This window comes from Bradyrhizobium hereditatis (genome assembly GCF_020329435.1).
In the GTDB taxonomy this organism is placed as follows: domain Bacteria; phylum Pseudomonadota; class Alphaproteobacteria; order Rhizobiales; family Xanthobacteraceae; genus Bradyrhizobium; species Bradyrhizobium hereditatis.
The window spans coordinates 1-113,972 of record NZ_JAGKJK010000013.1 but is presented as its reverse complement, the minus strand read 5'-3'; the positions used below and the strand labels follow the sequence as shown (position 1 = coordinate 113,972).

The 113,972-nt window shown below is 62.5% G+C and carries 106 protein-coding genes and 2 pseudogenes (1 of these 108 running past the window's edge); 55 read left to right on the top strand and 53 right to left on the bottom strand.

Going from position 1 to position 113,972, the window contains the following annotated elements; translation table 11 throughout:
• The 5 genes from J6524_RS27470 to J6524_RS27450 form a co-directional block, all read right to left on the bottom strand.
• Positions 1–36, bottom strand: the start of a protein-coding gene (locus tag J6524_RS27470; protein WP_225676410.1) for a VOC family protein. It extends 378 nt beyond the left edge of the window; 36 of the gene's 414 nt are visible here — the first part of the coding sequence; its start codon is at positions 34–36; its stop codon lies beyond the left edge, outside the window.
• A 518-nt stretch (positions 37–554) separates the two neighbouring features.
• Positions 555–1,130, bottom strand: a complete 576-nt coding sequence (locus J6524_RS27465) for a DinB family protein (protein WP_376712085.1) — start codon at positions 1,128–1,130, stop codon at positions 555–557.
• Between the two features lie 238 nt (positions 1,131–1,368).
• The gene (locus J6524_RS27460) at positions 1,369–3,642 is read right to left on the bottom strand and encodes a xanthine dehydrogenase family protein molybdopterin-binding subunit (RefSeq protein ID WP_225676406.1); all 2,274 of its coding nucleotides are present in this window, start codon (positions 3,640–3,642) and stop codon (positions 1,369–1,371) included.
• 18 nt (positions 3,643–3,660) lie between these two features.
• Positions 3,661–4,137 (bottom strand): (2Fe-2S)-binding protein, encoded by a 477-nt coding sequence (locus J6524_RS27455; RefSeq protein WP_225676404.1) that lies wholly within the window; start codon positions 4,135–4,137, stop codon positions 3,661–3,663.
• Positions 4,138–4,152: 15 nt separating this feature from the next.
• Positions 4,153–5,025 carry an FAD binding domain-containing protein gene (locus J6524_RS27450; protein WP_225676402.1) on the bottom strand — a complete coding sequence of 291 codons (873 nt, stop codon included), beginning with the start codon at positions 5,023–5,025 and terminating at the stop codon, positions 4,153–4,155.
• Positions 5,026–5,355: 330 nt separating this feature from the next.
• Between J6524_RS27450 and J6524_RS27445 the strand changes: the two genes are divergently transcribed.
• A complete protein-coding gene (locus tag J6524_RS27445) occupies positions 5,356–6,705 on the top strand; it encodes a lytic murein transglycosylase (protein ID WP_225676400.1) in 1,350 nt (449 codons plus the stop codon).
• Positions 6,706–6,836: 131 nt separating this feature from the next.
• On the opposite strand, the gene J6524_RS27440 is transcribed toward J6524_RS27445, so the two are convergent.
• Together J6524_RS27440 and J6524_RS27435 are read right to left on the bottom strand one after the other, a co-directional pair.
• Positions 6,837–7,382, bottom strand: coding sequence for an HD domain-containing protein (locus tag J6524_RS27440; RefSeq protein WP_225676398.1), 546 nt, complete (start codon positions 7,380–7,382; stop codon positions 6,837–6,839).
• A gap of 118 nt (positions 7,383–7,500) precedes the next feature.
• Positions 7,501–7,941, bottom strand: a complete 441-nt coding sequence (locus J6524_RS27435) for a hypothetical protein (protein WP_225676396.1) — start codon at positions 7,939–7,941, stop codon at positions 7,501–7,503.
• A 389-nt stretch (positions 7,942–8,330) separates the two neighbouring features.
• Between J6524_RS27435 and J6524_RS27430 the strand changes: the two genes are divergently transcribed.
• Entirely contained in the window at positions 8,331–8,720 is a 390-nt protein-coding gene (locus tag J6524_RS27430) for a RidA family protein (RefSeq protein ID WP_225676394.1), read from the top strand.
• Between the two features lie 71 nt (positions 8,721–8,791).
• Here the strand turns inward: J6524_RS27430 and J6524_RS27425 are convergent, their stop codons facing one another.
• Positions 8,792–9,340 (bottom strand): DUF2380 domain-containing protein, encoded by a 549-nt coding sequence (locus J6524_RS27425; RefSeq protein WP_225676392.1) that lies wholly within the window; start codon positions 9,338–9,340, stop codon positions 8,792–8,794.
• A gap of 170 nt (positions 9,341–9,510) precedes the next feature.
• Here J6524_RS27425 and J6524_RS27420 point away from each other — a divergent pair, with 170 nt between their 5' ends.
• From J6524_RS27420 to J6524_RS27405, 4 genes are all read left to right on the top strand, one after another.
• On the top strand, positions 9,511–9,765 hold the full coding sequence (locus tag J6524_RS27420; RefSeq protein WP_225676391.1) for a hypothetical protein: 255 nt from the start codon (positions 9,511–9,513) through the stop codon (positions 9,763–9,765).
• A 265-nt stretch (positions 9,766–10,030) separates the two neighbouring features.
• On the top strand, positions 10,031–10,282 hold the full coding sequence (locus J6524_RS27415; RefSeq protein ID WP_225676389.1) for a hypothetical protein: 252 nt from the start codon (positions 10,031–10,033) through the stop codon (positions 10,280–10,282).
• A gap of 160 nt (positions 10,283–10,442) precedes the next feature.
• Positions 10,443–11,210: an SDR family NAD(P)-dependent oxidoreductase gene (locus tag J6524_RS27410; RefSeq protein WP_225676387.1), complete on the top strand. Its 768-nt coding sequence runs from the start codon at positions 10,443–10,445 to the stop codon at positions 11,208–11,210.
• Between the two features lie 216 nt (positions 11,211–11,426).
• Positions 11,427–12,599: a cytochrome P450 gene (locus J6524_RS27405; protein WP_225676385.1), complete on the top strand. Its 1,173-nt coding sequence runs from the start codon at positions 11,427–11,429 to the stop codon at positions 12,597–12,599.
• Positions 12,600–13,217: 618 nt separating this feature from the next.
• Here the strand turns inward: J6524_RS27405 and J6524_RS27400 are convergent.
• Positions 13,218–13,394 (bottom strand): DUF3606 domain-containing protein, encoded by a 177-nt coding sequence (locus J6524_RS27400; RefSeq protein WP_225676625.1) that lies wholly within the window; start codon positions 13,392–13,394, stop codon positions 13,218–13,220.
• Between the two features lie 123 nt (positions 13,395–13,517).
• A complete protein-coding gene (locus tag J6524_RS27395; RefSeq protein WP_225676383.1) occupies positions 13,518–13,751 on the bottom strand; it encodes a hypothetical protein in 234 nt (77 codons plus the stop codon).
• Positions 13,752–13,903: 152 nt separating this feature from the next.
• Here J6524_RS27395 and J6524_RS27390 point away from each other — a divergent pair, with 152 nt between their 5' ends.
• Complete coding sequence (locus tag J6524_RS27390) at positions 13,904–14,275, top strand: hypothetical protein (protein ID WP_225676381.1); 372 nt, start codon at positions 13,904–13,906, stop codon at positions 14,273–14,275.
• Positions 14,276–14,344: 69 nt separating this feature from the next.
• Here the strand turns inward: J6524_RS27390 and J6524_RS27385 are convergent, their stop codons facing one another.
• Positions 14,345–14,491 (bottom strand): hypothetical protein, encoded by a 147-nt coding sequence (locus J6524_RS27385; RefSeq protein ID WP_225676379.1) that lies wholly within the window; start codon positions 14,489–14,491, stop codon positions 14,345–14,347.
• 155 nt (positions 14,492–14,646) lie between these two features.
• Positions 14,647–14,913, bottom strand: a complete 267-nt coding sequence (locus J6524_RS27380; RefSeq protein ID WP_225676377.1) for a DUF2277 domain-containing protein — start codon at positions 14,911–14,913, stop codon at positions 14,647–14,649.
• 129 nt (positions 14,914–15,042) lie between these two features.
• Here J6524_RS27380 and J6524_RS27375 point away from each other — a divergent pair, with 129 nt between their 5' ends.
• From J6524_RS27375 to J6524_RS27365, 3 genes are all read left to right on the top strand, one after another.
• On the top strand, positions 15,043–15,282 hold the full coding sequence (locus J6524_RS27375) for a DUF2188 domain-containing protein (RefSeq protein ID WP_057839295.1): 240 nt from the start codon (positions 15,043–15,045) through the stop codon (positions 15,280–15,282).
• Positions 15,283–15,355: 73 nt separating this feature from the next.
• Positions 15,356–16,417: an alpha/beta fold hydrolase gene (locus tag J6524_RS27370; RefSeq protein WP_225676375.1), complete on the top strand. Its 1,062-nt coding sequence runs from the start codon at positions 15,356–15,358 to the stop codon at positions 16,415–16,417.
• Positions 16,418–16,617: 200 nt separating this feature from the next.
• Positions 16,618–17,220, top strand: coding sequence for an MSMEG_1061 family FMN-dependent PPOX-type flavoprotein (locus tag J6524_RS27365; RefSeq protein ID WP_225676373.1), 603 nt, complete (start codon positions 16,618–16,620; stop codon positions 17,218–17,220).
• Positions 17,221–17,416: 196 nt separating this feature from the next.
• Here the strand turns inward: J6524_RS27365 and bfr are convergent, their stop codons facing one another.
• Entirely contained in the window at positions 17,417–17,902 is a 486-nt protein-coding gene (bfr, locus tag J6524_RS27360) for a bacterioferritin (protein WP_225676370.1), read from the bottom strand.
• A gap of 138 nt (positions 17,903–18,040) precedes the next feature.
• Positions 18,041–18,319 (bottom strand): (2Fe-2S)-binding protein, encoded by a 279-nt coding sequence (locus tag J6524_RS27355; RefSeq protein ID WP_225676368.1) that lies wholly within the window; start codon positions 18,317–18,319, stop codon positions 18,041–18,043.
• Between J6524_RS27355 and J6524_RS27350 the strand changes: the two genes are divergently transcribed.
• A complete protein-coding gene (locus tag J6524_RS27350) occupies positions 18,318–18,479 on the top strand; it encodes a hypothetical protein (RefSeq protein ID WP_225676366.1) in 162 nt (53 codons plus the stop codon). The two genes, J6524_RS27355 and J6524_RS27350, sit on opposite strands and share 2 nt — an antisense overlap.
• 19 nt (positions 18,480–18,498) lie before the next feature.
• Here the strand turns inward: J6524_RS27350 and J6524_RS27345 are convergent, their stop codons facing one another.
• Entirely contained in the window at positions 18,499–18,768 is a 270-nt protein-coding gene (locus J6524_RS27345; protein WP_225676364.1) for a hypothetical protein, read from the bottom strand.
• 181 nt (positions 18,769–18,949) lie between these two features.
• On the opposite strand from J6524_RS27345, the gene J6524_RS27340 reads away from it, so the two are divergent.
• Together J6524_RS27340 and J6524_RS27335 are read left to right on the top strand one after the other, a co-directional pair.
• Positions 18,950–19,270 (top strand): hypothetical protein, encoded by a 321-nt coding sequence (locus tag J6524_RS27340; protein WP_225676362.1) that lies wholly within the window; start codon positions 18,950–18,952, stop codon positions 19,268–19,270.
• A gap of 229 nt (positions 19,271–19,499) precedes the next feature.
• A complete protein-coding gene (locus J6524_RS27335; protein WP_171713089.1) occupies positions 19,500–19,772 on the top strand; it encodes a hypothetical protein in 273 nt (90 codons plus the stop codon).
• A gap of 161 nt (positions 19,773–19,933) precedes the next feature.
• Here J6524_RS27335 and J6524_RS27330 read toward each other — a convergent pair whose 3' ends face one another.
• The 3 genes from J6524_RS27330 to ettA form a co-directional block, all read right to left on the bottom strand.
• Positions 19,934–21,145: a lytic murein transglycosylase gene (locus tag J6524_RS27330; protein WP_225676623.1), complete on the bottom strand. Its 1,212-nt coding sequence runs from the start codon at positions 21,143–21,145 to the stop codon at positions 19,934–19,936.
• 52 nt (positions 21,146–21,197) lie between these two features.
• Positions 21,198–21,788 (bottom strand): TIGR00645 family protein, encoded by a 591-nt coding sequence (locus J6524_RS27325; protein ID WP_225676360.1) that lies wholly within the window; start codon positions 21,786–21,788, stop codon positions 21,198–21,200.
• A gap of 127 nt (positions 21,789–21,915) precedes the next feature.
• Positions 21,916–23,565, bottom strand: coding sequence for an energy-dependent translational throttle protein EttA (gene ettA / locus J6524_RS27320; protein ID WP_225676358.1), 1,650 nt, complete (start codon positions 23,563–23,565; stop codon positions 21,916–21,918).
• A gap of 255 nt (positions 23,566–23,820) precedes the next feature.
• Here ettA and J6524_RS27315 point away from each other — a divergent pair, with 255 nt between their 5' ends.
• Both J6524_RS27315 and J6524_RS27310 read left to right on the top strand, forming a co-directional pair.
• A complete protein-coding gene (locus tag J6524_RS27315; RefSeq protein WP_225676356.1) occupies positions 23,821–24,015 on the top strand; it encodes a hypothetical protein in 195 nt (64 codons plus the stop codon).
• Positions 24,016–24,139: 124 nt separating this feature from the next.
• Positions 24,140–25,098 (top strand): annotated as a pseudogene (locus J6524_RS27310) (D-2-hydroxyacid dehydrogenase family protein).
• A 259-nt stretch (positions 25,099–25,357) separates the two neighbouring features.
• Here J6524_RS27310 and J6524_RS27305 read toward each other — a convergent pair.
• Both J6524_RS27305 and J6524_RS27300 read right to left on the bottom strand, forming a co-directional pair.
• Entirely contained in the window at positions 25,358–26,323 is a 966-nt protein-coding gene (locus tag J6524_RS27305) for an NAD-dependent epimerase/dehydratase family protein (protein WP_225676354.1), read from the bottom strand.
• Positions 26,324–26,517: 194 nt separating this feature from the next.
• Positions 26,518–27,861 carry a L,D-transpeptidase gene (locus J6524_RS27300; protein WP_225676352.1) on the bottom strand — a complete coding sequence of 448 codons (1,344 nt, stop codon included), beginning with the start codon at positions 27,859–27,861 and terminating at the stop codon, positions 26,518–26,520.
• Positions 27,862–28,241: 380 nt separating this feature from the next.
• Here J6524_RS27300 and J6524_RS27295 point away from each other — a divergent pair, with 380 nt between their 5' ends.
• A complete protein-coding gene (locus J6524_RS27295; protein WP_225676350.1) occupies positions 28,242–29,027 on the top strand; it encodes a dihydrolipoyllysine-residue succinyltransferase component of 2-oxoglutarate dehydrogenase complex in 786 nt (261 codons plus the stop codon).
• Between the two features lie 12 nt (positions 29,028–29,039).
• Here the strand turns inward: J6524_RS27295 and sseA are convergent, their stop codons facing one another.
• The 3 genes from sseA to J6524_RS27280 form a co-directional block, all read right to left on the bottom strand.
• Positions 29,040–29,894 carry a 3-mercaptopyruvate sulfurtransferase gene (sseA, locus tag J6524_RS27290; protein WP_225676621.1) on the bottom strand — a complete coding sequence of 285 codons (855 nt, stop codon included), beginning with the start codon at positions 29,892–29,894 and terminating at the stop codon, positions 29,040–29,042.
• Positions 29,895–30,109: 215 nt separating this feature from the next.
• Entirely contained in the window at positions 30,110–30,523 is a 414-nt protein-coding gene (locus J6524_RS27285) for a rhodanese-like domain-containing protein (RefSeq protein WP_225676348.1), read from the bottom strand.
• Between the two features lie 154 nt (positions 30,524–30,677).
• Positions 30,678–31,853 carry a vWA domain-containing protein gene (locus J6524_RS27280; protein WP_225676346.1) on the bottom strand — a complete coding sequence of 392 codons (1,176 nt, stop codon included), beginning with the start codon at positions 31,851–31,853 and terminating at the stop codon, positions 30,678–30,680.
• A 141-nt stretch (positions 31,854–31,994) separates the two neighbouring features.
• On the opposite strand from J6524_RS27280, the gene J6524_RS27275 reads away from it, so the two are divergent.
• The 3 genes from J6524_RS27275 to J6524_RS27265 all read left to right on the top strand — a co-directional run bounded on the left by J6524_RS27275 (position 31,995) and on the right by J6524_RS27265 (position 34,791).
• A complete protein-coding gene (locus J6524_RS27275) occupies positions 31,995–32,237 on the top strand; it encodes a GlsB/YeaQ/YmgE family stress response membrane protein (protein ID WP_225676343.1) in 243 nt (80 codons plus the stop codon).
• 124 nt (positions 32,238–32,361) lie between these two features.
• Complete coding sequence (locus J6524_RS27270; RefSeq protein ID WP_225676341.1) at positions 32,362–33,204, top strand: AAA family ATPase; 843 nt, start codon at positions 32,362–32,364, stop codon at positions 33,202–33,204.
• Positions 33,205–33,288: 84 nt separating this feature from the next.
• On the top strand, positions 33,289–34,791 hold the full coding sequence (locus J6524_RS27265; protein WP_225676339.1) for a flavin-containing monooxygenase: 1,503 nt from the start codon (positions 33,289–33,291) through the stop codon (positions 34,789–34,791).
• A gap of 37 nt (positions 34,792–34,828) precedes the next feature.
• Here the strand turns inward: J6524_RS27265 and J6524_RS27260 are convergent, their stop codons facing one another.
• The gene (locus J6524_RS27260) at positions 34,829–35,845 is read right to left on the bottom strand and encodes a methyltransferase (RefSeq protein WP_225676337.1); all 1,017 of its coding nucleotides are present in this window, start codon (positions 35,843–35,845) and stop codon (positions 34,829–34,831) included.
• A 324-nt stretch (positions 35,846–36,169) separates the two neighbouring features.
• Between J6524_RS27260 and J6524_RS27255 the strand changes: the two genes are divergently transcribed.
• From J6524_RS27255 to J6524_RS27245, 3 genes are read left to right on the top strand one after another with little or no spacing between them, the layout of a single operon-like run.
• On the top strand, positions 36,170–37,219 hold the full coding sequence (locus tag J6524_RS27255) for an aromatic ring-hydroxylating dioxygenase subunit alpha (RefSeq protein ID WP_225676335.1): 1,050 nt from the start codon (positions 36,170–36,172) through the stop codon (positions 37,217–37,219).
• Positions 37,220–37,223: 4 nt separating this feature from the next.
• Complete coding sequence (locus tag J6524_RS27250; RefSeq protein ID WP_225676333.1) at positions 37,224–37,976, top strand: GntR family transcriptional regulator; 753 nt, start codon at positions 37,224–37,226, stop codon at positions 37,974–37,976.
• A gap of 8 nt (positions 37,977–37,984) precedes the next feature.
• Positions 37,985–38,965 carry a PDR/VanB family oxidoreductase gene (locus J6524_RS27245; protein WP_225676331.1) on the top strand — a complete coding sequence of 327 codons (981 nt, stop codon included), beginning with the start codon at positions 37,985–37,987 and terminating at the stop codon, positions 38,963–38,965.
• Positions 38,966–39,358: 393 nt separating this feature from the next.
• Here the strand turns inward: J6524_RS27245 and J6524_RS27240 are convergent, their stop codons facing one another.
• The 4 genes from J6524_RS27240 to J6524_RS27225 all read right to left on the bottom strand — a co-directional run bounded on the left by J6524_RS27240 (position 39,359) and on the right by J6524_RS27225 (position 43,838).
• Positions 39,359–41,008, bottom strand: coding sequence for a GMC family oxidoreductase (locus J6524_RS27240; protein WP_225676329.1), 1,650 nt, complete (start codon positions 41,006–41,008; stop codon positions 39,359–39,361).
• Positions 41,009–41,033: 25 nt separating this feature from the next.
• Positions 41,034–41,627 (bottom strand): GNAT family N-acetyltransferase, encoded by a 594-nt coding sequence (locus J6524_RS27235; RefSeq protein WP_225676327.1) that lies wholly within the window; start codon positions 41,625–41,627, stop codon positions 41,034–41,036.
• A gap of 157 nt (positions 41,628–41,784) precedes the next feature.
• Positions 41,785–42,711, bottom strand: coding sequence for an SMP-30/gluconolactonase/LRE family protein (locus J6524_RS27230; protein ID WP_225676325.1), 927 nt, complete (start codon positions 42,709–42,711; stop codon positions 41,785–41,787).
• Between the two features lie 290 nt (positions 42,712–43,001).
• On the bottom strand, positions 43,002–43,838 hold the full coding sequence (locus J6524_RS27225) for an AraC family transcriptional regulator (RefSeq protein WP_225676323.1): 837 nt from the start codon (positions 43,836–43,838) through the stop codon (positions 43,002–43,004).
• 175 nt (positions 43,839–44,013) lie between these two features.
• On the opposite strand from J6524_RS27225, the gene J6524_RS27220 reads away from it, so the two are divergent.
• The gene (locus J6524_RS27220) at positions 44,014–45,120 is read left to right on the top strand and encodes a mandelate racemase/muconate lactonizing enzyme family protein (protein ID WP_225676321.1); all 1,107 of its coding nucleotides are present in this window, start codon (positions 44,014–44,016) and stop codon (positions 45,118–45,120) included.
• A gap of 6 nt (positions 45,121–45,126) precedes the next feature.
• Here the strand turns inward: J6524_RS27220 and J6524_RS27215 are convergent, their stop codons facing one another.
• The gene (locus J6524_RS27215) at positions 45,127–45,516 is read right to left on the bottom strand and encodes a hypothetical protein (RefSeq protein WP_225676319.1); all 390 of its coding nucleotides are present in this window, start codon (positions 45,514–45,516) and stop codon (positions 45,127–45,129) included.
• Positions 45,517–45,710: 194 nt separating this feature from the next.
• Here J6524_RS27215 and J6524_RS27210 point away from each other — a divergent pair, with 194 nt between their 5' ends.
• Positions 45,711–45,926: a hypothetical protein gene (locus J6524_RS27210; RefSeq protein WP_225676317.1), complete on the top strand. Its 216-nt coding sequence runs from the start codon at positions 45,711–45,713 to the stop codon at positions 45,924–45,926.
• Between the two features lie 248 nt (positions 45,927–46,174).
• Here the strand turns inward: J6524_RS27210 and J6524_RS27205 are convergent, their stop codons facing one another.
• Complete coding sequence (locus J6524_RS27205; RefSeq protein WP_225676314.1) at positions 46,175–46,609, bottom strand: cupin domain-containing protein; 435 nt, start codon at positions 46,607–46,609, stop codon at positions 46,175–46,177.
• Between the two features lie 307 nt (positions 46,610–46,916).
• The gene (locus tag J6524_RS27200) at positions 46,917–47,570 is read right to left on the bottom strand and encodes a glutathione S-transferase family protein (protein WP_225676312.1); all 654 of its coding nucleotides are present in this window, start codon (positions 47,568–47,570) and stop codon (positions 46,917–46,919) included.
• 187 nt (positions 47,571–47,757) lie between these two features.
• Here J6524_RS27200 and J6524_RS27195 point away from each other — a divergent pair, with 187 nt between their 5' ends.
• Positions 47,758–48,981 (top strand): polyhydroxyalkanoate depolymerase, encoded by a 1,224-nt coding sequence (locus J6524_RS27195; RefSeq protein WP_225676310.1) that lies wholly within the window; start codon positions 47,758–47,760, stop codon positions 48,979–48,981.
• A gap of 235 nt (positions 48,982–49,216) precedes the next feature.
• Positions 49,217–50,005, top strand: coding sequence for a substrate-binding domain-containing protein (locus J6524_RS27190; protein WP_225676308.1), 789 nt, complete (start codon positions 49,217–49,219; stop codon positions 50,003–50,005).
• 116 nt (positions 50,006–50,121) lie between these two features.
• Here J6524_RS27190 and J6524_RS27185 read toward each other — a convergent pair whose 3' ends face one another.
• From J6524_RS27185 to J6524_RS27160, 6 genes are all read right to left on the bottom strand, one after another.
• The gene (locus J6524_RS27185) at positions 50,122–51,855 is read right to left on the bottom strand and encodes a bifunctional protein-serine/threonine kinase/phosphatase (RefSeq protein WP_225676306.1); all 1,734 of its coding nucleotides are present in this window, start codon (positions 51,853–51,855) and stop codon (positions 50,122–50,124) included.
• Between the two features lie 62 nt (positions 51,856–51,917).
• Entirely contained in the window at positions 51,918–52,769 is an 852-nt protein-coding gene (locus J6524_RS27180) for a formate/nitrite transporter family protein (RefSeq protein WP_225676304.1), read from the bottom strand.
• A gap of 451 nt (positions 52,770–53,220) precedes the next feature.
• The gene (locus tag J6524_RS27175; RefSeq protein WP_225676619.1) at positions 53,221–53,967 is read right to left on the bottom strand and encodes an ABC transporter substrate-binding protein; all 747 of its coding nucleotides are present in this window, start codon (positions 53,965–53,967) and stop codon (positions 53,221–53,223) included.
• 115 nt (positions 53,968–54,082) lie between these two features.
• Positions 54,083–54,742, bottom strand: a complete 660-nt coding sequence (locus J6524_RS27170; protein WP_225676302.1) for an OmpA family protein — start codon at positions 54,740–54,742, stop codon at positions 54,083–54,085.
• On the bottom strand, positions 54,742–55,161 hold the full coding sequence (locus J6524_RS27165) for a hypothetical protein (RefSeq protein WP_225676300.1): 420 nt from the start codon (positions 55,159–55,161) through the stop codon (positions 54,742–54,744). Before J6524_RS27165 ends, J6524_RS27170 begins: the two co-directional genes overlap by 1 nt.
• Positions 55,162–55,341: 180 nt before the next feature.
• Positions 55,342–56,523, bottom strand: a complete 1,182-nt coding sequence (locus J6524_RS27160) for an MFS transporter (protein ID WP_225676298.1) — start codon at positions 56,521–56,523, stop codon at positions 55,342–55,344.
• 68 nt (positions 56,524–56,591) lie between these two features.
• Here J6524_RS27160 and J6524_RS27155 point away from each other — a divergent pair, with 68 nt between their 5' ends.
• From J6524_RS27155 to J6524_RS27145, 3 genes are all read left to right on the top strand, one after another.
• Positions 56,592–57,392, top strand: coding sequence for an AraC family transcriptional regulator (locus J6524_RS27155; RefSeq protein ID WP_225676297.1), 801 nt, complete (start codon positions 56,592–56,594; stop codon positions 57,390–57,392).
• A 204-nt stretch (positions 57,393–57,596) separates the two neighbouring features.
• A complete protein-coding gene (locus J6524_RS27150; RefSeq protein WP_225676295.1) occupies positions 57,597–58,952 on the top strand; it encodes a malonyl-CoA decarboxylase in 1,356 nt (451 codons plus the stop codon).
• Between the two features lie 41 nt (positions 58,953–58,993).
• A complete protein-coding gene (locus J6524_RS27145) occupies positions 58,994–59,422 on the top strand; it encodes a GNAT family N-acetyltransferase (RefSeq protein ID WP_225676293.1) in 429 nt (142 codons plus the stop codon).
• A gap of 211 nt (positions 59,423–59,633) precedes the next feature.
• Here the strand turns inward: J6524_RS27145 and serA are convergent, their stop codons facing one another.
• The 8 genes and pseudogenes from serA to J6524_RS27105 all read right to left on the bottom strand — a co-directional run bounded on the left by serA (position 59,634) and on the right by J6524_RS27105 (position 67,076).
• Positions 59,634–60,893 (bottom strand): phosphoglycerate dehydrogenase, encoded by a 1,260-nt coding sequence (gene serA, locus J6524_RS27140; protein ID WP_225676291.1) that lies wholly within the window; start codon positions 60,891–60,893, stop codon positions 59,634–59,636.
• Between the two features lie 121 nt (positions 60,894–61,014).
• Positions 61,015–62,184: pseudogene (locus tag J6524_RS27135) on the bottom strand (mandelate racemase/muconate lactonizing enzyme family protein).
• 147 nt (positions 62,185–62,331) lie between these two features.
• On the bottom strand, positions 62,332–62,580 hold the full coding sequence (locus J6524_RS27130; RefSeq protein ID WP_225676289.1) for a DUF3297 family protein: 249 nt from the start codon (positions 62,578–62,580) through the stop codon (positions 62,332–62,334).
• 17 nt (positions 62,581–62,597) lie between these two features.
• Positions 62,598–63,074 carry a glutathione peroxidase gene (locus J6524_RS27125; protein WP_225676286.1) on the bottom strand — a complete coding sequence of 159 codons (477 nt, stop codon included), beginning with the start codon at positions 63,072–63,074 and terminating at the stop codon, positions 62,598–62,600.
• 12 nt (positions 63,075–63,086) lie between these two features.
• Entirely contained in the window at positions 63,087–64,478 is a 1,392-nt protein-coding gene (locus J6524_RS27120; protein WP_225676284.1) for an amidase family protein, read from the bottom strand.
• A 132-nt stretch (positions 64,479–64,610) separates the two neighbouring features.
• Complete coding sequence (locus tag J6524_RS27115; RefSeq protein ID WP_225676282.1) at positions 64,611–65,177, bottom strand: c-type cytochrome; 567 nt, start codon at positions 65,175–65,177, stop codon at positions 64,611–64,613.
• Positions 65,178–65,322: 145 nt separating this feature from the next.
• Positions 65,323–66,645, bottom strand: coding sequence for a PQQ-dependent sugar dehydrogenase (locus J6524_RS27110; RefSeq protein WP_225676280.1), 1,323 nt, complete (start codon positions 66,643–66,645; stop codon positions 65,323–65,325).
• 173 nt (positions 66,646–66,818) lie between these two features.
• On the bottom strand, positions 66,819–67,076 hold the full coding sequence (locus J6524_RS27105) for a DUF6894 family protein (RefSeq protein ID WP_225676278.1): 258 nt from the start codon (positions 67,074–67,076) through the stop codon (positions 66,819–66,821).
• Between the two features lie 307 nt (positions 67,077–67,383).
• Between J6524_RS27105 and pqqA the strand changes: the two genes are divergently transcribed.
• The 11 genes from pqqA (at position 67,384) to J6524_RS27050 (ending at position 79,121) form a co-directional block, all read left to right on the top strand.
• Positions 67,384–67,464 carry a pyrroloquinoline quinone precursor peptide PqqA gene (pqqA, locus tag J6524_RS27100; protein WP_225676617.1) on the top strand — a complete coding sequence of 27 codons (81 nt, stop codon included), beginning with the start codon at positions 67,384–67,386 and terminating at the stop codon, positions 67,462–67,464.
• Between the two features lie 163 nt (positions 67,465–67,627).
• A complete protein-coding gene (gene pqqB, locus J6524_RS27095) occupies positions 67,628–68,557 on the top strand; it encodes a pyrroloquinoline quinone biosynthesis protein PqqB (protein WP_225676276.1) in 930 nt (309 codons plus the stop codon).
• A 20-nt stretch (positions 68,558–68,577) separates the two neighbouring features.
• Positions 68,578–69,333 carry a pyrroloquinoline-quinone synthase PqqC gene (gene pqqC, locus J6524_RS27090; protein ID WP_225676615.1) on the top strand — a complete coding sequence of 252 codons (756 nt, stop codon included), beginning with the start codon at positions 68,578–68,580 and terminating at the stop codon, positions 69,331–69,333.
• Positions 69,334–69,335: 2 nt separating this feature from the next.
• Positions 69,336–69,647: a pyrroloquinoline quinone biosynthesis peptide chaperone PqqD gene (pqqD, locus tag J6524_RS27085; RefSeq protein WP_225676274.1), complete on the top strand. Its 312-nt coding sequence runs from the start codon at positions 69,336–69,338 to the stop codon at positions 69,645–69,647.
• Positions 69,644–70,855, top strand: a complete 1,212-nt coding sequence (gene pqqE / locus J6524_RS27080) for a pyrroloquinoline quinone biosynthesis protein PqqE (protein ID WP_225676272.1) — start codon at positions 69,644–69,646, stop codon at positions 70,853–70,855. The genes pqqD and pqqE overlap by 4 nt, the downstream gene beginning before the upstream one ends.
• Entirely contained in the window at positions 70,845–71,831 is a 987-nt protein-coding gene (gene pip, locus J6524_RS27075) for a prolyl aminopeptidase (RefSeq protein ID WP_225676271.1), read from the top strand. Before pqqE ends, pip begins: the two co-directional genes overlap by 11 nt.
• A gap of 11 nt (positions 71,832–71,842) precedes the next feature.
• Positions 71,843–72,508 (top strand): DUF4286 family protein, encoded by a 666-nt coding sequence (locus J6524_RS27070; protein ID WP_225676268.1) that lies wholly within the window; start codon positions 71,843–71,845, stop codon positions 72,506–72,508.
• A gap of 441 nt (positions 72,509–72,949) precedes the next feature.
• Entirely contained in the window at positions 72,950–74,149 is a 1,200-nt protein-coding gene (chrA, locus tag J6524_RS27065; RefSeq protein WP_225676266.1) for a chromate efflux transporter, read from the top strand.
• A 300-nt stretch (positions 74,150–74,449) separates the two neighbouring features.
• Positions 74,450–76,249 carry an FAD-dependent oxidoreductase gene (locus J6524_RS27060; protein ID WP_225676265.1) on the top strand — a complete coding sequence of 600 codons (1,800 nt, stop codon included), beginning with the start codon at positions 74,450–74,452 and terminating at the stop codon, positions 76,247–76,249.
• Entirely contained in the window at positions 76,219–78,069 is a 1,851-nt protein-coding gene (locus J6524_RS27055) for a 2-oxoacid:acceptor oxidoreductase subunit alpha (RefSeq protein WP_225676263.1), read from the top strand. Before J6524_RS27060 ends, J6524_RS27055 begins: the two co-directional genes overlap by 31 nt.
• Entirely contained in the window at positions 78,066–79,121 is a 1,056-nt protein-coding gene (locus tag J6524_RS27050) for a 2-oxoacid:ferredoxin oxidoreductase subunit beta (RefSeq protein ID WP_225676260.1), read from the top strand. Before J6524_RS27055 ends, J6524_RS27050 begins: the two co-directional genes overlap by 4 nt.
• A 58-nt stretch (positions 79,122–79,179) precedes the next feature.
• On the opposite strand, the gene J6524_RS27045 is transcribed toward J6524_RS27050, so the two are convergent.
• The 3 genes from J6524_RS27045 to J6524_RS27035 are packed head-to-tail and all read right to left on the bottom strand — an operon-like array spanning position 79,180 to position 83,958.
• Positions 79,180–80,724, bottom strand: a complete 1,545-nt coding sequence (locus tag J6524_RS27045; protein WP_225676258.1) for a SpoVR family protein — start codon at positions 80,722–80,724, stop codon at positions 79,180–79,182.
• Entirely contained in the window at positions 80,721–81,995 is a 1,275-nt protein-coding gene (locus J6524_RS27040) for a YeaH/YhbH family protein (protein WP_376712087.1), read from the bottom strand. The genes J6524_RS27045 and J6524_RS27040 overlap by 4 nt, the downstream gene beginning before the upstream one ends.
• A 19-nt stretch (positions 81,996–82,014) precedes the next feature.
• Positions 82,015–83,958 (bottom strand): PrkA family serine protein kinase, encoded by a 1,944-nt coding sequence (locus tag J6524_RS27035; protein ID WP_225676254.1) that lies wholly within the window; start codon positions 83,956–83,958, stop codon positions 82,015–82,017.
• Positions 83,959–84,504: 546 nt separating this feature from the next.
• Here J6524_RS27035 and J6524_RS27030 point away from each other — a divergent pair.
• Positions 84,505–84,852, top strand: a complete 348-nt coding sequence (locus J6524_RS27030) for a hypothetical protein (protein WP_225676252.1) — start codon at positions 84,505–84,507, stop codon at positions 84,850–84,852.
• Between the two features lie 2 nt (positions 84,853–84,854).
• A complete protein-coding gene (locus J6524_RS27025) occupies positions 84,855–85,181 on the top strand; it encodes a hypothetical protein (protein WP_225676250.1) in 327 nt (108 codons plus the stop codon).
• Positions 85,182–85,456: 275 nt separating this feature from the next.
• Here J6524_RS27025 and J6524_RS27020 read toward each other — a convergent pair whose 3' ends face one another.
• Positions 85,457–85,708, bottom strand: a complete 252-nt coding sequence (locus J6524_RS27020; RefSeq protein ID WP_225676248.1) for a hypothetical protein — start codon at positions 85,706–85,708, stop codon at positions 85,457–85,459.
• On the opposite strand from J6524_RS27020, the gene J6524_RS27015 reads away from it, so the two are divergent.
• From J6524_RS27015 to J6524_RS26990, 6 genes are read left to right on the top strand one after another with little or no spacing between them, the layout of a single operon-like run.
• On the top strand, positions 85,707–88,553 hold the full coding sequence (locus J6524_RS27015; RefSeq protein WP_225676246.1) for a bifunctional transaldolase/phosoglucose isomerase: 2,847 nt from the start codon (positions 85,707–85,709) through the stop codon (positions 88,551–88,553). The two genes, J6524_RS27020 and J6524_RS27015, sit on opposite strands and share 2 nt — an antisense overlap.
• 11 nt (positions 88,554–88,564) lie before the next feature.
• Positions 88,565–89,560: a phosphogluconate dehydrogenase (NAD(+)-dependent, decarboxylating) gene (gnd, locus tag J6524_RS27010; RefSeq protein WP_225676244.1), complete on the top strand. Its 996-nt coding sequence runs from the start codon at positions 88,565–88,567 to the stop codon at positions 89,558–89,560.
• Positions 89,561–89,566: 6 nt separating this feature from the next.
• Complete coding sequence (zwf, locus tag J6524_RS27005; RefSeq protein WP_225676242.1) at positions 89,567–91,078, top strand: glucose-6-phosphate dehydrogenase; 1,512 nt, start codon at positions 89,567–89,569, stop codon at positions 91,076–91,078.
• 2 nt (positions 91,079–91,080) lie between these two features.
• The gene (gene pgl, locus J6524_RS27000; RefSeq protein ID WP_225676239.1) at positions 91,081–91,836 is read left to right on the top strand and encodes a 6-phosphogluconolactonase; all 756 of its coding nucleotides are present in this window, start codon (positions 91,081–91,083) and stop codon (positions 91,834–91,836) included.
• Between the two features lie 22 nt (positions 91,837–91,858).
• Positions 91,859–92,347 carry a gluconokinase gene (locus J6524_RS26995; protein WP_225676613.1) on the top strand — a complete coding sequence of 163 codons (489 nt, stop codon included), beginning with the start codon at positions 91,859–91,861 and terminating at the stop codon, positions 92,345–92,347.
• Positions 92,344–93,147 (top strand): HAD family hydrolase, encoded by an 804-nt coding sequence (locus J6524_RS26990; RefSeq protein WP_225676237.1) that lies wholly within the window; start codon positions 92,344–92,346, stop codon positions 93,145–93,147. The genes J6524_RS26995 and J6524_RS26990 overlap by 4 nt, the downstream gene beginning before the upstream one ends.
• 242 nt (positions 93,148–93,389) lie before the next feature.
• On the opposite strand, the gene J6524_RS26985 is transcribed toward J6524_RS26990, so the two are convergent.
• Together J6524_RS26985 and malQ are read right to left on the bottom strand one after the other, a co-directional pair.
• On the bottom strand, positions 93,390–95,189 hold the full coding sequence (locus J6524_RS26985; RefSeq protein ID WP_225676235.1) for a glycoside hydrolase family 15 protein: 1,800 nt from the start codon (positions 95,187–95,189) through the stop codon (positions 93,390–93,392).
• A gap of 80 nt (positions 95,190–95,269) precedes the next feature.
• Entirely contained in the window at positions 95,270–97,219 is a 1,950-nt protein-coding gene (gene malQ, locus J6524_RS26980) for a 4-alpha-glucanotransferase (protein WP_225676233.1), read from the bottom strand.
• Positions 97,220–97,518: 299 nt separating this feature from the next.
• On the opposite strand from malQ, the gene treS reads away from it, so the two are divergent.
• Genes treS through treY form a run of 5 tightly spaced genes read left to right on the top strand, consistent with a single transcriptional unit; the run spans position 97,519 to position 109,592 of the window.
• Positions 97,519–100,812, top strand: a complete 3,294-nt coding sequence (treS, locus tag J6524_RS26975) for a maltose alpha-D-glucosyltransferase (protein ID WP_225676611.1) — start codon at positions 97,519–97,521, stop codon at positions 100,810–100,812.
• The gene (gene glgB, locus J6524_RS26970; RefSeq protein ID WP_225676231.1) at positions 100,809–102,956 is read left to right on the top strand and encodes a 1,4-alpha-glucan branching protein GlgB; all 2,148 of its coding nucleotides are present in this window, start codon (positions 100,809–100,811) and stop codon (positions 102,954–102,956) included. The genes treS and glgB overlap by 4 nt, the downstream gene beginning before the upstream one ends.
• Before the next feature lie 3 nt (positions 102,957–102,959).
• Positions 102,960–105,035: a glycogen debranching protein GlgX gene (gene glgX, locus J6524_RS26965; protein WP_225676229.1), complete on the top strand. Its 2,076-nt coding sequence runs from the start codon at positions 102,960–102,962 to the stop codon at positions 105,033–105,035.
• Positions 105,032–106,783, top strand: coding sequence for a malto-oligosyltrehalose trehalohydrolase (gene treZ, locus J6524_RS26960; protein ID WP_225676227.1), 1,752 nt, complete (start codon positions 105,032–105,034; stop codon positions 106,781–106,783). The genes glgX and treZ overlap by 4 nt, the downstream gene beginning before the upstream one ends.
• 4 nt (positions 106,784–106,787) lie before the next feature.
• On the top strand, positions 106,788–109,592 hold the full coding sequence (treY, locus tag J6524_RS26955) for a malto-oligosyltrehalose synthase (RefSeq protein WP_225676225.1): 2,805 nt from the start codon (positions 106,788–106,790) through the stop codon (positions 109,590–109,592).
• Here treY and J6524_RS26950 read toward each other — a convergent pair.
• On the bottom strand, positions 109,579–109,887 hold the full coding sequence (locus J6524_RS26950) for a polyhydroxyalkanoic acid system family protein (protein WP_225676223.1): 309 nt from the start codon (positions 109,885–109,887) through the stop codon (positions 109,579–109,581). The genes treY and J6524_RS26950 overlap by 14 nt on opposite strands.
• Positions 109,888–110,053: 166 nt before the next feature.
• Between J6524_RS26950 and J6524_RS26945 the strand changes: the two genes are divergently transcribed.
• The gene (locus J6524_RS26945; RefSeq protein ID WP_065727178.1) at positions 110,054–110,218 is read left to right on the top strand and encodes a DUF3309 family protein; all 165 of its coding nucleotides are present in this window, start codon (positions 110,054–110,056) and stop codon (positions 110,216–110,218) included.
• A 196-nt stretch (positions 110,219–110,414) separates the two neighbouring features.
• On the opposite strand, the gene ligD is transcribed toward J6524_RS26945, so the two are convergent.
• A complete protein-coding gene (gene ligD / locus J6524_RS26940) occupies positions 110,415–113,075 on the bottom strand; it encodes a DNA ligase D (protein ID WP_225676221.1) in 2,661 nt (886 codons plus the stop codon).
• A gap of 102 nt (positions 113,076–113,177) precedes the next feature.
• On the opposite strand from ligD, the gene ku reads away from it, so the two are divergent.
• A partial coding sequence (ku, locus tag J6524_RS26935; protein ID WP_225676219.1) for a non-homologous end joining protein Ku occupies positions 113,178–113,972 on the top strand: 795 nt, incomplete at its 3' end.

The following is a 113,972-nucleotide window of genomic DNA, read 5'->3' as shown; positions in this document are numbered from 1 at the left end:
GAAGGGTGAGGTGGCGGGTGTGTTCTGATCGGTCATGACGGCTTTCACATTCGACGCGTCGCCCGCATGAGCGCAGCGACATTCGGGAAGTGACCATGAAGGCCCCGAATGTCGCTTCCGCCTCCGCTTTTCGAGCTACGGCGCACAAGCCGCCCATCCGGGGCAACGGCTTATCAATCGTTAATTGTATACAGAATAGGCTACCTCCTCGTGGGAGAACAGAGTGTTCGGTCAATGGATTCGCTTGAAGGCGTTTTACGTCTCATCGGCTGGCTGGTCGGTTGGCCGCTTGCGCTCTTCCGCCGCTGACTGGATCGTCAGCCGGATCGCGATCCTTCGCAGATTTCGTCGGTGGAGAGGTTTGGGCGACTGATGCTCGGGATCACGTTGACGCTATGTGTGCTGATCCCGCTGGGCTGGCTGATCTTCCGGTGACATGCTGTAGGGCGGATTAGCGTCAGCGTAATCCGCCGCCAAGTGTGCGGATGTAGATACGGCGGATACGCTTTCGCCAATCCGCCCTACAGCCCTTCGCTCACCCGGGGCTACACTTGCTACTTCGGTTCAAACTCGCCCCAGATCCGCTCCTCCGTCCAACCGAGTTCCTCGAACTCCTTTGCCCGCAGCGGCGCTTCACCTGCTGAGAAGAACTCGTCGAGCTGCGGCGGGCTTACCGACGTGCCGCTCAGCATGCAGTGAGCCTGGCCGCGGTGATGCACCTGATGCTGGAACAGATGCAGGAGCAAGCGGTCCATTCGTTCGCGCTGGATGGAGGTTTCTCGATGCACGGAGACGATGCGCTGCAATCCGGCGGCGTCGAGCGCTTCAACGACATTGAGCAAGCGTCGATCAACTGCGGCCTGCGCTTCCTTTAACGCGGCAACCGTTGCACAGGGTTCGTCGTTCGCAAAGGCGGCGGGTCCGAGCGTGCCGCCTTCCATCGCGTCGACGTAGAAGTGGTCGATGATCAGGATGTGATTGAGCGTGGCGCGCAGGCTCGGAAAGAAGCCGGTTCGCTTCGCGGTGAATTCATCCGGCGACAACGCGAGACAGGCGGTGAGCAGCCGGTGATTTGCCCAGGCGTTGTTGTACGCCATGGCGCGGAAGGGAAGCACGTCGCTCATTTGCATTGCCGGTTCTGCAATGTTGTAGGGCGGATTAGCGAAAGCGTAATCCGCCGTAGTCCGTGGCAAGAACGGTGGGTTACGCCTTCGGCTAACCCACCCTACAAGTCCCTACTCCGCCGCCTGCCGCGTCGGCTCGGACAGTGCGTAGGATGGGTGGAGCGAAGCGATACCCATCACTTCATCCGATTGGCGACAGTTGATGGGTTTCGCTGCGCTCTACCCATCCTACGAATCCTGCGTCCTACTCCGCCGCCTGCCGTATCGGCTCGTCCAGCTTCTCCAGCACCTTCGGCGGTGACATCGGCAGGGCGTAGAACCGTTTGCCCAGCGCATTGTAGATCGCGTTCGCCACCGCGGCCATCACCGGCACCAGCGGCACTTCGCCGACGCCCTTGACGCCCTGCGGGTGTTTTGGATTCGGGATCTCGACCATGATGCAGTCGATCATCGGAAGGTCCGAGCAAACAGGCATGCGATAGTCGAGGAAGCCGGGGTTATCGACCTTGCCTTCCTTCGTGTAGATATATTCCTCGTTCAGCGCCCAGCCGATGCCTTGTGCAACGCCGCCCTGGAGCTGGCCCTCGACATAGCCGGGGTGGATGGCGCGGCCGACATCCTGCACGGCGGTGTAGCGGATCACGCGCGCGATGCCGAGATCGACATCGACCTCGACGTCGCAGACATGGGTGCCGAAGCCGCCGTCGGCGCCTTGCGTGTTGAGCTGCACGCCGGCCCCAATGGGTCCGCCCATCGCGGGCGCCTTGTCGGCGAGCTCTTCCAGCGTCAGCGGCTCGAACTGGCCGGCGTTCGGGCTCACCGGATGCGCCGCGCCGTTCTCCCATTTCACCGCTTCGGGATCGATGTTCCAGATCTTTGCCGCGCGCTCGCGCAAGGTCTGGATGATCTTTTCGGTCGACTGCGTCACCACCATCGAGGACGCGAACAGCACGCGGCTGCCGCCGGTCAGGTTGGAGAAGCCGACCGTCTGCGTATCGCCGATGATGACGGAGACGCGGCGGTAATCAATTCCAAGAAGTTCGGCACAGATGTTGGCGATGCCGGCGCGCGAGCCGCCGATATCAGGATGGCCCGTGGTGACGACGACGTTGCCGTCCTCGGTGATGTTGACCTGCGCGGAGGATTCACCGCCGGCGTTGAACCAGAAGCCGGAAGCGACGCCCCTTCCCCTGAGCTTGCCGTTGCCATCGCCGAGCGGCGCGGCGTAATGCGGCGAGGCCTTCGCGGCTTCCACCGTCTCGAGATAGCCGATGCGCGGGAACACCGGGCCGTGGGCGGCTTTGGTGCCTTCCTTGGCGGCGTTCTTGGCGCGGAAGTCGAGCGGGTCCATCTTCAGGGCTTCAGCGACTTCATCTAGCACGCATTCGACCGCATAGGCGCCGATCGGCGCGCCCGGCGCGCGATAGGCCGCGACCTTGGAGCGGTTGGAGCAGACGTCATACCCTTCGGAGAGCAGGTTCGGGATGTCATAGGGCGTGAAGCTACACCCGGCCGCGCCGCGGATCGGCGAGCCCGGGAAGGCGCCGGCCTGCAGATAGAACGTGCCGTGCGCGGCGACGATCTTGCCGTCCTTGGTCGCGCCGATCTTCACCGTGCTCTTCGAGCCTGATGTCGGGCCGGTCGCGCGCATCACTTCCTCGCGCGTCATCACCATCTTCACCGGGCGGCCGGATTTCTTTGCCAGCAGCGTCGCGACCGGCTCGAGATAGACGATGGTCTTGCCGCCGAAGCCGCCGCCGATCTCGGCGGGGATGGCGCGGATGTCGCTCTGCGGGATGCCGGTGAGATGGGCCGTCATCGCGCGCACCATGAACTGGCCCTGGCTGGAGCTCCAGATCGTGGTCTTGCCGTCTGGCGCCACCGAGATCAGGCAGGCATGCGGCTCGATATAGCCCTGGTGCACCGGGCGCGTGGTGAAGGTGCGCTCGATGACGATGTCAGCCTGCTTGAAGCCTTGCTCGATGTCACCCTTCTTGTGCTCGAGGCGGCCGACGATGTTGGAGGGCTTGCCCTCCCACTTGTTGAACTCGTGCAGGATCGGTGCATCGGGCTTCAAGGCATCCTCGATCTCGATCGCCCAGGGCAGCACCTCGTAATCGACCTCGATCAGATTGCAGGCTTCCGCCGCGATCGCCTCGGTGGTGGCGGCAACCGCTGCGACGGGGTGGCCGGGAAACAGCGCCTTGTCGCGCGCCATCACGTTGCGGCACATCCAGCGCATGTCCTGGATGCCGAGCATGACGGCGCCCTTCTCGATCGGGAAATCGACGATGTCCTTCGAGGTGACGACGGCTTTGACGCCCGGCAGCTTCTCGGCCTTGGAGGTGTCGATCGATCTGATGCGCGCATGTGGGTGCGGGCTGCGCAGGATCTTGCCCCAGATCATGCCGGGCATGGTGGTGTCGGCGGCGAACTGCGCGCGGCCGGTGACCTTGTCCATGCCGTCAGGACGGATGGTGCGCTGGCCGATCCATTTGTTGTTGGTGACGACGTTCATTGGGCTGTCTCCCGCAATTTATTGCGCGCGCATTTCGGCGGCGGTTTCCATCACCGCCCGGACGATCTTGTCATAGCCGGTGCACCGGCAGAGATTGCCGGCGAGCCAGAAGCGGACTTCCTCTTCGGTCGGATCGGGGTTCTTCTTCAAGAGCGCATCGGAGGCGACCAGCATGCCCGAGGTGCAGATGCCGCACTGAAGAGCCGCCATCTCCAGAAATTTCTGCTGCAGCGGATGCAGCCTGTCGCCTTGCGCCATGCCTTCGATGGTTCTGATTTCGTGACCTTCGGATTCGACCGCGAGCATCAGGCAGGAGCAGACCAGCCGATCATCAAGCGTGATCGAGCAGGCGCCGCAGTCGCCGGAGGCGCAGCCTTCCTTGGAGCCGGTCAGTCCCAGCGGCCCGCGCAGCGCGTCGAGCATGGTATCGTTTGGCTCGCACAAAAATTCCATCGGCTCGCCATTGATGGTGGTGGTGACGTGAACTTTGGCCATTGAGTTCTTCCGAATTCAGTTCTTCTGGGTCGCTCGTTGGGCGGCGATCGTGGCGGTGCGCTTGAGCAGCACGCCTGCCACCTTGGTGCGGTAGGCGATGGTGCCGCGCTTGTCGTCGATCGGGCGGCAGGCGGCGGAGCAGGCTGCGGCCGCTTTCGCGAGCGCGGCGTCGTCGAGCTTGCTTCCGATCAGCGCTTTCGCAGCGTCTTCGACCAGCAGCACGGTCGGCGCGACTGCGCCGAGGCCGACGCGGGCTGATGTGACGGTGCCGTCCTTCATCGTGAGGCTGACGCCGCAGCCGACCACGGCGATGTCCATTTCGGTGCGCGGGATCATGCGCAAATAAGCATCGCTGGAGGCTGGCGGTCGTGGCGGCAGTTTGAAGCTGACCAGGATCTCGCCCGGCTTCAGGTGGGTGCGGCCGGGGCCGGCCGGGACGTCCTCCACCTTCATCTCGCGGCGGCCGTCCGGGCCCTGGATGGTGACGATCGCGCCGGCTGCGACCATCGCCGGCACGCTGTCGCCGGCGGGCGAGCCGTTGCAGAGATTGCCGCCCGCGGACGCCCTGCCCTGCACCTGCTTGGAGCCGATCAGGTTGACCGCCTCCAGCACGCCGGGCCAGACCTTGCCGAACTTGCCGTGTTCCGCAAGCGCCATGCCGGAGACCGCGGCGCCGATGCGAAAGCCGCCATCGGCGGTCTCCTCGATCGCGGTCATCTCGGGGATTTTCTTGATGTCGACGATCACGCCGGGCTTCAAAATGCCGGATCGCATCTGCACCAGAAGATCGGTGCCGCCGGCCAGGATGCGCGCGGCGCTGCCGGCTTTGGCAAATGCGCCGACCGCTTCATCAAGCGTTTCGGGCGCGAGGTATCGGAGTTCCGTCATGGTCTTTCCGCCATCTCCCTTATTCCTGCCCGCCATATGGGCGATGGCCTTATGCCGGCCCGGCAGTGCGCGCCAAGCCTACACGGCGGGAGGCGGTTGGAACAGCCTGCGAGACCGGGTTGATACGGCGGGCTCCTATGCGCGGGGCGGGGCTTGCGCGGCGATTGCTCCGAGGCGGAGAGCCGTAGCCCGCATGAGCGCCAGCGATATGCGGGACCAGCGGCCCCGCATATCGCTTCGCTCATGCGGGCTACGAAGCCGGCCCGTTGGCTAACGCGGCTTGCCGGTCTAAAACTTGGCTTCGGATTCACGATTTTCGCGGGGACCTTGATGCCGCTTCACAGACTTCTGCTTGCTGCCACCGCGTCCCTATTCCTTTCATCCCTCGCCATCGCCCAACAAGCCCCCGCACCCACCCGTCCCGCACCGAGACCTGCGGTCGCGCCCGCACCCGGTCAGCAGCCATCGGCCGCCGCTCCGCGCGCGCCTCGCGCGGCGGCCTGTCACAATGGCATGTCGTTCGACCGCTTCCTTGCCGAGTTGAAGCAGCAGGCCGCCGCGGAAGGCGTGTCGCAGCGTGCGCTGGCGGAGGCCGCGCCGTACCTCACCTACGACCAGAGCATCGTCAACCGCGACCGCGGCCAGCGCGTATTCGGCCAGATGTTCACCGAGTTCTCACGAAACCGGGCGTCCGACGGCGCGGCAAAGAACGCGCAGGCGCGAATCCGAATGCATGCGGCGGCGTTCGCCCGCGCCGAGAAGGAATATGGCGTGCCGCCGGCGGTGATCGCCGCGTTCTGGGGACTGGAGAGCAGTTTTGGCGCCGAGCTCGGCAAATTGCATACGCTGCCGTCGCTGGTGTCGCTGGCCTATGACTGCCGCCGCTCGGAGATGTTCAGCAAGGAAACCATCGCCGCTTTGAAGATCATCGACCGCGGCGATCTCTCAGCATCTGAGATGATCGGCTCATGGGCCGGCGAGCTCGGGCAGATGCAGTTTTTGCCGACGCACTATTTCAACTATGCCGTGGACTATGACGGCGACGGCCATCGCAATCTCCTGCGCAGCGCGCCTGACGTGATCGGCTCGGCCGCGAACTATATCGCCAACGGACTGAAATGGCGGCGCGGCGAGCCGTGGCTGCAGGAAGTGCGCGCCCCGGCGAATTTTCCGTGGGATCAGGCGGACCTCACGATCAAACTGCCGCGCGCAAAATTCGCGCAGCTCGGCGTCACCTATCCCGACGGCCGGCCGCTGCCGAACGACGACCTGCCGGCCTCGCTGCTGCTTCCGATGGGCCGCACCGGACCGGCATTTTTGGCGTACGCAAATTTCGCAGCCTATACCGAGTGGAACAACTCCCTGATCTATTCGACCACCGCAGCCTACCTCGCCACCCGCATCGCCGGCGCCCCGCCGATGCGGCAGCCGGCCGCGCCGGTCGCGCAACTGTCGCTCAACGAGCTGAAGGAGTTGCAGCAGCTCCTGGTGCGCGCCGGCTACAATGTCGGCAAGGTCGACGGCATCATGGGGCAGCTCAGCCGTACGGCAGTGAAGGCGATGCAGATCAAATACGGCTTGCCGGCGGATTCCTGGCCGACGGCCGAATTGCTGGCGCGCATGCGCGGACCCGGCGTGCAGGCGCAGCCAGCGGGCCTGGTGATGCCGGCGGCGCGGTAGCCACCGCCGTTATTCCTCGCGAAAGCGGGGAATCCAGTACGCCGCGGCCCATCCATTCAATCGCGACCGCCTAGAATGCTGGATCGCCCGGTCAAAGCCGGGCGATGACGGCGGAAATAACCGCGGATTCGTCAGCCTAGCGACGCCAGTTCGCGCGCGAGATTGTCGCGGGCCTGCCGGTCGTACTTCGCCGCGAACGTTGGATCGGGAAAGATCACCGGCTTTGCTGCGAAGTGGCGGAGGACGCGGGAGCGGCCTGCGCGATAGTCACGCTCCGGCACGTGGATGAACTCCTGCCGGATCGCAGCGGCGTAGGCGTCGTAGCGCGCGGGCTCCGCGCCCAAAATGCTCAGATCAATCGAGATCAGGATGGCGCCGAGGCGATCGCCGGGCGCAACGTCGTGCGTCTTGGTCAGGCGGATCAGTCGGGCTACTTCCTGGCGGATGTCCTTGCGGACATGCTGTTCAGCGAGCTGCGCGCTGAGCTCTTCGTTATCCGAGCGCGTTGCGTCGTAGACGACATCATGCCACCAGATCGCTTCCGACAGGATTTCGCGCTCGCGCGCTGAAAGATTATCCACGCGTGCGAGCGCGGCGAGGCAGTCTTCGATGTGCGCGAGGTTGTGGTAGTGGCGGTTGGGTGCGGTGTAGGCGGCGGCTAGCTCTTCGCGGTTCATTGCCGATGCCTACCATTCGATCAGCGTCATTGCGAGGAGCGCAAGCGACGAAGCAATCCATCCTTCTGCAAATGGCGGCATGGATTGCTTCGCTACGCTCGCAATGACGACAGGGGGATTACCGCATCGTGATGGCGAGGCCGGAGAGATCGGCGTTCGCCATCAAGCCGACCTGATGCCCGGTCAATTCGAGGACCGCGCCCTTCTGGTTGGTCAGCACGATGGCGCGCGCGCCGCGGCCGATGGCGAGGCCTGCGCCGGCCGCGCCGTAGACGCCGGCGACGTCGGAGGGACGCCAGATGTTGCTGACGCGGCCGCGCAGGATCGTCTTCGAGCCGCCGAACACAAAACCATAGTCGAGGCCGCCGGTCGAAAGCGGATAGCGCCGGCCGCGAAAATCCAGGACGCCGCTGCCACCGGACCCGCCGATCACCCACCCCGCCTTGTAGATCGTGAGCTGCACGAAACCTTCGTCAGCACGCGCGGCGGAGGACAGGGTGACGCCCGCGAAAGCCGCAAGCGCGAGCACGGCGGCACGGAGGGCGGATGGCATCTTCATGGATCTTTTCTCCAGGGGAATTGAGCGACCGGCGGCGCCGATTGAGTCGTGACCGGCCAATTGTACCCCATCGAGCGAATCGGAAAAGCGCATTGATAGGCAGCACGCGAGCGTGCAGCACCGGGCACGACACAATTTCATCAAAATCTGGCGGTCCTGTGCGAAAGATTTCGGTGCAGGCGAATGAAAATGATTGCGCCTGTGAACTGCATTACTTTTGCCGCGCTCGTCTTGCGCTAGTCATTCGCGTGGCAATCTCGTTCGGCGACTATATCGCATCGCATTGTTCCAGAGCTATCGGCGGGTCGTATGGCGCAGCGCCGCTGCCTTTCCAGCGAGGCAGCGGCGCGTTAGGCTCGGAGGGCAACGAACCCTCACGAAGGTGTCTCATGGCTCCGATCCAGCACTTCGCTCCGCCCGCCGGCATCAAGGCCCCGCCGCTCTCCTTCGCAACCCGTGTCGGCGACTTGCTGTTCGTTTCGGGAATTCCGGGCTTTGACGACAAGGGCGCGCTGGCTGACGGTTTCGAGGCGCAGTTCGGCTTCGTCGTCGCCAACATCAAGCGCGTGCTCGATGAAGCGGGCGCGACATTCCGCGATCTCGTCAAGGTCAACGTGCTGCTGACGCGCGCCTCCGACGTTGCGACGATGAATGTCCTGTATGCGTCGGCGTTCGGCCCCGCGCCCTACCCGGCCCGCACGACCTGCGTGGTGCAGGCGCTGCCTGATCCCAAGATGCTGATCGAGATCGAATGCGTGGCGCAGATTCCGGTCCGGTAGCGACAGCGTAATCCGCCAGCCTTGCAATTGTTGGTGGGTTACGGCTTCCGCCTAACCCACCCTACGGGGGCCTACGGCTTCGGCATGCTTTCCTTCAGCGTGTCGCTGACGAAATTGGCGGCGTGGCGGTAGGCGGCATCGTTGTCGCCGCGAAACGTCACAGTACGCCGCATCAGAAGCTTCTCCGCTTCGAGATCGAGCAGCTGGATTTCGCCCCATTGCACCAGCGTGCTCATCTTGCGAATGCCGCCATAGATGACGAGGCGCGCGCCGGCCTTGCGTGCGGCGGCGATGAAAAGATCCTGCGACATGCTGGTGGCGGTGCAGGGATGATCGGGGCATTCGATTCTGACCACGCGATAATCGCCCTGCGCCGAAAGATTGTCGCGCAATAACGCGGCAAACGCCGCCACGCGCGCGCGATGCTCTGCGCTCTGGTCGACGACCTCTCCCGACGTGTCGAAATAATCGAAATCCGCGACCGCTACGGCGATCGGCGCAGCGGCCGGCGATCCGCCCGAGGCAAACGACAATGCGGCCGCCGCGCACAGCATCATCACTACGATCCTTGCGCGGCTACGCGCGCGTGACACGCGCGATGACGTTGCTGTCTGCATCATGCCTTCCTTCCATCCAACGCTGGAATTGTCGCTAACCGCCAAATTGTAGCAGCGCGTAAGGATTTCGCTAACCCATTCCATCGCTCCGCATCTTTGAACCTTCGCGCGATGCCCGCTACTCAAGGGGTAGCCGGGCACTGAGATCCCGCGTTCAAACAGGAGATTTTAAGATGCATCGTATTTTTGGCCTTTGCGCCGTTGCCGCCGTTGGTTTCACTGCGCTTACCGCGTCGAGCCCGGCGAACGCCGCCTATCACCTGATCCGCTGGCAGGATACCGGCTTCTGCCAGATCTGGGACCAGAGCATCCCGACCGCGCCATATCCCGGCAATTTCACTGTGCTCGTCGGCTCGGAAGTGCCGACCTTCGTCGACGCCCTGGTGTTCAAGGACGGTCTGCTGCGCAACGGCACCTGCGCGTTCTGAGTTGATCTTGTGTAGCCCGGATGAGCGCAAGCGATATCCGGGATTACAACCTCGATCTACCCGCATGTCGCTTCGCTCATGCGGGCTACAGCCAAACTGAAAAGGCCGGCGCGGGAATGACGCGCCGGCCTTTTTCATGGGCCCTTTGAACCAATCACGCATCAGTGACAACAAAGGAATGCCCGGTCATCCCCGGCCGGGAGCCCGCTCCCATAAATCCCCGCGGAGCGTGGCGTCGCACTTCCATGACAGGAGTATTTTTCTCATGCTTCGCGTTACCGCTCTTGCTGCCGCCGCCGGCATCGGCTTCACCGCGCTTGCCGCGACCAGCCCCGCCGAAGCCGCCTTTCACTTGATCCGCTGGGAAGGCACCGGCGTCTGCCAGGTCTGGGACCAGAGCATTCCGACCAAGCCGATCCCGTCGAACTACAAGACCGTCAGCAAGCCGGTCCCGACCTTTGCCGCAGCGCTCGCTGTAAAGGACGACATGCTCAAGAAGGGCACCTGCACGCTGTAAAGATGCGTAGGGCGGATTAGCGAGAGCGTAATCCGCCTTTCTTGCGTGATATTGTGGCGGGTTACGCTTCGCTAACCCGCCCTACGACGGTCGCTACCACCTTGTGCGCGCGGGCACGCTTGCTATCCTCTGCCAAAACCCAAGCAAGAGGAAACGCGCCATGCCCCTTCTCGAAAATCACATCGCCGTCGTCACCGGCGCAGGCTCCGGCATCGGACGCGCGATCGCGATCGGCTATGCCCGCGAGGGCGCGCGTGTCGTGCTGCTCGATCGGGAGGAGAAAGCGGCGGCGGAGGCCGCGCAGGAAATCCGCGGTGCCGGCGGCAAGGCCGAAAGCTTTGCGCTCGACGTAGCCAGGCGCGAGGACTGCGTCGAAATCGCGAAGCAGGTCGCCGACGAGGTCGGCCAGGTCTCGATCCTCGTCAACAATGCCGGCATCGTCCGCCGCAACGGCATGCTCGGCGCGGCGGAGGCCGTGATCAGCGACTGGGAAGACATCATCGCGATCAATCTCACCGGCGTGTTCAATGTGACGCACGCGTTCCTGCCGCCGCTGCGCGCCAGCAAGGGACGCATCGTCAATATCGGCTCGATCCAGTCCTTCGTGCATGTGCGCACGCCGAGCTCACCCGCCTACACCGCCTCCAAACACGGCGTGCTCGGCTTCACCAAAGCGCTCGCCGCCGAACTCGGCAAGGAAGGCGTGCGCGTCAATGCGATCGGCCCGGGCTTCATCGCAACGCCGCTCAACGCCAGCGCCCGCGCCAACAACCCGGAACTGGTGAAGACATTCATGGATCACACCCCGCTCAGCCGTCCCGGGACCGCGGAGGACATCGTCGGCCCCGCGATCTTCCTCGCCTCCGATCTGTCAGCCTATGTCTCCGGCTCGATCGTGATGGTGGACGGCGGCTATCGGGCGGTGTGATGGTGCACTTGCTCCACTCGTCATACTCGGGCTTGACGTGCGTATCCATCGCTCTTCAAAATGAATCTTCATGAAAGGGATGGATTGCCGGGTGCCGTCTCCGCCAAGGCTTCGCCGGGCCAAGGATGCGCTCGGCCGCCGAAGCTTTAGAAGGCGGCAGGCCCGGCAATGACAATCCTGTTTCATCACTCCCGATCACCGTAGTGGACCGCTCCCATGTCCAACGCCCCGCATTTCGACATCGACATTCCTGCCTTCTGGGCCGACCCCTATCCCGCGCTCGCGCGGATGCGCAAAGAAGCGCCGATCGCGTTCGTGCCGCAGCTCGGCTCGACCGTGTTCACCCGCCGTGACGACATCTTCACCCAGGAGAAGCGCATCGACGTGTTCTCCTCGCATCAGCCGAACGGGCTGATGAACCTGCTAATGGGCCACAACATGATGCGCAAGGACGGCGAAGCGCACATGACGGAGCGGCAGGCGATGTTTCCGGCGGTGTCGCCGCGCACGGTGCGCGACACCTGGATCCGGCAGTTTCAGGCCCACGCCGACCGTATCCTCGACGAACTGACGCCGACGGGCGAAGCCGATCTGTGCAAGGCGTTCGCGCTGCCGCTGTCGGCCGAATGCCTGAAGGACATCACGGGACTGACCAACATGCGCTACCAGGACATGGACGCGTGGTCGCAGGCGATGATCGACGGCATCGCCAATTACACCGGCAACAAAGAGGTCGAGGCACGCTGCCACGCCGCCACTGCCGGCATCGACGCGGCAATCGACGACATGATCCCTGTCGTCAAGAAGCACCCGAACACCTCGATCCTGAGCGTGCTGCTCGCGGCCGGCCAGAACATGGACAGCATTCGCGCCAACATCAAGCTGGCGATCTCCGGCGGGCAGAACGAGCCGCGCGATGCGATCTCAGGCGCGACCTGGGCGCTGCTGACGTATCCCGAGCAGCTCGCGCTGGTGCGCGAGGGAAGAGCGAAGTGGATCGATGTGTTCGAGGAATATGCGCGCTGGATTGCACCCATCCAGATGTCGCCGCGCCGCGTTGCGAAGCCGTGGACATTTGGCGGCGTCGACTTCGAGCCGGAGGATCGCGTGTTCTTCATGTTTGGTTCCGCCAACCGCGACGAGGCCTGCTTTCCGGATCCGGATCGTTTCGACATTACCCGCGACACCCAGAAGAGCATCGCCTTCGGCGCCGGGCCGCATTATTGCGCCGGCGCGTTCGCCTCCCGCGCGATGGTCGCCGACGTCGCGCTGCCGAGCCTGTTCGCGCGGCTGAAGGACTTGCGGCTGGACGAGCGCGAGCCGGTGCGGATCGGCGGCTGGGCTTTTCGCGGCCTGCTCAATCTGCCGGTGAAGTGGGATGCGAGCTGAGGGCGCAACAGCTGCGATCTCCTGTAACCTCTCGCTGTTGTGAAGTCGCAACGCTCGAGAGCGGCCGATAGCTTGAACCTGGCAAGGGATGCTGAAGACTCAAGTAAGGCAAGGACCGCTGTTCTTGTCGGAACGGATTCAGCCTCGGCTGAGTCATTTGGTTCCCCTGGCTGGGGAGAGAGTCATGAATTCCTTGAGCAGCGAACTGTCGGATTCAGAAATCCGCGACAGGTTCAGATGTCGATGTGGAGCTCAAGCCAAGCTGGTCCGCAAGATGATGAACCCTCGCAATGGCATGACCGTCCGAATTTATGAATGCCGATGCGGCCAGCGCAGTTGGACCGAGGACAAAGAGTAAGCCCTTTGGCGTAGGCTGATCTGGCTGCCCGCCATTTTGCAAACCAGCGATGATCGCCGGCATGCAGAATGCGAAAGCCCGGCGCAGAGGCCGGGCGAACGCAAATATAGGATCTTGAGAGAAAGCGCTATTTTGGAGCGACGTTTCGCAACTGGCTATCCGGACAAATACTGTCAACTCATCTGACGGAAACAAGGCTCACACGTTGGTTAAAAATATCAATCCGAGCCGACACACGCGCTCCTGCTCACGCCGCCAGTTCAACGATGGGCTAGTTCCTTACGAACCGCTGCAGCCGAGTTGCCGACCTTGTCGACGGCCTTCTGCAACTCCGCCTGCGATACGCCAAGCTCTCTGATCCAGTATTTCACTTCCCAGCGCTCGTGCATGTTGATCTTGCTGCGGTCGGGTGTATCCCTCCTGGTCAGGCCATCCATCGCGACCAGCCCCTCAATGTCCTCGTCGATCGGAACGACGCGCGCCAACACGCGGCCTATCAACAAGGCTTCGGAAATCCCGCGGCGTCAGCGGGGCGGATCGAGAACGCTTGAATTGTCCGGCTAGTTCCTAAGCAGCGAGTTCGGCGGCCGGCCGTCGCTCGTGATCTCTTTGAGCGCGGTGTGTGCGACAGCGCGCAAGCCGCCGAGGGTGGTGTTTCCCTTCTTTGCGCTGAGCTTCAGCTTCTGGGCGATATAGCGACGCCGTTCATGGTCACCGCCGTGAGGGAAGATGCTGCAAGTCTCTTCCAGAACGATGTCCAGGTTCGCAATGGTCCGATCATCCAATCTGGTCATGGCGCTACCTCTCCGAGAGCCTGCGCTAGAACAACACCCTTTGCGAGCGATAGGATGGCCTCATCATAGCAAATCAGGGAAAAGGTGGAAGCAAGAACTGGAACCGCCCGGCTCGAAGGTGCTTAAACCGGGTAAGCTGCCGGATATACACCATGCCAAGCACCGGCTGGTCACTAGGTACCGTACCGTACGGAGCGGACGAAACGGTCTACCTTGTCGTAGACAGCTTCACGAGCGGGACGGTTTACCGGGAAACGGAGATCGAGAAAGCCGATCTTGAAACCATCGTCGGCGATCTGCTTTCGGGCCAGTACAACAACCCGGTCCGCATCGTGGCGTTCAACACGCTCGAACACTGGTCCAAAGACGTTTCGTCAGACATTGCCGCCGAGATCCAGACGCGCTGCGATATGGACAGCGTGCCGGTGCCGGAGCATCTGACCGATTTCGTGCAAAGCCACACCCATCCCGGCACGCCAGTTGACACTTCGACGCCCGCACCATCGGCATCCAGGCGCCCTTGAGAAGAGCCGCTACCGCCAACTCGAAGCTTTTACCGCGAGGACATTCCCTGTCACCGAACCGGCCGATCATCATGCGTGATCGTCGTTCGGCCGAAGCAGATGCATGTGCTGAAACACCCAGCGCATGGCGAGGTACCAAAGGTAGCCACCAATGCTGCCGCAAACGGCAAGAAGGATGACGTAGGCGGGATGATACTCGCCGCTCCACCACAGCATGCCACCAATCCAGAAAAAAGGCGAAGAACATAGCGGCGAGCTTCAACCGCTTGGCCTGATCCATGACATCCCTCCGATGGCTAACATCCGAGCCACCATGATGGCCATGGGCTCGCCGCACCGTGAGCTGCCTCACGCTGCGCCAGACCATGAGGCTAGCCGAACCTTCGGCGCGAGCGCTCCCTCGCCTTTTCGGCCTCGACCTCGCGGTCGCGCGGCGCGGCATTGGTCTGCAGCGACGCCAGGAGGCGCCGCGCGCTGTCGGAGACTTCAGAAACCGCTCGGTTGAACGCCTCGGCATTGGCCTGCGACGGCGAATTGAAGCCGGAGAGCTTTCGTACGAATTGCAGCGCGGACGCATGGATCTCGGCATGCGTCGCCGGGGGATCGAAATTGAACAGAGTCTTGATATTGCGGCACATGGTTCACTCCTTGGCACCGGCCATCGATCAAGGACGAACGGCCGGTGCAAAATCCGACGGCGTGGCCTATTCTGCCACGGATCATGCGGCGCATTCACCCGGGCGGCACCTGCAAACAGCGAGTTCCCGATGACCCATGTGACCTACAAAATCGTCGAGCATGACGGCGGCTGGGCCTACACCGTCAACGGCGTGTTCTCCGAGCCGTTTCCGAATCGCGCCACCGCGCTGGCGGCGGCCCGGCGCGCGGCAGCCGAGCAGCGGGTGCCGGGCCGCACCGAGGTGATCGAATATGAAACCGCCGACGGCCGATGGCTCTCGGAGACGGCGGCCGGCAACGACCGGCCGGAAACCGAGGTGGAGGGATAGGCGACACGCATCGCTGTGATAAGGTTCCCCGCAAGCGGCGCCCAAGACGGCCGCAACGCTTGGGGAGATCATCATGAACCTGTCGCGCGCCATCTTGTCGGCGGCCTTCGCCCTGACATCCATCACCGCTCTTGCAGCCGACTATCCCGCGCCGAAACAGGGCGAGTGGATCGCCAAGAATTTCAAATTCCATACCGGCGAGACGATGGCTGAACTGCGGCTGCACTACACCACGGTCGGCGAGCCGAGCGGACAGCCGGTGCTGGTGCTGCACGGCTCGGGCGGCTCCGCAGCCAGCATGCTGACGGCAAACTTCGGCGGCGAATTGTTCGGCCCCGGCCAGCCGCTCGATGCGACGAAATACTACATCATCATTCCCGACAGCATCGGCCACGGCAAATCGTCAAAACCCTCAGACGGCATGAAGACCGCGTTTCCGAAATACAATTACGAGGACATGGTCGATGCGCAGTATCGCCTCGTCACCGAAGGGCTCGGCGTCAAGCATCTGCGGCTCGTGATCGGCAATTCGATGGGCGGCATGCACACCTGGATCTGGGGCGGCAAATATCCGCAACTGATGGACGTGCTGGTGCCAATGGCCTCGCAGCCAACCGAGATGGCGGCGCGCAACTGGATGCTGCGGCGGATGATGCTGGAGACCATCAAGAACGATCCCGACTACAACCGCGGCAATTACATCACCCAGCCGCGCATGATGAAATACGCTATCAATGCCTATGGCATTGCGACTGCCGGCGGGACCCTCGCCTATCAGTCGCTGGCGCCGACGGCGGCGAAGGCTGACAAGATGGTCGATGACCGGCTCGCAACCGCTGTTACCGCCGACGCCAACGACTTCATCTATCAATGGGAAGCTTCGCACGATTACAATCCGGCGCCGTCGCTGGAGAAGATCGAGGCGACGCTGCTCCTGATCAACGCCGCCGACGACGAGCGCAATCCGCCGGAGACGGGCGTCACCGAAGCGGCGATGAAGCGCGTCAAGAACGGCCGCCTGTTCCTGATCCCGGCCTCGACCGAGACGCGCGGCCATCTCACCACGGGCAATGCGAAGTTCTACAAGAAGCAGCTGGAAGAGCTTCTGCAGAGCGCACCGCAGCGAGCGATGTAGGCCCTAAGCGAGTCATTGCTTGGAGCGAAGCGACGAAGCATCCCCGCGCGGAGAGGTGGATTGCTTCGCGGAGCCTGTCATCGGGCGCGCATTCGCGCGACCCGATGGCTCGCAATGGCGGAGCTGGAAACATTCCAACGTGGGGATGACGTGAAAATGCTGGGATGTTAGCCTGCCCGAAACTCTACTGGAGGATGCCCTTGTCCGACCTTGCACCGAGCGACCTCGCCACGATCTACCCCGCTCCGACGCCCCGCGTGATCGCCAAGGCGCGGCCGGAGATCGACGCACATGCGAAGAAATTCATCGGCATGTCGCCGTTCTGCGTGCTGGCCACCTCGGGCTCGGACGGCAGCGTCGATGCGTCGCCGCGCGGCGGCAATCCCGGCTTCGTCCATGTCGGCGGACCGAACCTGCTCTTGATGCCTGACCGTTCCGGCAACAACCGCATCGACAGCTTTCGCAACATCGTCGAGGGCTCAGGCTTTGTGCAGCTTATCTTCTTCGTGCCCGGGATCGACGAGACGCTTCGCGTCGGCGGCAAGGGCGCCCTCACGGTAGACCCGGAGTTGATGGCCTCGATGGTCGAGTTCGGCAAGCCGCCGCGCGCGGTGCTGCGCATCGACGTGCGCGAAGCCTACTTCCACTGCGGCAAGGCGCTGATGCGATCGAAACTGTGGACGACGGAACGGGTCGAGCGCTCGGTGATGCCGAGCATCGGCGAAGTGATCCACGACCAGACCGGCCTCGGCGAGCGCGAGAGCCAGGAGGTTATTTACGAGCGGTATAAGACGCAGTTGTAGGGAAGATAGCTTCGGCAGCGTCTCACCCTCCCCTGGAGGGGAGGGTCGGCTCACATGGAGCGCAGCGGAATGTGAGACGGGGTGGGGTGACGGTCTCTCCACTCGAACACTGTTGGGCGTGGAGAGACCGTCACCCCACGTTACATGCGCGTCGACCCTCCCCCTCCAGGGACCCTCCAGGGGAGTGTAAGAAAGGTCAGTCCCCGTTCTCCAGGCCACCCACATGCTTCTGGGTGTAGAGCTCAAGCCCGAGGCGCTGGATCAGGTCGAGCTGGGTTTCGAGGAAATCGATGTGGTGTTCCTCGTCCTTCATCAGACTCTCGAACAGGTCGCGTGAGACGTAGTCCTTGACGCCGTGGCAGAAGGTTGCCGCCTCCTGATAGAGCGCACGCGCGCTCATCTCGGCGGCGAGATCGCATTCGATGATTTCCTTGACGTTCTGGCCGATGCGGAGCGGATCGAGCACCTGCATGTTCGGGAAGCCGTCGAGGAACAGGATCCGGTCGGTGAACTTGTCGGCGTGCTCCATCTCCTCGATGGATTCCTTGCGCCAGACCTTGGCCATGTCGAGCAGGCCCCAATTGCTCAGGAGCCGGTAGTGCAGCCAATACTGGTTGATGGCGGTAAGCTCGTGACGCAGGCCCTTGTTGAGATAGTCGATGACTTTGGGGTCGCCCTGCATGGTCCACTCCGATTTTCCCAGGCCAAGACGGCCCGCACCTGCATTTAGAACGCTTCTAAATCAGTTTGGTGCCAAGGGCAACCGGTCCACGAAAAAAGCCGTGGAAATGGGCCGAAAATCGGTGGATCAGAGGGGATTCTAGCAGGCAGCGAGTGCAAAAGCCGGAGCAGAGGCAGCTTCCTGAGCCGGCTCGTCATTGGCCGCGCGGGTATGCGGGCAACCGGCGCAGCATTCCTTGGCGCAAGCGCCGAGCGCTTCGTCGATGATGGTCTTGATCGTGCGCGCGCAGCGGCCGCATTCGGCGCTGCAGCCGAGACACCCGTAAATCTGCTTGGGATTTCGCACCAGGTCCGAGGCTGCAGTTACGGCATTGCGGACATCGTGGTCGCTGAGGACGTTGCAGGAACAGACGATCATGAAACGAAAAGACCCCTCGGTGATGCCTGCTCATCGATATGGAAGAGCGCTGAGAGATGCAAAAGGAAAAGCTGCATTTTCAAGCAATTCCAAACTGATGCCGGCGAAACACTGGAATGAATCTAAAAAGCGCTGCTGCGGTAAATCAAACCCGCGCTGATTCACCGGCATTTTCGGCATCAATCGCCGCCGCCACCGCCGCCGCCATCACTGCCTCCTCCGCTGTCGCTGGACGAAGCGGAATCATGCGACGAAGAGCTGTCGCTGTTGTTCGGAGAGAACAGGCTCCAGCTATCCGCGCTGGAACTGTCTCCTGCGCCGATGCCGGCATAAGCGCTATCGCTGCCGCCCTCGCGCCGGGTCTTGCGGTTTTGCACCCGGTTCATCAGCAGATAGCAGATCAGCGATGTACCGCCGACCGCCACCATAAATGTCGCCATTCCGCTCATCATCCTTGTCCTGAGTTTGGGGTCGAGAAGAGCCTTTTCGGTATCGTCGCACCGTGACCTGCCTCACTTTCCCGTTTTCGTCATCGCCGCCGGCCTCGGCGTTCATTGATCATTTAAGCGAAATATGGAACTTTGCCGGATACGACCTGACGTCCTTTGCCCCCTTAAGAAAGGTAAGGCCATGAAGAAGACATTGATGGCGCTTGGTGCTGCCGCTGCCCTGACCATTTCGGCCGTGGCTGTTCCCGCTCCCGCCCACGCGCAGCGCGGCGTCGCCGCAGGCGTTGCAGCCGGATTGATCGGTGGCGCTATCGTCGGCGGCGCGATTGCGTCGCAGAACGGCTATTATTACGGCCCGGGCTATTACGCGCCCGCGCCCGGTTACTATGGCGGCCCGGCCTATGTGGTCGATCCCGGCTACGGCGAATCCTGCATCTGGCAACGGCAGCGCTTCTGGGACGGCTATGGCTGGCGCGTTCGAAACGTCAGGGTTTGCGACTAGTCCCTATTCATCTTCATTAAATTACGGCCCAACATCCCGGAAAGGCGCTGCTTTTCCGGGATGAACGCCGTTTTTGGCCCGAAAAAACCGTTTTCTTCGATCACGTTTTTAGGACGTTTACTTTCGATTGACCCATGTACGCTTTTTTAGCGAAACGGCAGTTCGAAACAGCGTGTGAGTCACCCCTAAACCCGGCGCTCCAAGGCGCCACTCCAGGAGAGTCCAGGACATGAAGAAGACATTTGCTGCCTTCGTCGCGGTCGCAACGATTGCTGGTTCGCTTGCCTCGACGCCCGCGAGCGCACAGCGTGGCGTTGCCGCTGGCGTGGCGGCCGGCCTGCTCGGCGGCGCGATCATCGGTGGTGCGATCGCCTCCAGCCGCCCGGCCTACGGTGGTCCGGTGTATGTGGAAGAAGCGCCCTACCCGGCATGCCGCATGGTTCGCGAGCGCTTCTGGGACGGCTGGGAGTGGCGCTATCGCCGCGTCGAGGTCTGCAACTGATCTGACCAACATCGGCGCGATCCGCGCGTGTTGATTGAGAGCCCGGCCGAAGTCTCGGCCGGGCTTTTTCTTCTTACCCTCCCCTGGAGGGGGAGGGTGATCCGACCTACTCGAGATCCGGCTTAACCCGATCCGGCGCGACTACCATATCCACGAAGTAGTCAGCGCCCCTCGCTCATCGCGCGCAGCACCGCTTCGCTTGGCCAGCAATCGACCTTCAGCCCCGCGGACTTCTGATACGCACCAAGCGCCGCACGGGTCTGCATACCGGCCTTGCCGTCGAGCTTATCCTTGTAGAGACCAATGCGCGTCAAATGACGCTGCATCGCTTCAACATCCGCGGAGCGCAACTGCGTCGACGCCGACCAAGGGGTCGCGAACGGCTGCGGGCTTGTCATGCGGTCGGCAAGATGGCCGACGAACAGCACGTAGAGATCGGAGAAATTGTATTCCTTGATGACGAAGTAGTTCTTCGTCGTAAGAAACGCGGGACCGTAAATACCTTCCACCTGCAACAGCGAGGCCGGCTGCGCCTGCTCGGCCGCGCTCAGTTTCTGCCCCCGCACCGGCACGAATCCGGCGCGCAGCCACTCGGCAATCGGCTTCGTGACCTCGGGGACGCCGATGGTGCAATCGACATTGGCGGGCGCTTTCACCTCATAGGCCCAGCGCACGCCGCGCTGCCAGCCCTTGTTGACGAGCTGCTGCGCGGCGGAGGCCAGCGCGTCCGGCACGGAATGCCAGAGGTCGACGCGGCCGTCGCCGTCGAGATCGATGCCGTGTTTGTAGTATTCGGACGGCAGGAACTGGGTTAGGCCGGTGGCGCCGGCCCAGGACGAGCGAAATTCCTTGCGCGCCACGACGCCCTCGCCGAGAAGTTTGAGCGCCTGAATGAACTCGGCGCGATACTGCTCCTTGCGCCGGCCGACATAGGCCTGCGTCGCAACCACGCGGAGTGTATCGTAAGGCAAGCGGTGACGGCCGAAATCGGTCTCGCGGCCCCAGATCGCGAGCACGATGGTGCCGGGAACGCCAAAGCGGTTCTCGATTTCGCTGAGCGCCGCGCGATGCTTCTGCATCAGCCTCTGGCCTTCGGCCGCGAGCCGCGCGATCGAGGATTCCTTTAAGTAGTCAGCCGGCACCTGCACGAACTCGGCCTGCGCCGGCGCACCGGTGGGCGGCCGTCCCGGCAGCAAGAGATCGGGCAGTTTGTAGTCAGGCTCCAGTCCTTGCGTCTCACGATCGAACGTCGCGCGCGATACGCCGGCTGCCTGCGCCTCCGGCCACAGCGAGGCGATGAATTGCGTGAAGGCTGCGTCGGCGGCGAACGCCGGATGGACCGAGCCGAGCGTCACCGCAATCCCCACCAGAATTGCGGCGACCGTCCTCTTTCGCAAAGCCTAAACTCCTGTGATCGACAAGCCGTCAATGCGAAACGGCGCGCTTTGCTTCATCGATCGCCATGTTCGAGACACGGTCGACATAGGCGATGCCGATGGCCGACAGAATGAAGACCGTATGAATGATGGTCTGCCACATGACGCCGGTTTCGGTATAGACGGTCTTTCCCGATGCCAGCGAGCCGGCCTCGATGAACGTGCGCAAGAGATGGATCGAGGAGATGCCGATGATGGCCATCGCCAGCTTGATCTTGAGCACGCTGGCGTTGACGTGGCTGAGCCACTCCGGCTCGTCGGGATGGCCTTGCAGATTGAGGCGCGAGACGAACGTCTCGTACCCGCCGACGATCACCATCACGAGAAGGTTCGAGATCATGACGACGTCGATCAGGCCCAGCACCGCCAGCATGATCTGCTGCTCGCTGAAATCGAAGGCATGGGCGAACAGATGCCACAGCTCCTTCAGAAACAGCACGACGTATACGCCTTGCGCAACGATCAGACCGACGTAAAGCGGCAATTGCAGCCAGCGCGAGCCGAAGATCAGCATCGGAACCGGGCGCAATGCCTTCCCCTTTCCTTTAGGCGGCAACGGTGTTTCGGGCGTAAGGGACATCTTGGATGGCTCGCTGCAGGATTCGAATTGCGGAAGGAGGCCTATATCTACGCAATGTCACTGCGGTGTGAAGCGACAACTGGCCGCAGCGCGCGCGCTGCGGCCACCACGCAAATGCCCGATTGTCTCACCGCGTCAGCTTCTTGTACTTCACGCGGTGCGGAATGATGCTGTCCTGGCCGAGCCGGCGCATCTTGTCCTTTTCGTAATCCTGGAAGTTGCCTTCGAACCATTCGACATGGCTGTCGCCTTCGAAGGCGAGGATGTGCGTGGCGATGCGGTCGAGGAACCAGCGATCGTGGCTGATGATGACGGCGCAGCCGGCGAAATCCTCAAGTGCTTCTTCCAGCGCACGCAGCGTGTCGACGTCGAGATCGTTGGTCGGTTCGTCGAGCAGCAGCACGTTGGCGCCGGATTTGAGCATCTTGGCGAGATGCACGCGGTTGCGCTCACCGCCTGACAGCGCCCCAACCTTCTTCTGCTGGTCGGCGCCCTTGAAGTTGAAGGCCGAGCAATAGCCGCGCGAGTTCACTTCCTTCTTGCCGAGCAGGATCAATTCGTTGCCGCCGGAGATTTCCTCCCAAACGGTCTTGCTGCCGTCGAGCGCGTCGCGCGACTGGTCGACATAGCCGAGATGCACGGTTTCGCCGATGGTGATAGTGCCCTTGTCGGCCTTCTCCTGCCCGGTGATCATCCTGAACAGCGTGGTCTTGCCGGCGCCGTTGGCACCGATCACGCCGACGATGCCGCCGGGCGGCAGCTTGAAGGTGAGATCGTCGATCAAGAGACGGTCGCCATAGCCTTTGCTGAGGCCTTCGAAGTCGACCACATTGGCGCCGAGCCGCTCGGCAACGGGAATGATGATCTGTGCGCTCTGGGTCTGCTTCTCGCTCGCCTTCTTGAGCAGCTCCTCATAGCGCTGATAGCGCGCTTTCGATTTGGCCTGACGTGCCTTCGGCGAGGACGCGACCCATTCCTGCTCGCGGGCCAGCGTCTTCTGGTGCGCGGCCTCCTCGCGGCCCTCCTGCTCGAGACGCTTCTGCTTCTGCACCAACCAGGACGAGTAGTTGCCCTCATAGGGAATGCCGCGGCCGCGGTCGAGCTCGAGGATCCAGCCCGTGACATTATCGAGGAAGTAGCGGTCGTGGGTCACGATCAGGATCGCGCCCGGATATTGCCGCAGATGGCCTTCCAGCCATGACACCGACTCGGCGTCGAGATGGTTGGTTGGTTCGTCCAGCAGCAGGAGGTCCGGCTGGTCCAGCAAGAGGCGGCACAGCGCGACGCGGCGGCGCTCGCCGCCTGAAAGCTTTGTCACATCGGCATCGTCCGGCGGGCAGCGCAGCGCGTCCATCGCCTGGTCGACCTTGCTGTCGAGATCCCAGAGGCTCTGGGCCTCGATCTCGTCCTGCAGCTTGGTCATCTCCTCGGCGGTCTCGTCCGAATAGTTCATCGCCAACTCGTTGTAGCGATCGAGGATCGCCTTCTGCTTGGCGACGCCCTGCATGACATTTTCGCGGACGGTCAGCTTGGGATCGAGCTGCGGCTCCTGCTCGAGATAGCCGACGCGGGCGCCCTCGGCGACCCAGGCCTCGCCGGTATATTCCTTGTCGAGGCCGGCCATGATCCTGAGCAGGGTCGACTTGCCCGAGCCGTTGACGCCAAGCACGCCGATCTTGGCGTCCGGATAGAAGCTCAGGTGGATGTTGTCGAGCACCTTTCGGGTCGGGTAGCTCTTGGACAGACCCTGCATGAAATAGACGAACTGGCGAGCCATCGCGCTTCCTTGAAACCTGCGGATTTATGGAAATTTTGCTGCCGCTCATGTAGCGGCGTGGCTCCCAAAGGGCAACCGCGGGACGGGTGTTTTCCATCCGTTCACCACGGATGATAACGGGTTGGTCACCTTCTCGGGCGAGATCCCGACAATTGAAACTATCTTTTAATAAATCGGGCGAAAAATCGTTTTCAGCGCCGAAAAAGGCGATTCACGCGGTCTCAAAGCCGCGGCTGAAAACAATGGGCCCGCGTCATGGCTACGATCGGTTCGGCATCCCTTTCCGCCCCGGCTCACGCGCACGCCGGACTGGCAAAACCGCTGGCAGAACTCCTCGCCTTCTGGCGGAAGTTTATCGCCATGGCGTTCAACCCGTACCGCCCGGAACTGCACTACATGCGCGGCCCGGGACCGGCTTGGCGCGCCAAGCATCTCGGCCAAAAGAACTGAGCTTTTCCGGTTATTTGAGCCTGACCTGCGTTTAGTCCGCTTGCGCGCCTCCCGATTGCGCGCAACCATGGCGACCTTCTCCGACGGCACTCTACCGTCATCCTCGCCACTAACGGACCTCACCATGACGCGGCTGCGCTGTGCAATCCTCGACGACTATCTCAACGTGGCGCTTAAGGTCGCCGACTGGTCCAAAGTCACAGACCGTGTCGACATCACGGTGTTCAACCAGCCGTTTGCGACCGCAGAATCCGCTGCCAGTGCGCTGAAGGATTTCGAGATCATCTGCGCGATGCGTGAACGCACGCCCTCCCGCGGACCATGTTTGCAGCGCTGCCTAACCTGAAGCTCCTGATCACCTCGGGCCTGCGCAATGCCGCGATCGACATGGAAGCCGCCAAGGACCACCAGGTTGTGCTGTGCGGCACGCAATGGGGCCGCGACCCGACCGCGCCGCTGACCATGGGCCTGATCCTGGAACTGACGCGCAATATCGGCCGTGAGAATGCCCGCATGCATGCCGGCGAACCGTTGCAGGCCCATGTCGGCGTGGAGATCGAGGGCCGCACGCTCGGCGTCATCGGCCTCGGCAAGCTCGGCACCAAGGTGTCGAAGCTGGCGCAGGCCTTCGGCATGAACGTGATCGCCTGGAGCCAGAACCTGACGGCTGAGAAGTGCAAGGAAGTCGGCGTCATCTATGTCAGCAAGGAAGAGCTGTTCTCGACCGCCGACATCGTCACCATCCATGTGGTGCTGAGCCAGCGAACGCGCGGGCTGGTTGGCGCCGCCGACCTCGCCCGGATGAAGCCGACCGCATACCTCGTCAACACCGCGCGCGGGCCGATCGTTGACGAAGGCGCGCTATTGGAAGCGCTGACGCAGAAGAAGATCGCCGGCGCCGGCGTCGACGTGTTCTCGGTCGAGCCGCTGCCGGTCGACCATCCCTTCCGCAAGCTCGACAACATGGTGCTGACGCCGCATCTCGGCTACGTCACTGAGGACAGTTTTCGGAACCACTATCAGCAGATGGTCGAGGGCATCGACGCCTGGTTCAGAGGCGAGCCAAAGCAGCGGCTGGCTTAATTTGGTGCCGTGAGGGACGCACTAGCGGCAGGGTTCCCTCCCCCCTTGCGGGGGAGGGCTAGGGAGAGGGGTGCCGCACGACGTGCTCTCTCGATGGAGGAGTCACAACGGGCGACCGAGATCGAATTGAGAAGGCAGTCGCACATCGACTCATCTCGCCCGGGGCTTACCCCTCTCCCCAGCCCTCCCCCGCAAGGGGGGAGGGAGCCTGACCGGCGTGCTCACCTGACGTGCTTCGCCGAAAACGCTACAGCCAGGCCTAGGCCGCGTGCTGCGTGGCTGCGCCGCTGGCGACCTCCGCAAATCCCTGACGCCATGAGGGATGCGCCGGCTGCCAGCCCAGCTCCCGCCTGGCTTTGGCGTTGGAGCCTGCCCGAACCTCGGTCATCATCGAAACCAGGTGCTCACCGGCGAACAACCGGCCAAGCCAGGCTGGCACGCGAATCGGCGGCCTCGCTCCAACAACCGTGGCAAGCGCGGGCAGCCATTCGCTGACCGGCGCGGGTTCATCGTCGACAATGTTGTAGATCTCGCCGGGCTTGCCGCGTTCGATGGCCGCGACGGTCGCGGACGCCGCATCCTCGACATGGATGAACGACCATTGGCCGCCACCGCCGCCGATCAGCGGCACGCGGCGGCGGCGCACCTGATCGATCATGGCGCGGGAGAGCATGCCGGTATCAGGGCCGTAGAATGATCCATATCGCAAGACGACCCCTTCGGGGACCGCCAGGCTGGTGACGGCGTCCTCCAGATACTGAATCGCTTCCAGCGTGCGGCGCAGTTCCTCCGGCGGATCGACATCGAGCACATCGGCTTCAGTCTTGACCGGTTCGCCACTGCGACCGTAGGTCCAACCGCAGAAGCTCTGGGCGATGAAGCGCTTGACGCCGACCTCGCGTGCGGCCGCCAACAGGAAATCGGTGCCCTGCGTGCGCAATCGATTGGTGGTGGCGAACGCGCGATCGAAATGCCTGAGATCCGTGACCCCTCCGAGATCGGTCATCTCATCGATGATGATATCCGGCTTCGCTGCAAGCACTGCGGCGCGAATTGCCGGCGCGTCGAGCCCATTGGCAATCGCAGGCTCCGCGCCCATCCTTCGGATGATCTCCGCCTTTGCCGCCGTCCGTGTCGTGCCGACAACGGAATGGCCGGCGGCAATCAATTGCGGAACGAGATTGAGGCCGATGGCGCCGGTTGCGCCCGCAACAAGAATTCTCATGGCGTGATCCTCTCATTCGCCTTCGACCTGCGGCAGGTAATCGGAGCGAATGTGAAATCAAGCGGCGAATGTGGCGATGGCGGAAAACCATCAGGCGGAACCTGGATCAGGCAGCGAGACCCATGATCCAACAAAAAGGCGCGCCGTGTGGCGCGCCTTCGAAACTCATTTGAGAATTGGCTTTGAGAATTGGCCTAGCGAATCGTGACCGGCGCCGGCAGCGGCGGAACGACCGCCGGCTGCGCGCCGGACGCCGGCGATAGCTGGGCCTGTGCGGGGCCGGGAGCCGCTGCGGTAGCGGGAGCCGGACCAGCGGCTGGCGCCGGGGCAGCCGGCGCAGCGTTTGCCGTGTTGGCCGGCGGCGGGCTGCCGGGCAGCACCACCACACGGGTGCCGACCTTGGCGCGCTCGAACAGATCAGAGACGTCCTCGTTCAGCATGCCGATGCAGCCCGAGGAGACGAACTTGCCGATCGTCGACGGCTGGTTGGTGCCGTGAATGCGGTAAATGGTCGAACCCAGATACATCGCGCGAGCGCCGAGCGGATTGCCGGGCCCGCCGGCCATGAAGCGCGGCAGATAGGGCTGACGCTCGATCATCTCGGTCGGCGGATGCCAATCCGGCCACTCGGCCTTGCGGGTGATCTTCTGCACGCCGTTCCAGGTAAAACCGTCACGGCCGACCCGGACGCCGTAGCGGATCGCACGCCCGCCACCGAGCACGTAATAGAGGTGCGTGTTGGCGGTATCGACGACGATGGTGCCAGCCGGCTCCTTGGTCGCGAACGCCACTTCCTGGCGGCGCAGATGGGGCGGAAGCTGCGCGGGGCCGACTTCCGGCTGCTCCTCCAGCGGCAGCGCGGCGACTTGCACCGGCTTGCCGTCGGCACCGACGGCGGGTTGCTGCGGCAGTGCGCCGGTCGCGCCCGGCGCGGCGCCGATCGCCCCGGGCGGACGGAGACCGGCCCGGTCATCGTTCGGATAGACGATGCCGGCGCCGGGAATGCGGCTATCGCCGCGATCCGAATAGACCTGCGGCTGCGATGCGGGCGGACGGTCCGCATAGATCACCGGGGGCGGACCGGCCGGACGACCGTAACGCGGATCGTCGGGCGACAGAATCGGACCGGTGGGCGTCGCGGCGCCACGGTCCGAATAGGCCGGACCAGCGGCCGGGCGGCCATAGCGCGGATCGTCAGGAGACAGGATTGGGCCCGTCGGCGTCGGAGCGCCGCGGTCGGAGTAAACTGGTGCAGCGGCGGGACGGCCGTATCGGGGATCGCTGGGCGACAGCACAGGTCCCGGCGGCGGCAAAGCAGCCGAGCTCGGCGCGTTCGGCATCTCGTCATCTTCCAACGCATCGAAATCGGGCTCGCCGGGGCCGCGGCGATCGTCAACCGCATAGCCACCCTGGACATACGGCCCGGGGGCCGTCGAATAGACTTGGCCAGAATAGCCCTGTTGCGCATGGGCGAGCGAAGTTCCCGCCATGCAAGCGGCAATAGCGGCACAAATCGTCAGAATGCGGTTGTTCATCATCGCCTTTTGTATAGACCCCAAGCCCCACCGGACGGTTAACGGCAGATGACGGAAGATAGCGGCGCATTCAAGACAAATCCGCGAAATTGGGCCTGCGCCAGCCATTTGTGATCACCGCCGAGCTGCGGCAAAGATGCCTCAGCGCGCCGAAAAACGCGATTGGCGGGCGATGCGCGACCTCAAACCGTAGATTCTGCAACAAAAAGGACCGGCCACTGAGATACTCTCAACTCGGCCTGATTCGCGCCTGACGAATCCAGCCTTCCCCAGTGGTCACCGCGTTCCCTTGGCAATCAATAACCCTCCAGAGATCAAGGAGGGCGGAACTCGAGTCCATGCTTCCCGGCTTTCGTTTCCTCTTCACTTCAATCATTTTGTCGATGTCGGTCCTGATTTTTGGCCTTGGTGCGGCCGCCCTGCTGCGGGCCGCGCATGAGGAATTCGCCTACCTTCCCGCACGCCGGACGGCGCCCGAGCCGATGTTTGCCCGCCCGACCGACGATCAGCCGTCGACGCTGGCGCTATTGCGGATCGACACGTCGGTCGAGGAGAAGCCGGCCGAGAATCTCCCCGCTGCCCCCGTTCCGGAAGTCGCCGCGGACGCCCTTGCGCAGACCGGACAGGCGTCCGACCCTGATCCGGCCCAACCCGAGAAACTGGTTGCGCTGGAGCCGGCAGAGTCGACGCAGCCCGAAGCGGCAACGCCCGAAGTTGCGAAGGAGGCCATCGCGGAGAGCCCGGCCGCTGTTCCCGCTCCCACAGCCGAAACCCAAGCACTCGTCAGCAAACCTGAAGCAACACTCGCTTCCGTCGCGGATACGGCGACGCCGGCTGCGACCGCGCCGCCTCCACCGTCGCCGGATGTCTATTCATTCGAAGGCAATCCCGCTGCGACCCGGATCGCAACGCTCGGCGGCCCTGCCGTGATCGTTGATGAAAAGGCAGCGGCCGACGCGTCGGAGAAGACCGAAGCCAAGACGAGCGAGGTGGACCGCAGCGCCATCAAGAAGCGCGCCGCGGAACGGGCCCGCGAGCGGCGGCGGATTGCTGCAGCACGGCGCGCGCGCCTCGCGCGTGAGGCAGTGCTGACCCTGCAGCAGCAACAGCCCAATCCGTTTATCCAGACCCCGTTCGCGCAAGGCCCTATCACCCGCACGACGCGGTAAACCCGGACTATATCAGGCCGGGCCGGTCGCGACTGGCGGGCCGTCGGCGGCGCCCCACTCGGTCCAGGAGCCGTCATACAGCGCCGGGTTCTCGACCCCGAGGCGATAGAGCGCGAGCGTCAGCACGGCGGCGCTGACGCCGGAGCCGCAGCTCGTCACGATGGGCGCGTCGAGCTTTACGCCGGCGCCGAGAAACGCGGCGCGCAGCTCGTCGAGCGATTTCATCGTGCCGGTCGCAGGATCGAACAGGTTGTTGTACGGCAGGCTGAGACTGCCCGGGATATGACCGGAACGCAGGCCCGGCCGCGGCTCGGCCACCTTGCCCTGGTAGCGCTCATTGGCGCGCGCATCGATCACCTGTTCAGCGCGGGTGGAGAGGTTGGCGACCAGTTGCTGCATGCTGCGAACGCGCCGCGCATCGAACGTCGCCTTGAAGGTGGCTGGCTTCGGTGTCACCTCCCCCTTCTCGACCTTGCGGCCTTCCGCCACCCACTTCTTCAGGCCGCCATCGAGGATCCGCACCTCCTTGCCGAACGACAGGAACATCCACCACACCCGCGGCGCGGCAACCCAGCCGCCGGAATCGTAGACCACGACGGTATCGTCATTGCCGATCCCGAGCGCGCCGACGTTGCGGCCGAACTGCTCGGCCGATGGAAACATGTGCGGCAGCGGGTTGGAATGGTCGGATACCGCGTCGACGTCGAAGAACACCGCGCCGGGAATGTGGGAAGCGAGATAGTCATCCTTCGGCAGCGGCAGCACGCCGGGCATCTTGAACGTGGCGTCGATCACCCTGACGCTCGCATCGTTCAGGTGCGCGGCGAGCCATTCGGTGGAAACGAGAGGGTCGGTGGTGGCGGGCATCAGTTCAGTCTCCGGATATTTCAGATCGTCATTGCCGGGCAAAAGCACGAAGTGCGTCTTCGTGCTAAGGTGCCCCGGCAATCCATCCTTCTTCGAAGAATTCATTTTTTGGATGGACACGCGGGTCCCGGCTACGCCAAAGGCTTCGCCGAGGCTTTCGCGGGCTGGCGCGCCGAAGCTTTCGCGGAGGCGGCAAGCCCGCGTGTGACGAGTCTTCATCCCTTCTTCTTCGGCTCCCACTTCTCGATCGGGCCACCGGCGTCGCGCCAGGCAGCGAAGCCGCCGCCCATATGCGCGACCGGTTTCAAGCCCATATCCTGCGCGGTCTTGGCCGCGAGCGCCGAACGAAGTCCGCCGGCGCAGTGGAAGATGAACTTCTTGTCCTCCTGGAAGATCGGCTTGGCGTAAGGGCTTTGCGGATCGATCCAGAATTCCAGCATGCCGCGCGTGCAGGAGAATGCGCCGGGGATCTTGCCCTCGCGTTCGATCTCGCGGGGATCGCGGATATCGACGATGACGACGCCAGGGTCCTGCGCGGCCTTGATGGCGTCAGCGGCGCTGACGGTCTCGATCTCGGCGTTGGCTTCGTCGATCATGGCTTTGATGCCGCGGTGGATGGTCTGGGGCATTTGTTACCTCTTCGTGTTTATACGCGTGTCCCGGACGCGGTGCAGCACCTCTTCGGTGATGCACCGCAGAGCCGGGACCCACATCGCGGCCGATGGGCCCCGGCTCTGCAGCGCATCGCCGAGGCGCTGCGCCGCGTCCGGGGCACGAATCCCGTTACCGCACCAATTCCTTCATCGCGGCCTCCAGGCCTTCGATCGTGATCGGATACATGCGGTTCGAAAACAGCCGCCGGATGATGGTGGTGGATTCCGAATAGTCCCAGTGCTTCTGCGCCACCGGATTGAGCCACACCGTATGCGGATAGGTGCGTGTGATGCGCTCCAGCCAGACCGCGCCGGCCTCCTCGTTGACGTGCTCGACCGAGCCGCCCGGCACCATGATCTCGTAAGGCGACATCGACGCATCGCCGACGAACACCACTTTGTAGTCGTGCGGATACTTATGCAGCACGTCCCAGGTCGGCGTGCGGTCGGTGAAGCGGCGCTTGTTCTGCTTCCAGACGCCTTCATAGAGGCAGTTGTGGAAGTAGAAATACTCCATGTGCTTGAATTCGGACTTCGCAGCCGAGAATAGTTCCTCGACCTGCTCGATGTGGGAATCCATCGAACCGCCGATATCGAAGAACACCAGCACCTTCACCGCGTTGCGCCGTTCGGGGCGCATGACCACGTCGAGATAGCCGTGGTTGGCGGTCTCCCGGATCGTGGTGTCCAAATCGAGCTCGTCGGGCGCGCCGGTGCGAGCGAACTTGCGCAAGCGGCGCAGCGCGATCTTGATGTTGCGGATGCCGAGCTCGACATTGCCGTCGAGATCCTTGAACTCGCGCTTGTCCCACACCTTCACGGCGCGGTAGTTGCGGTTCTTCTCCTGCCCGATCCGAACGCCTTCCGGATTGTAGCCATGGGCGCCGAACGGCGAGGTGCCGGCGGTACCGATCCATTTGTTACCGCCCTGATGACGGCCCTTCTGTTCTTCGAGCCGCTTGCGCAGCGTCTCCATGAGCTTGTCCCAGCCCATGGCTTCGATCTGCTTCTTCTCTTCCTCAGTCAGGTATTTTTCCGCGAGCTTCTTCAGCCACTCCTCGGGGATCTCAGCCTTGTCCATGGCGTCCAAGAGGCTTTCCAGCCCCTTGAACACGGTGCCGAAGACGCGGTCGAACTTGTCGAGATTGCGCTCGTCCTTCACCAGCGCGGCGCGGGAGAGATAGTAGAAATTCTCGACGGTCTGGTCGGCGAGGTCGGCGTCGAGCGCCTCCATCAGCGTCAGATATTCGCGCAGTGTCACGGGGACCTGCGCGTCGCGCAACGATGTGAAGAATTGCAGGAACATGGAATACAGATTGCCTGCCGGGCCGCACACGTCAAGGGCCGACGCATGCCAAAGGCCAGCGCATAGCTGTCAGGCCTAGACCGGGAGGCTTTTTCAATTACAATTGAACCGTAAAGGGTTTATTCCGGCAGGGGAAATTCAATGGGAATCATTGCGGCGCTGATCATCGGCGGTATCGCGGGCTGGCTTGCCGGACTGATCGTGCGCGGCGCAGGGTTCGGGATTATCGGCAATATCGTCGTCGGCATCATCGGCGCACTGCTGGCGAGCTGGATATTGCCACAGCTCGGCGTCCATCTCGGCGGCGGCTGGGTTCGCGACATCATCAACGCCACGATCGGCGGGGTAATCATCCTGGTGATCCTGTCGCTGATCAGACGCTGAGGACAGGCGCCTCGATCTCAATCGCGACCGCCGGACCGGCGGTCGTTTACTGTTCAGGCCATCGCGGCCCGAGACGACAACAAGGCACAAGCAACAAGGCACGAACAACAAGGCAAACGGATAGATGAAATTTACCGGCACCAAGGACTATGTCGCCACCGACGACCTCAAGGTCGCCGTCAACGCGTCGATCGTGCTCGAGCGCCCGCTGCTAGTGAAGGGCGAGCCCGGCACCGGCAAGACCGTGCTGGCGGAGGAAGTTGCGAAAGCGCTCGGCGCGCCGCTTCTGACCTGGCACATCAAGTCGACCACCAAGGCGCAACAGGGCCTCTACGAATATGACGCGGTCTCGCGCCTGCGCGACAGCCAGCTCGGCGACCCCCGCGTCTCCGACATTTCCAACTACATCAAGCGCGGCAAATTGTGGGAAGCCTTCACCCACGAAAAGCGCCCGGTGCTCCTGATCGACGAAATCGACAAGGCCGACATCGAGTTTCCAAACGATCTTCTGCTCGAACTCGATCGCATGGAGTTCTTCGTCTACGAGACCGGCGAGAACATCAAGGCGAGCCTGCGCCCGATCGTGATGATCACCTCGAACAACGAGAAGGAACTGCCGGACGCGTTCCTGCGCCGCTGCTTCTTCCACTACATCAAGTTCCCCGATGCCGAGACCATGGGCCGGATCGTCGACGTGCACTTCCCCGGCATCAAGAAGCGGCTGGTGGAAGAAGCCTTACGCATCTTCTTCGAGGTGCGCGAGGTGCCGGGCCTGAAGAAGAAGCCCTCGACATCGGAGCTGCTCGACTGGCTCAAGCTGCTCCTGAATGAGGACATCACGCCGGAAATGCTCAGGGAGCGCGATCCGCGCAAGCTGATCCCGCCGCTCCACGGCGCGCTGCTCAAGAACGAACAGGACGTGCACCTGTTCGAGCGGCTGGCATTCCTCAGCCGCCGCGAAGTCTAGTCGCGATATTCTCTAAGGCGCCAGAACTTCATCGTTCTGGCGTTTCGCGTTTCAAAACGAAAACAAACAAAAAGACCAGGGAAGATGAACGTTCAAGCCCAGATCGACGAGACTTCGCCTCGCACCACAGAGCATTTCGACGTCGTGATCGCAGGCGCCGGCATTTCCGGCGTCGGCGCCGCCTATCACCTCACCACGCAATGTCCGGGAACGACCTTCGTCGCGTTGGAAGCGCAGAAGACGTTCGGCGGCACCTGGACCACGCACCGCTATCCCGGCATCCGCTCCGACAGCGACCTCCACACCTTCGGCTATCGCTTCAAGCCGTGGACGACAGCGCCGATCGCAACCGCTGCGGAAATCCTGAAATACATGGGCGAAGTGATCGAGGAGAACGATCTCGCCCCTCACATCCGCTATCAGCACACCATCACTTCGGCCTCATGGTCGAGCGAGGAGAACCTCTGGACCATCGAGGCCACGCGCACCGATACCGGTGAGCAGCTTCGCTTCACCACCAATTTCTTCTGGATGTGCCAGGGCTATTACCGCCACACCGAGGGCTATACGCCGGAGTGGAAGGACATGGCCAAGTTCAAGGGCCCCATCGTCCATCCGCAGAAATGGCCCGAAGATCTCGACTACAGGAACAAGCGCGTCATCGTGATCGGCTCGGGCGCGACCGCCGCGACGCTGATCCCGGCGATGGCGGGCGACGCCGCGCATGTCACCATGCTGCAGCGCTCCCCGACCTATTTCCGCACCGGGCGCAATGCGATCGAGATCGCCGAGGAATTGCGGAAACTGCAGGTCGACGAGACATGGATCCACGAGATCACCCGCCGCAAGATCCTGTTCGACCAGGACGCCTTCACCCGCAAGACGTTCAACGAGCCGGAAGCGGCGAAAAAGGATTTGCTGTCGGCGGTCGAAGCCTATTTGGGCAAGGACTACGACATCGCGACCCACTTCACGCCGCGATATCGGCCGTGGCGGCAGCGCATCGCCTTCATTCCTGATGGTGACCTGTTCCAGGGCATCAAATCCGGCAAGGCTTCCGTCGTCACCGACGAGATCGAAAGCTTCACCGAAAAGGGCATTTTGCTGAAATCCGGCAAGGAGCTCGAGGCCGACATCATCATCACCGCGACGGGCTTCAATCTCTGCGCCAATGGCAACATCGAATTCGAAATCGACGGCAAGCCGCTCGACTTCGCCGATACCGTCACCTATCGCGGCATGATGTTCACCGGTGTGCCGAACCTCGTCTGGGTGTTCGGCTATTTTCGCGCGAGCTGGACGCTGCGCGTCGACCTCGTCGCCGACTTCGTCTGCCGGCTGCTCAAGCACATGAAGGCGACGGGTGCGAAGCGCGTGACGCCGCAACTGCGCCCCGAAGACCACAACATGCCGCTGCTGCCGTGGATCGATCCTGAAAACTTCAATCCCGGCTACATGATGCGCGGCATGCACCTCTTGCCCAAACGCGGCGACAAGCCGGAATGGCAGCACAACCAGGATTACTGGGCGGAGAAGGACGAATTCCCCGCGATCGATCTGAAAGACAAGGCATTCGTTTACGGCTGAGGCGTGATCTCGGGTGACTGAGAGTCGTCTCAGCGCCTCAAGCGGGGCGCGCTTCGATCAGGTTAAAGCGGCCGGCTGGATTAACCTTCACCAGAGCGAAGCCGCTTTGCTCGAGCAGTTCGCGATATTGCCGCTCGGTGCGCTCGCAGCCGCCGGGCCCGCGCATCATGTTCAGGTCGCTCATCGCATGCGCCTTGTCCTCGTCTGTGGCGGTTGGCTTTTCCGGCATCAGCCGTTCGACGAGCAACAGCTTGCCGTTGCTCGGGAGCGCCTGGCGACAATTTCGCAAAATTGAGATACTGCGATCGTCGTTCCAATCGTGGATGATGCTCTTGAGAATGACCGCGTCCGCGACCGCCGGAATCGATTTGAAGAAATCGCCCGCGACAAATTCGACGCGATCGCTGACGCCGATCTGCTGGAGATGCTTTCCAGCGGCCTCGGCGCATCGCGGAAGGTCGAAAACAGTGCCGCGCAGTTTCCGGTTTTGCTGCGCGATAGCGCCGAGCAGTTCGCCGGAGCCGCCGCCGACGTCCATCAGGTGCGATATCCCGCTGAAGTCATAGGACTGAAGGACATTCGGTGTGACGAGACGGGTAAGCTCCACCATCGCCACGTTGAACTTGTCCACAATCTCCGGCGTGCGGCCCATCAGCTCGAAGCTGTCATCGACACCTTGCAGTTGCGCCGCGGTCTTGCCGGTCATGATGGATTCAAGCATTCCGCTCCAGGATTTTGAAATCAGTTCGGCCTCAAGGATTGCCCAGCCCTTGACCGAATGCTTCCCGGAGCTATCGAGGCAGGCACCCATATCCGTCAGCGCATAGCGATCTTCGCCGGTTCGCGAACAGATGCCGATGGTGGAAAGCGCGGTAAGCAGGCGTCCGAGCGACCGCTCATCCGCGCCGGTTGCCTTGGCGAGCTTACCGACCGTCTGCGGTCCGTAGCTCAATAACTCGGCGAGCCCCAGTCTGGCCGCGACATAGATCACCGCCGTAACACGTTGCGACTGGATCAAATCGAAAAGCCTGAGGGCCGATACTTGCGATGACATCGCGCCTCCTGTTGTCGTGATTGCTGATCTCTCTGCGGATTGCCAAGCGCTGCTCGGAACCTGAATTTGGCGCTGCGGCTTTAGCCCGGCCACTTCCAGTGTGAGGCGCGAGCTACTCGCTCCGACGACGCCTGCAAGCATGTCCATCGGACTGGCGCGCTTGAGCCACCATCAAGGGTGATGCCTAACCGGGATGGGCGAAATGAAATAGCTCACAAAATTCATGTATACTTCGATGGTATTTACATACTTATAAATCGCGATGGTTGGCAGCTTATCGCGTCTACTGTATACATCTTGCACCCATGACGAAGGAGTGCAGCCATGCCGTCCTCATTCCCGCTCAATGCCTGGTACGCCGCCGCCTGGGACGTCGACATCAAGCGCGCGCTGTTTCCGCGCACGATCTGCGGCAAGCATGTCGTGATGTACCGCCAGTCCAACGGACGGGTTTGCGCGCTGGAGGACGCCTGCTGGCACCGCTTGGTGCCGCTCTCGAAGGGCCGGCTCGACGGCGACACCGTCGTCTGCGGCTATCACGGCCTGAAGTTCAACGCGCAGGGCCGCTGCACCTACATGCCCTCGCAGGACACCATCAATCCGTCCGCCTGCGTACGATCCTATCCGGTGGTCGAGCGGCACCGCTTCATATGGCTGTGGATGGGTGACCCGGCGCTCGCCGATCCCGCGCTGGTCCCCGACATGCACTGGAATGACGATCCCGCCTGGGCCGGCGATGGCAAGACCATTCACGTCAAGTGCGATTACCGCCTCGTGGTCGACAACCTCATGGACCTCACCCACGAAACCTTCGTGCACGGCTCCAGCATCGGCAACGAACACGTAGCCGAAGCCCCGTTCGACGTCACCCATGGCGACAAGACCGTGACGGTGACGCGCTGGATGAAGGGCATCGATGCCCCGCCGTTCTGGTCGGCGCAGTTGCAGAAGCCCGGCCCCGTCGACCGCTGGCAGATCATCCATTTCCAGGCGCCCGGCACCGTCAATATCGACGTCGGCGTTGCGCCCGCCGGCACCGGTGCGCCGGAGGGCGACCGCTCGCAGGGCGTCAACGGGTTCGTGCTCAACACCATGACGCCGGAGACGGCGACGACCTGCCACTATTTCTGGGCCTTCGTCCGCAATTACCGGACCTCGGAGCAGCGGCTCACGACCGAGATCCGCGAAGGCGTCTCCAACATCTTCCGCGAAGACGAACTCATTTTGGAAGCGCAGCAGCGCGCGATGGATGAGAACCCGGACCGCACCTTTTACAATCTCAACATCGATGCCGGTGCGATGTGGGCGCGGCGCGTGATCGACCGCATGGTCGCGCGCGAGAGCGCGCCGCAGGCCATGCAGGCCGCGGAGTAAGAACATGAGCGAGCGCGACGCAGAACGCTCCGTGTCGCAGACCGTGCGGGCGCAGCTTGCGCTGCGCGATATGATCCTGTCGGGGCGGCTGCGCCCGGGCGAGCGCATCAGCGAATTGCAGGCGGTCGACATCACGGGCGTGTCGCGGACGCCGGTGCGGCTGGCGCTGGTGCGGCTGGAAGACGAAGGCCTCTTGCAGGCGATCCCCTCCGGCGGCTTCATGGTGAAGGCCTTCACCGAGCGCGACATTCTCGATTCGATCGAGCTGCGCGGCACGCTCGAAGGCCTTGCCGCCCGCTTCGCCGCCGAGCGCGGCGTCAATGCGCGCAGCCTCGAGCCGCTCAAGGAATGCCTTGGCGATATCGACCAGCTCGTGCGCCAGGACCCGATTTCGGTGGAAGCGTTTTCCGCCTATGTGACGATGAACGCGCGCTTCCACGCGCTGCTCAATGAACTCTCCGCCAGCGCGCCGCTGATCCGCGAAATCGACCGCGTCTCGGCGTTGCCGTTCGCCTCCCCCAGTGCCTTCGTGATGGCGCAATCCGCATTGCCCGAGGCGCACCAAATCCTGCTGATCGGGCAGGACCATCACCGCATCGTGGTCGATGCGATCGAAAATCGCGAGGGCGCGCGGGCGGAAGCCGTGATGCGCGAGCATTCGCGCCTTGCGGCGCGCAATCTGCGGCTTGCGATCCGCAACCGCACGCACCTCGAGCTGATGCCGGCGCTCGCTCTGCTCAAATCGTCGGCCGAATAGGATCGCCCATGCGTTTTGCCGAGCAATGGAGCTGGTGCACCGTCGATTCTATCCGCGACGTGACATCCACGATCCGCGAATTCCGCCTGCGTCCCGAGAACGGCCGTGTCGCGCCCTATTCACCGGGCAGCCATATTACCGTCTCCCTGCTGATCGATGGGCAGCCGGCGCGGCGCTCCTATTCGCTGGTGGAGAACAGCGATCCAACCACCTACCGGATCGCAGTGCGGCTGGCGCCAGACAGCCGCGGCGGCTCGCGCGGCATGTGGAATCTGCAAGCCGGCGCGCGGGTTGAGACAACCAACCCGACCTCGCTGCTCGACATCGACTGGAGCCGCAAAAACTATTGCCTGATTGCCGGCGGCATCGGCATCACGCCAATCGTCAGTATCGCCGCCGCGCTGCGCCGCCGGAACATCGACGCTCCCCTGCACTATGCCGCGAAGTCGCGCGGCGATGCGGCTTTCCTCGACGAGCTCACCGCGCTGCTCGGCGACCGGCTGACCGTGCACGCCTCCGATGAGGGTGCGCGTGTAGATCTTGATGCCACCTTCCACGCGCTGCCGGATGATGCGATCGCCGTCATCTGCGGCCCGATGCGGATGCTGGAGGCGGCGCGGCGCGCCTGGAACAACGCGGGCAGAGCGCCCGCCGATCTGCGCTACGAGACCTTTGGCTCCAGCGGCTTGATGCCGACGGCGGAATTCCGCGTGCGGCTAAAGGACAGCGACACCGAGCTGGTCGTGCCGCAGAACAGCTCGATGCTCGACGCGCTGAACGGCGCCGGCTTCGAGGTGATCTCCGACTGCCAGCGCGGCGAATGCGGCGTCTGCGCCGTCGATGTTGTCGCGGTCGAGGGCGCGATCGACCATCGCGACGTCTTCTTCAGCGATCAGCAGAAGCAGGAGAACCGGAAGATCTGCCCGTGCGTGTCGCGGGCGATCGGTGTTGTGACGATCGATACGTTGTACCGGGCTGAGGCAGCCTAGGCTGGTACCGGGAGTCTCTACGGTTCGAAAACTCGTAGATCTCCGGGGTCAGGCATCTGACGGGGCGCTTCCCCTGCCAAACCGTAGAGCTCGATACCGCGCAGCAAACCCGCACTTGAATAGATGAACGCTCCGCTGAGATGGTCACCTCCACCCATTAGAAAGTCACCCAGGACGTGAAGTCCGGGTGGAGGTTCGGAATGTCCCTTGATTTGGAACTTGATGCTCGCGCACCCGCACGAGCATCTCCAAGGCATCACTTCCGCAAGTTCAAGCTGATCCAAATACGGCTGGGCCTCAGCCGTCCCGTGCTCAAGCATCCATCGGACGAGATCGCGTTCGGCATCCGTGAGCGGGCGACTTTTCTCTGCCGTCATGTGGTACGAGACATCGTCAACCCATCGCGCTTTGCGGAAACCGCACCGCCTCCAACGCCGCCTTGCCGCGGATCATGTCGGAGGCCTTGTCGGCGATCATCAGCGTCGAGGCGTTGAGATTGGCTGAGATCATGCGCGGCATGATCGAGGCATCGACGACCCGCAGGCCCTGCAAGCCGTGCACGCGCAACTGGTCGTCGACAACGGCCCATTTGGCATCTGCCGGTCCCATGCGGCAGGTGCAGCCGGGATGGAATGTGGTGGTGCCGCGCTCGGTGGCGGCGGCCAAAAATTCGTCGTCGCTCTGCACCTTTGGTCCCGGGAAATCCTCATAGGCGTAATAGGGCGCGAGCGGCTTGGACGCCAGCAGCCGGCGCGCCAGCTTCATGCCGGCGACGACGACGCGGCGGTCGAGCTCTTCCACCAGATAGTTGGTCTGAATGATCGGCGGCGCGAACGGATCGGCGGAGCGGATGCGAACATAGCCGCGGCTCTCCGGGCGCTGCTGCCATGAGGCCACCGTCATGCCCGGCTCGTCCTCGAGCTGCCCCTGCACGCCTTCCTTGTAGCTCGCCGGCGTGAAGGTGAGCTGCAGATCGGAGCTTTCGGTGGTCTCGCCGGAATGCCAGAAGCAATAGACCATGGTCGGCGACAGCGAGAGCAGGCCGCGCCGCGTCGTCGCCCATTTCATCGCCTCGACCCAGAGGCTGAGGCCACGCCGGAGTTCATTGATGGTCTTGATGTTCTTGACGCGCGCGACCGAACGCGGCGCGTAGTGATCCTGCAGGCCCTCACCGACGCCCGGCAGCGCGTGACGAACTTCGATGCCGTGCGACTGCAACAAATCTGGAGAGCCGACGCCGGATAGTTGCAGCACCTGCGGCGAGTTATAGGCGCCGCCTGACAGAATGACTTCCTTGTTGGCGCGGACCTCGACGGGGGCGCCGCCCTTGCCGCCCTTGAGATAACGCACGCCGACCGCGCGCTTGCCTTCGAAGATGATGTTGGTGACATGCGCATGCGTGCGCACGTCGACATTGCCGCGCTTCCGCGCCGGATGCAGGAACGCCTTTGCGGCGCTCATGCGCAGACCGTTCTGGATGGTGCGCTGGCAGTAGGACACGCCCTCCTGGGTCGAGCCGTTATAGTCAGGATTGCGCGGAATCCCGAGGCTGACGGCGCCCTCCATGAAGGCCTCGCATAGCGGATCCTTCCAATCCATCGTGGTGACGGTGAGGCTGCCCTCGCGGCCGCGATAGGTTTCGTCGCAATCGCCGATGCGGCATTCCAGCCGCTTGAAATAGGGCAGCACGTCCGGATAGCCCCAGCCGCGATTGCCGAGCTGCGCCCAGGTGTCGAAATCCTGGCGCTGGCCGCGGTTGTAGATGTGGCCATTGATTGAGGACGATCCCCCCAGCGTCTTGCCGCGCGGCGCATAGATGCTGCGCCCGCCGGTCCATGGGCCGGGCTCCTGTTGATAGGCCCAGTTGATGCTCTTCATGTGGAATGTCTTGATGAAGCCGGCCGGCAGATGGATGTAGGGATGCCAGTCGCTGGGCCCTGCTTCGAGCACGCAGATGCGGGTCGCAGGATCTTCACCAAGCCGGTTGGCGAGCACGCTGCCTGCGGAGCCCGCACCGATAATCACATAATCGAACGTTTCCATCGTCTCGTTTCTGGCGCGGCTTTCCTTACCGCGGCTTGTCGTTGAGCTGATAGTTCAGATGCGCCTTCACGGTCGGCCATTCGCTGGCAATGATGCTGTAAACCACGGTGTCGCGCAACGTGCCGTTCGGCGCGATCTGGTGGCTTCTCAGGATACCATCCTGCTTGGCGCCCAGACGCTCGATGCCGCGCCGGCTCTGGTGATTGAAGAAATGCGTGCGGAACTCGACCGCAATGCAGTTTTGCTTCTCGAAGGCGTGCGTGAGAAGAAGCAATTTGCACTGCGTATTGAGCGCGCTGCGCTGCACGCGCTTGGCGTACCAGGTCGAGCCGATCTCGACGCGGCGGTTGGCGGCATCGACGTTCATATAAGTCGTCATGCCCGCGACCCTGCCGTCGGCGTCAAATACCGTGAACGGCAGCATCGAGCCGGCCGCGAACAGGCCGAGCCGGCGGTCGATCTCCTGCTTCATGCTTTCGGCGGTCGGAATGAAGGTGTACCAGAGCTTCCACAGCTCGCCGTCGTTCACCGCCTCGATAAGCCCGTCGATGTGATCATGCGACAGCGGCTCAAGCCGGGCGTATGTGCCTTGCAGAGTTACCGGTTCAAGAAAGGCCATTTAATTCTCCACTGCCACCGCGTCATTGCGAGGAGCGACTTGTCCGCCGTAGCTCGAAGAGCGAAGGCGGAAGCGACGAAGCAATCATCTATCCCCGTGTGGCGGCATGGATTGCTTCGCTTCGCTCGCAATGACGGGGTCTAGCATCCCCAGCGTATTATTTGTTCAAGAAGTTCAACGGAAGCCCCGGCCGTGGCCAGTCCATCGCGATCAGTTCGCCCTTGCCCGACAGCGTGATATACGCCGTCTTCAGCTCTGGCCCGCCGAAGGCGATGTTGGTGGTGACGCGGTCGCCGGTCGGCACCTGCTCGACCAGCGTGCCATCAGGCGCGATCACCGAGATGCAACCCGAGACCAGCGTCGCGACGCAGACATTGCCTGATGCCTCCACCGCCAGCGAGTCGAACATCTGATAGCCGCCGAGGCCCGCGATCGGCTTTCCGCGCTCGCCGCGATAGATCACATCGCGCGGCTTCAGCGTGCCGGGCTCGGAAAGATCATAAGCCCAGAGACGCGCGGTCGGCGTCTCCGCGATGTAGACGGTGTTCTCGTCGGGCGAGAGCCCGATCCCGTTGGCCGGCAGCACGCCGTGCACGACCTCGACGATGTCAGTCATGCCGGGCCTCAGATAGTACATCCCGCCGACATCCATCTCGCGGGCGCGCCGCTTGCCAAGCTCGGAGAACCAGAGCCCGCCATGCTCGTCGAACACCAGATCGTTCGGCCCACGCAACGCATGCTCGCCGCATTTGTCGACGACGGTCTCGACCTTGCCACTCTGCAGATCGACGCGCTGGATCGAGCCGCCCTGATAATCATCCGGCTGCGGCCCCGGCATGATCATGTTGCGGGTCGGGATCCAGGAAAAACCGCCATTGTTGCAGATGTACATCTTGCCGTCAGGGCCGAGGGCGGCGCCATTGGGGCCGCCGGGAATCTGCGCGACGACCTCTTTCCGCCCATCGGGATAAACCCGCGTCAGCCGCTTGCCGCGGATTTCGACCAGCACGACCGAGCCATCGGGCATCACCACCGGCCCTTCCGGAAACTCCAGATCGGTGGCGAGAACGCGGATATCGGCCATGAAATCCTCCCGGCTTGCTTGGCTGCAGGTGGATTCCAGTCCCGGTCCCCGCGCGCGCGCAACGTTTCTTGTCGTGCTCGTTATGGCAAAGTCGATATCGGTTGCCAAGCAACCGCGGGCGTTCGCGCTGCGCAGGGCAGCATTGCGATACGTCTCGTCCAACGCCAGCGTAGGAGGGGTAGGGCGAAGCGAAACCCATCAATCCCCTGCGCGGACACATGATGGGTATCGCTTCCGCCTTCGCTCCTTGAGCTACGGCGGACAAGTCGCTCCACCCATCCTACGACGACCTACTCCCTCACCGGAATCCAGATTTCCAGCCCGCCATTGCCGGTGGCGGGATCAAAGTTCTCGTCGTAGCGCTCGAAGTTCGGTGCGTCGGCGGCCTTCATGCCCGAAATCGGCAGCCAGTGATTCCAGATCGTGTCGACGGTACGGCGGATGGTCGAGATGTGCTCGGAATGGGTGAACACGGCGTATTTGTGTTCGGGAATCCGGACACGCGAAAACTCGCGCGGCAGGTCGGAGAAGTCGGCGACCTCGACACCGGCGATGTAGTCGAAATTGCCGGCATCATCGCCGTTGCAGCAGACGCCATAGGCGACTTTGCCGATCCGTGCGGGAATGGCGTCGACCTTTTGGTGAAACCGCTCCCACTGGTTCGGAATACCGGCGCCGGCATTTTCATGCGTACAACGCTCGCCGATGCCGGCGATGAGTAATGGCTTGGAGGTTTCGAAGCGAGGCGGCTTGAGATTTTCGAGCAGCGTTGAATCCATGGTGATGGGCTCCTGAAGCTTGAGACGATCGACGCACGTTGCGGCGCGGACCGCTTCAGGCGTCATGCCGAAATGGTCGCGGAACGCGCGGGTGAAAGCTTCGTGCGAGCTGTAGTCCGCCTCCAACGCCAGGCTCAGAATGTCGGGCGCGCCAGCCGCGAGCGCCTGCGCGGCCTTGGTCAACCGGCGGGCGCGCACGTAGCGCATGACCGAAAGTCCGGTGGCCGCGGCAAACGCCCGCACCAGATGGAAGCGCGAGACGCCGGCAACACTGGCGACGTCGTCGAGCGTCAATGGCTCGGCGAGATGGCTTTCTATGTACCAGAGCGCCTTCTGGGCTGGATTCATGACTAACGGCTTTCGTGCGAAGCAACCGCATCATGGCCCGATGTGACGTGCTTCGTTTGACAGTCCTTGCTCTCAGTTGTTGCTGCGCACCATGGCGGCCATCAAGCCATGCCAGAAACCGGCGTTTTTGTTATGATGTCCACCCGTTCCGTCGGCACCTTTTGGGGGAGCAACCATGCTGATCACCAACGTCCGGGCGCATCATATCCGTATTCCCTATGACGCGGGGGTTGCGAGCTTCAAGCAAGGCGCTTCCTCGATATCGGCGCTGGAAATCGTCATGATCGAGGTTTCCACCGATGCCGGCATCACCGGCTGGGGCGATGCCTTCGCCTATGTCTGCCCGCGGACCAGCTATGCCGCGATCGAGGAAATGATCGCGCCGCAGGCACAGGGCCAGGAGGTCCCCGACGCGGCCGGTATTCCCGCCTTCATGGAGCAGATCCAGCGCAACCTGCATCTGTTCGGCCGCTATGGCATCACGATGTTTGCAATATCGGCGCTCGATATCGCGATGTGGGATCTTGCCGCCAAGGCGAAGGGCGTGCCGTTGCATCGGCTGATCGGTGAGATCAAGCGCACGCGGATTCCAGCCTATGCGAGCCTCTTGCGGATCGGCAAACCCGAGCTCATCGCGCGCGAATGCGAGACCGCGCTGCGGCAGGGTTACAAGGCGATCAAATTGCACGAGACCACGACGCCTGCGGTTTATGCCGCGCGAGACGCGATCGGCCCTAACATTCCGCTGATGGTCGACATGAACTGTCCGCTGAACGGCGAGCAGGCGATCGCCTTCGCACATTCCTGCCGCGACGCCGCGCCGCTGTTTCTGGAAGAGCCGGTCTGGCCGCCGGAAGATTTCATAGCGCTGGCGGAAGTGCGGAGCAAAGGCGGGCTCAACGTGGCGGCCGGCGAGAATGCCTGCACGGTTCATCAGTTCAGACAAATGATGCAAGCCGGCGCGGTGAGCCATGCACAGCCCTCCGTCATCAAGGTCGGCGGCATCACGGAGTATCTGAAGGTCGTCGATCTCGCCGACGAACTCGGCGTCAGGCTTGCGCCGCATTCGCCCTATTTCGGGCCGGGCTTTCTGGCGACATTGCAATTGATGTCGCTGCGCGACGACGCGAGTTTTGTCGAGGTGTTCTCCATGAAGCGCGCCGCATGCCTGTGGCGCGGCCGCATCGACGTCGATGCCAATGGCGATGTCGAGGTGCCCGAGGGGCCCGGGATCGGCTATGAACCTGACAGGGCCGTGATGGAGCAATACCGCATATCGTGACGGCTGCTACTTCGCGCCGTCCTTTGCCGGTGCGGCGTCCTTTGCGGCAGGCGCCGCGTCCTTCGCTGTGGGCGTTGCGGCCTTCTTTGCATCCTCCGCCATCTTCGCCGACTGCAGTTCGCTGACGACCTTCTGCAAGCTGACGACCGCGGCCTTCAGCGCCTCGATCTGCCGGTTGGCGGCGTCCAACTTCTGTTGATTGTCGGTGGTGAGCTTGGTGATCGTCTTCTGCAGGAAGTCGACATTGCTCTGCAGGCAAGAGGTGCGCCGCTCCATGGTTTTTTCGACGGTGCAGATCTCGATGCCGGGAACGTCCTGCGCGTGAACGATCGCCGGCGATGAAGCCAACGACAGCACGAACGCGGCGAAGGTAATCCTGACGGTTGAAGCGATCATCAAATTCCTCGTTCCAAAGCATCGAGTTCGGGGCGGAACGCCTATCACGGCAATTTGCGCGGAGCAGGTTTCCCACCGCAGAGATACCATACTGATACCTCATTCAGGCGGTGTGCTTCATCCCCTTAACGGTGGACTGATTTAGCCGCGGGCAAACCGGCATTTGCCGGCCGCGGCAGTTGGAGATTGATTGTATGGCAACGCGTGAAAAGCGGCTGGCGCAGTTCGATGGCAGCGGGGATCCGCCGCCGAACCTGCCGCTGGAAGTACTTTGCGAGGATCACAGCGGAACCTATCAACTGCCCTTTGCCTGCCGCTGGATCGATGGTCGATGGCGCAATGACAGGACCGGTGGCATGGTCGAAGCCACGGTCGTCGGCTGGCGGTTGCCGCGCTCCGGCGCGGCCTGAGGATCGCGCAAGCACAACCAGATTTGCCTTCGCATTGTATCAGAATGCGACGGGAACACGTGCGATGTTAATGTTCGGAACGCTGACGGAACGAATCGCGCCCGAATCAGTGATCGGGTGCCGTACGCCGTTGTTCACGGCTAGATGTCGATCGCCATCCGAGCCAGCGCACTATATCAAGCATGAACACGATCGGCCGCAGCCAGCGGCCGACGACGAGCGTTAATTCCTCGGGAGACGACATGGCGTCATCTCCACGGCGTCACCGGCGGCACGTTGTCGGTCGCCGGCGGCATGTCGACGGTCTTGAAGTCGGCCGGGCTGACGATCTCGAGGTACTCCATGTCCTCGGAGTAATCGAACAGGTAATGCGTGATGCCAGGCCGCTGATGCACGACGTCGCCGGCCTGCACCAGCGTCGGCTTGTCCTCGTACATGAAGCGCGCCCAGCCCTTGGTCATGATCACGATCTGGAACTCGCAATCGTGGCGATGCCACCCCGTGCCGTTCTCGGGCGGCATGTCGGGATTGGCCTTGACCAGATGGCAGATCACCTGCCCACCGGTGGCATCCGCAATGCCGAGATCGCGATACAGGAAGAAGTCGCGCAGACCTCCGCCCTTGAACTCGGTATCGCCGGGTTTGACGTGAGAGAATTTGCTGACGACGGCCTGCTTGTTCACTGAAGCCTCCACGGTTCTTGTGCACGGGAACGCGAACCACGCGAAGTGCGTCCAAATTTTCGGCAGCCTCGCATCGTCGCGTTCACGCCTGCATGCTGCTATGCGAAATCCGCGCCAGCCGCGCTGCGTTGCGGCGATGGTGCGGCATCGATTGAAGTGAACCGTTTGGCGAAAGGCAGGAATTCGGTCTCACGCGCTTGCGAAAGACATGCAAGGAAACGGCGCATGCCGGGCACGACTGATGCCGGCTTGAGCAAAGCGTGACATTGCCTAAGCCTTAGCGGCGGGCACAGCCGCGCAGGCGTGCCTAATATTCGACCTCGAGCTCTTCGATGTCGGTGGGCTCGGCCTTGGCAGCCTCGATCCATTCCTGCATCTCGGGCATCGCCATGATGGTAGCGGCGTAGGCCGCAAGGGCAGGTTCAAGTTTCACGTCATAAGTCATGAAGCGGGTGACGACGGGCGCGTACATTGCGTCCGCCATGGTGCGCGTGCCGAACAGGAACGGGCCGTCCGATTCCTTCAGGCAATCGCGCCAGATGGTGCAGACCCGGTCGATATCGGCCTGCGCGCGCGACCAGATCTTGAAGCCCGGGAAATGGCCCTTCAGGTTCACCGGCAGCGAGGCGCGCAGCGTGGTGAAGCCGGAATGGATTTCGCCGCAGATCGAGCGGCAATGCGCGCGCCGGATGCGATCTGCCGGCAACAGCCCTGCCTCCGGCCTGATCTCGTTGAGATATTCCGCAATCGCCAGCGTGTCCCAGATGGTGGCGCCGTCGTGGCGCAGGCACGGCACCAGGATCGACGAGGACAAAAGCAGGATTTCAGCCCTTGCCGAGGCATCATCAGGGGCGGTGATGACCTCCTCGAATTCGAGGCCAGAGAATTTTGCCAGCAGCCAGCCGCGCAGCGACCAGGACGAATAATTCTTGCTGCTGATGGTCAGTGTGGTCTTCGCCATATGGCCTTTCCTCAAACGCAGATGTCCCCTGCCCTGGCCTGCGCAGCCGACCGCGCCGCCGCTTAAGCTCCTGGGCGCCGGGCCATTCCGGGCCACTCTACACAGCAAGCGACGTGCCAGTTTAGGAGGCAGGTAGCCCCGCTCTGGCGTCGATATTGCATGGCCAGAGCGGACAGGGGCGATGTGAATGATGTCAATGATGTACCAAGCCTATCAGAACCACATGGACCTGACGGCGCCATGGCGGACCGGGGCTGCATCGGCATTGAGATATCTCAACCTGGTGCCACAGGGCGTCTCCGACAGGTTATTCGGCCGCCTTGCCGCCGCGCTGGAACTGATCTCGCGCTCCTCCCTCACCTATGACCGGCCGGCCTATGGCATCGATCGCGTGCTGGTCGGCAACCGGGAGCTCGACGTGACTGAGAAAGTTGCCTTCGCCACCCCGTTCGGCTCGCTCCTGCATTTCAAGAAGGAGAACGGGCCCGAACAACCGCGGCTGCTCTTGGTGGCGCCGATGTCCGGGCATTTCGCGACGCTGTTGCGTGGCACCGTGAAGACGCTGCTGCAGGACCACGACGTCTACATCACCGACTGGCACAATCCTCGCGATATTCCGCTTCAAGCCGGCCGCTTTGGCCTGGAGGACTACACCGACCACCTGATCACCTTTCTCGACCAGATCGGCCCGCGCGCGCATATGGTGGCGATCTGCCAGCCGTCGGTATCGGCGCTGGCTGCGGCAGCCGTGATGTCTGAAGACAACCATCCGGCGCGCCCGGCCACGCTGACTCTGATGGCGGGGCCGATCGACACGCGGATCCAGCCGACCAGGGTCAACGAATTCGCCAAGAGCAAGCCGCTCAGATGGTTCGAGAGAAACCTGATCAATTACGTGCCGGTGCAATGCAAGGGCGCGTTCCGCAAGGTCTATCCCGGCTTCGTGCAGCTCACCGCCTTCGTCTCGATGAACCTCGAGCGCCACATCAAGCAGCACATCGATCTCGCCAATCACCTGGCGAAGGGCGAGCGGGAGAAGGCCGAAATCATCAAGAACTTCTACGACGAATATTTTGCCGTGATGGACCTGCCGGCAGAATTCTATATCGAGACGGTACGCGACGTGTTTCAGGAGCATCTGTTGCCGCAGGGCAGACTGATGCATCGCGGCCGGCCGGTGAACCCGGCCTCGATCCGGCGCATGGGCCTGATGACGGTCGAAGGCGAAAAGGACGACATCTGTTCGATCGGCCAGACGCTCGCCGCACAGGACCTCTGCACCGGCGTGCGCGCCTATCGCAAGGTGCATCACATGCAGGCCGGCGTCGGCCATTACGGCGTGTTCTCCGGCAAGCGCTGGAATAACGAGATCTATCCGCTGCTGCGGGATTTCGTGCATGTGAACTCGTGATCTGTAGTCACCTCTCCCGCTTGCGGGGGAGGTCGACGTGCTCGAAGAGCACGGCGGGTGGGGGAAATCTCTCCCGGAATGCTGGCATCCGTTATGCGGCGGCACCCCCACCCTAGCCCTCCCCCGCAAGCGGGAGAGGGAACGAACCGCGATTGACGAACTAGTTGTGCTTTGCTCCTCACGCTAACATTCTTCCAAGGGAGGCCGTTCAAGAGTCGCCTCGGGAGGAACCATCATGCGGCTTTCAAAATCTCTTCGCGCCCTCACGCTCGCCATTCTCGGCAGCTTCCTGCTGACCGTCGCGGCCTCTGCCGCGGAGGTGCGGGTGATGATCTCGGGCGGATTGTCGGCGGCCTACAAGGCGCTGGTGCCGGAATTCGAGCGCAGCACGGGCCACAAGGTGCTGACCGCCTATGGGCCGTCGATGGGCACGACGACGAATGCCATTCCCGTGCGGCTGGAGCGAGGCGAGCCAGCCGACGTCCTGATCATGGTCGGCTATGCGCTCGAGGATCTCGCCAAGAAGGGCAAGGTCGCCGCCGGCACCAGCGTTGATCTCGTCAAATCGCCGATCGGCATCGCGGTGAAGTCAGGCGCGCCGAAGCCGGACATTTCTACGGCGGATGCGGTCAAGCGTGCCCTGCTCGCAGCGAAGACCATTGCCTATTCCGACAGTGCCAGCGGCGTCTATGTTTCGACCGAGATGTTCGACAAGCTCGGCATCAAGGAGGCGATGCAGGGCAAGGCGCGGAAAATTCCGGCAACGCCGGTCGGCGAAATCGTCGCCCATGGCGAGGCCGAGATCGGCTTCCAGCAGATGAGCGAACTAAAGCCCGTCGAAGGCATCGACATTGTCGGCCCGCTGCCGGACGAGTTGCAGAAGATCACGGTCTTTTCCGCAGGCATCGCCAGCGTCTCCAAGGGGCCCGACGCCGGCAAGGCGCTGATCAAGTTCCTCGCTTCACCCGCCGCGCGGCCCGAACTCGTCAAGAGCGGGCTGGATCCGATTGCCACGACGAACTAGGCTTGTCATCGCCCGACGTCGATCGGGCGATCCAGTACCCTGCAGCCCGCATTGTGAAAGAAAAATTGACGACACGGAGTACTGGATGCCCCGCCTGAAGCGGGGCATGACAGGTATCACCGATGCATGTGCTGCATCGCCAGCAGCACGATCACGGCGAGCGCCAGGACGACCGTCGTGCTCTTCCAGAACAATAGCGGATTGCGCTCGATCAGCGGAGTCGATGATGTCGAGAGATAGTTCGCGTTGGGATGGCGCAGGTCGAACAAAAATTCCGAAAAACTGTCGTAGCGCTTCAGGGGATTGGGGTGCACGGCCTTTTCGAGCGTGCCGTCGATCCATTGCGGTATGTCGCGGTCGCCGTGCGATGCCGGGCGGTAGACCAGCCTGCTGAACTGCGACCGCGTCCGCGCCTTTGCGATCTGCGCGCCGTAGGGCAATTTTCCAGTCAGCATCTGATAGGTGATGACACCGAGCGAAAACAGGTCGGAGCGCGTCGTGGCGCGCTCGCCGAGGAAATATTCGGGCGCGGTATATTGCTGGGTGCCGAGAATGTCGTTGCGCATGCCTGACGGCTCGGCTTCGACAACACCGGTGATTTTCGTCGAACCGAAATCGATGATCTTCACGGTGCCCGTGGCGTCGATCATGATGTTGTCGGGCCTGATGTCCTGGTGCAGCATCTCCTTGCGGTGGAAGGCGCGCAGGCCCTTGGCGATCTGCTCGACGATGCCGCGCACAGTCTCCAGGCTGGGCTTTGGATTGTCGATCATCCACTGCGTCAGCGTCTGCCCGTCGATATATTCGGTTGCGACATAGAGGAAGTTGCGCTTGCGCTGCAAAAGGCAGGGCTTCAGCACATGCGGACTGTCGATCCGCCGCGCCACCCACTCCTCCATCATGAACCGCTTCAGGTAGGCCGGATCATCGCGCAGGTCGATCGAGGGAATCTTGATGGTGACGACCGCGTCGGTCTCGATGTCGACGGCGAGATAGATGTGGCTGCGGCTCGAGCCGTGCAGCTCGCGGACGATCCGGTAGCCGTCGAACACGGCGCGCGCCTCCAGAAGCGGCGGCAGCGGCAGCTCGTGCGGCTGCGCGAACACTTCGGCCGCGGCGCCGTCCGGCACCTCGTCGACGCGGACGATCTGGATGGTGAGATTGTCCTTGCTGCCGAGATCGAACGCCATTTCGACGATCGCCCTGGCCGCCTGATCGAGGTCCGCCGCACCATCCTTGATCGCCCGCGCAATGACGCGGTCGGCGACATGCTCGTAGATGCCGTCGGTCACCAGCACGAAAACGTCGCCCTTCTCGACCTTGAAGGTCAGGTAATCGATTTCGACCTGCGGATTCACGCCAAGGGCGCGGCCGAGATAGCTCTGCTCGGAAGAAATGACGACGCGGTGGTCGTTGGTCAATTGCTCGAGCGAGTTGCCGGAGAGGCGATAGATCCGGGAATCGCCGATATGAAAGAGATGCGCCGTGGTCGACTTGATCACGATGGCGCTGAGCGTGCAGACGTACCCGCGATCCTTGTCATAGGCATACTGGCTGCGCGTCTGCGAATGCAGCCAGGAATTGGTCGCCTCCAGCACGCGCTGCGCCGAGGTGCGCACCGACCAGGATTCCGAGGTGCAGTAATAGTCGGTCAGGAATCCCTTCACCGCAGATTCCGCGGCGACGCGGGAAACCCTGCTCGTACTGATGCCGTCGGCCAGCACGATGGAAATGCCCTTGAGACTGAGCAACGGCTCGTCCGGGATCAGGACGCCATGGAAATCCTGGTTGGTTTCCTTAGCTCCCTTATCGGAAAATTGTCCGACCGATATTTTCAGCTCGCGCGGCATTCCCGCCCTTTACGACGATGGGCCTCTCCCCTTGCGAGGAGAGGCCCATCCTCATCTCAAGATCAAGCGGCAATGCGCGAGGACGGCCGCGAAGATGCCGCAGCCGACGCGCTGCGCGACGGGCCAGTCTTGACGTGGGTCGCGTACAGCGTCAGCCCGGTGAAGGCGAGGCCGCCGACGAGGTTACCGACCACGGTCGGGATCTCGTTCCAGATCAGATAGTCCCACCAGGTGAATTTGCCGCCGAGCAGAAGACCGGACGGGAACAGGAACATGTTCACGATGGAATGCTCGAAAGTCATGAAGAAGAACAGCATGATCGGCATCCACATCGCGATCACCTTGCCGCTGACATGGGTGGAGATCATCGCACCGACGACGCCGGCGGAAACCATCCAGTTGCAGAGCATGCCGCGGATGAACAGCGTCAGCATGCCGGCCGCGCCATGGTCGGCATAGCCGACGGTGCGGCTTTCGCCGATGGTGCCGATCACCTGGCCGACCTTGTCCGGCGCCTGCGACCAGCCGAAGGTGAACACGATCGACATCATCACGGCGACCGTGAAGGCGCCCGCGAAATTGCCGATGAAGACGAGGCCCCAATTGCGCAGCACGCCGCCGAGCGTCACGCCCGGGCGCTTGTCGATCAGCGCGAGCGGCGCCAGCACGAACACGCCGGTGAGCAGGTCGAAGCCGAGCAGATACAGCATGCAGAAGCCAACTGGGAACAGCGCGGCGCCGACGATCGGTACGCCGGTCTGCACGTTGATGGTGATCGCAAACGCCGCGGCGAGCGCGAGGATTGCCCCGGCCATGTAGGCGCGGATGACCGTATCGCGCGTCGACATGAAGATTTTGGATTCTCCGGCGTCGACCATCTTGGTCACGAATTCCGAAGGCGCGAGATAGGCCATTCCATTCCCCTTTGCGAGACAAGGTTGAAGCGCGCCGGATGCTGCGCAGCCGTGCACCGATCGAGTGAAAAATCTTGCCGTCCTCGTGCGCGACGAATCCGATGCCGCCTTTGAGCGGCACAGAACGACGCAGGTCACGCCCAGGGATAAGGATGCGCGAGCTATCGTAAGGTGGTGGTCCCGAAGACTGCTCGAAGCGCCTCACGCGAGGCTGCTTGATCCCAACGCCTTCGGCCAACGCTGGCCATGGCAATCCGAAAGGACGGCAGTCGTCATTGACTGAGACAGGATTAAGCAATCGATGTGCCAACCCGAAATCGGGCCGTTGGCTCAAAAAAGCGCGTATTTTTACGTGGTTATGGCCCTATCGCGCGGTGCCTGGCCGAGGATCGATGCCTTGTATTTGTGCAGTTGCACAGATGTTAGCGCCTGCCGCAACGCCGCGCCCCGCCTATTTCGTCTGCGTCCGCACCGGCCGGTCCTTCAGGCCGTTATTGTCGTAGGCCTTGCGCAGCGTGCCGCTCGCGATCGCGTCGTTCATGAACTTGACCACGAACGCCAGCGACTGCGGACGATTGAGCGGTACGGCGACTGCCGTGACCGTCTGCTTGAAGGTTTCGTCGAGCACACGCGTGCCCGGGATCTGCTTGGCCATGGCATTGAGCTGGTCGCGCGACAACGCGAACGCGTCGATCTCACCACTCTTGAGCAGGCCGAAGATTTCGTCATAGGTCTGATAGCCGGTCACCTTGGCGTTCTTCAGATGCGCGATCGCGCCGCGCATCGTGGTTGTGTTGTTGACGGCAGCGACCCTGACGCCCGGCTGATCGAGGGTTGCGAAATTCGTGATCGTTGAGCCCGGCTTGACGATGTAGGTCGCGTCCGCAACCTCGTAGATCGGCCCGAACGCCATCCTGCCTTCGCGCTCCGGATCTTTGGGCAGGAAGGTGACGTCCCAGGTGCCTTTCGCGGCCGCATCGACGATCTGGCCGGAATTGTTGTGCGGGACATATTCGACGGGCACGCCAAGCTGCTCCGCCATCGCCTTGCCGAGATCGACCGGCACGCCGGCATAACCTGTCTCGGTCTTGGTCGACCAGAACGCACCGCCAGCCGGGCTGATCGCAATCGCCACCCGCAGCTTGCCGGTCGGCGCGATCTCATCCTTCAACGCATCTGCCGCAGCGGGCGCTGTCATCATCACTGTCCATCCCAGAAAGAGGCCGATTATCCGCGGCGAAAGTTGATTGAACATCGCAAGGCTCCTTCTCTCTCCCAGCGACACGTCTCGCATTCATCCTTGTCGAGGATGATCAGCGCTTCTTCTTTGCAGCCGCGCCTTTCTGTGCCGCCGCGGCCGGCGTTGCCGGCTCCGTCTCGAACTTGCCGATCGCAATGATCTGTACGCGCGCGTTGGCAGGCGCTGCCGGGCGATTGACATCCTGCAACTGTTCCTCACCCAGCCCAAGCGCCTGCAGCCGCTTCGGATGCACCTTGAAGGTGTTCACCAGCACATCACGGATCGAGTCGGCGCGCCGCTGGCTCAAGATCAGATTGTGGTCGCGCCGCCCGGCAGCTTCGACATGGTCGACGATCAGATAGCGGTAGGGCCGCGTTTTTGGATCGGTCAGTGCGTCCGCGATGGTGCCGATGGTCTGGTAGGAGGCCGGCCGGACGAGCGAAGAATCCTGATCGAACACGATATCGAAACGGACTTGCGGCAGCTTCGTCAGTTGCGGCGCGATCGGCGGCCGCTTTTGCGGCTGGGCATCTGCCCTCGCCTTGATGCGGTCGGCGGCCTGCTGACGCAAGGCGGCAATGTCGATATCCGCCTCGCCATCGACGGCGAGCTTTTCGATGATATCTGCGGTCGAGGTTGCAGTTTGCGCCTGTGCCACCGCCATCGGCAACGCAAACAGGGCCGAGACGCCCAGCAAGAGATCGAGGCCGCGCAGTTTCCTTACCCCACGCATCAATGATACCCCGCCGCGCTGATCGCCTTGTTGCAGTTCGGCGTCGCCTTCTTGGTGGACTCCAGGAGGCACTGCAGGCCCTTGACGGGATCGGTCCGAACCTCGCCGCAGAAACGGTTCAATTCCCAATTGCACAGTTTGACGAGCGAGGTACGCGCGGTGACGCGCGCCTGGATGGCGCCAAGCGCTTGTGGAAAATCCGCCTTGCACTTCGCAGACACCACGTCCTGGTTGCGGTTCAGGCACTCCCGCAGCCGCGTCGCGTCGAGATTGACGCCGCGGCAGTTGTCGTCGATGTCCTTGCCGCAGCTCGCGGCCAACATGGCCCCAGCCTCCTCGAACTTCATGGCCTGCTGCGCTGCCGCCAGCGAAGGCGTCGAGATCGCAATGATGCAAAGGAAAAGCCGGATTCGGGTCATGCGCGCACCTCACACAAGGAGGGTAGCCATGGTCAAGTGCTCTGTTTGATCTAGTTACGTTCTCGTCGAGCTATTGCGCCGCAGCAAATCGTCGCGGGTGGCCGAGGCGACGCCTCGCTATCCATGCCGCAGCCGCCTATGACAGCTTGATGACGCCGTGAGCTCGCCGCCAGCAGGACGTCATGGCGCAGTCTGCGCCGCCGGCGCCTTGATCTCCTGCGGCAGGATGAACGCCGCCACGATCACCAAGAGGCATAGCGCGCCGAACGCCTGCAGCATGGTGGCAAAGCCGCCCTGCTCATAAAGCCACGCCACGAGACCGACGGAGGCGCCCGCCGCGGTGAAGCCGACGAAGTAGCGCACCGAATAGGCGCGCGAGCGCCACTCCTCGGTGGTGTACTTGCCGACCATGGCGTCGTTGACCGTGACTTGCCCGAACGCGCCCATCACGATGCCGATGGAAGCGATGATCAGCGGCAGGTTCGACAGCGTCGCCGCAAAATACATGAATGGCGCCAGCAGAAATGACAGTGGCAGCATCACGGTCTTCAGCGAATAATGGTCGATCAACTTGCCGATGGTGTACTGCGTCATCGCGCCGAAGACATAGACACCGGCCGCGATGACCCCGAGCATGGCCGGGCTATCGGTCATGCCGGCTAGCCGCTCGGCGAACAGTTTCGGCATCGCAACCGTGATGGCGTTGAAGGTGGTGGAGATCGCGATCACGACGATCAATAGCGCCAAGAACACCCGCCACATGTCCTGCTTCGCCACGCGCGCCTGCGCCGCCGCCTGCCGGGTGCCGGTGCGGTTCTCGTGCACCACCATCAGTGCAAAGGCCACACCGAGCAGGATTGTGATGATCCCGGGGATGATGAAGGCCGCGCGCCAGCCGAGATACTGCCCGATCACGCCGGTGACCAGCGCCGACGACGCGACGCCGAGATTGCCCCAGACGCCGTTCAGGCCCATTTCGCGACCGAGCTTGTCGGCATAGGACACGATCATCGCGGTGCCGACCGGATGATAGATCGAGGCGAACAGCCCGATCGCAAGCAGCGCGGCCCCGAGTTGCAGCGGTGTCTGCACGAAGCCGACCGCGATCATCGAAGCGCCGATGCCGATGAAGAAGATCACCATCATGTGGCGGCGGCTCCAGCGGTCGCCGAGCCAGCCGGTGACGAGCGAGCCGGCACCGAACGCCACGAAGCCCGGGGTGGCGTAAGGCAATAGTTCCGAATAGGCCATGCCAAGCGCCGGGCCCATGATGATGACGGCGGCAGCGAAAATCAGCATCGAATAATGGTCGATGAAGTGGGCGGCGTTAACGAAGGTGATCACCCGACTGGGGCTGTTCATGGTCGATTCCCGAATCCCGCAATGTTGCGAAATAGGTTATACGGGGTAGTCCTGACGGGATGTCGCCAATGAATATCGCCGAAAAGCCAATTGCCGCTATTCTCGGGCGCCGCACCTCGACCGGCGACGGCATCCACATGATCGCCAACAGCTATCGGAAGGGCTTTCGGATCGAGACCCACATGCACCGGGAGGCGCAACTGGTCTATGCGGCGAAGGGCACCATGCAGGTGACGACGCCGAACGGCCGCTGGCTGGTGCCGCCGGACCGCGCGGTGTGGGTCCCTGCACTATCCGAACATGCGATCGACGTGCTCGCCGACATCGAGATGCGCACGCTCTACTTCGAGCTCGACTGGCTGAGGCGCGAGGTGCGCAGCCACAGTCTCGAGGCCGAATTCGTGGTGCGGGTGTCGCCGCTCCTGCACCAGACGATTCTCGCTTTGTTCGATGACCGCAGCGACCCTGAGCGAACCGCGCTCTTGCTGCGGCTCGCCATGATGGAGCTCGATCGCGCCGAGGATTCCGCGACTTTCATCCCGCTGCCGCGTGAGCCGCGCTGCCGGCGCGCCGCCCACATCGTGCTCGCCGACCCGACTGCCGACCACGAAATCGAGAACCTGGCGAGCGAGGTCGGCACCTCGGCGCGGACGCTGTCGCGGCTGTTCTCGTCGGAGACGCAATTGAGCTTCAAGAGCTGGTGCCAGCGCGCGCGGATTGTAGCGGCGATCGAGAAACTGTCGACGCACGCCGGCGTCTCCGTCAAGCAGCTCGCCTCGGATCTGGGCTATGCCAGTGTCCCTGCGTTCTCTCACGCCTTCCGGCAGGTCACCGGCAAGACACCGACGGAATTCGCCGGCAAGGCGTGAAGCGATGACATCGTATTGTCGTCATTACCCGCGAAATCGGGTAATGTAGTATTCCAGAGACCGTAGCGACCAATTGATAGGCCTCGGCGTACTGGATGCCCCGCATACGCGGGGCATGACGACTTGGGTGATCTTGATTGTGATCGGCACAATTCTAAATTCCGTCTAAGGTTCGCAAAACCCCCGCTGGATTCGACCCGCCACATGGCCAATGCCTTCTTCTCCGATCTGTTAGCCACGATATCAGAGCGCGGCCGCACGCTGCTTCGGCGTGCCGGCGGACCATCCGACGATGGTCAGGATGCGTCGGAATTGATCGAATTATGCGAGGCGCTGTTGTCGGGCCGCGGCGAAGCGTCCGGCACGGCGATGGCGCGCGATGTGCTCGACCGCTACCACGATCTCGACCCCGCCGGACGCCTGACCTTCTTCGAGACGATCGCCCGCGACTTTGGGCCCGACCGTGAGAAGTTGTCGCAAGCAATCGAGACTTGGCGCAACCAGCCGAACGACTCTGACGCCAGCGACCTTCACTTTGCTTCCGAGCCGCGGCGGCAGGAGCTGATCCGGCGGCTCAACCGCGCGCCAGGCGGCACCAGCGATCTCGTGGCGATGCGCGCCGATCTGCTTTCCCTGATGAAGGGCAACAAGGATTTGGCCGCGCTCGACCGCGACATGGTCCATCTACTGTCTTCTTGGTTCAACAGGGGATTTCTCGTGCTGCGGAGGATCGACTGGTCGACGCCGGCCAACATTCTGGAACAGATCATCCGTTACGAGGCCGTGCACGAAATCCGCGACTGGAACGATCTGCGCCGCCGCATCGACCCGGTCGACCGCCGCTGCTACGCCTTCTTCCATCCGCAGCTCAACGACGAGCCGCTGATTTTCGTCGAGGTGGCGCTGACCGAGGCCATCCCGACCGCGATCGCGCCGCTGCTTGCCGCCGAGCGTCAGCCGGTGCCGATCGAACGCGCGCGCACCGCCGTATTCTATTCGATCTCGAACACGCAAAAGGGGCTTGGCGGCATTTCCTTCGGCAGCTTCCTGATCAAGCAGGTGGTCGAGGAATTGCGGCGCGAATTACCGAAGCTCGATACGTTCATCACGCTGTCGCCGGTGCCCGGCTTCATGCAATGGCTGAAGAAGGCCGACGACGTTCCGCTCAGTGAGGAGGAACGGGCGCTGCTGGAAGTCCTCGATAAGCCGGACTGGTTCGAAAATGCCGAACTGACCGCGCAACTGCGCGCCGTGCTGGAGCCGCTTGCCGCGCATTATTTCCTGAAAGCGCGCACGTCAAAGGGACGGTTGGTCGATTCGGTCGCCCGCTTCCATATCGGCAACGGCGCACGGCTGGAGAAGATCAACTGGCTCGGCGATCTCTCGCCCAAGGGCCTGCGCGAATCCGCAAGTATCATGGTCAATTATCTCTACCGGCTCGAGGACATCGAGAAGAACCATGAGGCCTACGCCAACCAGGGCGAGATCGCGGCCTCCAGCGCGGTGAAGAAGCTGCTGAAGAACGAGGGACGGCGGCTCCTGGATATGCGGCTGTCGTAGGCGCGTTTTATTTTCGTAACCCTTATTGGACTCATGCGGCGATGATCGACTGGAGCGATAGCCGAGAGGGCGTGGACTGGCGCGAGTTGGAGGCGCTGTATCGCGCAGCGCCGCTCGGCAACAAGAACGCGGTCGACCTGGAAATCGTCTTCGGCAATAGCATGTTCTGTTGCTTTGCCCGCGACAATGGCCGCCTCGTCGGCGCCGGCCGTGTCCTGGCTGATGGACGCGATTGCGCGTATCTCTGCGACGTGGCGGTGCTGCCGAGCCATCAGGGAACAGGCCTCGGCAAACAGATCATCGAACGGCTGCTCGCCAAGTCACAAGGGCACGCGAAGATCATCCTCTATGCGGTCGCCGGCCGCGAGCCGTTCTACGCGAAGTTCGGCTTCCTGCGGATGAAGACCGCGATGGCGATTTTCAGGAACCGGCAATCGGCGATCGACAAGGGGCTGTTGGCCGAGGGCTGATCGTGGACCTACGATCGCACCCATTACCTCTCTCGTCATGCCCGCCACCGGGTCTCGCCTTCGGCGAGCCCGATGACAGGCTCCGGCGGGCATCCAGTATTCGCCGACGTCAGAGATAAGCCGAGAAGCCGCGGCGTACTGGATCGTCCGCCCCAGTGCGCAATTGCGCACAAGGCGGACGATGACACCGTGTGTCAAGCCGCCAGCGCCTTCAGGCCTTGTACTCATAGAGCAACCGGGCGCGGATGGTGCCTTCCAGCGCCCGGATGTCGGCGAGCACGCGCTGGCCGTCGGCGGCAGACGCATCGACGTCCAGCACCACGTAGCCGACGTCGTGGGCGGTCTCGTAATATTGCGCGGCGATGTTGACGGCATGACGCGCGAGCACTTCGTTCAAACGCCCGAGCATGCCCGGCACGTTGCGCTGCACCTGAATGAAACGCGTGCCTGACGGCCGCGTCGGCAATTGAACCTGCGGGAAGTTGACGGCGCCCATGGTCGAGCCGGAATCGCTGTACTCGATCAGCTTGCGCGCGACTTCGGCGCCGATTCGCTCCTGCGCCTCTTCGGTCGAACCGCCGATGTGCGGCGTCAGAATGACGTTCTCCAGCCCCTGCAGCGGCGACACGAAGCGCTCGACGTTCGAGCGCGGCTCGACCGGAAAGACATCGACCGCGGCGCCGCGAAGCCTGTTTTCGCGCAGTGCCTCGGCCAGCGCTTCGAGGTCCACGACCGTGCCGCGGCTGTTGTTGATGAAATACGCCCCATGCTTGATCGCTCGAATCTCATCGCGCCCAATCATCCCGTGCGTGGCGGGAGTTTCCGGTACATGCAGGCTCACGACGTCGCTTTGCGCCAAGAGCTCATGCAGGCTCGCCGTCGGCTCGGTGTTGCCGTGACGAAGCCTGTCGGTGTGATCATAGAAAATCACCCGCATGCCCATCGCTTCCGCGAGGTTGGAGAGCTGCGAGCCGATATTGCCGTAACCGACGATGCCGAGCGTCTTGCCCCTCACCTCATAGCTGTCGTCGGCCGACTTGTCCCACCGGCCCTCATGGGCGGCGTTGGAGCGCGCGACGATCCGGCGCAGCAGGATGACGATCTCGCCGATCACAAGTTCGGCCACGCTGCGCGTATTGGAGAACGGCGCGTTGAACACCGGAATCCCGCTGCGGCGCGCGGCGTCGAGGTCCACCTGGTTGGTGCCGACGCTGAAACACCCGACCGCAATCAGGCGGTCCGCGGCGTCGAGAACATCCTTGGTGATTTGCGTGCGCGAGCGGATGCCGAGCAGATGCACGCCCTTGATGGCTTCTTTCAGCGCATCGCCTTCGAGCGCCTTGGACAGCCGTGTCATGTTGGAATAGCCGGCAGCCTCGATCATCTGCGCGGCGCTGTCGTTGACACCTTCAAGGAGCAAGACCCGGATCTTGTCCTTTGCGAGAGAGAGTTGGGGAAGCGTGCTGGCCAAGATCGCGGCGTCCTTCAACGATGGATAAACGGTAAACTGGCGGCCTGGAAATCCACGATCGGCGGCAGGGCGAACGCCCTGTCCAGGCCGCTGATTCCGGTCTTTCCTATGGCATCCAGCCCTACGCCGCCAGCGCCTTCATCTCACGCGTAGAGATCGGATTTCCCCCCGAAGCCGATGCTGGGGAGATCAGGCATGGTGATATGACCGTTCTCGACATGCACGCCATCGGGAAAACCGCCGTAGGGCTGGAACAGGTCGGGATAGCTCTCGTTGCCGCCAAGGCCGAGGCCGGCCGCGATGTTGAGCGACATCTGATGGCCGCCGTGCGGGATGCAGCGGCTCGGCGACCAGCCGTATGTCTTCAGCACCGCCAGCGTGCGCTGGTATTCGCACAGACCATAGGACAGCGCGCAATCGAACTGCAGCCAGTCACGATCAGGGCGCATGCCGCCATAGCGGATCAGATTTCTTGCATCCTGATGGCTGAACAGGTTTTCACCGGTCGCCATCGGTGCGGGATAGAATTCGGCGAGCGCGGCCTGTAGCGAAAAGTCGAGGGGATCGCCGGCCTCGTCGTACCAGAACAGCGGATATTCCCGCAGCATCTTGGCGTAGGCGATTGCGGTCTCCAGATCGAAGCGGCCGTTGGCGTGGACGGCGAGTTGCGCCTCGTTGCCGATCTCCTTCAGCACGGCCTCGATGCGCTCGCGGTCTTCCGCCATCGGCGCGCCGCCGATCTTCATCTTCACGACATTGTAGCCGCGGTCGAGATAGCCGCGCATCTCACCGCGCAGTGCGGCCAGGTCCTTGCCGGGATAGTAATAGCCGCCGGCGGCGTAGACGAACACGCGCGGATTGGCTTCCCGGCCATGGCGCTCGGCGAGCAGGCGGAACAGCGGCTTGCCGGCGATCTTCGCGACCGCATCCCACACCGCCATGTCGATGGTGCCGACGGCAACCGAGCGCTCGCCATGGCCGCCGGGCTTTTCATTCGCCATCATCGCCGCCCAGACCTTGTCAGGGTCGAGGTTGTCCCCGCTGGCGTCGAGCAAAGTCTTCGGGTCGGCCTCCTTCAGGCGCGGCGCAAAGCGCTCGCGGATCAGCCCGCCCTGACCGTAGCGACCGTTGGAATTGAAGCCGTAGCCGACGACGCGCTTGCCGTCGCGTACAACGTCGGTGACGACGGCAACGAGGCTCGTCGTCATCTTGGTGAAGTCGATATAGCGTTGCGGATCGGCGAGGAGATCGGTTTTGTCACCTCGCAGACGTCGACGATACGGACCGACATGGTGGTCACTTTCAGTGGCGAGAATGGGTACGGCGCGAGCTCCGCACCGTCATTGCGAGCGAAGCGAAGCAATCCATAGCACCGCAGGCGGAGACATGGATTGCTTTGTCGCTTCGCTCCTCGCAATGACGGCTGAGAGATCCCGCCTCAGGACTTCGGCTTATCGCGGAAATACGGCTCGACCGGGCCGTGCACCTTGATCGTCAGCGGGTTACCGTGACGATCCTTGGCGTTGCCGGCGGTGACGCGCACCCAGCCCTCGCTGATGCAATATTCCTCGACATTGGTCTTCTCAATGCCCTTGAAGCGAATGCCGACGTCGCGCGCGAGGATGTCGGCATTGTAGTACGGGCTGTTCGGATCGACCGAGAGGCGGTCGGGAAATTGGTCGCTCATCGACTTGTCGTTCTCGCTCACAGCAGTGCCTCGATTTCTTTTCTTAATCCTTCGGGCGTCGCAGTCGGCGCGTAACGCGCCACCGCCCTGCCCGACCGGTCGACCAGGAATTTGGTGAAATTCCATTTGATCGATGGTCCCAATAATCCCGATTTCGCGTTCTTCAGATGGTTGAACAACGGATGCGCTTGGGCACCGTTGACGTCGATCTTGGCGAACATCGGAAACGTCACGTCATACTTGCTTGCGCAGAACTCCTCGATTTGCCTCGCATCGCCCGGCTCCTGTCTGCCGAACTGGTTGCAGGGAAAGCCGAGCACCGCAAAACCGCGTAGCGCGAAGTCACGATGCAGCTGCTCCAGGCCTTTATACTGCGGCGTAAATCCGCAGGCGCTCGCGGTGTTGACGATCAGGAGCACCTGCCCCTCGAACCGCTTCAGCGGAACTTCTTCACCGGCAAGCGACTGCGCCGTGAAATCATAAACGCCTGGCATGGTCCTCTCTGTTCAGCTCGCCGGATCAATCGCCGCCGACGGCGTTCCGCCGGCTTCGATTGCCTCGCCCGCAGCGAGACACAAATCCTCGCGGTAACGCCCGGAAACCAGCTGCACGCCGACAGGAACGCGTCCGACCAGTCCGGTCGACACGGTTAGCCCGGGCAGCCCCATGAAGGGAATGGCGATCTGCGGCAATTGCGCATGCCAGACGCGCGCAAACGACGCCTCGTCCCTGAGATCGAGCTGATCGGGGAACGGCAATTCGCCGGAGACCGGCATCAGCAGCACGGCGTAGTTTTCGAAGAATGCCAGCCATTCGCGTGTCAAGGTCGCGCGCCGCGTCAGCGCTTTCGAGAGGTCGAACGGATGCACCTTGGCGCGATTGCCGCGCAGGCAGGCGAGCGCACCGGGATCGCCTTCGCGCTCGGCGGCTTCGAGCTGCGCCTCATATCCGTCGCCGAGCCAGAGCTTGGTCTGGAGATCGGCGGCCTCGAGCAGCGGCGGTGTATCGGTGATTTCCTCGACGATCCATCCCGCCCGCTCCAGCCGCTTGCCGGCATCGGTGACCGCAGCCTTCACTTCGGGGACGGGATCGAGGCCGTCAGGGTTGAGGCACATCGCGACACGCTTCGGCATCGCCGGGCTTTCCAGCGGCGCCGGCACCCACCAGGGATCGCGATAATCGCGCGCCGACATCGCCGCCAGCGCGATCCTGATGTCGCCGATGGTGCGGGCCAGCGGGCCCGAGACCGCGCTGATCTGTGGCCCGATTGGCCGTTCGGGCAGCGCAGCGTTGAATGCCGCGATGCGGCCCATGGTCGGCCGCAGGCCGTGCACGCCGCAGGCGTAAGCCGGATAGCGGATCGATCCCGCGATGTCGGTGCCGTGCGCGATATGCCCGATGCCGGCCGCAACCGCAGCCCCGGCGCCACCGGACGAGCCGCCCGGCGTGATCGCGGGATCGCGCGGGTTCTTGGTGTCGCCATGGATGAGATTGGAGGTGAACCAGCGATAGGAGAAGGCCGGACAATTGGTGCGCCCCAGAATGACCGCGCCGGCCTTGCGGAGATTGTCGATCACCGGGCTGTTGCTCTTCGCGATGGCGTCGCGCTGCAGCCTTAAGCCGTTGGTGGTGGCATAGCCCTGCTGGTCGATATTGACCTTCACCGTCACAGGCACGCCGCCAAGGGCACCTACGTCTTCGCCGCGCCCGATCGCGGCATCGACGGCGGAAGCCTGTGCCAGGACGTCCTCGGGCCGGTGGTCGACGACGGCATTGATCCTGGGATTGACCGCGTCAAGCCGCGCCAGCGCCGCGGTTGCCGCCTCGTTCGCCGAGACCTTTTTCGCCTTGATCAGCGAGGCCATTTCCGCAGCCGACAGGCGCCATAGATCTTGCATGCAAAACTCCATCCGATTGCCGCCCTTGTAGCGCCGGGCGAACGGCAATGCCAGCGGGGAGCCGTCCGGAAATTCGGAGTAGCGGGCCCCATCTCCCTCTCCCCGTTCTTCGCGGGGAGAGCGAGATTAAAGCTAGCGCACGTGGGCAATGTAATGGGCGAGATCGGCGATCTGGTCTGCCGCAATCGGCGCCATCACGTCGGCCATGCTGGCATCGTAGCCGTGGCGGCTGTTGTCCTTGTATTCGGTAAGCGTCTTGGCAAGATAGTCTTCGCGCTGGTTGGCGATGCGCGGGACGTTCTCCTTCCCGGACAGGTCGGGGTTGTGGCAGGTATCGCAGCGGTGCTGCTGCACCAGCGCCTGGCCGCGCTGCATCCGCGCTGGATCGACATTTTCCCCTGGCGGAGCAGGCTTTGGCATTTTGGCAATGAAGTCGGAGAACAGGCGCAGATCGTCGTCGGTCAGCGGCTTCGCCATCTCGTTCATCGGCTCGAAGGTGCGCAGCTTCTCGCGGAACATGAAGAGCTGGATCAGCGTATAAGGCGCCTGCTGGCCGCCCAGCGAGGGCGTGTTCTCGGTTTGCGATTGGCCGTTCTCGCCATGGCAGGCGAGGCATGGCGCGATGCGTTGTTCGATCGGTTCGGCGTTGGCTGTGGCCGCGATCAAAGCGAACGCCAGCATCGTCATTGTTTTGCGCATCGGCCAACTCCAGACACCGACGTCATCGCGAGGAGCTCGCGACAAAATTGCGATGCAATTTTGCGCTGAAGCGACGAAGCAATCCATCTATCTCCGCGTTGAGGCGTGAATTGCTTCGCTTCGCTCGCAATGACGGCTGAGGCTACTACTTCCCCGCCATCTTTGGCTTGCCGTAGGTGATGCGGTAGACGGCGCCGTTGTAGTCGTCGGAGACCAGGAGCGAGCCGTCCTTCATCTGCAGCACATCGACCGGGCGACCGATATACTTGTTGTCTTCCAGGAAGCCGGTGAGGAACGGCTCCATCGACTTCATCGTGCCGTCCTTGTTCAGCTTGGCGATGACGACGTCGCCGCCGATTTTTTTGGTGCGATTCCAAGAGCCGTGCCGGGCAATGATGGCGACGTTCTTGTAGGCCTTCGGGAACATGTTGCCGGTGTAGAAGCGCATGCCGAGCGCTGCTGAATGCGGACCCAAGAGGCCGACGGGCGCGGTGTATTCGCTGCAGGATTTACCCCAGCCGAATTCGGGATCGACGATATTTCCCTGCAGACAGAACGGTGCGCCGAAATGTTCGCCGACCTTGGTAATCCGGTTCAGCTCGTCCTCGGGCACGTCTTCCGACATCCAGTCTCGGCCGTTGTCGGTGAAGTAGAGCTGCTTGGTCTCAGGATGCCAATCGAAGCCGACGGTGTGGCGAACGCCGCGAACGATCACTTCCGCGCCTGAACCGTCGAGATTCATCCGGCGGATCAGGCCATGCTCGTCATCGTTGAGCACATTGTTGCCGGGCTGGCCGACGGGAGCGTAGAGCTTGTTGTCGGGACCGATGGCGATAAACTTCCAGCCATGGGCCTCGTCCTTCGGCAGCTTATCGAAGATCACGGTTGGCTTCGGTGGGTTATCCAGATTGTCTTCGACCTTCTCGATTTTGGAGATCTTGGACAGTTCAGCGATGTAGAGCGTGCCATCCTTGAAGGCGACGCCGTTCGGCCGGTACAGGCCTGATACCAGCACCTTGACCTCGCGTTTGCCGTCCTTGTTGACGATGGCATAGACCTTGTCGACCAGGCGGCTGCCGACGAACACCGTGCCCTTGTCGCCGAGCGCGAGTGAGCGGGCGTTCGCCATGCCGGCGGCATAGACTTCGATGTTGAAGCCGGCCGGCACCTTCAGCTTCGCTATCGGCAATTTGTCCGGTGCAGCCGGAATCGGTGGCGGCGCGATCGGCGCAAGCTTGGCGGCGGCATCATTGCCCGCGGGACGTCCGATTAACGGCGACCCCGGCGGAAGCGTGGGTGAGGCCGCAGTCCCGGCGGGGGGCGGCGCGCCGGCGGCCGGCGCCGTGGAAGGCGGCGGGGCGGCAACCGGCGGATCGGTGGCCTGCTGGGCAGCGGCATTCAGCGTGAAGGCGGTCAAGAAGGCGCCGGACAGCAACAGGCCGCGCGGCACCGACACGTAGTTCATCATGGGCGTTCTCCCTGGCGGAAGCCCTTCTCTTTGCGCGGGCCGATATGACGCCAGCGCCGGAGGCTTTCCCGGCCGGCACTCTCCATATTTGGCTACCGGTGTGCAATCGGAAACATACCGCGCGCAGGTTGCACCGCTAACAAAACGCAGTGCGAAGCCTTCGGTTCGCGCCGTCAGTGCCTAGTGATGGGACCGCCGGGCGCGTCGAGAATCGCTTCGGAGAATGGAAACTCCAGCACGATCTCGCCGTCATCGTCGGTGACTTCGATGGTGGCGCTGAGCAGCGCACCCTCGGCGCCATCCGTCTTAAGCAGTTCGCGGATCATGGCGCGGGCCATTTCCCAGGCGCGATCGGGATCGTGGAGCACTTCGCCCTCGGGATCGGAAATCAGCTCATCGCCGATACGGGTGTTGAAATAATATCGCGGCATCGGCGGACAGTTCACTTTCGTTGGGGGTCTCACAGACTGGAGACCGCATTTCTGAACAGGCTCTCTTTATGCGGCGCGCGCAGCGCCGCAACCCAGCATCGTCATTCGCAACGTCTCAAACAACCGGGAAACACCTGATCCCACGTTGTTTTGACCGGAAGTTCCCAGCAATTGCCCTGCAACTCCCGTTTCGCAACGCAGCATAGCGTCCTCAACTTCCTTGCGAAAATTTAACTGACGAACTTTTTGATCCGCGCTACCTTAACTTCTCAGGGCGGAATTCGTCCGGTAGCAAAAGGAGAGCCAAATGGCTTGGAAAGTACCGAAGATCGTCGAAGTGCCGGTGGGCATGGAAATCAACATGTATATGTGCGCCACCCGCAAGTAAGCGATAGCGCAAATTCACGATATCATGAGGGTGGACCGCCGGGCTGGTGCCGTCCCGAACAGGGAGACGCGTCGCCAGGTCGCAGTCCACCTCATGCCGTTTGCTCCCGGGCCTGGCGCCCGGGTTTATTTCGATAGGTTTCAGAGTTGCCAGGAGACGGATCATGCTACGCGTCGTCGTCCTGGGCGCCGCGGCCGGCGGCGGTGTTCCGCAGTGGAACTGCGGATGTCCGGTGTGCCGGAAAGCACGAAGCGAAAATCCGGAATTGCGGAGCACGCAGGCTTCAATTGCGGTCAGCGCCGATAGCGAGCATTGGTACCTCGTCAACGCCTCTCCGGACCTCCGTCAGCAGCTCATTGCGACGCCGCAGCTTCATCCCAAGGCAGGCCAATTGCGTCACAGCCCGGTCGCTGGCGTCATCCTGACCAATGGTGAAATCGATGCGGTCGCTGGGCTGTTGTCGATGCGCGAGGGCTCACCTTTTACGCTCTACGCGCATGAGCGGGTGCTTGCGATTTTGCGTTCCAACAGCATCTTTAACGTGCTGGGCGAAAAGAACGTGAAGCGGCGGCCGATCGAAATCGATCAGGCCTTCGAGCCAGCCCTCCCCGACGGCTCGCCCTCGGGCATCGAAATCCTTCCCTTTGCGGTTCCCGGCAAGGGCGCGTGGTATCTCGAGGGCAAGGTGCATCCGGAGGGCGGCGACGCCGCGGGCGATACGCTCGGGCTTCGCATTCTGGACAAGACAAGCGGCAAGTATTTCTATTTCCTGGCCGCCTGTGCGCGGATGACCGACGATCTCAAGTCGCGGTTAAAGGGCGCCGCGCTCGTATTCTTCGACGGCACGGTGTGGCGCGACGATGAATTGATCGTCCAAGGCCTCGGCGCCAAGACGGGACAGAGCATGGGTCATATTGCGATGTCGGGTGAACAGGGAGCTATCGCGAGCCTTGCCGGCGTCGATATCGGCCGCAAGATGTTCCTGCATATCAACAACTCCAACCCTGCCCTTCTCTCCGGCTCGGACGAGCGAAAAGCGTTGGAACAGGCAGGCTGGCAGATTCCAGCAGACGGAACGGAGATCACGCTGTGAATGTGGTGCCTACCAGCGGAATGACCGCGTTGTCGATCGGCAAGGGCGTCACGCTCAATAATGCCGAGGAACTCGAAGCGATGCTTCGCCACATCGGCGCCACGCGCTATCACAATCTGCACCCATTCCACCGGCTGCTGCACGGCGGCGAGCTCAACAAGGGACAGGTGCAGGCCTGGGCGCTGAACCGCTATTTTTACCAGAGCACGATCCCGCTGAAGGACGCGATGGTGATCTCCAGGTTCCGCGACCGTGCCACCAGGATCGAATGGCGGCGCCGGATCGAGGATCATGATGGCGATATCGGCTCCGAGGGCGGCATCGAACGCTGGCTGAAACTGACGGAGGGCCTCGGGCTCGATACTGCCTATGTGGAATCCACTGAAGGCATCCTGCCCGCGACGCGATTTGCGGTGGAAGCCTATGTGCATTTCTGCCGCGATCGGACGCCGCTGGAGGCCATTGCCTCCTCGCTGACGGAGTTGTTTGCGCCGAACCTGCATGAGGAGCGCATCTCCGGCATGCTGCAGCACTACAATTTCGTCAATCCTGAGATCATGAGCTATTTCAGCCGCCGCCTGACGCAGGCGCCGCGTGATGCCGGCTTCGCGCTGCAATACGTCAAGGCCAATGCGAAGACGCAGGCGGAGCGCGAGGCGGTCTGCAACGCGCTGATCTTCAAGACCAATGTGCTATGGGTTCAGCTCGACGCGCTGTATCATGCCTATGTCGACGGCCACATTCCGCCCGGCGCGTTCGTGCCCAAAGGGGACTAACCATGGCATTGAGCCGCAACATCAGTGTCAGCGAGGCGAGCCGGCCGAAATTGCCGCGGCACGCAAGGCTGAGATTCGATGAGACGCGGCAGGTCTGGGTGATCCTGGCGCCGGAGCGCGTGCTGGCGCCGGACGAGATCGCAGTCGAGGTGCTGCAGCTTTGCGACGGCGTGCGCAGCGTGGCTGATATCATCGACCAGCTCACGGTCAAGTACACAGCCCCCCGCGATGCGATCGCCACCGACGTCATCGCGATGCTGCAAGACCTCGCCGACAAGGGCTTTCTGACCGAAGCGCGAGAGAAGACGTCATGAGCGACATTCTCGCCGATAGCAAAACAGCCGGCACCGCCGCCCCGAGCGACGGGCTCGCGGTTCTGGAGTCACAACGTTCGACCGCGGAAACGTTCGGCATTCCCCTCGCCGTGCTCGCCGAGCTGACGCATCGTTGCCCGCTGCAATGCCCCTATTGCTCCAATCCGGTCGAGCTCGACCGTGCGGGCGCCGAACTGACGACCGATGAATGGAAGAGGGTCTTGAGCGAACTCGCCGAAATCGGCGTGCTGCAGATCCATTTCTCCGGCGGCGAGCCGACCGCGCGCAAGGACCTGGTGGAATTGGTGCAGCATGCGACCGATGTCGGGCTCTACAGCAATCTCATCACATCGGCGGTACTGCTTACAAAGGAAAAGCTTTCGGCGCTGGCCGATGCCGGGCTCTGCCATGTGCAGATCAGTTTTCAGGGCAACGAGCCGGTCATCGCAGATCGTGTCGCCGGGCTGAAAAACGCGCATGAGAAAAAGCTTGAGGTCGCGAAATGGACGCGCGAGCTCGACCTGCCGCTGACGGTGAATGCGGTCATGCATCGCCAGAACCTGCATCAGCTCCCCGACATCATCCAGATGGCGGTCGATCTCGACGCCGACCGGCTCGAGGTCGCCAACGTGCAGTATTACGGCTGGGCCTTGAAGAACCGCGCAGCGCTGATGCCGACGCTCGAACAGATCGAGGAGGCCAGCCGCATCGTCGAGGAAGCCGCGACACGCCTGAAGGGCATTCTCGCCATCGACTATGTGGTGCCGGACTATTACGCGCTGCGGCCAAAGAAATGCATGGGCGGCTGGGGCCGGCAATTCTTCAACATCTCGCCAGCCGGCAAGGTGCTGCCTTGCCACGCCGCCGAAAGCATCACCGGGCTCGAATTCGAATCCGTGCGCTCGAACCATTCGATCGCCTGGATCTGGCAGAACTCCGAAGCCTTCAACCGCTACCGTGGTACCGGCTGGATGCCCGAGCCGTGCAAGAGCTGCGAATTCCGCGAAATCGATTTCGGCGGCTGCCGCTGCCAGGCTTTTGCGCTGACCGGCGATGCCGGCAATACCGACCCGGCTTGCACGCTGTCGCCGCGGCATGAGGAGATTTTCAGGCAGGCCGAGCGCGAGGCCGCCGCGCACCAGGACCGCTTCCTCTACCGCAATTTCGCCGGCGGCACGCTCGAGACGGAACGCGAGCATGGCGCCTGACGCCGACGCCGGCAAATCCATCCAACGCGCCGATCCGTTTGCCCCGCTGACCTCGGAGCATCTCGCGGTCGGCGACGGCCACGAAATCTATGTCGAAAGCGTCGGCCGATCCGGCGGCATTCCCGCAGTCTATCTGCATGGCGGGCCCGGCAGCGGCTGCCAGACGGACCATCGCCGGCTGTTCGATCCCGAACGCTTTCATGCCGTGCTATTCGACCAGCGCGGCGCGGGCCGCAGCCGGCCCAAGGGCGGCCGTGAGGCCAACACGCTGCCGCACCTGATCTCGGACATCGAGATGATCCGCGAGAAATTCGGCTTCGAGCGCTGGATCATCGTTGGCGGCTCCTGGGGTGCAACGCTGGCGCTGGCGTATGCAGAGGCCCATCCCGACCGTGTCACCGGTATCGTGCTGCGCGCGACCTTCCTCGGCACGATCCAGGAAATCGAAAACGGATTTCTCAACACGCTGCCAAGGTTTTACCCCGGCCTTTACGACGACTTCATCAGCGTGTTGCCGCAAGATGAACGCGCCGAGCCACTGCAAGCCTATTTCCGCAGGATCCTCGATCCCAATCCCGACGTGAATATTCCCGCGGCGCGGGCCTGGGGCGAGACCGAACGTATCCTTTCCGAACACACGCCGAACCGCACGCGCCTTGATCTGGCGGCGCTCAGTTCGTCGCGGGGCCTGCCGACGACGCCGTTCATGGAAGCGCATTACTTTGCCCATGACTGCTTCATGCAACCGGAGCAGTTGCTACGTGAAGCGGGCAAGCTTGCCGGTATCCCCGGCATCATCGTGCAGGGCCGGTACGACTTGCTCTGCCCGCCCGCGATCTCGCACGCACTTGCGGCCGAATGGCGCGAGGCGGAAATCCGGTTTGTCGAGGGCGCCGGGCACACGCTGTATGACCCCGGCGTTCGCGATGCCGTGATGAAAGCAATCGCGGACATGGCATCCAGAACTGGCAAATAGGAAACAAGAACATGCCGATGGCAGGAAAAGGCATGCTGCTGACGTCGATGAATATCGACCCTGTGCATGAAGCCGAATTCAATCGCTGGTACGACCGCGAGCATATTGAGGAGCGCGTCGCGATCGATGGCTTTCTCGAAGCCCGTCGCTATGTCGCCCATGACGGCAACCCGAAATATCTCAGCCTCTACTCGACCGAAACCTTCGAGGTGCTGGACAGCCCGGCCTATCGCACTGCGCTGGCGAACCAGACCGCGTGGTCGAAAGCCAACATCGCCCGCTTCCAGAACATGATCCGGGCGGTAGCGCGTATTACGGTCAGCCGCGGCACCGGCCGCGGCGCGGCGCTCGGCATTGTCAGGCTGCGTCCTCAGGCCGGCGGCGAGGACAAGCTGCGTGCCGCGCTGGCCGAGCAGCTCGATCCTACCCAGCTCGACGGCATCATCTCCCTGCATCTGATCGAGAGCGATCCGGCGCTCTCGAAGCCGATCACCGATGATCCCTCGGCGGCCGATCCGGGCGCCGGCGACTGGTTCGTGCTAATCGATGCGACTGACGTCGGCGCAGTGCCTGCGGCGATGCTGCGGTTTTCCGGCAATATCGCATTGAAGCCGCTGATCATCTCGAGCGGAATCTACCGCCTGATGTGGGATCTGGCGAAGAGCGATCTCGGCTAGGCGCTTTCGCTGCTGCCGACCGTTTCACGAAGTTGCGTGAGCGGTTGTCGGCTTGATCGCGACATTCCAGAACGGTAACTGGCGATGCCGCTCCGTAGAAACCCGGTGAAGACGTTGTTAACTCGATGTCGAGTAAACCGGTGGCCGAGCGGGCCCGCGCGATCAGTGCTTGCGCCAAGCGGCTTCAATTTTTCTTCTCGTAACACTCGAACGTCTTGATAAGGCAGATGAGAACTTCTGCGGAAGTCTCTCACATCGCTTTCAATTACCCTGCTGATGTTATCTCTCAGATGTGCGATGGTCGCCTGGAAGCGCTCCTTCTGGGTGCAGCGGACGACCGATCGGCTGAAGTTGCCCATATGCATCTACTTCCTTGCTAAAGTCGTCCCAAGCGCTTGGTGAGTCCCCCGGTATTTTCAGTCGACACTGGAGTTGAATCGCATGGCGGAAAAGTCCGCAGGCAGTGTCGCCGAGATTTTCGCCGCCTTCCTCAAACTCGGCCTCACATCGTTCGGTGGGCCGATCGCGCATCTCGGCTACTTCAGGGCCGAGTTTGTCGAGCGTCGGAAATGGCTGAGCGAAAGCAGCTATGCGGATATTGTTGCGCTATGCCAGTTCTTGCCGGGGCCGGCTTCCAGCCAGGTCGGCTTCGCGCTCGGCATTCTGCACGGCAACGGTTTGCTTGGCGGACTGGCAGCGTGGTCCGCCTTCACGATGCCGTCGGCCATTATTCTCTTTGCCTTCGCGCTCGGCGCGACCGCGTTCACCGGTCCGTTCGCCGAAGGCGTGCTCCATGGCCTCAAGCTGGTCGCCGTCGCCGTGGTCGCACAGGCGATCTGGGGCATGGCAAAGAACCTGACGCCGGACCGAGAGCGGGCAACCATCGCACTCGCGGCCGTCGCGATCGTGGTTTTCATCGGCGGATCGTTCGGCCAGATCGGCGCCATCGCGCTCGGCGCGCTGGCCGGGCTTTGGCTATGCCGCGGAGAAGGACCCGAGGCGACCGGCCAGCTCGGCTTTTCCGTATCGCCCCAACACGGCATCGCGGCGCTCGTGCTGTTTGCGATTCTATTCCTGATCACGCCACTGGTGACGGCCAAAACCGGCTCCCAGGCGCTTGCGCTGTTTGATGCGTTTTATCGTTCCGGCGCGCTGGTGTTCGGGGGCGGCCATGTCGTGCTGCCGCTGCTACAGGCGGAGGTCGTCACGCCGGGCTGGGTCAGCAACGCGGATTTCCTCGCCGGCTACGGCATGGCGCAGGCCGTGCCCGGCCCGCTCTTCACCTTTGCAGCCTATCTCGGCGCCGTCTCAGGGCCGCCTCCCAACGGTCTTGCCGGCGCCGTGATCGCGCTCATCGCGTTGTCGCTGCCGGGGCTGCTCTTGGTCTACGGCATGCTGCCGTTTTGGGATGCGCTGCGCCTGCATCCCACCGCTCAGGCCGCGATGCGCGGCACCAATGCCGCCGTCGTCGGCATTCTCGGTGCTGCGCTCTACAATCCGGTCTGGACCAGCGCCGTGCTTAGCCCACGCGATTTCGCGGTGGCGCTCGCCGGCTTCCTGCTGCTGACGGTCTGGAAGCTGCCGCCATGGATTGTCGTCGTTGTGCTGGCCATGGCCGGTGCAATGCTGCGGATGATCTGAGCAAGCCGCCTCATCTGCGTGCATTTCGTTCGGCGTTGCTGCGCTGGAACAGATCGCATTTGCACATCGCGATGCAGTGCACTGCACATACTGCACTGCCACATCAGCGCTGCGACGGTAAGTCCACGCCTCCATGCAATTGATAATTGGAGATCGCGCAAAATTGCCTTTGTGCGACGTCTGGAATGGCTCTAATAAGATAAGCCTATGATCCAATTCAAAAACCACAAGAACGCTCGCTAAAGCGTTCATAGGCAAAATAAGGCCGCGTTGCGGTTGCCGGCGCGGGACAAGGTAGGAATGAAACCGACTGACATCTCGGCGCCAGACTACTTTCACAAGGTGGTCGATTGCCAATGGGCCTGCCCCGCACACACGCCGGTTCCCGAATACATTCGTCTGATTGCCGAGGGGCGTTATAGCGACGCCTATATGATCAACTGGAAATCCAATGTGTTTCCCGGAATCCTGGGACGCACCTGCGATCGTCCATGCGAGCCGGCGTGCCGCCGCGGCCGTGTCGAGGAGAATCCGGTTGCCATCTGCCGCCTGAAGCGCGTCGCCGCCGACTTCAAGGACGACATCAGGCTCCGCTTACCGAAGCCGGTCGCCAAGAACGGCAAGCGCATCGCGCTGGTCGGTGGCGGTCCTGCCTCTCTTACAGTAGCGCGCGATCTCGCACCGCTTGGTTATCACTGCACCGTGTTCGATTCCGATCCGAAGGCGGGTGGCATGATGCGGAGCCAGATTCCGAAATTCCGCCTGCCCGATACCGTCATCGATGAGGAGACCGGCTATATCCTGGGCCTCGGCGTCGAGTTCAAGGCCGGCCATCGCATCGACAGTCTCAAGAAGCTGCTAGCTGAAAATTACGACGCGATCTTCATCGGTTCAGGCGCGCCGCGCGGCCGCGAGCTCGACATTCCCGGTCGCAAGGAAGCTGCCGCCAACATCCATATCGGCATTGAATGGCTGGCTTCAGTCTCGTTCGGCCATGTCGAGAAGATCGGCCGCCGCGTGATCGTGCTCGGCGGCGGCAACACCGCGATGGATTGCTGCCGCACTGCGCGCCGGCTTGGTGGCGCGGACGTCAAGGTAATCGTCCGTTCCGGCTTTGATGAGATGAAGGCGAGCCCCTGGGAGAAGGAGGACGCCATTCACGAGGATATTCCGATCCTCAATTACATGGTGCCGATCGCATTCAAGCACGTAGCCGGCAAGCTCATCGGCGTCACCTTCCAGAAGGTGAAGGCCGAATACGACGCCAAGGGCCGCCGCAATCTTGTTCCTTCAGGTGAACCGGACCAGACCATCCCCTGCGATGACGTCTTGGTCGCGGTCGGCCAGGAGAACGCGTTCCCCTGGATCGAGCGCGACTGCGGCATCGAGTTCGACAAGTGGAACATGCCGCAGGTCGATCCGAAGACGTTTGTGTCGACCAACCCGAAGGTGTTCTTCGGCGGCGACGCCGCCTTCGGCCCGAAGAACATCATTTGGGCGGTGGCGCATGGCCATGACGCTGCGCTGTCGATCCACAAGATGCTGTCGGGCGAAGACATCAACGACCGTCCGCTTCCCGAAGTGCAAGTCACCTCGCAAAAGATGGGCATCCACGAGTGGAGCTACGACAACGATATCTCCGGCGACAAGCGCTTCAAGGTGCCACATCGCGACAAGGTGATCGCGCTGAAGGACATCAAGGCCGAGGTCGAGCTCGGCTATGACGTCAAGCTGGCGCTTGGCGAGGCGCAGCGCTGCCTGAACTGCGACGTGCAGACTGTGTTCTCGGCGCCTGCCTGCATCGAATGCGACGCCTGCGTCGACATTTGCCCGATGGACTGCATCACGTTCACAGAGAACGGCGAGGAAGCGGATCTGCGGCAGCGGCTGAAGGCGCCCTCGCCGCATCACGACCAGGCGCTTTATGTCGCCGAAGGTCTCAAGACCGGCCGCGTCATGGTTAAGGACGAGGACGTTTGCCTGCATTGCGGGCTGTGTGCCGAGCGCTGTCCGACCGGCGCCTGGGACATGCAAAAGTATCTCATCGATATGACTCACGCAGGTTCAACGTGCCCGACCAAAGCCCGATCAGCAGCGTAAACGACTTCGTCGTCCGCTTCGCCAACGTCAACGGCTCGGGTTCGGCGAGCGCCAACGAACTGTTCGCGCGTTCGATCCTGCGCCACGGCGTGCCGGTTTCCCCGCGCAACATCTTCCCCTCCAATATCCAGGGCCTGCCGACCTGGTACGAGGTGCGCGTCACCGAGGCCGGCCATCTCGGCGCCCGCGGCGGCGTCGACATGATGGTGGCGATGAACCCGCAGACCTGGGACAAGGACGTCGCCTCGATCGAACCCGGCGGTTACCTGTTCTACGATTCGACCAAGCCGATGCCGTCGTCGAAGTTTCGCAGCGACATCACCGTGATCGGCGTGCCGCTGACCGCGATCACCAACTCGACCTACACCGACCCGCGCCAGCGCCAGCTGTTCAAGAACATCATCTATCTCGGGGCGCTCTGTGCGCTGCTTGACATGGATCCGAAGCTGATCGAGCAGCTGATCGGCGAGCAGTACAAGACCAAGGAAAAGCTCCTGTCGTCGAACGTGCACGCGCTGCATCTCGGCCGCGACTGGGCGCTGCAGAACCTGAAATGCCCGATCGGGCTGCAGGTAAAGAAATCCGACAAGGTCGGCGACCGCATCTTCATGGAAGGCAACAGCGCGGCCGCGCTCGGTGCGGTCTATGGCGGAGCCACCGTCTGCGCCTGGTATCCCATCACGCCGTCCTCGTCGGTGGCGGAGGCTTTCACCAGCCACTGCAAGAAGCTGCGGCATGATCCCAAGACCGGCAAGGCGAAATACGCCATCGTGCAGGGCGAAGACGAGCTCGCCTCGATCGGCATCGTGATCGGCGCCTCCTGGAATGGCGCGCGGGCCTTCACTGCCACCTCCGGTCCCGGCATCTCCTTGATGACGGAGTTCATCGGCCTCTCATATTTTGCGGAAATCCCGGCCGTGATCATGAATATTCAGCGCGCCGGCCCATCGACGGGCATGCCGACGCGCACCCAGCAATGCGACATCATCGCCTGCGCCTATGCTTCGCATGGCGACACCAAGCATGTCCTGCTGTTCCCGGAAGATCCGGCCGAAGCATTCGAATTCGCGGCGCAGTCGTTCGATCTCGCCGACCGGCTGCAGACCACGATCTTCTTGATGCTCGACCTCGACATCGGCATGAACCATCGCCTTTGCCGGCCGCTGAAATGGGATGACGGCAGGCAGTATGATCGCGGCAAGGTCATGACGGCAGCGATGCTCGACGAACCCGGTCGCGATTTCGGCCGTTACCTCGATGTCGACGGCGACGGCATTCCCTATCGCACCTATCCCGGCACGCACCCAACCAAGGGCTCGTTCTTCACGCGCGGCACCTCGCGCGACCGCTACGCGCGCTATTCGGAAGAAGGCGCGATCTACGCCGACAACATGCAGCGCCTGGTGCGCAAGTTCGAGACCGCGCAGGACCTGGTGCCGCGGCCGTTGCAGGCCAACGCCGCCAAGCCGACCAAATACGGCGTGATCTATTTCGGCTCGACCGCGCCCGCGATGGACGAGGCGATCGGGCTGTTGGAAGCGCGCGGCCACCAGCTCGACCGCATGCGCATCCGCGCTTTCCCGTTCCACTCCAGCGTGGCGAGCTTCATCGCCGACCATGATTTCGTTTACGTCGTCGAGCAGAACCGCGATGCCCAGTTGCGGCAGTTGATCGTTAACGAGAACGGCATCGATCCGGTCCGGCTGGTGCCGATCCTGCACTATGACGGCACGCCTATCACCGCCCGCTTCATCGCCAACGCCATCGGCGACCATCAGGACCACCTGAAGGTGACGCCTCTCCGCAAGGCCGTGTCATGACCTACATCGCAAAACCCAAGTTCCATCATCCCGGCCTGAAGAAGAACGATCTCGGCTATACCCACCGCGACTACGAAGGCAAGATTTCGACCCTGTGCGCCGGCTGCGGCCACGACTCGATCACGGCTTCCATCATCGAGGCCTGCTTCGAGCTGTCGATCGAGCCGCATCGGGTGGCGAAGATTTCCGGCATCGGCTGCTCGTCGAAGACGCCGGACTACTTCCTCGGCAATTCGCACGGCTTCAACTCGGTGCACGGCCGCATGCCGTCGGTTTTGACGGGCGCCAACCTCGCCAACCGCGACCTGATCTATCTCGGCGTCTCCGGTGACGGCGACAGCGCCTCGATCGGCTTCGGCCAGTTCGCGCATTCGATCCGTCGCGGCGTCAACATGACCTACATCGTCGAGAACAATGGCGTGTATGGGCTGACCAAGGGCCAGTTCTCGGCGACCGCCGACCGCGGCTCGAAGTCGAAGAAGGGCGTGATGAACACCGATAACGCCATTGATCTCGTGGCGATCGCGCTGCAACTCGGCGCCAGCTTCGTGGCACGCAGCTTCTCCGGCGACAAGACCCAGCTGGTGCCGCTGATCGCCGCCGCGATCCGCCACAAGGGCGCCTCCTTCATCGACGTCATCAGCCCCTGCATCGCCTTCAACAATCACGCCGGCTCGACCAAGAGCTTTGATTACGTTCGCGAGCACAATGATGCGGTGAACCGCCTCGACGTGCTCACCGGCCGCGATCCGATCACGGTCGATTACTCGCCGGGGACGGTACAGGTGGTCGAGCAGCATGACGGCACGCGGCTGGCGCTGCGCAAGATCGACGCCGATTACGATGCCAGCGACCGGCTCGCAGCGATGACCTTCCTGCAAAAGCACGCCGCCAAGGGCCAGGTGGTCACCGGGCTTCTCTATGTCGATCCTGACGCGGAAGACCTGCACACGCATCTCGACACGGTCGAGACGCCGCTCAACAAGCTGGAAGCCGAGGATCTCTGCCCCGGCAGCGCGGCGCTGGAAAAGATCAACGCCAGCCTGCGCTAGCTCTACCGCGTCAAAGCTTGCTAAAAGCCCCATCGTGAGGGAGCAGCAGTAGAGTTGGCTACGCCGCCACGGCGATGTTGCGCGGGTGCGCGACATATTCCTTCAGGACCGTGCCGGACGCATCGCTCTCGACCAGCGACACGTCATAGGTCCAGAGGTCGGCCAGATGCTGCAGCACGCGCTTGGTGTCGGCTTCGCTGAGCTGGGCTCCCTTCACCACGGTATGGCGCAGCATCAGGCGGCGGTCGCCGGCAAGGTCGACATCGACGACTTCGATGTTCGCGTCGATGTAGCCGACATCATATTGCCGGGCCAGTTCGCGGCGCAGCCGGCGATAGCCCCGTTCGTTGTGGATCGCATCGACCAGGATGCCGGACCGCTCCTCCGGATCATCGTGCAGATGGAACATGCGGAAGTGCCGCATCAGGCGCGGACTTAAGTATTGGCTGATGAAGCTCTCATCGCGATAGTTGGCCCAGATGTCGCGGAGCACACCCATCGCGTCGCCGGTGCCGGCAATGTCGGGGAACCATTCGCGGTCTTCGTCTTCGGGATCGGTGACGATGCGCTCGATGTCCTGCATCATCGCAAATCCCAGCGCATACGGGTTGAAGCCGGAATAGCGCGGATCGTCGAATTCGGGCTGGAATACGACGTTGGTGTGCGACTGCAGGAATTCGAGGAAATTCCCGTCGGTCAGCCGTCCCTGCTCGTGCAGACGGCTCATGATGCGGTAGTGAACGTAGGTCGCAGTGCCCTCGTTCATCACCTTGGTCTGGCTCTGCGGATAGAAATACTGCGCGATGTGCCGCACAATCCGCAGTATCTCGCGTTGCCAGGGCTTCAGCCGCGGCGCCGTCTTCTCGAGGAAATACAGCAGGTTTTCCTGGGGCAGACCGAGCATCTTGCGGCGGCGCTCGACGTCCAGTATCGCGCTGGTCTTTGCGGGGCCGGTCGGAACGGTGCGCCACAGATCATTGAACTCCCTCTCCTCGTGGGCACGGCGCCTGCCCGCCCGCTTCTCTTCCGCGCGAAGATCGAGACTTTTCTTGCCGGGATAACGATCGATGCCATGCGACATCAGGGCGTGCGCGGCATCGAGCGTGTGCTCGACCGCCATCCGGCCGTGGCGTTCCTCGCAATGCGCCACATAGCGCTTGGCGAATTCGAGATAGTCGAGAATGCCGTCGGCGTCGGTCCATTGCTTGAACAGATAATTGTTCTTGAAGAAATGGTTATGACCGAAGGCGGCATGCGCGATGACGAGCGCCTGCATCGTCGCGGTGTTTTCCTCCATCAGGTAGGAAATGCACGGCGAGGAATTGATGACGATCTCGTAGGCCAGCCCCATCAACCCCTTGCGATAGGACGCCTCCTGAAAGGCAAAGTGCTTGCCGAATGACCAGTGCTTGTAGAACAGCGGCATGCCGACGGATGAATAGGCGTCCAGCATCTGCTCGGCGGTGATGACTTCGATCTGGTTGGGGTAGACGTCGAGCTTTAGTTCGTCCCTAGCCACCTCCTCGCAGGCGTCGCAGATGCGCTGCAGCGTCCGGAAATCCCAGTCAGCGCCCTGAAACAGCAACTGATCGGTCGCGGTCATGATGCGGTCCTTTCCTGCGGACCCCGACGCTGGAAGAGATCGTGGAACACCGGGAAGATCTCGCTGCGTTCGTTGACCTTGCGCATCGATAGCGGAGCGCCATTGGCGCGCAGGCCGTCGTAGAGAGTCCAGAGCGCCGAATTGGGCATTTCGTAGGATAGACCGTTTTCCTGGCCGACTTCCAGATAGGCAAAGAACTGGGTGACCGGCAGGATCATGTCCGTCAGAAGCCGACCGGCGACCTCGCCGTCCGCATAGGAATTGTCGCCGTCGGACGCCTGCGCGGCATAGATGTTCCAGTCCGCCGGGCGGAATCGGGTGCGCACGATATCATGCATCGCCTGCAGCGCACTCGACACCAGCGTGCCGCCGGAAGCCGGTCCGTAGAAGAACGTCTGCTCGTCGACCTCCTCGGCACGGTCGGTATGCCGGATGAAAACAATCTCGACATGACGGTAGCGCCGCTTCAGGAACACGTAGAGCAGCATATAGAAACGCTTGGCGAGATCCTTCATATGCTCGGTCATCGAACCCGAGACGTCCATCAGGCAAAACATGACCGCCTGCGCCACCGGCTTCGGCACGGTCTCGAAGCGCCGGTAGCGGATGTCGATCGGATCGATGAAGGGGATCCGCTTGATCTTCGCCTTCAAGGCCTCAATCTCGGCCAGGAGCTCGGCGCGGCGCGCCTCGCTGCAATTCTCAAGCTCGGCCTCGAGTTCCGCCAGCGCCTCCGGCCGCGGTCGCCGCAGCGCGACGCGCCGCGCCAACGCACGACTTACCGTCCGGCTCACCGAAATATTAGCGGGCGAGCCGGACGTCGAGTAACCCGCGCGGCGGATGCCTTCGCTTTCGACCTCGGCCAGCTTGCGCTTGGCGAGATCGGGCAGCTCCAGGTCGTCCAGGAACAGGTCGACAAACTCGTCGCGGCTGAGCACGAAGCGGAACGTATCCTCACTGTCGCCCTCGCCGGCCTGCCTTCCACCCCTGCCACCGCCCTGGTTCGGCCGCGGCAGGATGTCGCCCTCGACGAACTTCTTGTTGCCAGGCAACACCATGTCGCGCGTGCCGCCCTCGCGACGAAAGCGCGGCTCGTCCATGCCGTCGATCGGGACGCTGACCTCGCCGCCTTCCAGGACGTCCTTGATGTCCCGGTCCTGCGACGACTTCTTCACCGCCCCTTGAACCAGCGCCTTGGCTCGACGCAAAAAGCGCTGGCGATTTTCGAGACTCTTGCTGCCTGGATTCAGGCGCCGGTCAACGATGTGAATTGCCACGGTCTCATCCGCCTCAGCCTGCCTGTTTCACGCGCATGTACCACTCGACCAACCGGCGGACTTGCCGCTCGGTATAGCCGCGCTCGACCATGCGGGCGACAAACTCGCCGTGCTTCTTTTCGGTCTCGCCGTCTTTCTTCGAGCCGAACGAGATCACCGGAAGCAGGTCCTCGACCTGGGAGAATATCCGCTTTTCGATCACTTCGCGAATCTTCTCGTAGCTGGTCCAGGCCGGGTTCTTGCCGGCGTTCTGGGCGCGCGAGCGCAGCGAGAACTTGACGACCTCGTTGCGGAAGTCCTTCGGATTGGCGATGCCCGCCGGCTTTTCGATCTTGGTCAGCTCCTGATTGAGCAGCTCGCGATCGAGCAGTTGTCCAGTGTCGGGATCCTTGAAGTCCTGATCTTCGATCCAGGCGTCGGCATAATCGACGTAGCGATCGAACAGGTTCTGGCCGTAATCCGCATAGGATTCCAGATACGCCTTCTGGATCTCGTTCCCGATGAACTCGGCATAGCGCGGCGCCAGCTCGGCCTTGATGAATTCGAGGTAACGCTTCTCGACCTCGTCGGGCAGCTGCTCGCGCCGGATCGCCTGCTCGAGCGTGTACATCAGATGGACCGCGTCGGCACCGACTTCATTGGTGTCGTGGTTGAACGTCGCCGCGAGCACCTTGAAGGCGAAGCGGGTCGAAACGCCGTCCATGCCCTCATCGACGCCGGCAGCATCCCTGTATTCCTGGACGCTGCGCGCCTTCGGATCGGATTCCTTCAGGCTTTCACCGTCGTAGATCCGCATCTTGGCGAATATGGTCGAGTTCTCGTGCTTGCGCAGCCGCGACATCACCGAGAAGCGCGCCATCGTCTCCAGCGTGGCCGGGGCGCACGGCGCGTTGGCGAGTTCGGAGCCCTGGATCAGCTTCTCGTAGATCTTCTGCTCTTCGGTGACGCGCAGGACATACGGCACCTTGATCACGCAGATGCGGTCGATGAAGGCTTCATTGTTCTTGTTGGACTTGAAGCTCTGCCATTCGGCCTCGTTGGAGTGAGCGAGAATGATGCCAGTGAACGGGATCGCGCCGATATTCTCGGTGCCGATGTAGTTGCCTTCCTGGGTTGCCGTGAGCAACGGATGCAGCATCTTGATCGGCGCCTTGAACATTTCGACGAATTCGAGAATGCCCTGATTGGCGCGATTGAGACCTCCCGAATAGCTGTAAGCATCAGGATCGTTCTGAGCGTAGGTCTCCAGCTTGCGGATGTCGACCTTGCCGACCAGCGAAGAGATATCCTGATTGTTTTCGTCGCCCGGCTCGGTCTTTGCGATCGCGATCTGACGGAGCCGCGACGGCTGGATCTTGGCGACGCGGAATTGCGAGATGTCACCGCCGAAAGCTTCGAGGCGCTTATAGCACCACGGGCTCATCAGGCCGCTCAGGCGTCGTCGCGGAATGCCATACTTTTCCTCGAGCATCGGCCCGAGCGATTCCGGATCGAACAGGCCGAGCGGGCTTTCGAACACGGGGCTGAGTTCGTCGCCGGCCTTCAGCACATAGATGGGATGAACTTCCATCAGCGACTTGAGGCGTTCGGCAAGCGACGATTTTCCGCCGCCGACAGGTCCGAGCAGATAGAGAATCTGCTTGCGCTCTTCGAGCCCCTGGGCTGCGTGACGGAAGAATCCGACGATGCGCTCGATCGTATCCTCCATGCCGTAGAAACCGGAGAAGGCCGGATAGAGCCGCATCGTGCGATTCAAAAAGATTCGGCCAAGGCGTGGGTCCTTGGCCGTGTCAATCATCTGAGGCTCGCCGATCGCAGCTAGTAGTCGTTCTGCAGCGTTGGCATATCGCATCGGATCGGTTCGACACGACTCCAGGTATTCCGCCATCGACATGTCGGTCTGACTTCGGGCTTCGAAGGACCGGGCGAAAGCATTGAACAGAGAATCGTTGTACATGATCCGTCTCTCCATGGTCACCTGTAAAATGCCGGACGCACCGCTCAGGTTCCAGTTCGGAGCGTCATCAGCTTCCGTTCGCGAATCATCAGCACCTGCACTGATTGGACACGCGAGCGACTTCCGAATGCAATGCAATAGTCGTGCTAAGAGCCTCTACCTCGTAAAGATACGGTGCCATTTCGCTGGCGTTGTAGCCGCCCGGCAACATTTTTCACCGGGGAAGTACCGAACAATATGTAAGGGGTTTTTTAGGGAATGTGAGCGGGTGCACGCTCGAATCTGCGCCAGCCCTGGCAAAGCGCAGGCGGCAAATGCCGCAATTCGGAGGCTCTGAACCGGGGATAAACGCCGCATTTATCGCGCATTCAGGCCCTCTGCGCGCCGCACCGACGCAAAATGGCCAAATATCTGTCAGGTCGGTCACGAGCCTGCGGTTGAACGCACCCGGCGCCGACCTGCAACTAAAGTAATATGCCGGGCGTTTAACCTGAGTCTGCCATGAAACACCTCTGGATCGTCGCCGCCTTGCCTCCGCCGGAGCCAATGCCAGTCACGCCGCCCCGGGGCGGCGTCGACAAGACCAAGGCGCCGCGTTCGATCCCCCGAATGTTTGGCGCTCCGTTCAGCCAAAAGACCTATGCCTGCTTCGTGCGTCGTTATGACGCCAATCATCTCGCACAGCATCCAAGGCAGAAAGTCAGCGCGATGATGCTGTTGGTGACGGCAGAGGAAGCAAGCGAAGACAAGCCCGTCAATTATTCGTTCCGCCAAACATCTATTCGTTCCGCCAAACATCGCTCGGGCAATTTTGATTCCGGCGGCTATTGCAGTCACATTGCCGCCGAAAACAGCGGCAGCGAAATGCCGAAACAGCCCCTCTCGCAAAGTTGAAAGTGGTTTATCACCTCAACGATATCGACAAGGTGAGCTTCGTCCTTGGCAATATCCAGACCCATCTCGATGCGGTCAGCGGCGCCGACCATGTAACAATCGCGCTGGTGGTTCACGGCCGTTTCATTCGGCTTCGGCCAATCCCGACCTGTGAAGGCGGTTGGCCAATTCTCCAATGCCGGCCTCGAACTCGCCGCCTGTGCCAACAACATGAAATCGCAGAACGTCATGTTGAAGGATGCGTTGCCGCCGAGCGTGGCGTCATGGCGCGGATTGCGATCGCAAGGCTATCTCCACTTGCGGCCTTGAGGCGCCAAAAGTTGACGTGAACAATTCACGTCGATCGCTCATTTGAGCGATCTGGTCGCCGCACTTTCGCCCGCTCCATCAAGCTGAATATTTCTTGTGTTCGGATTGAACTGCGACGGCGCCTGCGCGCCTGCTCCCATACCGATATGCGGGTTGCGCGTCCTTGAAACCGCTCGCGGAATTTTTTGCGCATGGCCCCAATGCATGCCGACGCCGGCTGCTTTTTCGCGGTCGCCGGGCCGATGACGACCATTTCACAACAGCACGAGGCAGGCGCGAGACTGAAAACGGCAACTCATACGCACTCCTTCACGACTTCGTGCTTGTGCCCGTTGATGCCGCCGTTGCGAAAGCCGGTTCGACCGATCTGGCCTTGTCGGCCAGGAAGCGCGCGATTTTTGGGGATCGAACCGGCACCAATGGTGTTATCGTCCCGCACCGCCCCATTCCATCCGGCAGCACGCCCAACCAAATATTGACTTTCCGGCCCTGCCCCCGAAAGCTGCCGGAAACCTAAAAATGACCGCGCAAACAGAATAGGCACCATGAATTCCGTCAAAGCACTCGAAAACCATGGCCAGTCGATCTGGCTGGACTTCCTCGCCCGCGGCTTCGTCGCCAAGGGCGACCTCAAGGCGCTGATCGACACCGACGGCGTCAAGGGCGTGACGTCGAATCCCTCGATTTTCGAAAAGGCGATCGGCAGTTCTGACGAGTATGACGGGGCGATCGGCCGTGCGCTGCAAGCGGGCGACCGCCCGGTGGCCGACCTGTTCGAGGCGCTTGCTGTCGAGGACATTCAGAGTGCTGCCGACGTGCTGCGCCCCGTATATGACCGGCTGAACGGCGGCGACGGTTTTGTCAGCCTCGAGGTCTCGCCCTATCTGGCGAAGGATACCAAGGGGACGATCGCCGAGGCCGAGCGGCTCTGGAAAGACGTGGGTCGCCAGAACCTGATGGTGAAAGTGCCGGCGACGCCGGAAGGCCTGCCCGCGATCGAGCATCTGATCGGCGAAGGCATCAGCATCAACATCACGCTGCTGTTCGCGCAGTCCGTCTATCGCGACGTGGCGGAGGCCTATATCGCCGGCCTGGAAAGATACGTAGCTAGTGGCGGCGATCCTGCGCCGGTTGCGAGCGTCGCCTCTTTCTTCGTCAGCCGCATCGATACGGCCGTCGACAAGCAGCTCGACGAGAAGATCGCGAGAGCCAATGACCCCAGTGAAAAGGAGCGGCTGAGCGCGCTGAAAGGCAAGGTCGCCATAGCCAACGCCAAGCTCGCCTATCAGGATTACAAGCGGCTCTTTGCAGGCCCGCGGTGGGAAAAGCTCGCGGCCAAGGGCGCCAAGCCGCAGCGGCTGCTCTGGGCATCCACCGGCACCAAGAACAAGGACTACAGCGACGTGCTGTATGTCGAGGAATTGATCGGCCCGAACACCGTCAACACCGTGCCGCCGGCAACACTTGATGCATTCCGTGATCACGGCAAGGTGCGAGACAGCCTCGAAGAAAATATCGAGGACGCGCGGCGCGTGCTGGAAGAGCTCGAAAAATCCGGCATCTCGCTGGATGCCGTTACCGATGAGCTGGTCAGAGACGGCGTCAGGCTGTTCGCCGACTCTGCCGACAAGCTCTATGGCGCAGTCGCGAAGAAGCGCGCGGCGTCTCTGGTCGGCGGCATCGACAGGCAGCAAATCGCGCTCGGTGATGGCATCAGGAAGGCGGTCGAGAAGAGCACCGAGGATTGGCGCGCGTCGGCCACGATCCGAAGGCTGTGGCAGAAGGACAAATCGGTCTGGACCGGCGACGACGAGGACGAATGGCTGGGATGGCTGAACAGCGCTGCTGCGGCCGATGTCGCCAATTACGAGGATTTTGCGAAACGCGTGAAGGGACAGAATTTCAGCCACGCGGTCGTGCTTGGCATGGGCGGGTCGAGTCTCGGGCCCGAGGTGGTGGCGGAAACTTTCCCGAAGAAATCGGGCTTTCCGAAGCTGCATGTGCTCGATTCCACTGATCCCGCACAGGTGCGAGAAATGGAGGATACGGTCGACCTCGCCCGCACGCTGTTCATCGTCTCCAGTAAGTCGGGCGGCACTACCGAGCCGAATGTGATGAAGGATTACTTCTTCGACCGCGTCGCCAAGACGGTCGGCAAGGACAAGGCTGGCCATCGCTTCATCGCGGTGACCGATCCGGGCTCATCGCTGGAGAAGACTGCAATCAGCCAAGGCTTTGCCCGGATCTTCCATGGCGACCCCACGATCGGCGGACGCTACTCCGTGTTGTCGCCGTTCGGCCTGGTGCCGGCGGCGGCTGCCGGCATCGACGTTCGCGGCCTGATCGCGCATACGCTCGCGATGGTGCGCTCCTGCGGCGCCGACGTGCCGCCGCATGAAAACCCCGGCGTGCAGCTTGGGCTCGCGATGGGCCTCGCCGGCCTCGAAGGCCGCGACAAGGTGACGATTACCTCATCCGAGAAGGTCGCCGATTTCGGCGCCTGGGCCGAACAATTGATCGCCGAATCCACCGGCAAGGAGGGCAAGGGCCTGATCCCGATCGACGGCGAGCCGCTCGACGCTCCCTCGCTCTACGGCAACGACCGCTTCTTCATCGATATCCGCACCGAAGGCGAAGACGACGCTTCGCATGACGACAGGCTCAAGGCGCTGGAAGCTGCCGGACATCCTGTGGTCCGCATCGTCATGAAGTCAATCGACCACATCGGGCAGGAGTTTTTCCGGTTCGAGATGGCGACTGCCGTGGCCGGCGCAATCCTGGGCATCAATCCGTTTAACCAGCCCGACGTGGAAGCGGCCAAGATCAAGACCCGCGAACTGACCGGTGCATTCGAGAAAACTGGCTCGCTGCCCGCGGAGGAGCCGGTGATTTCGACCGACGAGGCCGATCTCTACACCGACGAGCACAACGCGGCCGAGCTGCGCAAGGCCGGTGCCGACGGCACGCTCGGTTCCTGGATCAAAGCGCATCTTTCGCGCTCCGAAAGCGGCGATTACGTCGCCCTGCTCGCCTATATCGCGCGCAACCCCGGTACAATCGGCTCCCTGCAGAAAATGCGGCTCGCGGTGCGCGACAGCCGTCATGTTGCGACCTGCGCCGAATTCGGGCCGCGCTTCCTGCATTCCACCGGCCAGGCCTACAAGGGCGGGCCCGACAGTGGCGTGTTCCTGCAGATCACGGCCGAGGATGCCGAGGACCTGCCTGTACCTGGACAGAAGGCGAGTTTCGGCATCATCAAGGCGGCGCAGGCGCGTGGCGATTTCGACGTGCTTACCGAGCGCGGCAGGCGTGCGCTACGCGTCCATCTCAAGGGTAGCCTCGGGCCGGGGCTGGCCGCGCTGGATGCCGCGATTTCGGAAGCGCTCAGTTAGGAATGTAGGATATGCAACTCGGCATGATCGGCCTCGGCCGAATGGGCGGCAACATCGTCCGCCGGTTGATGAAGAACGGCCACTCCGCCGTGGTCTACGACAAGGACGCCAAGGCGGTGGCTAGTCTCGCCGGCGAAGGCGCCACCGGCGCTGAAACACTGGAAGATTTCGTGGCCAAGCTGGAAAAGCCGCGCACCGCCTGGGTGATGCTGCCCGCCGGCAAGATCACCGAAACCACGATCGAGGCCTTGGCAAAGCTTATGCAGCCCGGGGACGTCATCATCGATGGCGGCAACACGTTCTGGCAGGACGACGTTCGACGGGGCGCGGCGCTTAAGGCAAAGGGCCTGCACTATCTCGATGTCGGCACCAGCGGCGGCGTCTGGGGAATCGAGCGCGGTTATTGCATGATGATTGGTGGTGACAAGGCGGTGGTGGACCGGCTCGACCCGATCTTCAAGGCGCTGGCTCCGGGCATTGGCGACATCCCGCGCACGGAGGGCCGCGAGGGCCGCGACCCGCGCGTCGAGCAGGGCTACATCCATGCCGGTCCGTCCGGTGCCGGACACTTCGTCAAGATGATCCACAACGGCATCGAATACGGCCTGATGCAGGCTTATGCTGAAGGGTTTGACATCCTGAAGAACGCGAATATCGACGCGCTGCCACCGGAGCATCGCTTCGAGTTCGATATTGCCGATATCGCGGAGGTGTGGCGGCGCGGCAGCGTAATCCCGTCCTGGCTGCTCGACCTCACATCCTCCGCGCTCGCGGAAAATCAGACCCTTGATAATTACTCAGGGTTTGTGGAGGATTCCGGCGAAGGCCGCTGGACCGTCAACGCCGCGATCGACGAAGCCGTGCCGGCGGAAGTGCTGACGGCGGCGCTGTATGCGCGCTTCCGCTCGCGCAAGGATCACACATTTGCGGAGAAGATCCTGTCCGCGATGCGGGCCGGATTCGGCGGCCACAAGGAGCCGCCGAAGAAATCTGACACGAAGGCGTGAGCGGTCATGGCGGTCGGTCAAACAATCCAGAAGAAACCCGATCCCTGCTCCTTCGTCATCTTCGGCGTGACCGGCGACCTGGCGCACCGGTTGGTCGTCCCTGCCCTCTATAATCTCGCGGCCAGCGATCTGCTGCCAGACCAGTTCTGCCTGGTCGGCGTCGCCCGCAAGGGCATGACGACCGACAGGTTGCGCGACAGCCTGATGAAAGGCTTGCGCCAGTTCGCAACGCGGCCAGTCGACGACGCTATCGCGAAACGCCTGCTCGGCTGCCTCTCCTGCATCGAGGCCGATCCGAAAGATCCGGCTTCCTTCGATGCGATGAGCAAACAGCTTGGCGAGTTAGAAGCCGCGCGAAACACCGGCGGCAACCGGCTGTTCTATCTGGCTACTCCACCTGTCGCATTCCTGCCGATCAGCCGTGAGCTTGGCCGCACAGGCATGCTGGCCGAGAACGGCGCCTGGCAGCGGTTGGTGGTCGAAAAACCGTTCGGCACCGATCTCGCCTCTGCAAAGGCACTGAACGCTGAACTGCTCAAGCTCGTCGATGAGCACGAGATCTACCGGATCGATCACTATCTCGGCAAGGAGACGGTTCAGAACATCTTGGTGCTGCGCTTCGCCAACGGCATGTTCGAGCCGATCTGGAATCGCAATCACATCGACCACGTGCAAATTACGGTCAACGAACAGCTCGGCGTCGGCCATCGCGGCAGCTTCTACGACCAGACCGGCGCGCTACGCGACATGGTGCCGAACCATCTGTTTCAACTGCTGTCGCTGATCGCGATGGAGCCGCCGATCCGCTTCGATGCGCATTCGGTGCGCACGGAAAAAGCCGACGTGCTCGCGGCAATTCAGATGCAGAGCGAGGCCGAGGCGCTGCGCAATTCGGTACGCGGCCAGTATCTCGCCGGCCGGATCGGAGACACCGACATCGCCGACTATCGCAAGATCGAGGACGTCGCCCAGGGCAGCACGACCGAAACCTACGTGGCGCTCAAGCTGATGATCGACAATTGGCGGTGGGCCGGCATTCCCTTCTACCTGCGCACCGGCAAGGCGCTCGGCACCAAACGCACCGAGGTCGCGATCAAGTTCAAGCAGGCCCCGTTCGCGATGTTCAACTGCACGCCTGTGGAGCGGCTGGCGCAGAACTATCTCGTGATCGGCGTCGCGCCGAACGAGGGAATTGCGCTGCAGTTCAACACCAAGGTGCCCGGCCCCTCGATCCTGATCGACGGTGTCGAGATGAAGTTTCGCTACAAGGACTATTTCAAGGCGGCCCCCTCGACCGGCTACGAGACGTTGATCTATGACTGCATGATCGGCGACAACATCCTGTTCCAGCGCGCTGACAGCGTCGAGGCCGGCTGGAAGGCGGTGCAACCGTTCATCGACGCCTGGAAGAAGGCTGGCGCCGATGGCTTGAAAACCTACAGGGCGGGCAGCGAAGGCCCAGACGAAGCCAACGAGCTTCTGGCCCGCGACGGTCGAACCTGGCGGACGTTCGGATAGGCATGGCAGGTCACGACAACCGTCAAGTAATCGCGGTGGCCGATCCAGCAGCGATGGCGGCAACCGCCGCCGAACATTTGCTGGCGAGAACGGCTGCCAACGGCGGCCGCGTGGCGATCTGCCTGACCGGCGGATCGAGCCCGAAACAGCTCTATCAACTGCTTGCGACCGAGCCCTATTGCAGCCGGATTCCATGGCAGCGCGTGCACTGGTTCATCGGCGATGAGCGTTTCGTGCCCGCCGATGATCCGCTCAACAACATGGGCATGGCGCGAGCGGCTTTCCTCGACCAATGCGCGCCCGCAGCGAACATCCATCCGATTCCGACTGCGACCGCCGACCCCACCGATCCCGATCGCGGGGCTGCGCTTTACGAACAGGAATTACAGTCGTTCTATGGAGCGAACACGCTCGATCCGACCCTGCCCCTTTTCGATCTCGTGCTGATGGGCGTCGGCCCCGATGGCCATACCGCCTCGCTGTTTCCCGGCGATCCGGCGCTGGATGAGCAAGCGCGCTGGGTGGTCGGCGTGCCGCGGGCGAATGTCGCGCCGTTCGTCCCTCGCGTCACCCTCACGCTGACAGCGCTTGCCTCCTGCCACGAAATGCTGTTTGAGGTTTCGGGCCGGGACAAACGCGCGATCTTGACGCGCCTATTCGCAGGCGAGAATTTGCCCGCCAACCGTGCGCGATCCAGCGGTGAGACGGTCTGGCTGGTGGACCGGGAGGCGCTTCCGGAGGATTTTGGTGGGCAATAGCACTCCCTGCGCGCTGGTGGTGATGGGCGTTTCCGGCTCGGGCAAGAGCACCATCGCCGATCATCTCGCCCGGCGGCTCGGCTGGCGCTACGAGGACGCCGATCAGTTTCACCCCGCAAGCAACGTGGCGAAGATGAGCGCGGGCCATCCGCTGACCGACGAGGATCGCTGGCCATGGCTGCAGGCGATCGCCGACGAAATCGACCGCCTTGCCGCATCCGACGAGCGCGCCGTGATCGCCTGCTCGGCGCTGAAGCGGGCCTATCGCGATATTCTCGTGCACGGGCGCGACGACGTCAGGATCATTTTTCTCGATGGGAAACAGGATCTGATCGCGGACCGGCTTGCCGCCCGCAAGGGGCATTTCATGCCGCCGGGCCTGCTCACCAGCCAGTTTGCAACGCTGGAGCGGCCGGGCGCGAACGAACGACCTATCGTCGTATCGATCGAGGCGCCGGTCGAAGCGATCGTGGATGACATCGTCAGTCAATTGAATCTGGTTCCCCAATGACCCGCATTGCACTCGTTGTTTCCGACGTCGACGGCACGCTGTTGACGCACGATAAGGTTCTGACCGAAAGCGCCAAGGCCGCCGTGCGCAAGCTGCATGCGGCCGGCATCGGCTTCACCATCGTATCCAGCCGGCCGACCATCGGCATGGGCTTTCTGATCGAGCCGCTTTCGATCACGCTTCCGCTCGGCGCCTTCAACGGCAGTTCGATCGTTGATAGCAGGCTGAGGCCGATCGAGCAGCACCTGATCGCTCCCGCCGTGGCGCAGCGCAGCCTCGACGTGCTTCATGCGTTCGGTGTCGATATCTGGCTGTTCACGAACGAGCGCTGGTACACGCGCAATCCCGATGGCGAATACGTCCCGCATGAGAAGCGCGCAATCAAGGCCGATCCAACCATCATCGACGATTTCACGCCGTATCTTGGTGAAGCTTGCAAACTCGTGGGCGCCAGTTCGGATCCGGTCCTGCTCAAGCGATGCGAGGCCGCGATGCGGGAAGCCGTCGGCGCGGAGGCGACCGCGGTCCGCTCGCAGACCTATTATCTTGACGTTACGCCGCCCGGCCACGACAAGGGTACATTCGTGGACGCGATGATCAGACGGCTCGGCGTTTCGACGGCAGAGGTCGTAACCATCGGCGACATGGAGAACGATCTGCCGATGTTTGCCCGCAGCGGCGTTTCGTTTGCGATGGGCAACGCCGCCGATGGCATCAAGCGGCACGCGACGCATGTGACTGAAAGCAACGAACGCGATGGGTTCGCGCATGCGGTCGAGACGGTACTGCAGCTCGGATAGGCCGAAGCGGCGTATCAAGCCCGCCTGAAGGATAAATCGAGGATTTCTCAAAGTCTTCACGCTGCGAACCGGCTTTCTGTTGGCTGCTGTTCATCAGCAAGCGCGAGCCGGTGTCCGACCGCCGTTCTCCTCCCATGGAGGCAGGCTCACGCCAGCCCGGGCCCGCCGCGGCGAAGAAGGGCGCCGGCTCGCGCGACTTGCCAGCAGCAACGACGAGCTTGCAATGACGGAGAGACAGCCCGCTATTTCGACCGCTGCACCGCCGGCTTTTCGGTCGGCCGCTTGGCGGCGCTCAGATTGTGCGCGGTGTTGACGAGGGCGATGTGTGTCAGCGCCTGCGGGAAATTGCCGGTCTGGCGCCGGGCAATCGTGTCGTACTCCTCGGCCAAGAGGCCGAGGTCGTTGGCGATGCCGACGACACGGTCGAACAGCTCCTGCGCCTTGCCGAATTCCCCCGCCAGCACATAGGCGTCGGCGAGCCACAGCGTGCAGGCGAGGAATGCACCTTCCGCCGGTTGTTTTTCCGCCTCGCGCGGGTCATGTCGCAGCACGAAACCGTCGCGCATCAGATGCCGTTCGACCGCGACGATCGTGCCGCGAACGCGGGGATCTTCCGGCGGCAGGAACCCCACTGCCGGCAGCAGCAGGATGCTGGCATCGAGCATTTTCGAGCCGTAGTACTCGACGAAGGCGTTGAGCTCAGGGTCGAAGCCTTTTGCGCAGACGTCGCGACAAATGGCGTCGCGCAACACGCGCCACTTTTCGAGCGGCGCCTTGAGGCCGAACATCTCGGCGCTCTTGATGCCGCGGTCAAAGGCGACCCAGGTCATCACCTTCGATGAGACGTAGTGCCTGCCTGGGCCGCGGCGCTCCCAGATGCCGTGATCGGGCTGGTCCCAGCGTTCGGCAAGGTGCTGCAGCACGACGCATTCCATTGCCCAACTGGTCTCATCCATTTCGAGCTTGGCCACGCGCCACTGGTGAAAAGCGTCGATCAGTTCGCCATAGACGTCGAGCTGCAGTTGCGCGTACGCGGCGTTGCCGACCCGAACCGGCTTTGCGCCTTCATAGCCAGGCAGCCATTTGGCCTCCCATTCCAGCAGACGGCGCTGGCCCATGATGCCGTACATGATCTGCATGTTGGCGGGAGAGCCCGCGGCCGCCCGCAACAGCCAATGGTGCCAAGCGGAAGCTTCCTCGGTATAACCCGAGTCCAGCAACGCCAGCAGCGTGAAGGTCGCGTCGCGCAGCCAGCAGAAGCGATAATCCCAGTTTCTGGCGCCGCCGAGCTTTTCCGGCAGCGAGGTCGTCGGCGCAGCGACGATGCCGCCGGTCGGCGCGTAGGTCTGCGCCTTCAGCGTAATCAGGGAGCGCATCACGAGCTCGCGATAATCGCCCTCGTAGGTGCAGCGACTGCACCATTCGGTCCAAAATGCCTCGGTATCCTTCAACGCGTAGGAGGGGTCGATCGGCTTGGGCACGGGCAGATGAGAGGGGCCATAGGTGAGCACGAAGGGAATGGTATCGCCTTCGCCAACCTCGAAATCGGCGACGGTCGTCAGGTCCTCGCCGCGGGTCTCGACCGGTGTCCGCAGCACCGTCATGTCCTGTCCGCAGATCGCAAGAAGCGCTGAGCCGTCCTCGCTTTTCTTGACCCAAGGAATATCGGCGCCGAAGCCGAAGCGGATCACCAGTTGCATGTGCATCTTGACCCGGCCACGAACGCCACGCACCAGCCGCACCACGTCGGAGGCATTGCCGCGCGGCGGCATGAAATCGATCAGGTCGACCGCGCCGTCAGCCGTCTCAAAGCGGGTTTCCAGAATCAGGCTGTCTTGCCGATAACGTCGCGAGGTACCGGCAACCTCCCCCACCGGCGCGATCAGCCAACGGCCGTGTCTTTCCGTGCCGAGCAGCGCCGCAAAGCAGGCGTCGGAATCGAAGGCCGGCCAGCATAGCCAGTCGATCGATCCGTCCCGGCCGACCAGCGCAGCGGTCTCGCAATCGCCGATCAGCCCATAATCTTCGATACGGCACGGCAAGGTGCTTCACCGCTGCTGTGGGATACCATTTCTTCGAACCGTCATCCCGCTCTACCTTCTGCCTCGAGCGTGTTATCTCTTCAGATCGCGGCGCGCGATCGCTCATGTGTTGCCGCCTTGAGCGCAGCAATGTCGACTGTGGAAGTCATCTCCTCGATGGGTATCGGGAGCCGTCGCCGCCAGTTCGGATGCTCGTTGACGGTGCCGGGAATATTGGGCTGATCGACCACGCCGAGCAGATCCTCCAGCGAGACCGCGAGCAGCCGTGATTTGGTCCGTGCCAGAAAATTCGCGACTGAATAGAGATCGTTGCGCTCGATGGCGTGATGACGCAGCACGGTGTCCAGCATGGCAAGCGCGCGCCAGCGCGCATCATCACTTTCCCCCGGATCGATCCCGAGCGAGCGCTTCAGCTTGAGATCGCCGAACGAACGCCAGCCGGCATAGGTCGAGAGATCGTGGGTATTGAAAGTGACGAGCGCGTTGGTCAAATAGTGATCGATGTTGCGGAACGATCCGTGGTCGTCGCGCTCGAACATCATTACGAGATAGGACCAGATGCCCCAATCGGCGATCTGATCGCGAAATCCTTCCGGTACGGTGCCGAGGTCTTCACCGATCACGACACAGCGATTCGCAAGGCTTTCCTGTGCGGTCACCGCGAGCAGCGCCTCGAACGGCATCTGCACATAGACGCCGTCGCGTGCGGTGAAGCCTTGCGGCACCAGATAGAGCCGCTTCAGCCCGAGCACATGGTCAAGCCGGATCGCGCCGGCATGCCGCATCGAGGCGCGCAGCATGTCGCGGTACGGCGCAAAGGACTCACGCTCCAGGCCCACCGCATTGAAGCCGGCGAGGCCCCAACTCTGGCCGGCGGTGTTGAGCGGATCGGGCGGCGCACCGACGCCGAGATGGCGGGATATCGCGATCTGTTCGTTCCAGGCGTCGAACCCGTCGGCCTGCACGCCGACCGCAACGTCGAGATAGAGGCCGACCTTCATGCCAAGTTTCTTTGCCAGATCGGCGGCGGCGCCGAGCTGCCGGTCCGCGGTCCATTGCACGAACTCGACGAACTCGATCTCGCCGGCGTCCTCGCCCGCGCGCAGGGCCGCGCATGTGGCGTCGTCAGGCTGCCGCCACTCGGCCGGCCATTCCCACCACGGCTTGCCGAATTTGTGCCGAAGCACCTCGAAGCAGGCAAAGTGCGACAATAGCGTGCCGCGTTCGGCGCGGAATTTGTCGAAATCCTGCTGGCGCGCCGGCTTTGGGTTGGCCTTGAAGGCGGCAAAGGCCGAGCGAAGCGCCCGCCACTTCAAACCGGCGACGCCGATGTAATCGACGAAGTCGCCAGCCCGCAACGCGGTCAGCGCCTCGCGTGTCTCCGAATCAAGCTGAAATTCGGGAAGCTGTTCGACGTCGATATAAAGCGCGTTGAGAAACAATCGGCTATTCGGGGAATAGGGGCTGCAATCGCCGGGGCGATCGTCGAACAGGGCATGCAGGGGGTTGAGGCCGACGCCGTCGGCGCCGAGTTGATCGGCGAGTTCGATCAGGCCGGCAAGGTCGGTGAAGTCGCCCATGCCCCAATTGCGCGCCGAGCGGACGCTGTAAAGCTGGACCGCGAGTAGCCAACAGCGGTCAAATTCGCCACTAAACGCCCGTTCCGGCGCCGAAATCAGCGGCACGTCCTCCGCCGTTGCGGCATCGCTCACCTGCAGCCGGTAGATGCCGAGCGGCAGATTTTTGGGCCAGTCGATGGCGTGATCCGAACTCTTGCCCTCGGCGATAACTCCTGAATCCGCAACAATTTTCCACTCGACCGGCAGTGCGGCTGTGGCCGGCAGTTCGGTTCGCGAGGGCCGTCCGGACCGGACCACGACAGGATGCCCGATCAGCGGCCCAGGTGCCTCCGGCGGCAGGGCATCCAGGATAATTTTGAGCGCAGCCGCATCCGTCACACGGCGGTGACCCTGTCCATCCAGGAATTCGGTCTGAATTCCGCGGGCTTTAGCTTGAGCAAAAAGGTCCATTCGGCACATACTTTGCACGCAAACATCAAACGGATGTCGCGAAATTGTCCAAATACCGGAAGGGGATAGAAGGTGCTTAACGCTCAGACTCACCAACGGTTCCCGGGAACCAAAGTGAGGCTGGTGGATTCTACCCTCCGTCCGGAACGTCTCCGTTTCTGCAAACGAAACGGGGACGTCATTTCCATGGCAATGGCATCACCGTGAACAAAAAAGCGCAAACCGCCGAGAGCTCCAACGCCGGCGTCTCCCTCCCTATCGATATCAGTGGTGCCTATCCGCTGGATAAAGGCAGCCCTTTGGTCGATGCAAAGGAGAAGGCAGCCGCCGAGCCCGTGCCCGACGAGCTCTGGTACAAAGACGCGATCATTTACCAGCTCCACGTCAAGGCGTTCGCCGACAGCAACAATGACGGCATCGGCGACTTTGCCGGCCTGACCGAGAAGCTCGGGTACTTGCAGGATCTCGGGGTCACCACGCTGTGGCTGTTGCCCTTCTACCCCTCCCCCGGCCGCGACGACGGCTACGACATCGCCGACTATGGCGACATCAATCCCGATTTCGGGACGATGAAGGACTTCAAGCGCTTCATTCAGGAAGCCAAGAAACGGAATCTGCGCGTCATCACCGAACTCGTCATCAACCACACGTCCGACCAGCACGACTGGTTCAAGCGCGCCCGCCGCTCGGACCGCAATTCCAGCGCGCGCAACTGGTATGTCTGGAGCGATACCGACCAAAAGTATCTGGGCACGCGGATCATCTTTACCGATACCGAGAAATCGAACTGGACCTGGGATCCGGAAGCCGGCCAGTTCTACTGGCATCGCTTCTTCTCCCACCAGCCGGACCTCAATTTCGACAACCCACGCGTGGTGAGTGCGCTGGTGCAGGTGATGAAGCGCTGGCTCGATACCGGCGTGGACGGCTTCCGGCTCGACGCCATTCCCTATCTCTGCGAGCGCGACGGCACCAACAATGAGAACCTGCCGGAGACGCATGCCGTCATCAAGCGGCTGCGCCAGGAGCTCGATGCCTACGCCAAGGGCAAGGTGCTGCTGGCCGAAGCCAACCAATGGCCGGAGGACGTGCAGGAATATTTCGGCCGCGGCGATGAATGCCACATGGCCTATCACTTCCCGTTGATGCCGCGCATCTACATGGCGATTGCCCAGGAAGACCGGTTCCCGATCACCGACATCCTGCGCCAGACGCCTGACATCCCGGCCAACTGCCAGTGGGCGCTATTCCTGCGCAATCACGACGAGCTGACGCTGGAAATGGTCACCGACGTCGAACGCGACTATCTGTGGTCGACCTACGCCAACGATCCCCGCGCGCGCATCAATGTCGGCATCCGGCGGAGGCTGGCGCCGCTGATGGACAACGATCGGCGCAAGATCGAGCTGATGAATTCGCTCCTGTTGTCGTTCCCGGGCACGCCAATCATCTATTACGGCGACGAGATCGGCATGGGCGACAACATCTATCTCGGCGACCGCAACGGTGTCCGCACTCCGATGCAGTGGACGCCGGATCGGAACGGCGGCTTTTCCCGCGCCGACCCGGCACGGCTCTATGCACCGTGCATTATGGATCCGGTCTATGGCTATGAATCGGTCAATGTCGAGGCGCAGTCGCGCAGCCTGTCGTCACTGCTCTCGGCCACCAAGAAACTGATCGCGGTCCGCAAATCCACGCTCGCTTTCGGCCGCGGCAGCATGGCCTTCATCCGCCCCGAAAATCGATCGGTGCTTTGCTACGTCCGCCAGTATCAGGGCGAAGTCATCCTCTGTGTCGCCAACCTGTCACGATCGGCGCAGGCGACCGAACTTGATCTTTCCGCCTTCAAGGGCCGCATCCCGCTCGAAATGCTCGGCCGCACGCGCTTTCCGGCGATCGGCGAGTTGCCTTATATGATCACGCTCGCACCATACGGCTTCTACTGGTTCGAACTGCAGGAGCCAGACAAGTCGGCGCCGGTGCCGCCGCGCGCGGTGCCCGAGTTCGAAACGCTGGTGGTGCCGCTGAACTCGACCTGGGTATCGCTGGCGCGCGAGCGCGGCGTGTTCGAGCGCGACGTCCTCCCCGGCCATCTGGCGCGCAGCCGCTGGTATCCGGAGCGGTCGGCCAAGGCGATCCGCCCGACGCTGACCTCGGCCATTCCGTTCTGCGACATCGGCGACAACCGGCCATGGCTCGCCTTCTTCGAAACTGCCGATCGCGGCGTGACGACACGCTATGTGCTGCCGATGCAGATCGAGTGGGTGCGCTTCGACCGCGAGCGTTACAACCCGCAGGCGCTGGCCGCCGTGCGCCAGGGCGCGCGCGAAGGCACGCTGCTCGACGTCGCCACCGACCAGATTTTCATTTCGCTGCTCCTGCGCAACCTGCAGCAATCGCTGACGGTAGACGAGAGCGAACAGGGCCTGGAGCTCAAATTCCGGCCGACCAGCCGCTTCGGCGACAAGCCGATCCGGCAGCCCGAGCACATCCGCACCGTCGAGTCCGATCAGCCCCGCAGCACCGCGCTGGTGGACAACGACTATGTCGTCAAGATCTACCGGACGCTACAGGCCGGCCCCAATCCCGAGATCGAGATGGGGCGTTTCCTCACGGACGTCGTCAATTTCGCCAACACGCCGGCGCTGCTTGGCAGCGTCGAATTGGTGGAAGGCAATGAGAAGAGTGCAGTCGGTGTGGTTCACGCCTTTGTCGCCAATCAGGGTGACCTCTGGACGGTGAGCGCGGGCCACCTCGATCGCTTCGTCGAGGAGCAGCGCTTGCTCGCGGAGAGCATCCACCCGGGTGAACGCGAGGAGGAGATCCCCTACCTGCGCTACATGTCGCAGGCGGGACGGCGCGTGGCCGAGCTGCATGCAGCGCTCGCCAGCAACAGCGAGCTTGCCGAATTTGCACCGGAGCCGGCTGGCCAGGATGACGTGCAGGGCTGGATCGATGATCTGATGCTGTGCGCGGGACGCGTTTTCGAAGCGCTCAGGCAGCGGCGCGACACGCTGAAGGAAGCCGACCGTCTCCTGGCCGACCAGGTGCTGGCATTACAGCCGGCCCTGCCCGATCTGCTGGAAACGCTGCTGTTGCGCGAGGCCGCCGTCGCCAACATTCGCTGCCATGGCGATCTCGATCTCAGCCAGTTGCTGATCGTCAAGGACGACATCTTCATTATCGACTTCGAAGGCGCGCCGCGGCGCAGCATCGCCGAGCGCCGGCGCAAGATGCCCGCTGCGCGCGACATCGCCAGCCTGATCCGCTCGATCGATTATTCGGCCACCGCTGCCCTTGAGCGCGCGCTAAAAGTGGCCCACGATGAGCACGGCAAGCTTGGCGCGGCACTTGACGAGTGGCGCGATCGGGCGACCGCCACCTTGCTCGCCGCCTACCACGAGGCGCTGACGGACCAGCGGCTGTGGCCGGCCGATTCGAAGGCGGCAGATGGCCTGCTGACCTTCTTCCTGCTGGAGAAGGCGTTGAACGAAATTGAACACGAGCTGTTATTCCGGCCGGAATGGCTGCGCATGCCCCTGAGCGGAATCATCAGAATGTTCTCACAACCATCCCTCGAGGCCTCATGACCAAGCTACCTGCCGAGGCCTACGCGATCATCGAAGGCAAGCATTCCGATCCTTTCCGTTACCTTGGCTTGCACAGCGAGGGCGGCCGCAGCGTGGTGCGCGCGTTCCTGCCCGAAGCTTCCAATGTGGAGGCGATCGGCGAGCAGGGCGAGACGGCGCCGCTGCAGCGAATTCACGACGCCGGGCTGTTCGCGGGAGCGCTGCCGAACGGCTCCAAACGCTACCAGCTTCGCGCCCGGTTCGGCGAAAACGTCGTCGAACTCGACGACCCCTATCGCTTCCCGCCCGTTCTCAGCGACTTCGATCTCTATCTGCTGGGCGAAGGCACCCATCGGCGGATCTACGACAAGCTCGGCGCACACCCGATGACGCTCGACGGCGTCGAGGGCGTGGCGTTCGTGGTGCTGGCCCCGAACGCCAAGGGCGTCAACCTTGTCGGGGATTTCAATTTCTGGAATGCGCGGCGGCATCCGATGCGCGTGCGCGGCGTCGGCTATTGGGAATTGTTCGTGCCGCATGCCCGCGCCGGCGACCGCTACAAGTTCGACATCACCGGCCCGGACGGGCGGCATCTGCCGCTGAAATCCGATCCGGTGGCCTTCGCCGCGGAGATCCGGCCCTCTACCGCTTCGATCGTCGTCGATGAAACCAGAATTCCGAAGCCGCGGCCGGCGCCGTCAGGCATCAATGCGTTGGAAGCGCCAATCTCGATCTACGAGGTTCATCTCGGCTCCTGGCGGCGCAAGAACGGCAACGAGTGGCTGAGCTATCGCGACCTCGCCGAACAGCTCCCGGCCTATGCGAAGGACATGGGCTTTACCCATCTCGAGTTTCTGCCGGTCAGCGAACACCCGTTCGACGGCTCGTGGGGCTATCAGCCGACCGGCCTCTACGCACCGACCAGCCGGTTCGGCACACCGGAAGATTTCTCCGCGCTGGTCGATGCCTGCCACCGCGAAGGGCTCGGCGTCTGGCTCGACTGGGTGCCCGGACACTTCCCCGACGATCCGCATGGGCTCGGCTATTTCGACGGCACCGCGCTTTATGAGCATGCCCATCCGATGCAGGGCCGCCACCTCGACTGGGGTACGCTGATCTACAATTACGGCCGCACCGAAGTGGTCAACTTCCTGGTCTCCAACGCGCTGTTCTGGCTCGATCGCTATGGCGTCGATGGCCTGCGTGTCGATGCGGTCGCCTCGATGCTCTACCTCGACTACAGCCGACCCGCCGGCGAGTGGATTCCCAACCGGCACGGTGGAAGGGAAAACCTCGAGGCGATCGAATTCCTGCGCCGCTTCAACATCGAAGTGTTCGGGCATTTTCCTGATGCGACCACGGCGGCGGAAGAATCCACCGCATGGCCGCAGGTATCGCAGCCGGTCGAATACGGCGGACTCGGCTTCGGCTTCAAATGGAACATGGGCTGGATGCACGACACGCTGAAATATGTCGGCAAGGACCCGATATACCGGAAGCACCATCACGGCGACGTGCTGTTCGGCCTGCACTACGCGTTCTCCGAGAACTTCATTCTGCCGCTGTCCCATGACGAGGTCGTGCACGGCAAGCGCTCGATCCTCGGACGTATGCCGGGTGACGAGTGGCAGCGCTTTGCCAATCTGCGCGCCTACTACAGTTTCATGTTCGGCCATCCCGGCAAAAAGCTCCTGTTCATGGGCTGCGAGTTTGGCCAGGAGCGCGAATGGAATCACGATCAGTCGCTGGACTGGCACCTGCTGGCGCAGCACCGCCATAGCGGCATCCAGAACCTGATCCGCGACCTCAACCGACTCTATCGCAGCGTGCCGGCGTTGCATGAGATGGACTGCAATCAGGCGGGATTTGAATGGGTCATCACCCACGATTCCGGCGGCAACGTCTTTGCCTGGCTGCGCAAGGGATTCGACCCGCACGCGCGCTGCCTCGTGGTCGTGAACTTCTCGCCGAACGTCTATCACAATTATCGCGTCCGGGTGCCTTTCGCCGGCAACTGGAAGGAAGTGCTCAATTCCGACTCCGGCCACTATGGCGGCAGCAATGTCGGCAATGTCGGCGCAGTCCATACGCTGGACGGCAGCATCCCCGAGCTCAGCCTGACCATTCCGCCGCTGGCTGCGATCTTTCTCGTACCGGAAAGCTGACGCATGCGATTGTCCGCGGGAAGCCCCGCCCGCCTCGGAGCAAGCTGGGACGGAAGGGGCACCAACTTTGCGTTGTTCTCAGCCAATGCAGAGAAGGTCGAGCTTTGCCTGTTCGACGGTCAGGGCCGCCGCGAAATCGAGCGAATCGAATTGCCCGAGCGCAACGAGGATGTCTGGCACGGCTATCTCAACGATGTCTCGCCCGGGCAGCTCTATGGTTATCGCGTCCATGGCCCCTATGCGCCCGAACGCGGGCACCGCTTCAACGCCAACAAGCTGCTGCTCGATCCCTATGCCAAGCGGCTCGCCGGCCGCCTGGTGTGGAGCGATGCGCATTTCGGCTACCGGACCGGCAGCGCGCGTGAGGACCTTTCCTTCGACCGCCGCGACAACGCCCGCGGCATGCCGAAGGCGGTCGTGATCGACGAGACCTTCAACTGGGGCCGCCGCGAGATCCGGCCGAACATTCCCTGGGAAGACACCATCATCTACGAGGCCCACGTCAAGGGGCTGACGCAAAAGCGCGGCGACGTAGGACCCGCTTGGCGCGGCACCTATGGCGGGCTGTGCTCGCCAGCGATGATCGACCACCTCAAGCGGCTCGGCGTCACCACCATCGAACTGTTGCCGATCCACGGGCTGATCGACGATCGCGCGCTGGTAGAACGGAAGCTTGCAAACTACTGGGGTTACAACACGCTGGCGTTCTTCGCGCCGGAGCCGCGCTATGCGCAGGACAACGCGCTGGACGCGTTCCGCACCACGGTGGCGCGGTTGCACGACGCCGGCATCGAGGTGATGCTCGATGTGGTCTATAACCACACCGCCGAAGGCAATCATCTCGGCCCGACGCTGTGCTTCCGCGGCATCGATAACGCGTCCTATTACTGGCTCAGCAGGGACAATCCGCGCTACTACGACGACTTCACCGGCTGCGGCAGCTCCGTCAACCTGAGCCATCCGCGCGTGCTGCAGATGGTGATGGATTCGCTTCGCTACTGGGTCGAGGTCTGTCACGTCGACGGCTTCCGCTTCGATCTCGCCACCACGCTGGCGCGGGGACCGAACGGTTTTGATCGCAACTCCTCGTTTCTCACCGCCGTGCGACAGGACCCGGTGCTGGCCAACGTCAAGCTCGTCGCCGAGCCCTGGGACCTCGGCCTCGGCGGCTATCAGGTCGGCGCGTTTCCCTCGCAATGGTCGGAATGGAACGACCGCTATCGCAGCGCGATGCGCCGCTACTGGAGCGGCGAAGGCAGCCTGATCGGCGAAGTATCGCGCCGCATGACCGCCTCGTCCGATCTATTCCACCACGACAACCGTGCGACGCGGGCCAGCATCAATCATATCACCGTGCATGACGGTTTCACGCTGGCCGATCTGTTCAGCTACAACGAGAAGCACAACGAAGCCAACGGCGAGGACAATCGCGACGGCTCTAACGACAACCACAGCAATAATTGCGGCCATGAGGGACCGACCACGGACGCTGCGATCGTCGCGCTGCGCCGGCAGCTCCGCAAGAACCAGCTCGCCTGCCTGTTCCTCGCGCAAGGCACGCCCCTGCTGCTGGCCGGCGACGAGGTCGGCAATTCGCAGAACGGCAACAACAACGCCTATTGCCAGGACAACGAGATCGGCTGGGTCAACTGGGACAATCTCGGCAAGCCCGGCGACGACCTCACCGACTTCGTCGGCCACATGACCGCGCTGCGCCGGCGCTTTCCTCAACTGCGCTCTCAGCGCTGGCTCTCCGGACGACGCAAGGACGGCTCCTTCGGCGTGCTGTGGCTGACGCCCGCGGCCGAGGAGATGCAGGAATCCGACTGGAATTTCCCGGAGGGACGATTTCTCGCCTACGTGCTGGGCCCATTGGAACAAGGCCAGCTGCCGATCTTTATCGTGCTGAACGCCGCACCCGAAGAGATCGCTTTCACCTTGCCCAAAATACCCGAGTACAAGAATTGGCAGCCGGTGCTGAACACGACCGAGGCCGTGCAGACCTCCGCCGCGTTCGCGTCGGGCGCCGAAACCAGCGCGCCGCCGCGGTCGGTGCTTGCCTTTGCAGGCACAGCATGAATGACCGTCAATTCGGCCCATCGCTCGCAGACTATGGCACGCGGTTTCGGCTGTGGGCGCCGGCAGCAAAGCGCGTCGAGGTGATGCTGGAACAGCCTCACCCGATGAGGCGCGGCGAGGATGGCTGGTTCACGGCTGACATCGCCGGCGTGAAGGCGGGCGCGCGCTACAGATTCCGCATCGACGACGACATCGATGTGCCGGACCCGGCGTCGGCGTTCCAGCCCGATGACGTGTTCGGCCCGAGCGAAGTGATCGACCACGACGCCTATTCGTGGCGCGCCACGAACTGGCGCGGGCGACCGTGGCATGAGGCGGTCATCGTCGAGGCGCATGTCGGCACCTTCACCAAGGAAGGCACGTATCGCGCGATGATCGAGAGACTAGATCATCTTGTCGAGACCGGCATCACCGCGCTGGAATTGATGCCGCTGGCGGATTTCGCGGGCTCGCGAAACTGGGGCTATGACGGCGTGCTATGGTATGCGCCGGACAGCGCCTATGGGCGGCCCGACGATCTCAGGACGTTGATCGACGAAGCGCACCTGCGCGGACTGATGGTGCTGCTCGACGTCGTCTACAACCATTTCGGCCCCGAGGGAAATTATCTCGGCCGCTATGCGCCGTCCTTCTTCACCGATGCCCATACGCCCTGGGGCAAAGCTATCGACTATCGCGTGAGGGAAGTCCGCGCCTTTGCGATCGAGAATGCCGTACACTGGCTGCGCCACTACCGCTTCGACGGTCTGCGGCTCGATGCCGTCAACTCGATCGTCGAGCCGGGCGGGCTGTCGCTGCTGCACGACATCAGCGCTGCCGCCGGACGGCTCGCCGCGGAAACTGGCCGGCAGATTCACCTCGTGCTGGAGAACGGCGACAATCGCGCTAGCCTCCTCGACCCCGTCCAGGATCCACCGCAAGGCAAATACCGCGCGCAGTGGAACGACGATTATCACCACGCGTGGCGGGTGCTGATGACCGGCGAGAAGCAGGGCTATTACGGCGACTATCAGCGCTCGCCGAGATCGGACATCGCCCGCTCGCTGTCATCCGGATTCGTCTATCAGGGCGAGCCATCGGCGTTTCGCGGCGTCAAGCGCGGCGAGCCGAGCGGACATCTGGCGCCGACCGCCTTCATCAACTTCCTGCAGAACCACGACCAGATCGGCAATCGCGCGCTGGGCGACCGGCTCGAAGGCAACGCCGACGCACGGATGGTCGAGGCGGCGCTTCAGGTGCTGCTGATCGCGCCTCACATTCCCATGCTGTTCATGGGCGAGGAATGGGGTTCGACCGTCCCCTTCCCGTTCTTCTGCGATTTCGGCGGCGATCTTGCCGACGCGGTCCGCAAGGGCCGCCGCGTCGAACTGGCCTGGGCCTATGCCGAATACGGCGATGAGGTCCCCGACGCGCTTGCCGCTTCGACCCGCGATTCAGCCGTTCTCGATTGGGACGGCCGCGACGCGCCGGCGGGAAGCAAACGCCTGACGATGGTGCGAGAACTGTTGCAGATCAGGCGGCGGGAAATTGTGCCACGGCTGGCGGGCGTAGCTTTTGGCAGGGCGGAGGCATCTAGCACTGGATTGCTTACTGCCAACTGGCGCATGGGCGACGGCACGGCGCTTCGCCTCGCCGCCAACCTGTCGGAAGAGGCCATTAGCCATGGCGAACGTGCGGGAACCCTGATCTGGGGTAGCGAGTTGGTCGCTAGCGTCCCGCCATGGTCGGTGCACTGGCGCCTCGGATAGGAAAATGCCCCCGGCGATCCCGATCGCGACCTACCGCCTGCAACTATCGGCTGATTTCGATTTCGACGCCGCCGCTTCCGTGGTGCCCTATCTGAAGGCGCTCGGTATCACGCACCTCTATACCTCCCCTTTCATGCGCGCCCGCAAGGGCAGCACGCATGGCTATGACGTCACTGACCATGCCGAGTTCAATCCGGAGCTCGGCGGCGAAGCCGGCTTCGAGCGGCTCAGCGCCGTGCTGCGGCAGCACGATCTCGGGCTGATCCTGGATTTCGTGCCCAACCATGTCGGCGTGCACTGTGCCGATAATCCATGGTGGCTCGACATGCTGGAATGGGGCCCCGCCTCGCCGCATGCCGCCTCCTTCGACATCGACTGGGAGCAATTGCCCTATCGGGCCCGCGGCGGTGTATTGCTGCCGATCATCGGCTCGTCCTATGGGCAAGCGCTGGAGAGCGGCGAGATCGAGCTGCGCTATGACGCGGGCGAAGGCAGTTTTTCGGCCTGGTATTACGAGCACCGGCTACCGATCGCGCCGGAACGTTACGGCGAAATCTTGCGCATGGTCGTCAAGGAAGCAGGCGCGGAGGAAAGCGCGCCCGGCAAGGCTATGCTTGCGCTGGCGCTTCGCTATCAGGGACCGCGACGCCCTAACCGCAAGGAAGCGCCCGGCTTCAAGGCCGAACTGAAGGGCATCTTCGGAGCGGCAGATATCATTGCGCAAGGACTCGATGCCTACCGTGCCGGCATGGACCGCCCCACGGCAACACTGGCACTTCACCATCTGCTCGAACGCCAGCACTACAAACTCGGCCATTGGCGGCTCGCCTCCAGCGACGTCAACTACCGGCGGTTCTTCGACATCAACTCCCTGGCGGGCTTGCGCGTCGAGGACGCCGGCACGTTCGGGGCGATCCACCGTCTGGTCAAGCGGCTGATAGCCGAGGGCAAGCTACAGGGACTGCGGCTCGATCACATTGATGGCCTGCGCGATCCCGTTCAGTATTTCCAGCGCCTGCGCCGGCTGGTCCGAGATGCGCATGGCGGCCACGACCGACTCTTCTATGTGGTAATCGAAAAAATTCTCGGCGAAGGGGAGAAGCTTCCCTCGTTCGCCGGCGTTCACGGCACCACCGGCTATGAATGGATGAACACGATCACCCATGTGCTGATCGATGGCCGTGGCCTGGAGCCGCTCGACGAGATCTGGCGGCAAATCAGCAATCGCTCGCCGCAGCTCGAACCGATTCTCCTGGAGGCCAAGCGCCGTGTATTGGAAACGCTCTTGACCAGCGAGTTCACGGTACTGACGCGCCTTCTGGCGCGGATCGCCAACGGGCATTACTCCACCCGCGACTACTCCGCCGACAGCCTGCGGCAAGCGCTCGAACTCTATGTGCTGCATTTCCCGGTCTACCGCACCTATCTGACATCGTCAGGCCCATCTCAGCATGATCGCCAACTGATCTCGGAGACGATAGAGCGGGCGCGCGCCGACTGGTTCGCCGCTGATGACGGCATCTTCGATTTCCTCCGCGACACGCTGACCATGGACCTGATCAAGCCCGGCCGCGCGCACCACAGCGCGCCGCGGGTGCGCCGGTTTGCATTGAAGGTGCAGCAGTTCACCGGGCCGATGATGGCAAAGTCGCTGGAGGATACGACATTCTACCGCTATCACCGCCTGCTCGCCGTCAATGAGGTCGGTGGCGATCCCGCGGCAAAGGCGCTATCGGTCGACGATTTCCATGAAAGGATGCGGACCCGTTCCAGGGAATGGCCGCATGGCATGACCGCCACCGCGACACATGACACCAAGCGGGGAGAGGATGCGCGTGCGCGCATCATGGCGCTTTCGGAGATCCCTGGCGAATGGACCAGCGCCGTGGCGCGGTGGAAGCTGCTCAACGCATCGCATCTATTGGTCGACGGCGGTCTACGCGCACCGTCAGCGACATTCGAATACATGCTGTATCAGGCGCTGCTCGGCGCATGGCAGTCCGACGATGCGTCGTTCGTGGAAAGGATGCAGGAATATGCGCTAAAGGCCGCGCGCGAGGGCAAGGAGGAAACGAGCTGGCTCAACCCGCACGCAGCCTATGAGGCCGGCGTCAAGAATTTCATCGCGAAAATACTTGATCCTTCGCTCTCGGGCGAATTCCTAGCTTCCCTGCAAACGCTGGCGCTGCGGCTGTCGCTCTTGGGCGCCTTGAATTCGCTAAGCCAAATCACGCTGAAGACGACCATGCCGGGCGTGCCGGACTTTTATCAGGGCACCGAGCTCTGGGACTTTTCACTGGTTGATCCCGACAACCGACGGCCGGTCGATTTTGCCGAGCGTGCCGGCCGCCTCGATGCCCTCAAGCATCCAGACTGGGATCGCCTTGTTGAGAAATGGCAGAGCGGTCATCTGAAGCTCGCCTGGACGCGGTATCTGCTCAGGCTTCGGACCGAGATCGCCGATGTCTTCGCGAACGGCGACTATGAGCCCTTGCAAGTGAGCGGGCCGCAGGCCGATCATTTCATCGCGTTCGCGCGGCGGCGCGGCCGTGACGCGGCGATTGTCGTCGTCACGCGCTGGTTTGTGCCGTTTACCGATGGCGGCAGGCATTGGCCTCACCCGGAGACTTATGACGCCACGCTGAACGTCGGCGGCTATGCGGTCGAAGGCTTTGCCGACGCCGATGCCACGCAATTGCGCCTCTCCGACCTGCTGTCGCATCTGCCGGTCGGCGCGCTGAAGGCCAGGTTCAATGGCGCGGTGAGGCCGGCGCGGAAACGCGAGCGTCTGGCGCCTATTTCTTCGTGAGTAGCAGCTTGCCGCGGCTCTGGATCGCGGCCTGGGCTGCTTCGGCAAAGCGCTGCAACAGCCATGGCAGCACCACTTCCACCTGCACATGATCCTCGGCGACGTCAACATGGCCCGCGGCCGCCTGTCCGAGAGCGCGCACGCGGAAGATCATGCGATTGTCTTCCCAGCGTTCCTCATCGACGCTCAACACCGGCACGCTGGAAGCGGCGCGCGATAATCCCGTCTTCAGCCGACGCATCGCCTCTTCGCGTCCAAGGCTATGCGGGATGGAAACCACCAGCGGCTTGGTCATCGCAGGAATCCTCTCCTCATCTTAAGCGCATGTAATTGCTGGCGGTTCGAAAGGAAGAGGCGCGGTGATTATGGCAGCGCAAAACGGAACTTAGCTGAATCACGGTTGTTGGTCCCGGTGAAGGGCAGAGCATACAAAATGCCCCGTTCGGGCTGAGGAGAGCTTAATGTCTATCGGCACCATCATCCTGATCATTCTCATCATCGCCCTGCTCGGCGGCTTCAGCGGTATCGGTGGCGGTCCATTCTACGGCACCGGCTATTATGGCGGTGGCGGATTGGGCCTTGTGATCGTCATCCTGCTGATCCTGCTGCTGCTTGGGAAGATATAATCGGAAGCATTCTATGCCGCACGAAGACTGTCATCACCCGCGAAAGCGGGTGATCCAGTATTCCAGAGCCGTTCGTAATCAATCGAGAAGCCGCGGCGTACTGGATACCGCCTTCGCGGGGTATGACAAAGGAGAAAGACGAGCGCTCCGTGCTCACCTTCGGCCCATGGTAGGCACGCTTCGCTTTGCCCACCCTCTACATTGAAGCCAGCTTCTTCATCGCCGCCTTGATCGACGCCGCCGCATCCTCGTAACCATCCCACGCTTTCGTCTTGCTTAGCAGCGCCGGCACGGTGCGGACCGTGTACTTCTTCGGGTCGAGATCGCCGCGCACCTGCGTCCAGGTCAGCGGCATCGAGACGGTGGCGCCCTCGCGCGTACGCGGTGACAGCGCGGCGACCGCCGTCGACATCCGGTCGTTGCGGAGATAGTCGAGGAAGATCTTTCCCTTGCGCAGCTTCTTCGACATGTTGAGCAGGTAGCGCTCGGGATCATCATTCGCCATCCACTGGCAAATTCCTTGCGCGAATGCCTTGGCCTCCTTCCAGGAGACCTTGTCCCGGGCGCCGTGGAGTAGCGGGGTGACGACGTGCAGGCCCTTTCCGCCGGTGGTCTTGCAGAAGCTTTCGAGGCCAACGGCGGTCAGCCGTTGGCGCATATCCTTGGCCGCCTCGATGACGTCGGAGAAGTCTACGTTCGGCGCGGGGTCGAGATCGAATACCAGCCGGCCCGGCGTATCATAGGCGTCGGGCGCGCAATTCCAGGGATGCAACTCAAGGCCTCCGATCTGCGCCACCGCTGCCAATCCTTCGATCCGGTCGATCTGCAGATAGGGTTTGCGGTCGCCTGAAACTTTGGCCAATTCGAACAGATTGGACGCGCCCGGCATGGCGTGGCGCTGGAAAAATCTTTCGCCATGAATGCCGTCAGGCGCGCGAACGATCGAGCATGGACGACCCTTGATGTGCTCGATCATCCATTCGCCGACCGCTTCATAATATTGCGCGAGGTCGAGCTTGGTAACGCCCTCGCCATCCCCGGCATCGGGCCACAGCGCCTTGTCGGGCTTGGAGATCACGACGCCCATGACCTCGACGGTCTTGTTGGTGGCCGGCTTCGCGCGCGCCGTGACTGCCTTGCCCTTGCCAGGCTTCGGCTGTGCGATGCCTCTCGTCGAAGGCGTTTCCGCTTCCACTTCCTCGGCCGGTTTGTCCTGCCGCAGGCCCTTGAACGCGGCCTGGCGGATGTTTCCATCCGCCGTGAAGCCTGCAAATTCGATCTCGGCGACCAGTTCGGGCTTCAGCCAATGCACGTCACGGGTTTTCTTCGGGGCGTTCTTGCCGCCGAACGGGTTCTTGTCGGAGGCCGCCGCTTTCAGCGCCGGCATGATGCGGCGGACCTTGTCCTGTCCAAACCCGGTCCCGACCATACCAACGAACGCGAGATGGTCGCCGCGATAGACACCTGCCATCAACGAGCGGAATTTTCCGTTGGTGGTCTTCCAACCACCCAGCACCACCTCGTGGCCGGCCCGGCATTTCGCCTTGGTCCAACTCTCCGATCGACCGGAGCGATAGGGCGCGTCGAGCTTCTTGGAGACGACGCCTTCCAGCTCGAGCTTACAGGCCGATTGCAGAACGGCATCGCCGCCGCTTTCGAAATGCTCGACATAGCGGATCTGCTTTTCCTTGCCCTTCGCTTCCAGGAGTTTCTTCAGCCGCGCCTTGCGCTCGCCAAGCGGCAGGTTGCGGAGATCTTCGCCATCGGCGAATAACAGGTCGAACGCATAGAAGATCAGGCTTTCGCTGTCGCCATCCGACAGCGCCGCCTGCAGGGTGGAGAAACTGGGCGCGCCATTGTGATCGAGTGCGACGATCTCGCCATCGATCAGCACATCGGGAAGCGATGTCGCTTCCTCGGCGATCGACTTGAACTTGTCGGTCCAGTCCAGACCTTTGCGTGTATTGAGAACGGCGTTGCCATCCTCGACGCGCAATTGCACGCGGTAACCGTCGAACTTGATCTCATGGCACCAGCCCTCTCCACCCGGCGGACGCTCCACCACGATGCACAGTTGCGGCGCGACAAAATCCGGCATCGCGGCGACTTTCTTTGGCTTTGCCGCCGGCGCCGGTGTGCGGGTCCTGGTCTCCGGCGTGGCGCGCAGCGCTGCCGTCTTCCGGGTGGCGCGCGCCTCGGCGGCATCGCCCCGGTTCGAGTGCCAGACCGCGTTGGCCTTCGCCTTCGTGGCCAGCATGAACGGCTTTGGCGCTCTGCCCTTGCCTTGCGCGATCTGGTCCATCGTTCGGCCCGATGCGACGGAGCGGTCTTCTTCCAGAATGTCGTTGGCCTCGCCTTCCCTGGCGAATTCGTCGCGGTGCTTGATCAGGAGCCAGTTGGTGCGCTTGCCGCCGTAGCGGTCGCCGCGCATGCGCACGAGTACCCAGCTTCCATGGAGCTTGCTGCCATGTAGGGTGAACTTCAGGTCGCCCTTCTTGAAGCCGCGCTCGGGATCATCGGATTCCCAGTATCCGCGATCCCACAGCATCACCGTGCCGCCGCCATACTGATCTTCGGGAATGGTGCCTTCGAAATCGCCGTAATCGAGCGGGTGGTCCTCGACCTCGACCGCGAGTCGTTTGTCATCCGGATCGAGCGAGGGTCCCTTGGTGACAGCCCAGGACTTGAAAACACCGTCGAATTCCAGCCGCAGGTCATAGTGCAGGCGCGTTGCGTCATGCTTCTGGATCACGAAACGCCGACGCGCGGCCGGCGCGACCTTGACGTCGCCGGAGGGCTCGGCCGTCTTGGCGAAATCGCGCTTCTTGCGATACGTGCTGAGTTTCTTCAACGCCACGGCAAACCTCGACCATTACGCCCGCTCGCCGGGCGGTATCAGGAACGAAAACCCATACTAACCGTTGAAGTTCCCAAACCCAACCTTTGCCGGAGATCATCAATGGCCCCCCGCGCCTATTGGAAAGGCTCGCTGAAACTCTCCTTGGTGTCATGTCCGGTGGTGCTGTATCCGGCCTCGACATCAGTCGAGAAAACCCGCTTTCACATGATCAACAAGGAAACCGGCAACCGGCTGAAGCAGCAGATGATCGATGCCGAAACCGGCGAGGTCGTCGAGAGCGACCAGAAAGGCCGCGGCTATGAGTTGAAGAAGGGGCAGTATGTCGAGATCGAAAAGGAGGAACTCGAGGCGGTCCAGATCGAGAGCAATCATACCATCGAGATCGACAGTTTTGTGCCGCGGGATGAGATCGACAAGCGCTATTACAATCACCCCTATTACATCGCGCCCGACGGCAAGGCCGCGGTGGACGCCTTCGCCGTGATCCGCGACGCCATGAAGGATGAGGACCGGGTTGCGCTGGCGCGCATCGTTCTGACCAATCGCGAGCACGTTATGGCGATCGAGCCGCTGGGCAAGGGGCTGCTCGGCACCACGCTGCGCTACCCCTACGAGCTGCGCGACGAGGAGGACTATTTCGAGGGCATCAAGACGCCGAAGATCACCAAGGACATGGTCGAGCTCGCAGGACATATCCTGCATAAGATGGCGGCGCATTTCGATCCCTCGAAGTTCAAGGACGAATATGAGGACGCGCTGAAGGCGCTGGTGCGGCGCAAGGCCTCCGGTAAGCCGCTCAAGGTGCCTGAGCCTGAAGAAAGGCCCGACAACGTCATCAACCTGATGGACGCGCTGAAGGCGAGCCTGAAGGGCAAGGGAACGACGAAGCGGCGG

Coding starts and splice junctions, on each gene's coding strand:
- J6524_RS27465 (WP_376712085.1), bottom strand. CDS start 1,130: ATGCAAATGAGCGACGTGCTTCCCTTCCGCGCCATGGCGTACAACAAC.
- J6524_RS27460 (WP_225676406.1), bottom strand. CDS start 3,642: ATGAACGTCGTCACCAACAACAAATGGATCGGCCAGCGCACCATCCGT.
- J6524_RS27455 (WP_225676404.1), bottom strand. CDS start 4,137: ATGGCCAAAGTTCACGTCACCACCACCATCAATGGCGAGCCGATGGAA.
- J6524_RS27450 (WP_225676402.1), bottom strand. CDS start 5,025: ATGACGGAACTCCGATACCTCGCGCCCGAAACGCTTGATGAAGCGGTC.
- J6524_RS27445 (WP_225676400.1), top strand. CDS start 5,356: ATGCCGCTTCACAGACTTCTGCTTGCTGCCACCGCGTCCCTATTCCTT.
- J6524_RS27440 (WP_225676398.1), bottom strand. CDS start 7,382: ATGAACCGCGAAGAGCTAGCCGCCGCCTACACCGCACCCAACCGCCAC.
- J6524_RS27435 (WP_225676396.1), bottom strand. CDS start 7,941: ATGAAGATGCCATCCGCCCTCCGTGCCGCCGTGCTCGCGCTTGCGGCT.
- J6524_RS27430 (WP_225676394.1), top strand. CDS start 8,331: ATGGCTCCGATCCAGCACTTCGCTCCGCCCGCCGGCATCAAGGCCCCG.
- J6524_RS27425 (WP_225676392.1), bottom strand. CDS start 9,340: ATGATGCAGACAGCAACGTCATCGCGCGTGTCACGCGCGCGTAGCCGC.
- J6524_RS27420 (WP_225676391.1), top strand. CDS start 9,511: ATGCATCGTATTTTTGGCCTTTGCGCCGTTGCCGCCGTTGGTTTCACT.
- J6524_RS27415 (WP_225676389.1), top strand. CDS start 10,031: ATGCTTCGCGTTACCGCTCTTGCTGCCGCCGCCGGCATCGGCTTCACC.
- J6524_RS27410 (WP_225676387.1), top strand. CDS start 10,443: ATGCCCCTTCTCGAAAATCACATCGCCGTCGTCACCGGCGCAGGCTCC.
- J6524_RS27405 (WP_225676385.1), top strand. CDS start 11,427: ATGTCCAACGCCCCGCATTTCGACATCGACATTCCTGCCTTCTGGGCC.
- J6524_RS27400 (WP_225676625.1), bottom strand. CDS start 13,394: ATGGATGGCCTGACCAGGAGGGATACACCCGACCGCAGCAAGATCAAC.
- J6524_RS27395 (WP_225676383.1), bottom strand. CDS start 13,751: ATGACCAGATTGGATGATCGGACCATTGCGAACCTGGACATCGTTCTG.
- J6524_RS27390 (WP_225676381.1), top strand. CDS start 13,904: ATGCCAAGCACCGGCTGGTCACTAGGTACCGTACCGTACGGAGCGGAC.
- J6524_RS27385 (WP_225676379.1), bottom strand. CDS start 14,491: ATGCTGTGGTGGAGCGGCGAGTATCATCCCGCCTACGTCATCCTTCTT.
- J6524_RS27380 (WP_225676377.1), bottom strand. CDS start 14,913: ATGTGCCGCAATATCAAGACTCTGTTCAATTTCGATCCCCCGGCGACG.
- J6524_RS27375 (WP_057839295.1), top strand. CDS start 15,043: ATGACCCATGTGACCTACAAAATCGTCGAGCATGACGGCGGCTGGGCC.
- J6524_RS27370 (WP_225676375.1), top strand. CDS start 15,356: ATGAACCTGTCGCGCGCCATCTTGTCGGCGGCCTTCGCCCTGACATCC.
- bfr (WP_225676370.1), bottom strand. CDS start 17,902: ATGCAGGGCGACCCCAAAGTCATCGACTATCTCAACAAGGGCCTGCGT.
- J6524_RS27350 (WP_225676366.1), top strand. CDS start 18,318: ATGAAACGAAAAGACCCCTCGGTGATGCCTGCTCATCGATATGGAAGA.
- J6524_RS27355 (WP_225676368.1), bottom strand. CDS start 18,319: ATGATCGTCTGTTCCTGCAACGTCCTCAGCGACCACGATGTCCGCAAT.
- J6524_RS27345 (WP_225676364.1), bottom strand. CDS start 18,768: ATGAGCGGAATGGCGACATTTATGGTGGCGGTCGGCGGTACATCGCTG.
- J6524_RS27340 (WP_225676362.1), top strand. CDS start 18,950: ATGAAGAAGACATTGATGGCGCTTGGTGCTGCCGCTGCCCTGACCATT.
- J6524_RS27335 (WP_171713089.1), top strand. CDS start 19,500: ATGAAGAAGACATTTGCTGCCTTCGTCGCGGTCGCAACGATTGCTGGT.
- J6524_RS27325 (WP_225676360.1), bottom strand. CDS start 21,788: ATGTCCCTTACGCCCGAAACACCGTTGCCGCCTAAAGGAAAGGGGAAG.
- ettA (WP_225676358.1), bottom strand. CDS start 23,565: ATGGCTCGCCAGTTCGTCTATTTCATGCAGGGTCTGTCCAAGAGCTAC.
- J6524_RS27315 (WP_225676356.1), top strand. CDS start 23,821: ATGGCTACGATCGGTTCGGCATCCCTTTCCGCCCCGGCTCACGCGCAC.
- J6524_RS27305 (WP_225676354.1), bottom strand. CDS start 26,323: ATGAGAATTCTTGTTGCGGGCGCAACCGGCGCCATCGGCCTCAATCTC.
- J6524_RS27300 (WP_225676352.1), bottom strand. CDS start 27,861: ATGATGAACAACCGCATTCTGACGATTTGTGCCGCTATTGCCGCTTGC.
- J6524_RS27295 (WP_225676350.1), top strand. CDS start 28,242: ATGTCGGTCCTGATTTTTGGCCTTGGTGCGGCCGCCCTGCTGCGGGCC.
- sseA (WP_225676621.1), bottom strand. CDS start 29,894: ATGCCCGCCACCACCGACCCTCTCGTTTCCACCGAATGGCTCGCCGCG.
- J6524_RS27285 (WP_225676348.1), bottom strand. CDS start 30,523: ATGCCCCAGACCATCCACCGCGGCATCAAAGCCATGATCGACGAAGCC.
- J6524_RS27280 (WP_225676346.1), bottom strand. CDS start 31,853: ATGTTCCTGCAATTCTTCACATCGTTGCGCGACGCGCAGGTCCCCGTG.
- J6524_RS27275 (WP_225676343.1), top strand. CDS start 31,995: ATGGGAATCATTGCGGCGCTGATCATCGGCGGTATCGCGGGCTGGCTT.
- J6524_RS27270 (WP_225676341.1), top strand. CDS start 32,362: ATGAAATTTACCGGCACCAAGGACTATGTCGCCACCGACGACCTCAAG.
- J6524_RS27265 (WP_225676339.1), top strand. CDS start 33,289: ATGAACGTTCAAGCCCAGATCGACGAGACTTCGCCTCGCACCACAGAG.
- J6524_RS27260 (WP_225676337.1), bottom strand. CDS start 35,845: ATGTCATCGCAAGTATCGGCCCTCAGGCTTTTCGATTTGATCCAGTCG.
- J6524_RS27255 (WP_225676335.1), top strand. CDS start 36,170: ATGCCGTCCTCATTCCCGCTCAATGCCTGGTACGCCGCCGCCTGGGAC.
- J6524_RS27250 (WP_225676333.1), top strand. CDS start 37,224: ATGAGCGAGCGCGACGCAGAACGCTCCGTGTCGCAGACCGTGCGGGCG.
- J6524_RS27245 (WP_225676331.1), top strand. CDS start 37,985: ATGCGTTTTGCCGAGCAATGGAGCTGGTGCACCGTCGATTCTATCCGC.
- J6524_RS27240 (WP_225676329.1), bottom strand. CDS start 41,008: ATGGAAACGTTCGATTATGTGATTATCGGTGCGGGCTCCGCAGGCAGC.
- J6524_RS27235 (WP_225676327.1), bottom strand. CDS start 41,627: ATGGCCTTTCTTGAACCGGTAACTCTGCAAGGCACATACGCCCGGCTT.
- J6524_RS27230 (WP_225676325.1), bottom strand. CDS start 42,711: ATGGCCGATATCCGCGTTCTCGCCACCGATCTGGAGTTTCCGGAAGGG.
- J6524_RS27225 (WP_225676323.1), bottom strand. CDS start 43,838: ATGAATCCAGCCCAGAAGGCGCTCTGGTACATAGAAAGCCATCTCGCC.
- J6524_RS27220 (WP_225676321.1), top strand. CDS start 44,014: ATGCTGATCACCAACGTCCGGGCGCATCATATCCGTATTCCCTATGAC.
- J6524_RS27215 (WP_225676319.1), bottom strand. CDS start 45,516: ATGATCGCTTCAACCGTCAGGATTACCTTCGCCGCGTTCGTGCTGTCG.
- J6524_RS27210 (WP_225676317.1), top strand. CDS start 45,711: ATGGCAACGCGTGAAAAGCGGCTGGCGCAGTTCGATGGCAGCGGGGAT.
- J6524_RS27200 (WP_225676312.1), bottom strand. CDS start 47,570: ATGGCGAAGACCACACTGACCATCAGCAGCAAGAATTATTCGTCCTGG.
- J6524_RS27195 (WP_225676310.1), top strand. CDS start 47,758: ATGATGTCAATGATGTACCAAGCCTATCAGAACCACATGGACCTGACG.
- J6524_RS27190 (WP_225676308.1), top strand. CDS start 49,217: ATGCGGCTTTCAAAATCTCTTCGCGCCCTCACGCTCGCCATTCTCGGC.
- J6524_RS27185 (WP_225676306.1), bottom strand. CDS start 51,855: ATGCCGCGCGAGCTGAAAATATCGGTCGGACAATTTTCCGATAAGGGA.
- J6524_RS27180 (WP_225676304.1), bottom strand. CDS start 52,769: ATGGCCTATCTCGCGCCTTCGGAATTCGTGACCAAGATGGTCGACGCC.
- J6524_RS27175 (WP_225676619.1), bottom strand. CDS start 53,967: ATGACAGCGCCCGCTGCGGCAGATGCGTTGAAGGATGAGATCGCGCCG.
- J6524_RS27170 (WP_225676302.1), bottom strand. CDS start 54,742: ATGCGTGGGGTAAGGAAACTGCGCGGCCTCGATCTCTTGCTGGGCGTC.
- J6524_RS27165 (WP_225676300.1), bottom strand. CDS start 55,161: ATGACCCGAATCCGGCTTTTCCTTTGCATCATTGCGATCTCGACGCCT.
- J6524_RS27160 (WP_225676298.1), bottom strand. CDS start 56,523: ATGAACAGCCCCAGTCGGGTGATCACCTTCGTTAACGCCGCCCACTTC.
- J6524_RS27155 (WP_225676297.1), top strand. CDS start 56,592: ATGAATATCGCCGAAAAGCCAATTGCCGCTATTCTCGGGCGCCGCACC.
- J6524_RS27150 (WP_225676295.1), top strand. CDS start 57,597: ATGGCCAATGCCTTCTTCTCCGATCTGTTAGCCACGATATCAGAGCGC.
- J6524_RS27145 (WP_225676293.1), top strand. CDS start 58,994: ATGATCGACTGGAGCGATAGCCGAGAGGGCGTGGACTGGCGCGAGTTG.
- J6524_RS27130 (WP_225676289.1), bottom strand. CDS start 62,580: ATGAGCGACCAATTTCCCGACCGCCTCTCGGTCGATCCGAACAGCCCG.
- J6524_RS27125 (WP_225676286.1), bottom strand. CDS start 63,074: ATGCCAGGCGTTTATGATTTCACGGCGCAGTCGCTTGCCGGTGAAGAA.
- J6524_RS27120 (WP_225676284.1), bottom strand. CDS start 64,478: ATGCAAGATCTATGGCGCCTGTCGGCTGCGGAAATGGCCTCGCTGATC.
- J6524_RS27115 (WP_225676282.1), bottom strand. CDS start 65,177: ATGCGCAAAACAATGACGATGCTGGCGTTCGCTTTGATCGCGGCCACA.
- J6524_RS27110 (WP_225676280.1), bottom strand. CDS start 66,645: ATGATGAACTACGTGTCGGTGCCGCGCGGCCTGTTGCTGTCCGGCGCC.
- J6524_RS27105 (WP_225676278.1), bottom strand. CDS start 67,076: ATGCCGCGATATTATTTCAACACCCGTATCGGCGATGAGCTGATTTCC.
- pqqA (WP_225676617.1), top strand. CDS start 67,384: ATGGCTTGGAAAGTACCGAAGATCGTCGAAGTGCCGGTGGGCATGGAA.
- pqqB (WP_225676276.1), top strand. CDS start 67,628: ATGCTACGCGTCGTCGTCCTGGGCGCCGCGGCCGGCGGCGGTGTTCCG.
- pqqC (WP_225676615.1), top strand. CDS start 68,578: ATGACCGCGTTGTCGATCGGCAAGGGCGTCACGCTCAATAATGCCGAG.
- pqqD (WP_225676274.1), top strand. CDS start 69,336: ATGGCATTGAGCCGCAACATCAGTGTCAGCGAGGCGAGCCGGCCGAAA.
- pqqE (WP_225676272.1), top strand. CDS start 69,644: ATGAGCGACATTCTCGCCGATAGCAAAACAGCCGGCACCGCCGCCCCG.
- pip (WP_225676271.1), top strand. CDS start 70,845: ATGGCGCCTGACGCCGACGCCGGCAAATCCATCCAACGCGCCGATCCG.
- J6524_RS27070 (WP_225676268.1), top strand. CDS start 71,843: ATGCCGATGGCAGGAAAAGGCATGCTGCTGACGTCGATGAATATCGAC.
- chrA (WP_225676266.1), top strand. CDS start 72,950: ATGGCGGAAAAGTCCGCAGGCAGTGTCGCCGAGATTTTCGCCGCCTTC.
- J6524_RS27060 (WP_225676265.1), top strand. CDS start 74,450: ATGAAACCGACTGACATCTCGGCGCCAGACTACTTTCACAAGGTGGTC.
- J6524_RS27050 (WP_225676260.1), top strand. CDS start 78,066: ATGACCTACATCGCAAAACCCAAGTTCCATCATCCCGGCCTGAAGAAG.
- J6524_RS27045 (WP_225676258.1), bottom strand. CDS start 80,724: ATGACCGCGACCGATCAGTTGCTGTTTCAGGGCGCTGACTGGGATTTC.
- J6524_RS27035 (WP_225676254.1), bottom strand. CDS start 83,958: ATGTACAACGATTCTCTGTTCAATGCTTTCGCCCGGTCCTTCGAAGCC.
- J6524_RS27030 (WP_225676252.1), top strand. CDS start 84,505: ATGCCAGTCACGCCGCCCCGGGGCGGCGTCGACAAGACCAAGGCGCCG.
- J6524_RS27015 (WP_225676246.1), top strand. CDS start 85,707: ATGAATTCCGTCAAAGCACTCGAAAACCATGGCCAGTCGATCTGGCTG.
- J6524_RS27020 (WP_225676248.1), bottom strand. CDS start 85,708: ATGGTGCCTATTCTGTTTGCGCGGTCATTTTTAGGTTTCCGGCAGCTT.
- gnd (WP_225676244.1), top strand. CDS start 88,565: ATGCAACTCGGCATGATCGGCCTCGGCCGAATGGGCGGCAACATCGTC.
- zwf (WP_225676242.1), top strand. CDS start 89,567: ATGGCGGTCGGTCAAACAATCCAGAAGAAACCCGATCCCTGCTCCTTC.
- pgl (WP_225676239.1), top strand. CDS start 91,081: ATGGCAGGTCACGACAACCGTCAAGTAATCGCGGTGGCCGATCCAGCA.
- J6524_RS26995 (WP_225676613.1), top strand. CDS start 91,859: ATGGGCGTTTCCGGCTCGGGCAAGAGCACCATCGCCGATCATCTCGCC.
- J6524_RS26990 (WP_225676237.1), top strand. CDS start 92,344: ATGACCCGCATTGCACTCGTTGTTTCCGACGTCGACGGCACGCTGTTG.
- malQ (WP_225676233.1), bottom strand. CDS start 97,219: ATGGACCTTTTTGCTCAAGCTAAAGCCCGCGGAATTCAGACCGAATTC.
- glgB (WP_225676231.1), top strand. CDS start 100,809: ATGACCAAGCTACCTGCCGAGGCCTACGCGATCATCGAAGGCAAGCAT.
- glgX (WP_225676229.1), top strand. CDS start 102,960: ATGCGATTGTCCGCGGGAAGCCCCGCCCGCCTCGGAGCAAGCTGGGAC.
- treZ (WP_225676227.1), top strand. CDS start 105,032: ATGAATGACCGTCAATTCGGCCCATCGCTCGCAGACTATGGCACGCGG.
- treY (WP_225676225.1), top strand. CDS start 106,788: ATGCCCCCGGCGATCCCGATCGCGACCTACCGCCTGCAACTATCGGCT.
- J6524_RS26950 (WP_225676223.1), bottom strand. CDS start 109,887: ATGACCAAGCCGCTGGTGGTTTCCATCCCGCATAGCCTTGGACGCGAA.
- J6524_RS26945 (WP_065727178.1), top strand. CDS start 110,054: ATGTCTATCGGCACCATCATCCTGATCATTCTCATCATCGCCCTGCTC.